Raw genomic sequence first — 114,021 nt, 5'->3', positions numbered from 1 at the left:
GGACAGCATATTGGCTATATTAACGGTGCCGGGGATGCAATACCGGAAAGTCTGAAGCAAATTGGTTATACGGTGACTACGATTCTTCCTTCAGAAATAACTTCAGAAAATTTAAAACAATTTGACGCTATCGTGGTGGGCATACGCGCCTACAACACGGTACCCGAATTGGATTTCAAACAAACCGAACTCAATACATATGTAAATAATGGCGGGACACTACTGCTTCAGTACAATACCAGTCGCGGCATGAATGATACCGAATTAGGTCCTTTACCTCTTAAACTTTCACGCGATCGCGTTACCGATGAAAATTCAGAAGTAGAAATCTTAGCCCCAAATCACACCGTACTCAATTCGCCCAACAAGATCACTCAAAACGATTTTAAGAACTGGGTGCAGGAGCGCGGACTTTATTTCCCGGGTGAGTGGGATCCTGCCTTTACCCCTATTTTGGGAATGCACGACAAAGGCTATCCCCAAACAAAAGGTTCGCTATTGGTGGCCAAATACGGAAAAGGACATTATATTTACACAGGACTGAGCTTCTTTAGAGAGCTCCCTGCCGGGGTTCCGGGTGCCTATCGCCTGTTTGCTAATCTATTGTCCTTGGGAAACTAATATGACCGAAGAAAAACAAAAATTCGTCTGGAAATGGAAGTACACGCTGGTGTTGCTATTTAATGCCCTGTACATTGTGCTTTTTTATTTTTTAATGCAACACTACGCCTGATATGCAACAAATCGATTGGATTGTACTTGGGAGTACCCTCCTGTTTATTGTGCTGTACGGCACCTATAAAAGCCGTGGCAGTAAAAATGTAACCGACTACCTCAAGGGTGGCAATGAGGCCAAATGGTGGACCATAGGACTGAGTGTTATGGCAACTCAGGCGAGTGCCATAACCTTCCTTTCTACTCCGGGACAGGCCTTTCACGACGGGATGGGCTTTGTGCAATTCTATTTTGGACTGCCTATTGCAATGGTGGTGATCTGTCTGGTGTTCATTCCTATTTATCATAAATTAAAAGTATTTACGGCCTACGAATATCTGGAGACGCGATTCGATCTAAAAACGCGAACCCTAACGGCCATCCTCTTTTTAATACAACGTGGCTTGGCTGCAGGAATTACCATTTTTGCGCCATCGATTATTCTATCTGCGGTGCTGGGATGGAATTTGATCTACCTCAATATCATCATTGGAATTTTAGTGATTATCTATACGGTGAGCGGTGGCACCAAGGCCGTTAGCGTTACTCAAAAACAACAAATGGCGGTGATCTTTGCGGGTATGTTTATTGCCTTTTTATTAATTCTGAATTACCTACCACTCGATATTTCACTTTCCAATGCCTTGGAAATAGCCGGGGCGAACGGAAAAATGGAGATCCTCGATTTTTCCTTCGACTTTAATAACCGATACACCTTTTGGAGCGGTATTATTGGCGGTACCTTCCTAGCCCTCTCCTACTTTGGAACCGATCAAAGTCAGGTGCAGCGCTACCTCTCGGGGAAATCTGTAAAACAGAGTCAGATGGGGCTTATCTTCAACGGCATTATGAAGGTACCTATGCAGTTCTTTATCCTCTTAGTAGGGATCATGGTCTTTGTGTTCTATCAATTCAACAGTTCACCGCTGCATTTTAATCCGGCGGCGGTAAAAGATGTGATGGCTTCGCCCTATGCACAGGAGTATCAGGATTTGGTTTCCGAAAAAATGGCTCTGGACGAACAACTCATCACCAAACAGTTGGAATTTTCGCGAACTGAGGATGCTTCCGAAAAAGAATTACTGAAAGAAGAGATACAGATCATAAATATAACGGAGGACGAATTGCGAGTGCAGTCCAAGGCTGTGATCAAAAAGGCCAATCCCGACGCCGAAACCAACGATAAGGACTACGTCTTTGTGCATTTCATATTAGAAAACCTACCCAGGGGGCTTATCGGACTCCTATTGGCGGTAATACTAAGTGCAGCCATGTCGTCCACAGCATCCGAATTGAATGCCTTGGGCTCCACAACTACTATGGATCTCTATGCCCGGAATGTAGGCATACGAAATGATAAGCACTATGTGCGTGCCTCCAAGTGGTTTACACTTTTGTGGGGTGTCATGGCGATTTTAGTAGCCTGCTTCGCCAATTTGTTTGACAACCTTATCCAATTGGTGAATATAATCGGCTCGATTTTCTACGGAAATATATTAGGGGTCTTCCTTCTGGCCTTTTTCTTTAAGTATATCAAAGGCAATGCTGTTTTTATAGCGGCTCTAATTAATCAAGCCTTGGTGATTGGTCTGTACTTAATGGATGAATTTGAAATCATCAACCTTCCCTATTTATGGCTTAACTTTGTGGGATGTGTTACGGTAATGGCCATGGCATTTTTATTACAGGCGACCGTTATGAAAAACGGCACAGCTGAAAAGTAGGTCCAACGAATAGTCGCTGTTATAATTTTTTTGCGTAAAATAGTAGAAAAATGAATCCATCCAGCAAACTCTTAACTATAAAGCTAGTACATACGCTAATCTGGTTGTTTTTTGTAATAGCCATATTTTATGTACTCTATAGTGGCATTCGAAATCAGGTTACCATTTACACTTGGATTGCCATAGGACTAGTGCTTGGCGAAGGACTTGTTTTACTACTATTTAAGATGTTCTGTCCACTTACGTTGTTGGCGAGAAAGTATTCCAATTCTGACAAGGCAAATTTTGATATTTTTCTGCCGAATTGGTTGGCAAAATACAATAAGTTACTGTTTACCACGCTCTTTGTGATAGGGGTTATAATTGTGTTGCTTCGCATTATTTTTAACGAATAACTTATCTATCCGAATCAGCTAATGGATCGCAGTAAAGAAACTACCAACACCTGGAACAAGATCGCCGATTTGTACGCCGAGAAATTTATGGACCTCGAGCTGTATAACGATTCGTACGATCTGTTTTGCGAACTGATCTCGGAAGCACATCCCAACATCCTAGATATTGGTTGCGGCCCCGGAAACATTACAAAATACCTATTGAAGAAGCGACCTGATTTCAATATGCTGGGGATAGACAATGCGCCTAACATGATCAGACTTGCCAAAAAACACAGTCCTACTGCTGCCTTTCAAGTGATGGATGCAAAGCGTATAATATCGCTTCCTCCAGGCTTCCATGGTATGATGTGTGGCTTCTGTATACCTTATTTGTCGAAAAAGGAGGTTTCAAAATTACTTTCAGATAGTTTTCATCTTTTACAAAATAACGGCATTCTTTACCTTAGTTTTTTAGATGATGATTACGCTAAATCGGGTTATAAAACAGGGAGCACAGGAGACAAGGTATATTTCTATTACTATACGACTTCCTTTCTAGTCGATGCATTGAGAAAACATCATTTCGATATCCTACACCGAATGGAATTCGATTATAAGCGAAGTGAAAACACTTCAGAAAAACATACGGTTCTAATCGCCAAAAAAGTGAGTGCCAAAGTTTAGAAAGATTTGACTATCAAATAATTCCTACATTTTTTTAAATCACTTTTAAATTCCTACAATTTTTTTAAGTATCTTCGCTTTAGCCCTATCTACACTTTTGTACTTTTATTCTACCCTTATGCTTTTGGGATATAATACCCATTGGCAATGAAACAAATTACTTTTATACTGTGCTTGCTTTGCTTCGGAATAGGCCTTGCCCAACATACCGGTAAAGGAGAATGTGCTTTTCAGCCCGATAACAAGGCATGGATTCTGAAGTATAAAAACACCGAAACAAAGGAAGATAAAGTCCAATTGGTGATCGATAAAATTATTTTGGATGGTTATACAGTAATCGAAAGCTCTGATTCGGCCGATATAGATGGGACTAAGAGTTTTGACAAAAATTCCTGCAGTCCAAAGTGCATGATCCGTTTCGGATTGATATACGACAAAAAGAAAGGACTGGTCTTGGATCTTAAAAAGAACCCCGAACTGGAAGCGTTGGTGTTAGAATTTAATGCCGAGAACATTAGCCATATGGATCTTAACGAGTATCAGGAAAAAGACATCTACTCCCCTGCTGCACTAAAACGTTCAGGGATTGTCCTTTATACTGAAGACAGGGATCTAAAAAAAATGATCCGGAAAGCAATTAAAAAAATAGGAAAAAGATAGTTTTAATTGTTCTGCCTCTCTTGAAATTTAGGCTGAAACTACCTGCTTTAGGTGCTAGGAACGATGCACTAGCAAAATTACCAACTGCCGCCACCGCCGCCACCAAAGCCACCGCCTGAGGAGCCACCCCCGCCAGATGAACTACTAGATGGCGAACTTACCATGGTAGACCTTGCCGATGACATGGAACTGGAAAAGGATTGTGAAAAATTGTTCATATTCATCGAACTATAGGATGTCGAACTATACCATTCGGGAGGTTGTACATTGAGGGCGTCAAATTTAGCAGCCCATTTATCGAACATATTAAATGCCAATGCATAGCCCATGGTAGTTTCAAAATACGCAGGATCGTCTTGTAACAGCATTTTCAACTTACCTTGTTCAGACACTTTGATAAAACGTTTAAACCCTTTTAATTCGGACAAGACTTTATTTCCCTTGGCATTCTTCTTGGCCATAAAGTTGTTCATAAACAAAAGAAAGACACAAGTGACCACTACCATAACGGCAGCAAATACACCCCACATAAACAAAACAGGCGGCACCAACAAAATAGGCCATAGAATAAGCGCTGCTAAGCTAATTTTTTTAACCTTTTCTGATTTAGGCTCATAGTACTGCTGCGCCTCTTTCTTTAAGATAGTCTTAGCACTGGTCATGGTGGTATAGAAGGAGTCCTTAAGACTGCTCACAAGTACTTCTTTTTTACTCGCGGAGTTCGTACTCCCAAACAGACCTTTGAATATTTTTTGCTCGTATAGCGGGGCATTTTCGGGTAAGGCATTGATTCGTGTCAATTTGGTATCGCTCTTCGAAAACCAATTCTTTTTAGGTATTTCTTGCATGGTAATAATGCCTTTCGATCCCCAATACGGAATTAGCGAAATTAGGTCGGAAGTATCTTCGCGATCATTTATTAAATAGCCGGCCATGGCCGGATCCATTTGCTGCGGTGGATAATAACTGGAAGCTGCGATTACCCGGTCATCCTTTCCAAATCTTCTCCAAACCAGATAAAAACCGGTTAGCAATGCGCCAATAACTAACAACCACCCGTGTTGCGTCCAAAACGGCCAGAGGGGTTTGATCTCTTTCACCGAATTGGGTGGCAGGTTGACCAATACCGTCACGCTTTGGCCGGCATAGGATACAAAATTTGGAAAACTTCTGGCTGTGATCACCCCATTTTCATTGGAAACGCCAATTTCGGTGCTGATCTGCTCGGTACCGGTATTTCCACTATACACGAATATATCTTCATTACCCAACGAAATTCCTTCGGGGAGGTGTATGGTAAAATCTATCTTTTTAAATACTGCCCACCACCCATCGGGTTTTATGTTCCAATAAAATACAATTCGGTTGTCCTCGTGTAGAAACGCATTGGTCACTCGATACTTAATCTCGTAATGCTGAGGACCTACCAAGGTTACATTGGCGTCACCTATTTTAATTTGCAGATTGTCGCTTAGCTTTTGTTCGAAGGAAAAAGGGGCTTCAAATTTGTAGCCCGGAACTTCTATATCGCTTATCTTAATTCTTCTCGTTTCCTGTTCTCCTTCGGAAGTAAGCAGCTTGTAATTTGTTTGGATGTTTCGGTAAATTCCATGTTTTGGAATTTTAAATCGAAGATCATAGTTTTCGACCACGTCAAAATAACCATCCTTGTGAATATAAATATCCACCTTACAATAATCCACGTCAAAATCCTGCGAAAAACTTTTGGGAAATATAATAAGCGCTAATAGAACAAATACAATTCTTATCATCGTTATAGGTTTAAAATTGAAATCCTAATGAATAACGGGGATACCTTAAAAATTTGAACTACATATGTAGGTCTTTCCTAACTTATGAAAAATCTACTTTCACATTCTCCTTGCTTGCCTGATCGGTTTCAAAATAGTCGAAGTGCTGGTAGTTAAAAACGCCTATAAACAATACTCCGGGGAAGCTTTCTCCATAGGTATTATTTTCGCGTACAGAACCGTTGTAATAACGCCGACTTCGCTCCAGATTTTCTTCTATCTCATTCAACTTAGCCTGCAAATCCAAATAATTCACATTTGCTTTTAGGTCGGGATAGGCTTCACTCAATGCGAAAATACTACGGAGGGCACTTTGTAGTAGGTTTTCGGCTTTGATTTGCGAATTGATATCTCCTTTTGGAACCTGCATCGCTGCATTTCGGGCATTAATTACATCTTCCAGAGTAGATTTTTCATGTGCCGCATACCCTTTGACCGTTTCCACCAAATTCGGAATAAGGTCATAGCGCCTTTTCAAAGCAACATCAACATTGCTCCAAGCATCTTTCACTAAATTCCTGTTCTTTGCAAAACGATTAAAAACACTAATTAGTAAAAGCCCAATAATAAGTACTACACCCAATAAAATAAGTAAAACAATCATCAAAAAATAGTTTAGGTTGTTAGCTTTCAGAAATGATTTCTGATTTTTTGCATAACTAAGATACTTTATTTTACCATTACTTCAACAATGGTTTGACAACTAAAAAATTAGTGCATTGAACTTCCTTATTTATAGTCTTTGATTCCAAACCATAAAAAAAGCCCCGGAATTCCGGGGCCTTTGAGTAGACATTTTTAAGGTGTAAGCAATTTTACATCGCTCCCCACTCCTTTAAAGATTTTTGATTTAAGGCTACATAATCGTCATTACCCGCAGCTTTCGCCATTTCTAATGATTTCTGAGCTGCTTTTATAGCACCTTTTTTATCTCCCGATTTTGCATAAATAAGGGATTGTTGTCTGAAATACCAAAAGGCATCGGAACGCAATTCAACCGCCTTATCGATCCAAGTCTTAGCCTTGTTAATATCCTTGCCCGATTCTAAATAATACACTGCTGCTGCATAATAATCGTTCGCGCCGGGACCGCTCATCACCTGATCGATACTTGCTGCCACTTTTTTATCGGTATTGAACTTCATAGGAACCCCAACATAGGTTTTTTCCCAAAGGATCCCAAGTACAGCTGAATCGTTGGTGATATCGTCAAAAGACATGGTAAAAGATTCAATGTTCATTGGCATTGGATATACCTGTGCCTTAACGGTAGCCGCAACCTTGGCATCGTCCCACTCTTGTGGGGTACCCCAGTTGCTCGCATCGCTATAAAACATCACTTCCCAGTTTTCGGCATTGGGTTTTGTGTAAATCGCATAACTTCCTGCTTTTAGTGTTTTTCCACCAATGGTAACCTCATCACTAAAGGTGATTTTTGTATTGGCGTTTGCCCCGGTTCTCCAAATTTTTCCATAAGGAACAAGACCGTCAAAAATAACTCTACCTCGCATGGCAGGTCGGGAATACTCCAGAGTTACATCGGTCAATCCCACTTTCTGTTCAATTTTTTGAAAAGGACTGGGTGCTGGTGTTTGTATTTGAGCATAGCCTCCTACCGAAACAAGAGCTACACAAACTAAAAGAAATAGTTTTTTCATAGGTGTAAATTTTTAAAGTTTTTAACGTGTCACGAAGTTACAACAACCCTTGCTTCTAAAAGTTAACAAAAACTTAAATTAGAATGTATCACCTGTCTTAACGATGCAGTTCGAAGTAGCACCTTGCACCTTTTCAAAAATGACATCTCAGTTGCTGATTGGTTGTATGCCGGAAAAGGAGACATATTGTTGTTAAGTTTATTATAATTCTTGTTTATATTTTTATAATATATGTTAAACAATCATATTTTTGTGATATGAATGATATATCTATTTTTTGGTTCCGAAGGGATCTTCGCTTAGACGACAATGCCGGTTTGTATTGGGCATTGCTAGGTCATTTGCCAGTCCTGCCTCTATTTATTTTCGATACCGAAATTTTAGAGGATCTCCCAAAAAATGATGCACGGGTCAGTTTTATTTTTAAAACGCTACAAAATATACGGAAAGACCTGCAAGTACACGGAAGTGATTTGCTCCTTTATCAAGGTACACCGTCCGAGATATTCGAAGAATTACTGAAGCACTATACTATAAAAAGTGTTTTTACCAATCACGACTATGAACCATATGCTATAAAACGTGATGCCGAAGTGAAAGCGCTACTCTCTAAAAAAGGAATCGAATTTCTAAGTTTCAAGGATCAGGTCGTTTTCGAAAGGGATGAAATCGCAAAAGCGGATGCTTCTCCCTATGTGGTCTATACACCCTATATGAAAAAATGGAAAGCCAAATTTTCGAAGCACACACATCTCAGGGTGTACGACACAAAACCATTGGTTGGAAATCTGCTTCCGATAAATCCATCAACGAATATACACATAGAGGATATGGGGTTTGAACTTTCAAAGATTCAAGTGCCAAGCTACGATCTTTCTTCAGCAAGTATTCAGAATTATGAGGAAACCAGAAACTTCCCTGCCTTGGAAAGTACATCACGTCTGGGTCCGCACTTGCGATTTGGAACAATCAGTGTTCGCGAAGCGATGAAATACGCTATAGCGGAAAAAAATGAAGTGTTTTGGCAAGAACTCATCTGGCGGGAATTCTTTATGCAAATCCTATGGCATTTCCCTGAAACAGTAGAAAATGCCTTCAGAAAAAAATACGATCGAATTTCTTGGAGAAACAATGAAACTGAATTTACCGCCTGGAAAGAAGGTAGAACAGGATTCCCTCTTGTAGATGCCGGAATGCGGCAATTGAAGGAAACAGGTTATATGCACAATCGCGTTCGAATGCTAACTGCCAGTTTTTTATGTAAACATCTATTGATCGATTGGCGGTGGGGGGAAGCCTATTTCGCGGAGAAGCTCTTGGATTACGAACTATCGAGCAATGTTGGAAATTGGCAATGGGCTGCCGGAAGTGGTGTAGATGCCGCTCCTTACTTTAGGATCTTTAACCCAAGCTCCCAACTTGAAAAATTTGATAAAAATTATAAGTATATCAAAAGGTGGGTGCAAGAGTTTGATACTGAAGATTATCCTTCAAAAATAGTGGATCACAAGGAGGCCAGAACCCGTGCGTTGGCAACCTATAAAATAGCCTTGCAAAATTAATTTGTAGGAATTTTCTAAATATTTTGTTAATTTATTAGATAAATTACATATATTTATCGACTAAATTGATTATAAGGTAGTTACATAACCCCCAAATTTATGCTTATGGAAACCTATGACAATGAATTCACTAACGGTGAAATTACCGTGACATTCGAGCCCAAAAGATGCATTCACGCCGAAAAGTGTGCCAAAGGCCTCTCTGAAGTTTTTAAAACAAGTGTAATTCCATGGATTGATCTCGATGGTGCTGAAACCGAACGTATTATTGCGCAGGTTAAGAAATGTCCCTCAGGTGCTCTTAATTTTTGTTATAATGACGAATTGGTTTCTGTTAAATAAAATCTAATTGAGTTCAATTTTTGGGTAGTTTTCTACAATTTTTCTACTCTTGCAGTGTTAAGTAACGAGACCAAACCTAACTCTGAATCATGAAAAGAAAATTAGCTGCATTACTCCCCATACTTTTTATCGTACTTTCCCTGACGGCTCAAGAAGAAACTCAAGAATCCAATCCAAATAGCCTGGAATCGCAATTTGTCAATGTGATTGATAAATCGAACAGCTATCAGGAATTCAAAGTAATTTCAAAGGCAAAATTGCACCTGCTTCGAAAGAATATTTTAGATTCGGTGGCCGCTTTGGAAACTACTATTGAAACCATTCAAACCGAAATTGAAAGCCAAAAAGAACAGATCGCCTCATTAAGCCAGGATCTGAAAGCTACTCAAGAAAGCCTGCTTTTATCCAAGGAGAAAGAAGACGGAATTGAGTTTTTTGGAATGTTTACCAAAAAGTCTACATACAATGCAATTATGTGGGGTATCATCCTCTTTTTGCTGGCCGGAATGATGTTCTTTGTTTATAGATATAAAAGTAGTAATGCATTAACCAAGGCAGCTCGTAAAAAACTGGATGAAGTAGAGTTGGACTTTGACATTCACCGACAAAAAAGTTTGGAGGAACTTCAACAATTAGGAAGGAAACTACAAGACGAGATTAACAAGAATAGAAAAGCACAATAAAAAAAGCCTCCAGTTGGAGGCTTTTTTTATTAAGATTCTATTCGAGTGATTTTTGCGCCAATAGCTCGAAGGCGCTCATCTATATTTTCATACCCTCTATCAATTTGTTCAATGTTGTGAATCGTGCTGATTCCTTGTGCAGAAAGTGCTGCAATCAACAAGGATATTCCTGCTCTAATATCGGGTGACACCATAGTTGTCGCCTTGAGGTTGGATTCGAAGTTATGCCCAATGACCGTTGCTCTATGAGGGTCACACAAAATAATCTTGGCGCCCATATCTATTAATTTATCAACAAAGAAGAGTCGGCTTTCAAACATTTTTTGATGAATCAAAACACTGCCTTTGGCCTGAGTACATACCACGAGTACTATACTTAAAAGATCGGGTGTAAAACCCGGCCAAGGAGCATCGGCTACCGTAAGAATAGAGCCATCGATATAACCTTGTATCTCATAGCTTTCTTGCGATGGAATATAAATATCGTCTCCTCGCTTTTCCAGTGTGATCCCCAATTTCCGAAAGGTATCCGGAATCAGTCCTAGATTTTCCCAACTCACATCTTTAATGGTAATTTCACTGCGGGTCATAGCTGCTAACCCAATCCAACTTCCAATCTCGATCATATCGGGCAAGACGCGATGCGTACAGCCTCCCAATCGCTCCACCCCTTCAATTATCAACATATTGGATCCCACGCCGCTAATTTTAGCACCCATGGAATTCAGCATTTTGCACAACTGTTGTAAATAGGGTTCGCAAGCGGCATTGTAGATAGTAGTCGTTCCTTTTGCTAAAACGGCAGCCATAACAATATTAGCAGTCCCTGTTACTGAAGCTTGGTCCAACAACATATAGGTACCCGTAAGTCCATTAGGAGCTTCTACTCCGTAAAATCGCTCTTCTTTATTATATCGGAAGGTAGCGCCCAGTTTTATAAATCCTTCAAAATGGGTATCCAACCTACGTCTCCCAATTTTATCACCACCGGGACGAGGGATATATCCCTTTCCGAAGCGAGACAGTAAGGGTCCAACAATCATAATAGACCCGCGAAGCGAACTTCCCTCCTGCTTGAACAGCTCAGATTCGAGATAGTCTAGGTTGAGTGCATCCGATCGAAATGCGTATTTCCCTTTTGCCAGCTTTTGGGTTTTGACTCCTAAATTCCCTAAGATTTCAATGAGTTTGTTAACATCTCTGATATCCGGAATATTCTCAATAATCACTTCTTCAGGGGTTAACAAAACGGCACAAAGAATTTGTAGCGCTTCATTTTTTGCACCCTGTGGACGTATTTCACCTTTTAGTTTGTGACCGCCCTCAATTTGAAAAGTTTCCATACTGCGTTATAGGGAGGTTAATATCGTTTGCGGTTGCGATTGCCTTTGTAGTTCTTCTTACTTGAAGCACTACTGCTGCTGCTGCTACTGAATCGTTTTTTACTCTTCAATAAATCGTGCGCCTTGGAAAGGTCTTCATCGCTATTCTTAAGATTGATCTTACCATCTGAAAGTTCAAATAAATGTTTGAAGATCACGTCGTCTTCTACCGTGTCCTTGTTCCAATTAAGGAAACACTTCTTCATGTGGTTGGCAATGGTCAATACCAAGCCATCTTTCATGTCGCCATCTTCCCAGCTATTGGCTACGTCTATCATGCGCTTGATATTATTTCCGTAGAAACGATATTTAGGAAAGTTTTGAGGGTATTCCAACGGTTCAGGACGTTGCATCAATTCTTCACGAGAAGGAATCTCATAAGGTGAGTCTGCATCCAGTTTGAAATCGGAAATCATAAAAAGTTGATCCCAAAGTTTGTGCTGAAAGTCGGGCACATCGCGTAAGTGTGGGTTTAAATTCCCCATTACCGCGATAATACTTTTGGCTACTTTATTACGTTCTTCTTTGTCTTCTTTTGAAATGGCATAGTCTACCATTTTCTGAATATGACGACCGTATTCAGGTATCATTAAATGAGGTCGTTCGGTGTTGTATTCTAAATTTTCTATCAAAATATATTAATTAAAAAAGGAGGGTTTGTACTTCTGAAGTAATTCTGTCATGCAAAATACTAAATTTATAAAGAAATAACCCCTTCGACGCTAGAAACTTCAAGATATTTCTCGATAACAGCTTCAGGGGAATGCATCTCTACTTTGATTGAAACACTGGTATAAGTCCCTTTTGAAGAGTCCCGCGTTTGAATAACGGCACCAGTTCCGTTAAAAATTGCTTCTATTTCGGCGATCTTCTCGAGGTCGGCCGGAACTATAAACTTGTACAGATACGGTGCCGGCCAGGTAGTATCATCGGTAAGTTGTTGTTTTAAACGCGTGTAGAATTCGGTGGTTTTCTTGTCTTGTTTCATTCGCAATTCAAAGATTAAGAGCAGCGCAAAGATACACTTTAGGTCTCAATAATATTTACGTACTTTGTACAAAATTGTAACGCTTGAAAACTAAAAGAATTGTGATCTCCGGCGGACCTGGTTCCGGAAAAACCACCTTGATATCACATTTGGAAGAACAAGGATATGTTTGTATGCATGAGATCTCCAGAGACGTTATCAAAACAGCGCAAAAAGAAGGAATAGAGCAATTGTTTCTGGAAAACCCCCTGCTCTTTAGTCAGAAGTTATTGGAAGGCCGGTTACAACAATTCAATGAGGGTAGTTTACACCGAATTCCATTTTTATTCTACGACAGAGGAATGCCCGATGTGACGGCCTATATGGACTATATCCAGTCTCGTTATCCCGATTACTTCTACAGAACCTGCACGACCCATCGGTACGATACCGTTTTCTTATTACCCCCCTGGGAGGATATTTATGAGCAGGACAACGAACGCTACGAATCTTTCGAAGAGGCCGAAAAAATCTATCACTACCTGCTGCAAGGATATCGAAAATACGGATATCACGTCAAGGAAGTGCCTGTTGGAAATGTAGATAGCAGGGCAGATTATATTCTTTCTCAACTGACCCCAAAACAGTGAATACACCGCTAAGCATACTAGAAAAGTATTGGGGTTTCACTTCCTTCAAACCCATGCAAGAAGAGATTATTTCTTCTGTGATGGACGGAAAAGACACGGTGGCATTGCTACCAACCGGTGGCGGGAAATCACTCTGTTTTCAAATTCCGGTGATGGCGATGGAAGGCATAGGTGTGGTAATCTCTCCTTTGGTGGCTCTAATGAACGATCAGGTTAAAAGTCTTCAGGAACGAGGCATAAAAGCCATGAGTATTACCGGCGGTATTTCTATTGACGAATTGCGAACAGCCTTGGACAATGCCATTTACGGTAATTATAAGTTCATATACCTCTCCCCGGAACGACTTCAGCAGGAAATGGTGCAAAATGCGATACGCCATATGAATGTAAATTTAATCGCAGTAGACGAAGCGCACTGTATTTCGCAATGGGGGAATGATTTTAGGCCGGCTTATAAAAATATCCATTTGCTGCGGGAACTGCATCCCTTGATACCAATTATTGCCCTTACCGCCACAGCAACTCCCGAAGTCCTACAAGATACCATTATACAGCTACAGATGGAACTTCCGGGAGTTTACAAACAATCCTTTGTGCGCGAAAATCTTTCGTATCAGGTGTGTTTCGAAAATGACAAACTCTATCGAATGCAGCAATTATTAAAGTCGAATACCGAATCGGCCATAGTGTATGTGCGCAGCCGAAGTGCGGCTGTTGAAACAGCCAATGAGCTAAACAGTCTAGGTATTAGCAGTACGTATTTTCATGGTGGTATCTCGAAAAACGATAAGCAAACGCGACTTGCAAACTGGAAATCGAACAAGGTGAAAACCATGGTAGCCACCAACGCCTTTGGAATGGGTATTGATCATCCAACGGTTCGATACGTGATTCACACCCAACTCCCGGAAAGTCTGGAGAGTTACTTTCAAGAAGCGGGTCGGGCCGGTAGGGATGGTGCTTATGCCGTTGCGGTCATCCTCTTCAACGAATATGACAAGTTGCTGGTAAGAAAACAATTTGTCGATTCATTGGCTTCGGCAAAAGATTTAAAAAAGCTGTATCGCACGTTAAACAACTATTTTCAGATTCCATATGGGGAGGGTGAATTTACGGAACACAATTTCAGTTTTACAGAATTCTGCCAGACTTACCAACTCAACACCTTGCGCACTTATAATGGGTTAAATGCGTTGGACCGATTGGGAGTCCTTCAACTATCACAGGAGTTTGGACGAAAATCGAAGCTTCAGTTTTTAGTATCTTCCGAAGTACTCCTTCAATATTTCAGCAAAGACCCTGCTATATCGGTTATTGGAAAGACCATCCTTCGTTTGTACAGCGGGATCTTCGACACGCCTACTTTTATCAATCTCGAACTCGTAGCCTCCAAGAGCGGCCAATCCATAAAACGGATTATTGAAACCCTTAAGTTATTTGAACGCGATCAATTGTTGGAGCTCACCTTATATGAAACCGATGCAACTCTTAGCTTTTTAGTGCCTCGTGAAGATGATAAGACCATTAACATTATTGCGAAAGAGGTAACCAATCTAAACGAGAAAAAAGCAAGTCAGGTAGCTTCTGTTTTGAATTACGTTGAAAATTCAAATGATTGTAAAAGTGTTCAATTGGTTCGTTATTTTGGGGAGACCGAAGTGCCTCCCTGTGGTATATGCAGTGTTTGTGCATCACAAGATACAAAGGCGACCAAAAAAGAAGTGAAGCTTATTGCAGACGCGATACTACATTTATTGGAAGAACAGGAATTGAATTCGAGGGAAATTTCAGAAAGGCTTACTTTTACCGAAGCTAAGATCGTGCATGTATTGCAATTGTTATTGGATGCCGAAAAGATTAGGAGGAATTCCAAAAATCAATTTTACCGAAACAAATGAGAGACATTAGAATCGTTTTTATGGGGACTCCCCACTTTGCCGTTGGGGTGCTACAAAAACTTGTGGAAGAAGGAAAAAACATTGTTGGCGTGATCACAGCTCCAGACAAGCCGGCGGGACGGGGACGTAAATTAAGGCCTTCGGCTGTAAAAGTATATGCGCTCTCCCAAGCGCTTCCCATATTACAACCAACCAATTTAAAGGATACTGCTTTTTTGGAAGCACTAAAAGGGCTAAATGCCAATCTGCAAATTGTAGTGGCCTTCAGAATGCTGCCAAAGGTGGTTTGGAGCCTACCCGAATATGGCACCTTTAACCTGCATGCATCCTTATTGCCCAATTATAGAGGGGCTGCTCCTATTAATTGGGCCATCATCAATGGCGAAACCAAAACCGGAGTCACCACCTTCTTTATCGATGACAAGATTGATACCGGAGAAATTATTTTACAAGATGAAGTGGCTATATCACCAAATGAAACGGCAGGAACCCTTCACGACACCTTGATGCACTTGGGAAGTGAATTGGTGCTGAAAACGGTCTCATTACTGGAAAAAGGGCCTGTTGTCACACAAGTACAGAAGCAGGGTACCCATTTAAAAGAAGCCCCAAAACTTCATACAGAGAATACCAGAATCGATTGGAAACAAGCTGCAGCAAAGATCGACACCTTTATAAGAGGCCTTTCCCCCTATCCCGGTGCCTGGTCCTTACTTAGAAATGGCGCAGAAGAGTTGGTGGTAAAAATTCACCATGCAACTGTAGTTATTGCGTCCCATCAAGACGAAATTGGAAGCATTACAGCGACTAAAAAGGAAATGAAAATTTCGGTAAAGAATGGCTACCTATATATTGAGGAAATGCAGTTAGCCGGAAAGCGAAAAATGGCAATTCGCGATCTATTGAACGGTTATTCATTCGATGACGCTGCTAAAATGTTGTAAAGCCTTACTGCTATTGATTTCGTTAAAATTCAGAAAAAATCGCATTCTTTATTAACAAAGGCTCTAAGTTATTAACAAATATGGCGATTTCCCGCGTCATTCCTTGCATGAACCGATAATCCGATTAAATTTGTAGAGCAATTAATTGAAGTTTAACCAACAATTTAATTTAAACAGTAAACTATGAACAAATCAGATTTAATCGATGCAATGGCCGCGAGTGCCGGAATCACTAAAGCAGCTGCAAAAAAAGCATTAGAGTCCTTTTTAGGAAATGTACAGAAATCTCTTAAGAAGGGAAACAGAGTATCATTAGTAGGTTTCGGATCTTGGTCAGTATCTAAAAGAGCTGCCAGAGAAGGAAGAAACCCTCAAACTGGAAAAACTATTAAAATTGCTGCTAAAAAAGTAGTTAAATTTAAAGCAGGTTCTGACTTAGCAAAAAGTGTAAACTAATTTTGCGCAAACGAATTTGACAAAAAACCCTTCCATTTGGAAGGGTTTTTTATTGAAATAAAGTATAGTTTAAAAGCAATCTGTTGCTTTTTCGGAAATTAATACTTAGATTTAATTCGATAAACTCTATAGATGACTTCATTAAAACCAACCAAAGGAGTACTTCTCGTTGCTGAACCATCTATCATTGGTGATGTTTCATTCAACAGATCGGTCGTGCTATTGGCAGAATACAACGAAACAGGATCCGTAGGTTTTATCCTCAATAAACCCTTAGAATACAAGCTGAAAGACTTCATCCCGGAGGTCAATTCAAACCTACGCGTTTATAATGGAGGGCCCGTTGAGCAAGACAATCTTTATTTTATACATAGAATCCCTGAAATTATTCCCGACAGTATCGAAATTTCAAACGGGATTTATTGGGGTGGTGATTTCAATGCGATCACCGGATTGCTTCAAGAAGACGCATTACATGAAGACCAGATCCGTTTCTTTTTAGGGTATTCAGGATGGGAAAGTCAACAACTGGAGCAAGAACTCGAAGTAAATAGTTGGGTGGTTGTACCTAACAATTACAAAAATGACATCATTGGAAAATCCTATGACAACTTTTGGAAGGAAAAAATGATCGAATTTGGCGGCGATTATGTCATTTGGTCAAATGCCCCTGAGAATCCTATTTACAACTAACCCAAGCGAGCTTTTACATTTAATTTTGCCAATAGGTCCTTTGCGACAAGGTTTACAAATTCTTTTTTACGGTATTTGGTAACTGGTTGAATTCCAACAATGGTATTGGTAATAAATAATTCGTCTGCTTTTTGAAGTTCGAAAGGCGAGACCGAAGCTTCTTCCAATATATAATCTGGTAGTTGCCCAATAATAGCGATGAGTTGTTTTCGTATAATTCCGTTTAGGCAACCGTCGGATAAAGGAGGGGTTTTTATTTTATAACCGGACACTAGGAATAAATTTCCATTCAATGCTTCAATAACCTGTTTGTTTTCATTCAGCAATAAACAATTGTCAAAATCGTTTTCTTTGGCAAAAATACTACCCAATACGTTGATCGTTTTACTGGTTGATTTAAGGGTAGACAACAGGCCCGAATTAACGTAATAGTCTTTGAACAATTCAACTGTATAGGGACGATCACTGAGGGTGTAAAATGGATTTTCCAGTTTTTCATACGAAATCAGATACTCAATATCATTGGTGTGCGGCCTATACTTCCCTCCGGATTTGCGCCATATCAAAATTTTCACTCGATACGCTTGTGACTTATCTGTTTCTTGCAAGGTCTTCTGAATTTGCTCCTCCAGATACTCCATGGTGAAATTCATGGGGATTTCCATTCGTAAAATTCGCATCGAAGCCATTAATCTGAAGTAATGATCCTCCCAAAAAAATAGTTTTCCGGCAGACACTTTTATGGTTTCAAAGAGTGCATCGGCATACAGTAGTCCTCTGTTTTCTGAAATTTCAGATGATGAAATTAGCTTCCCGTTGAGATTGAGCATAAAAAAACCGTCCCTTTTGTACGGGACGGTGCAAAGATACTATATTCTATAACTTTTTAGGTAGATCCCAATATCTGTTTCAGATTGGAAATCATATTTTCCCAAAGCATTTTTCCTTCTTCAATTTCATCTTCTTCAGCAAAATCGGTTACCATCAAGGAGACGTCTTTGGTAATTTCATCTACCTGAATGCGCATCTCAAAATAGTAGTCGGTGTCGTCATCCTCAACCCATCGAAACTTGATACGTTCGCCACTTTTCTTCCCTAATAATTTGGCTTTTTCTTCACTTTCAGACCAAATAAAGGTAAAAAACTCACCTCTAGAGTTAACATTATCGGCATACCATTCGCTCATCCCGCTTGGGGTAGAAATATATTGGTATAAAAGAGAAGGAGATACATGTATCGGAAACTCCATCTCATATTTTATTTTTTCTTCCATAGTTTTAGTAAGTGGAAGCCCAATATATATATTTTAAACTTAACCCGTGAACGAAAGCGAAGATTTTTTTAAGGAGGTTTAAAACAAAAAAAACTCTTCATGTTGAGGGGTTTATTACTGGTTTAGAAATATCACGTTATAATTTAACATTAGGTGATGAATTTAAGATCACAACTGTACATTAACCTCTACTTAAATTGTTTTCAGATAATTTAGCCAATGAAAAAGCGGCTATAGCCATAACCAAATCTCTTACCGCAACATCTACAAAACTCCAGCTAAACAGTAATGTTAATGCAATAACCACCAACCAGGCGGAAACCACATATGCTCCAAACTTTGTTTTTGTTAGCACAAGAATACCGGCAACAATTTCAATTATACCTACAATCATCATTAGGGTAGCCGGTTCAAAAGGAAGAATTGCTGCAAAGCCTTCAGAAATATATTGACTCCAGTCGGTTAAAATGTTTGTAAATTTGTCTAATCCTGCAACTATTGGCACTAAGCCAAAGGTATACTTTAACAGGTTTCTTACTAATTGCACGTTCGAATCCATAATTTTACTTTTTAATTATTTATAAATTTGTTTACTCTTTTGATAGCAGATAATTAAAAAGGATACAAATTTTTGTAACTTTTTTTCTGAATCCTTATCTAAAGCAAAACACAAAGAACTATGGAAGCTATTAAGATGCATGATTCTAATACTCATACAATAAAAGAATCGGAAGTAATAAGGCGTATTCTGGCTGGAGAGAAAGAGCTCTACGAAATTTTGGTGAGACGAAATAATCAAAAATTGTATCGAATTATTCGAACATATTTAAAAGACGAGGCTGAGATAGCAGATATAATGCAGAATAGCTACCTAAAAGCCTTTACTAAACTGTATCAATTCAAATTAGCATCTTCATTTTCCACATGGCTTATTCGAATAGGAATAAATGAGGCGTTGGCTCGCTTAAAGGAAAAAGGGAAATTAGTTCATTTAAACGAACAATTAACTAATCTAAGACCCAATACAATTCTGGAAATTCCAGACAGTAAACAATTAAATCCGCAGGAGAAAATGATTCGGAATGAAGCAAAACAATTATTGGAAAATGCGATAGATCATTTAGACATAAAATATAAAACGGTTTATATACTAAAAGAAGTGGAAGAAATGAGCTTGAAAGAAATTAGTATTGCCTTGGATATAAGTATCGCCAATGTAAAAGTACGGCTGTATCGCGCCAAAGAAATGCTAAAAGAAAAACTTTACGAAGTAACAAACGATAAAAATATTTTTGAGTTTGGTTTTAGCAAGTGCGACCGAATAACCGAAAATGTGATGTTGAAGATACTGAAATTGCGCATTTCTCAATGAGTCCTCCGATGCCAGCCCTACGCGTCGTCTAATTAATATTCGTTCATTTTGGATCCAAAAATACACTATAAAATTTCTCATATCCAAAAAAATAGTGAGAAGTCGGTATATTTATACACTATAGAATGATTCACATTTATAAAACAAGAAAAACTTGAAATTTACAGGTCAAAACAGTGAATATCTGGAGATTGTTGACATCGACAAATCATACGCCAAAATACTTAATGAATCCAAACAAAGTGAGTTATTACTTATTTGGTTCAAGACCGATAACAATAAGATTAATATAGACGCGATTGACTATATTTTTAACGCGAATGACATTATAAGCTTGACGGAGTTTCATACTATTAGGGTAGATCAAATAATACAGGCGACACTAATTAAATGGAATAGGACATTTTACTGCGTGGTGGATCACGATATCGAGGTAGGATGCAAAGGCATATTATATTATGGCGCTTCTACGGTTCCTATCATAAAACTCGATGAAAACCACATTGATGTGCTAACAACTTTGTTTAAGATGCTATATATCGAGATGAAATCCAGAGATAATTTACAATTGGAAATGTTGCAGATGATGCTAAAGCGGCTTCTAATTTTATGTACACGTATTTATAAAGAACAAAATATGGTGTCAAAACTTAGAACACAGAGCATAGATGCCATAAGAGAATACAATTATCTGGTAGAACAACACTTTAAAACCAAGCACACGGTGACGGAGTATGCAGCTTTGTTGTTTAAATCACCAAAAACCCTTTCCAACCTATTTAAAAAATATGGCGCTACAACGCCTCAGCAATTCATTCAAAACAGAATAATGCTTGAGGCAAGACGATTACTAATTTATTCTGAAAAGTCTATTTCCGAAATAGGTTTTGATTTAGGGTTTTCAGACCTACAAAGTTTTAGTCGCTTTTTTCGTAAACAAGAAGGTAATTCTCCACAAAAATTCCGGAACCGGGAAGTATTGCCAACAAAGTAGGTAGTATTGATTACCTTCTAAGCTCCCTTCCAGCTTACATTTGTACTGTAGATAATTAATAAATCATTAAAAACAGTATATCATGAAAAATGTAACAAAAATTTCAGTACCAACAAAAAAGGATGTTAATGAAAAAAGCCAAAAACTCTTTGATCAATTAAATGCCCAATTAGGAATGGTTCCTAACTTATATGCAACTATTGGTTATTCCAGCAATGCATTAGATAACTTCCTAACCTTTTCGGGAAATGCAGGAAAAGGTAGCTTCTCAAACAAAGAAATTGAAGCGATTAAACTTGCCGTATCTCAAGTTAATAATTGTACCTATTGCAAATCTGCACACACGGCAATTGCTAAAATGAACGGATTTTCAGATGCCGAAACGGTTGAACTGAGAAATGCCACAATCAAGGATCCAAAATTAAAAGTGCTTACCACTATGGCAAAACAAATTGCCGAGAAAGCAGGACATATTGATGCTGATGTTAGAGAATCCTTTTTTGATCAAGGATACGATGCGAAGGCCCTTATGGACTTTATTGCGGTAGTAATCGCTATTACATTTACTAACTATGCCCATGCGCTGACCAAAGTAGATGTTGACTTTCCATTAGTGGAAAATTAAAAATAACGCAACCAATTTTACAAAAAATCAACCTAGAGATTATAAAAGCAATCGCGGTCCCGGTATATTCCTGGACCGTTTTTGCGTTTAATTAAGTACCTTGTTAACCGAAAACTCAACGCAATTAATTTGTCGCCTCTCAACTACGCACTGTTAATTGCAAGATGAAAAATACCAAATGCCAATAGAAAACATACCAGAAATCTACATAAAGGACCATAAAAAAACTCCCGATTTGTTTGTGTATGATTTTAAGATGACCCATGATGTTGTAAAAAGCAAAGTCAATTTAGGAATGAATATGTTTAGCTTTTTACAAGTTGGCAAAAAACAAGTTCACTTTGCAGGTACAGCGATTGCGGTAAATAAAGACCAATCGCTATTGCTTAAAAAAGGGAACTGGCTTTGGACAGAATTGTTAGACACCGAAGCAATTTACTATTGCAAACTCTTCTTTTTTTCAGATAGAAAACTTAAGGAATTTTTAGAAAGACATGCCGAAAATAAAGAACCACTAAAGGACGAAACGCCCTATTTTATTATAAGAAATGATGCATACATCACATCGTATTTAAATTCACTATCCACAATAAGCAATGCTCCACCCGTTTTTATGGAAAATTTACTTGCGGTGAAATTTGAAGAGTTATTGCTTTATCTGCTTCAAAAATACGGAAGAAAATTTGAGTTTTATTTACATTCATTGATAGTTAATAAAAGCTCACCCTTTAAAATTTTGATCGATAGCAAGATACACTCTAACCTAAAATTGGAAGAAATAGCGTTCCTCTGCAATATGAGCCTCTCGACTTTTAAGCGTTATTTTTTTAAAGAGTATAACGTATCACCGGGAAAATGGTTTCATGACAAAAGGCTTTTAAAAGCCAAAAGACTCTTAGAAGAAGGAATTTGTAAGCCATCTGAGATATACTTGGAATTTGGATACAATAACCTCTCAAACTTCAGTACCGCCTTTAAAAATAAATTCGGTGTTAGTCCAAAAGAAGTCTGCTAATACACTACCCTATTCATTGCCTATATAATTAATACTTCTCTAAATTTAGGACATTAGACCCTTTTCATAATTATTGACCTCTTTTCATAAGTAATTGCCAAAAGTTTAATTGTAACTTTCAATGGAAATTATTTATTAACCTTAATAAAATAAGACAATTATGTGTAAAAATCACGGCGTCTCCTATATGGGACCAGGAAAAGTAGAAGTGACGGAAATAGACTATCCCAAGCTAGCATTGGGAGATCGAAAGTGTGAACACGGTGTTATCTTAAAGATAGTAGCCACTAATATTTGTGGTTCAGACCAGCATATGGTGAGAGGTAGAACAACGGCCGAAAAGGGATTGGTATTGGGCCATGAAATCACTGGAGAGGTTATAGAATTGGGCCGAGACGTTGAGTTTATTAAAAAAGGAGATTTGGTTTCTGTACCCTTTAACATTGCATGTGGCCGTTGTAGAAATTGCAAAACCGGTTTAACTGGCATCTGTTTAAATGTAAACGGAGATCGTCCGGGAGCGGCTTATGGATATGTTGATATGGGAGGTTGGATAGGAGGTCAAGCAGAGTATGTAATGGTGCCTTATGCCGATTTTAACTTATTAAAATTTCCCGATAAGGATCAAGCCATGGAAAAAATATTGGACTTGACGATGCTTTCCGATATTCTACCAACCGGATTTCATGGAGCGGTTATGGCAGGTGTAACCGCTGGTTCGGTTGTATATATTGCTGGAGCAGGACCAGTAGGACTGGCCTGTGCTGCGGGTTGTCAATTATTAGGTGCAGCTGTAGTTATTGTAGGTGATCTTAATGAAGAGCGTCTAGCGCATGCTAGAACCTTTGGTTGTGAAACCATTAATTTGACCAATGGCATTCCTGTTGAAGAACAAATAGCGATGATCGTTGGTATCCCCGAAGTAGATTGTTTCGTTGATTGTGTAGGTTTTGAAGCTAGTGGGCATGGTGCCAATGCTGGAAAAGAAATGCCGGCTATTGTGTTAAACCAGGCTATGGCGATAACCAGAGCGGGTGGTCAAATTGGTATTCCCGGTCTGTATGTAACTGAAGACCCGGGAGCAAAGGATGAAGCTGCACAGCAAGGAAGTCTGAAAATCCGTTTCGGATTGGGATGGGCAAAATCCCATTCTTTTCATACAGGACAAACACCAGTAATGAAATATCATAAGCAATTGATGAATGCCATATTGTACGATAAAATTGATATTGCTAAGGCTGTAAATGTAGAAGTGATAAGTCTGAAAGATGCCCCAAAAGGCTATGCGGCATTCGACAGCGGAGTCGCTAAAAAGTTTGTTATCGACCCACACGGCATGATAGCCTAATGTTATGACCTTTTTTCATAAGTTATTGAGCCGTTTTAGTAACAAGATGCCACAGTACTGCTGGTATATTTGCATCACACTAATATTAAAATAGAAAATTATGAACATTACATTGGCGCAAGCAGAAAAAGCAATTGCAGCAGCAAAACAAAAATCGATCGCAATAGACACCAAGATGAATATTGCCGTGGTAGATGCAGGGGCAAATTTAGTAGCATTTGGTCGTATGGACGGCGCTTGGTTAGGGTCTCTTGATATTTCTATCAAAAAGGCAAAAACAGCCCGTTATTTTGATATGAATACCGGAATTGTCGGTGAGCTATCACAACCCGGAGGCTCTTTATATAATATCGAGCATTCAAACAATGGACTTATTACTTTTCCGGGAGGTATTCCAATTAAAACCGGAAACGGCGAAATAATAGGGGCCATAGGTGTAAGCGGAAGTTCAGTTGAAAATGACCACACAGTTGCAGAAGCCGGGGCCAAAGCAATCTAAAACTTAGAATTTTATTACTCAAGAGGCTATCTCACAACAAGTGAATAGCCTCTTTATTTGTATATTGTTCTTATTCAATTGGAAATTATTTCTCAAAAATCCAATTTACAATGGCTTGTCTAAGGTTTTGAGACTTACTCTTTTTAGATACAACAAAGAAGGTAGTATGAGATAAAAAATCGGCAACAAAATCGCACTTAAAATATTCATTGGTAAAAGAAATATTAAAATAGAGTAGTTGAATATTATATGAAAAAGAAGCATATTATAGACAAGGCTAGATTGGAAAATTTTAGCGATGGTGTCATTGCTATTTTAATAACCATTTTGGTTATGGCATTCGAAATTCCAGAAGATTTTTTAACTAAAGAATATTCAATTTTTGAACTGCTCGAAAACCTGATTCCTCAATTAATTCCATATGCGATCAGTTTTTTGGTAATAGCTGTACACTTATTTAATCACCATCTTCTTTTTAGTAAAATGAAAGCGGTAGATACTCCTTTTATTTGGTTAAATCTATTGTTTTTATTCTCCCTTTCGCTTATTGTTTATCCAACTGCATTACTTGGACAGGGTCATAATCAAGAAACTGCAACCATGTTATTAGTTGGTGCTTACTTCATAAAAGCAGTAACATTTAGATGGCTTCATTATTATGCTATATTCAAAAGCGGGTTATACAAAACCGAAAGAACCGTTAAAGAATTAAGAAAAGAAGACATTATAAGTTGGTTAAAGGGCCCGCTTATAGAAGTAATTGCTTTCTTCTTAATTTTTATCAATTTCAAACTAGCATTAGGGCTAATATTTGTAGTGACATTAACATATATTATTCCTCCAAAAAAAATGTGACCATAGCTTTTGTGAAGATTCCTGAAGAGGTATTCGGGTACATGAGTAAGCAAAAATGAGGATGGTTATCCCTCTAATTAATAGTCTACTATTGGAGCTTGAGATAAAATTTTTGGAACTAAGTAAAAAAGAATTTAAAAAAGTCTAACATCGTTAAATAATGAGCAGAGGATTTGTAAAAGAAGAAGATCAGGAAGACATTCCTTTTGTCCCGCCAAGAGCACATTTACCTGAAAACACGGTGAATTATGTGACACAAGTTGGATTAGATGCCCTATTGAAAGAACGAAAAGGATTAATAAAGGAAAAAGCGAATTTATCCGGTACTTCAGACAATGAGTTGCGAATTTCAAGGAATTTTATCAACGCCAAAATTTTACAATTGGATAATAGAATTGCTTCGGCCAAAGTTGTCGACCTAAACCATTTGAACAAAGATGAAGTCCGATTTGGAGCCCTAATAACTTTGAAAGATTTGAAAACTACCTTGTTGCGGAAATTTCAAATAGTTGGTGTTGATGAAGCTGACATAGCAAAAGAAAAAATTTCATTTCTATCACCACTGGCAAAAACAGTGGTAAATAAAAAAATTGGAGATCGAGTACAACTCAAATTACCCGAGAATGAAGTTATTTTAGAAATAATTAGTATTGAGTATTAAAAGTAAATAAAATGAAAGCCATACAATTTACAGCTTACGGAGAAGTTTCGAATAACATTATTATTACAGAAGTCGAAAAACCAAGCATCAACAAAGATGAGGTGCTAATAGAAACCTATGCTGCCGGCGTAAACCCTTTAGATATTAAAGTTGTTGAGGGAAAATTAAAAAGGGTACGTACATTTAAATTGCCGGCAACCCTAGGATATGATGTTAGTGGAATTATAATAGAAAAAGGTGTCAATGTAGCTCATTTCAGTATTGGAGACGAAGTATATTCTAACGTTAACACACAAGGAACCTTCACAGAATTTGTAGCTGTCAATCAAAATTTGATTAGTTTAAAACCAAAGAACACGACTTTTGAAGAAGCAGCCAGTTTACCTTTGGTAGGACTCACGGCAATCCAATCGATGAAGCGTGGAAAATTAAAGGCAAACGACAAAATATTAATTCATGCAGGTTCTGGAGGTGTTGGTTCATTCGCTATACAGTATGCAAAATCGAAAGGTGCCTATGTGTACACAACAACAAGTACAGACAATGTGGAATGGGTAAAATTACTAGGTGCTGATAGGGTAATCGATTATAAAACCGAAGACTATAAAACTGTAGTTAAAGACGTTGATATGGTTTTAGACACGCTTGGTAAGCAATATACCGAGGATGCTTTTAAAGTGATTAAAAATGGCGGAAAGGTAATAACGCTTGTAGGTCCTGTAGACAAAGAAACTGCCAACAGAATGAAGCTTCCTAAAATTGCGCAATTATTTCTAGCCTGGAAAAGACGAAAAATAACAAAACAAATAAAGCAGAGATCAGCCTATTACAGCCTGGTTCTTATGCGCGCCAATGCGAAGCAACTTAGTGAAATAACCGAACTAGTGGAAGCAGGAAAAGTAAAAACAAATATTGACAAAGTATTTCCCTTATCGGATGCATTAAATGCCTTGCTGTACGTTAAAAAGGGACGCACTAAAGGCAAAGTCGTTATAAACATAAAAGCTTCATATGAAACAAGATTTAGGTGAGAAAATAACAACGTACCAATTACCTTTCCTATTTTAAAAGACCTTCCACCTGTACTGAATATTTGCTTTATTAAGATAGAAGCTGTCTTGCAATAAACCCTATCTTTGAAATCAAACCGTCTGAATTGAGTACAGTCGCACTTTTTGTTTCTGAAAATTTTAAGGAATTGCAGCAGTTCTTGAAAAGCACTAGTTTTTCAAGGGCCATTCTTATGGGAATTGCGGTTACCCTTCCCATCGTATTGGGTATACAACTAGGATATTTTGAAATTGGCTTGGCACTCTGCTTCGGTGCCTTTTGGAGTTCACCCAGCGATGTCAGTGGTAGTTTTCAACATAAAAAAACAGGCATTCTTATTTCTGCCGCATTGGTCATGGTCGTCAGTTTTATAGGAGGATATCTGCATTATGAAACGTGGCTCTCTCTTCCCGTTTTGGGTATTCTTGCTTTTGGCATTGCATTTATTTCGGTTTATGGCTTTCGGGCCTCGCTCATCAGTTTTTCGGGCCTTTTAGCCTTGGTACTTAGTTTTGCACACGATTCAGAAGAACTGAAAATCTACCAATATGCTTTATTGATAGGTGTAGGTGGACTTTGGTATTTACTATTGGCCAAGATTTGGCATCGTCTAAATCCGAAGGCAGAAACCGAAGAATTGTTGTCTGAAACCTATGTGCTTACAGCCGAGTTTATTGAAACACGGGGAAAATTAGTTGATCCTCATGGAGACCGTGAAAAATTGCAGTCCAAACTTCTAAAACTACAAAGCGAACTTACCGAAAACCACGCTACCTTGAGAGAGATTCTAATTCTTTCCAAAAAGACTTCCGGCTGGTCAAATTATCAGGATAAACGGCTCTTGATATTCGTGCAATTAGTGGAAATGATGGAAACAGCCATCGCCAATCCGGTAAATTACAGTCGTATGGATAAGCTCTTTAATGCCCATCCTCAATACATTAGATTATTTCAGAATCTGATTTTCAAAATGTCGCACCAATTGCACATGATTTCCGAAGCTGGAAATGATAGAAAAAAATTACCCAAGAACGACAATCTAAGTCAATGTTTTGAAGATATACGACTTGAAATAGCAGCACTGCCTGAAACGCTGGATTACGAGGAATATCTAATGATTCAAAATTTACTCGAATATCAGGAAAAGCAGTTCAAAAAAATAAAAAGAATAAAATGGTTGTTGGACGAGCCAAACTTAGGAGAGGTGGATTTTATCGATAGAAAGGTCGCCAAACGCTTTGTAGCACCACAAGAATATGACCCTAAACTATTGGTAAGGAATTTTAGTTTTAAGTCCACCATTTTTAGACATTCACTACGACTGGCAGTTACGGTCATGATTGGTTATGCGCTGGGTTCCGTATTCCCGCTTCAAAATCCGTACTGGATTTTACTGACCATTATCGTAATTATGCGGCCTAACTACGGTCTTACAAAGAGCCGAGCAAAGGACCGTATCATCGGTACGCTGATTGGTGGGGCAATCGCCGTTGGCATGGTATATTTGATACAGAATCCGTATGTTTATGGAGCTTTAGGAGTAGTATCGTTGGTCATCGCCTTCTCCATGGTACAAAAGAACTACAAGGCGTCCGCGACCTTTGTCACATTGAGTGTCATTTTCATATATGCTATTTTGCAGCCCGATGTGCTGACCGTGATAAAATTCCGCATTTTGGACACGCTTGTGGGAGCCGGCTTGTCTTATGTGGCCATGCGGTGGCTATGGCCTACTTGGGAGTTTGTTGATATAAATAAAAGTATCGAAAAGAGTGTAAAAGCAAACAAAGATTTCCTCCATAAAATTTCGTCATATTATCAGCAAAAAGGAAACATTCCGACCGTTTACAATATAGCGCGTAAGCATGCTTTTTTGGAAACCTCCAATCTAAATGCGGCTTTTCAACGTATGGCACAGGAGCCCAAGTCCAAACAACATGATATGGACATAAACTATGAACTGGTGGTCTTGAACCATAACTTTTTGGCTTCTTTGGCTTCTTTAAGTGCTTACATACAGCACCATAAAACTACTGAGGCATCTGAACGGTTCAAGATGGTAACAAAAAATATAGCAGAAAACTTGGACAAGGTACTCCAGTGCCTGAATGACAAGAATTGCGATAGTGCATTGGACGCTTCTGAAAGCGATCTTCTTTTTGAGGAACAGATGCTCACATCCAATTCGTTAGCATTCAAGAAATTAGAAACTAGGGGAAAACAAAACCTGCGCAATCTTCAAGAGGCCCATTTGGTTTGGGAGCAACTGCAATGGCTGTTTTCCTTAAGTAATAAGATGCTAAAATTGGCTGCATCTGTGAAGCAGAAATGATATCAATCAGTATTTGATTTTCGATTTTTCAAGATACCACTAACAAAATTAAAGATTTCGGCCTTCAAGCTTTTAAAATTATCCGTACAATCTAAGACTTCCAGCTCGAGGTCGTCGTGCCTATGGTGAAAATCGGTAATGACGTTGTCGTTCGTGCTTTCCATGACTGTACCTAGCTGGTTTTCGTGTTTTGAAATTAGCAGTCTCACCTTTGTTTTACGATCGTTGAAAGTTGCCAGCCGCGTTAGATAGTCCTCTAATTTATCGGACATACCAGACTTGTTGGATTCAAAAATATTGGAGTTCAACAACTGTTCAACAAAGATGATCTCATCTTCTAAAAACTGTAGGTCCGATTTCCAATGTTGTATATGCCAATGAAGCTTCTCAATTTTTCGAGGTCGGCTCAAAGTTGTATGATTATTTTCCATTTGATTAAAATTATGATTGTCGTTCGGTATAGTTTCAGTTGAAATACGGCATAGAAAATTAAAGGCGTATTATACTCTAATGCCCGCACTACAACCCATATGCTCCTTGTGGGATATTGTCGCTCCGGTTTCCTCTATTTAATACGATATCTTAATACAAGTACCGGAACACGTGAGTGGTTCCCTAGTTCCGCAACCAATGGTTTTGACACTATTTTAGTAAAAAAGTTGTGTTTTTGATTGACAAAAGCAAGGATATCACTGCCTCGACTATCGACAAAAGCATTGATCCCCGCACGTACCGTCATTTCTTCCAATTCGTGGAAACTATGACCTACACCCTTAAGAAGGGTGTCCAACAATTCTTTATTGCCTTGTTGTAGCTTGTTCAATTCGGCCGATTCTTTTACGTGTAGCACCCGTATATCTGCATTATGCATTTGTGCTATATTGATCATATAATTGAGTTCCCTTCGTTTAAACGGGTTTTTAAAATCGGTTGGGAACACTATTTCTTTTGGGGGTGTAAACTCAACGTCTTCAGGAATCGCCAATACAGGACATTCCGTTACTTTTTCCATTATAGTAATGGTGTTTCTTCCAAAAACTACAGTTCTTGAACTTGTCAAGCCCTTAGTTCCCATCACTATAATATCAATATCATATGCTGCAATCGCATCTTTTACGCTTTCAAGTAGTGCATTGTTGGCAGCTAAGGTTTGGAAGCTGTGTTTTGGATTTTTGCGATAGAGCTGGAGCTCTTGCATTAGCTCTTCATACCGATCTTCCGTCTTTGGCACTTTAATATTATAAGTCCGTTGTCCCGAAAGGCTAAAGGTGGGATTGTCAATTGGATATCCATCTACATAATTCGTATACAGCAAATAAAAAGTACATTCGCTATCCGAATAAAGACTCAGCGCATACTTTATCGCATTAAGGGCATTCTTTGAAAAATCCGTAAGTAACAATATTCTTTTTTCCATAGTAGTAACTTTAATTCTTGGTTAAAATACGATGATCTTATACGCGTTGAAATGACAAAAATCATGTAGCATTCATTTTTTCTGAAAGCAATAAAGCTTATTTATTATTTATTATCGTACGGAATAACCATAAATGGAATGTCGATAAAAAACCCAATCTTTTTTATGATCGGTGCGACAAACAAGCGTTCGAAAAAAGTACGTTTGTTGCGTACCATGACCAAAAGGTCAATAGCCTTCTCATTTTGAAATTGATTGATACCCTCAAGAACCTCTTGCTTAGGCAAGTCGTTAAAAATAAGGTCCGTCGGAGAAAGAAAATCTTTTAGTTTTTGCTTATTCTGAAGTGCTTCTTCATTTAAGTCGTAACCTGAGGAAATATGTAACACATCTATACGCGAATTATGCTTTTTGGCGATGTCCAAGAGCTGATGCATTTGATCTTTGTCATAATCGATTTCATAATCCGTAGGGAATAGTATGGTCTTTGGCGGATCATATTCAAACCCTGAAGGTACGGCTATAACCGGGCAGTTTGTCCTTTTGATAACCTGCGTAGCGTTGGTGCCGAAGATAATTTCTTTGGCGTTGGTAACACCCTGTGTTCCCATGATTACCAGATCGGCCTTTTCTTTTTGGCTCAGTATAAGAATTGCATCGATCAAACTAATAAAGGGTGCCCGAGTCTCAAAGCTGTGTTTAGGATTTTTAAATTCTTCCTGTAACCGTGCTACTAGTTCATTTAATTGTGCTAACACCTCTTCTTGGTCAGGGTCTCCTTGCCCCACCTGGCTCTTGCCTTGCACCGAAAATTCCACTTGAAAAATGGGTGCACTAATAGCGTGAAGCAGATAAAATTTAGTTTCCGCGTCTTTAAAAAGTTGCATGGCATATGTAATCGCATTATATGCGTTATCGGAAAAATCGGTGGGAATAATAATATGTTTCATGTCTTGCTAGTATTAAATACAAATAGTTATTAAGAGGTTCTGTTTTTTAGCCTTGTTGAAGGCTGCTATTGCAATATAATTATTGCCTCACAATATTCTGAAGCATTAAAAGAAAACTTTGATTTATGAGTCTATCACGGTGATAGTCGATACAATTTTTTACCATTATCAATTTATTTTTTAATCGGTGACGGATAGGGAATAAATTCAATTTCGTCTCCTTCAATTTTAGAAAATAACTGTACCTTCCATTTCTGCTTGGCTTCTTCGATAAGCTCTTTACTGGAGGAAACAAAGTTCCAATCAATAAATCGTTCTTCGGGAAAAGGTACCCCACCAAAAATATATATAGTACTATTTTCCTGAATGGTAAATTCACAAAGGGTGCTGTCCTTAGCCACTAATAGTTGTTTGGGGCCATAAACATTTCCTTCACTTTCAATGGCCCCTTCAAGTATATACAAACCCGATTCACCATATAACTGATCACCAATATTTATAGACTGTGTCTTTTTGCTTTTTATTTCCAACATAAACAGTTTGCTATATACCGGAACTGGTGATTTTCTACCAAAGGCTTCGCCCGCCACCAGTTTAAATTGTAGATCTCCTTCTGTCCATTTTGGAATGTGTTCGGCCTCAATATGAAAAAACTCAGGCTCCATTTGCTCCAGTTCTTTTGGCAGGGCCACCCAGATTTGCAAACCGTGCATATATAATTGAGAGTGTCGCAAATATTCGGGAGTTCGCTCTGAATGCACAATTCCCTTTCCTGCAGTCATCCAATTTACTGCACCGGGTTTTATTTCCACTTCGTTACCCAGGGCATCACGGTGCATGATGCTGCCCTCAAATAAAAAAGTGAGGGTGGAAAGACCAATATGTGGATGTGGTAATACATCAAAATTTTCCCGTTCACTTAATTTAACCGGGCCCATATGATCAATATATATGAAAGGTCCCACCATCCTTTTTTGCCTAAATGGCAATAATCGCCCCACCATGAATTTCCCTATACTGGCGGCTCTTTCTTCGATAATTAGCTTGATGTTTGACATAGTGAGTAAGGGCTTTATTTATCGCTTTTCCAACTGCCTTTTCAATTTATCTTCTACATCGGTCAACAGCATATGGAAATTGTCTCCATATGCTGAAGCAAAGGGGTCATTCCCCGGAATGCCTAAACGAATACTCACCTGCTTTTGTAACGTCTTTTTTTCGGATTTATCTTCTAAATAGACATCTGCCCATTCTATTCTGTCATAAAACCGACTAAGGCGTGTGACACATTTGCGTATTCTATCCTTCACATCTTCCTCGATGGTGATATCTACCGCCTGAACGTTAATTTTTATTCCTGTAATGTTCTCTGAGTATTGCATAATTTTATTTTTTTATATTTAACTCCATTGCCTGTTGCAACGCTTTCAATATAAGCAGAATCGGCTTTATGGCAAATAAAATAATTACTTTAAATACGCAGAATACATCCAAACCAATTTTTCTTGTTCGCGAATGTAATCACTCATCAGCGCGTTGGTTCCTTCATCTTCTGCATCTGCCGATAGGTCTAACAGTTCTCGTTGAAGTGTGATGATAATCTTGAATGATTCAAGCGTATCTTTCATATCCTGAACTCCATCTGCCACTTCGGAACTTTCTTTGATTTTTGCCTCTTTTTGATAAATTGAGAATTTGTGGTTTGGCGTATGTCCAAGTGTTCTAATTCGTTCTGCCACTTCATCAATTTTTATAAATAAATCTTCGTATAGCTCTTGGAATTTATCGTGTAGTTCAAAGAATTTATCTCCTTTAATATTCCAGTGATATCCTCTAACATTCTGATAAAAGATGGAATAATCTGCCAAAAGTTCATTCAGTTTTTCTGCAAGAACTTTGGATTTATTTACGTTTAATCCGATTGAATTTAATTTAGTCATGATTTTAAGTTTTAAGCTTTATACTTGTGTTATTGTTTTTACTATCGGCTGATATCAACCAATATTTTTACTTCTGAAGGGTCTTTGGTAAGTGCCTCAAAACCCTTTTCTACTATCTCATCCAATGAAATAACACTGGTGATTAGTTTTTCAACTGGCAGTCGTCCACTATTGATCAATGCAATGGTCTGAGGGAAAATGTTGCGATAAGCCGCTGTTCCCTTTATGGTCAATTCTCTTAAAGTATGATTTAAGGCATCGTGAACCACTTCCTTGGCAAAAAGAGCGACCAAGACCGCCGTACCCCCATTGCGAAGGCTGTTAATCCCTGTATCAAAAGAAGCTTGAACACCCGCTGCATCAATAAAAACATCAACACCACAGCCGGTCAGCTCCTTGATATTTTTAGGGATGTCTTTGTCTCTCGCATCAAAAGTGTGGGTAGCACCAACTTCTTTGGCCTTTTTTAATCTGTTCTCTGAGATATCTGTTACAAATATTTGAGAAGCACCCATTGCCACGGCAACTTGAACGGTTAACAGACCAATGGGACCCGCGCCCGTTATCAATATTGTGTCACCCATTTTCATACCACTTTGATGGATAGCGTAGGCTGCGACAGCCGCAGGCTCCACAATAGCTCCTTGTTCAAAAGTCATCTTGTCGGGTATTTTATGCACCATATAATCTTCAACCACCACGTATTTAGCAAAGCCACCGTTGGAGGTCAACCCTACAAATCCGAGTGGTTCCGAAAGGTTATATTCTCCGGTAGTGACAAACGGACTCTCAGGATTTCTGAAAATAGGTTCCACCGTCACCCGATCTCCTTTTTTGATGTTTTTTACATTCTTGCCTACTTCTTCAACTACTCCGGAAAATTCGTGTCCAAGAGTCGTTGTTCCTTGATGTCCATTGAGGGAATACGGCTTGTCCACCGGGATTAGCTGCGGCCCATGGGTGTATTCGTGCAGATCTGAACCGCATATACCTGTAAATTTTACTGCGATCTTAACCTGATTGTCGTTGGGAGAAGGGATTGGGGTATCCTCTACTCTAATGTCTTTCGCTGCGTGCCAGCGTGCTGCTTTCATCACCTTCATAATTTTCTCTTTTTAAATTAATAGCTTATACTATCTTATTATCCGTTTTTAAAATCCTATTTGCCGCATCATTAGCAGTTTTCATTTTAAAATTCTGTTCATCCTTCATTCGTCATTTCTAGGTTTTCACCTTCACTGCATCATTATATTGATCATGATCGCGGCAAATTCCTGATATTACTTTCAGTATGATCAATTCAAACCATGCCCTGCATTCAGATAGGATTTAACAGCTGCTGTTATCGTTTCTTTGTCTAAGATTGCTTTATAAATTGTACATCGACTACCAGCCTTACCTTGTCGGAAACTACAATGCTTCCTGCTTCTGTAACGGCATTCCATGTTAAGTTAAAGTCCTTTCTATTCACTTCTCCTCGTATTTCAAAACCTGCCTTTGTTTGTCCGTAAGGGTCTACTGCTACCCCATTCAATTCGGCTTCTAACGTAATTTCTTTAGTAACGTCTCTTATGGTTAAATCGCCAATAAGTTTGTCTCCATTAAATGACTTTGAAACAAATTTCATTTCAGGAAATTTTTCAGAATTGAAAAAATCATCTGATTTTAAATGGGTATCTCTGTCTTTATTTTTGGTATTTATTGAAGCTGTTTTTGCACTAAACTCCAGGCTAGCATTGTTAAAATCTGTACCGTTGGTTTTTGCAGTTGCTTTAAAATCTTCAAAATAACCCGTTACCGTTGAAATCATCATATGCTTTACCTTGAAAGCAATTTCCGAATGTGTACTGTCAATTGACCATTTTGTGTTGTTGTTCATATTTCTTTGTTTTAAATTATTAATACTATTGACTTATTTTTTTAACGACTCATTGGTACTTCCATTAATAGTACACGAGCTTTTTCTTTTGCCTCTATTCGAATGACGTCTGTATTCCAAATTCCCATTCCATCTCTTTTAGATAGTTTTTCACTATTAATCTCTACTTCTCCATCAAGAATAAATGCATAGACACCATTACCTGCTTTTTTAATTTGATGTTCTACCGTTTTTTCCTTTGTAAATTTTCCTATATGAAACCAAGCATCCTGATGTATCCAAACGCCCTGGTCATCTTTATTTGGAGAAAGTATCTGATAAAATTCATTTTCTTTTTCAATATCTTTTAATGAAATTTGGTCATATTTTGGAGTTATATTTTTCTTATTGGGAAATACCCATATCTGAAGAAATTTCACTTCCTTGTCTTTGTTCTTGTTGTATTCTGAATGTGTTACTCCTGTACCGGCACTCAATACTTGAACATCTCCTTCTTTAATTACGGCAACGTTTCCCATACTGTCTTTATGCTCTAAATCCCCTTCTAATGGAATGGAGATAATCTCCATATTGTCATGTGGATGCGTACCAAATCCCATCCCTGCTTGTACGGTGTCATCATTTAAGACACGCAGTACTCCAAAATTCATTCTTTCCGGGTTATAATAATTAGCGAAACTAAAGGTGTGGTATGAATTTAACCAACCATGATTTGCGTGTCCTCTTGTTTCTGCTTTATGAATAACAGTGTTCATTGTATAATGTATTAAATTGGTAAACCTGCATCTTTGAAAGGCAGTTGATCAATGCAAAACGTTGCATTAACTGTTTAATACAAAGATGGGACAGTTTTAGACCCTATGGAATATGAAAAAGAGGGTTAAACGTATGAAAACCCGACATTTAGAATGAAACTAGTAGCTTACCTCAATTTTCTTAAATTTTGAAGGAGATAATTTCGTGTGCTTTTTGAAAAATGCACTAAAATTGGCGGGCTCATTAAAGCCTAATTCATAAGCAATCTCCTTATTCGTCAAGTCGGTAAAATAGATTAGTCTTTTCGCTTCAGTGATTATTCTTGCCTGTATATAATCTTTTGCAGTTTTTCCAATTTTTGATCTAAATGTTCGGTTTAAATGATCGGGTGTGATAGCGAGCTCATTGGCATAAAAAGTAGTAGAATGCTCGTTTCTAAAGTTTTTGTTTACTGCGCTTTTAAAAGCCCTAATAAGATTGTCTCCGGTAGTATCTATATCTAATTCGATGGGGTTGATAGCACAAATATTATTACATTCAATAAGCAAAAGTTTTAAAAATGAACCTATGGATAAATGCTTCATATTAGCATCACTTTGGCTGAGTTTAAAGATGTTTTTTGCAAACTCCTCGATGACTTCAAATTGTTCGTTAATTGGTGTTAAAGGTGGACTCTGTCCATAATTTTGAAAGAGATTCAAACTGTCTATAAACGACAATGGGATATAGTTTTCGGCTAAAAACTTATTAGAAAAAGTCATTGCAAATCCATACGATTTTTCTGTCTCAATTACTTGGTGTACCTGTCCAGGTGCTACAAAGAAAATTTGTTTGTTGGATAACTCATAAGTGTTGAAGTCGATTTTATGCAGTCCCTTTGCCTTATTGATAATTAAAACCGTATAGTAGTTATGCCTGTGTGGCACGTCAACTTTTCCGTGCCGATTTGTGTAAATATCCTCCATTTTAGATATTTCAAAACTTACATTCTCCCTTTCAGGATTTACTTTTTGATATGTTTTGACAGCGCTCATTTTTAATCGACTTCAACTTTTTATTAAATACATTCCGGTTAATCCCTGTTTAGAGGCCGGTATTCTTTTTTGTCCAAATAGCACCATTTTTTGTGGTTCGTTTCTCCAAATCTCCTGCTACAACGAGCTCGTTTAATTGTTTTTCGCTTTCATTTCTCGGAGTCCCTGAAAGTTCAGAAAACTCCTTTGCGGTGAGCGTAGTGTATTTTGAGAAAAGTGTTTTCCAATTTTTACTGTATTCACTTTTTGTAGCATTCGGATTTAGCTTTAGAATAGCCATTTCGTAAAAAGCATAGGGTCTGGTACCATAAACTGTCTCTTTATTGCCTGCCTCGTCTATAAAGAAAATGGTTGGAAATCCTCTTACTCCCATCTCTTTTGCTAATTTCAAATCTTTTTCAAACAAGGATCTTGCACTATTTTCAAAATCAGCTTTTAGCTTTTTTGTATTTAATCCTACTTTTTTAGCCGCCACTTCTAAATGTGGCCACTTGGCTATATTTTTCTTTTGAAGGAAAACCATTTCTCTAATTTTCCGAAGAAATAGAATCGCTTTTTCATTGTCTTGTATTTGTGCGGCTTTAAATGCTATGGAAGGGGGATAAGATGAATCTAAAGGGTCTTCCAGCCATAGATCACCATCTATAGGCATATCGTAGTGAACACTTACCTCGTCCCAGTGTGACGCTACGTCTGAAGGCTTGCCAATACCACCGCTGTTATAACTCCAGTCGGGTAATAAGCCCCCCATTCGATATTCGATCTCAATAGCGTTGCCGTATTCTAATTTAAGTTTACGCAATTGTGGTTCTATCCCCCAACAGGACGAACAAATAGGATCTGTGAAATAAATGAGTTTTACAGATTTTTCTGTGGATTGTTCTGTACTTTGAGATGAAGAATCTGTTTTTTCATCAGTTGTTTCACACACTCCGGTTTCTATATCGCATAAAAGCGGATTGCTTTGTATTGTTTCGTCTTTCATAATTTTAATTTTTAATTGTTTCTGAAAAGCTCTATAGCCGAGCGATGAAATTGGTCATGGCAGGCTAGTTTACTTCTTCCGAAGCGGCGAACTCCTCCATTTTTGTAATCAAATTGTTTTCAACAGTATATATCTGAACCCATTTTTGTTTTAGTTCCCTACCCGATCGTTTTACTTTTTGATGTTCTTGGCCTAGCACTACAACCATATTCCCTTCAACGATAAATTGTTGGGGTTCAAAGTTGATGATTTCGGTTCTTTCGAGTATGTTAGTAAAAAAGGCGCTCACACCTGCTTTCTTTTTAAATGATCCCTTAGGAATAATATGCGTACCGTGATATATCCATTCGGTGTCGTCGGAAACTGTTCCTACGAGTTTTTCTATATCACCACTACCAAAAGCAGCGAACATTTTTTCCACTACCTTTTTAGCCGAATTTTTCATATTCATGATTTTTATTTCGATTATAGCTTTGTGTAAATTGTTTTGACAATTAATTTTAATGGAGTTGGTTACCCAACCCCATTAAAATTCAAATCACTTACCGCTAAGACATGGGAGTGTCCTGTACCTAGAATTATTAAGGCAGCCTATACTTTCGTAGGTTTCGGAGCCCATCGGTCATAGGGCGTCATATCGAAGTTGTTTACTTCTTCCATAGTCAAACCGAGTGCCTTTGCGACACCTTCTCCATATTCCGGGTGTGCCTTATAACAGTTTCTGATATGGCGGATTTGTATAAATTTTTCTGCACCACCCACCTGAGCGGCAGTATTTTTGAACAAAACATCATCTTTTCCATCGGCTTTGATTATCCGAAATAAATCACCCGGCTGCGTGAAATAATCTTCATCATCATCCCTAAAATTGTGTGCGTACGCCGTTCCTTCCAAGCCTAAAGGCGGTTCTTTTGTATCCGGCTGCTCCTGCCATTCCCCATAACTGTTAGGCTCATAATGTAAAGTGCCACCATGGTTGCCATCTACACGCATGGTTCCATCTCTATGATTAGAATGGTATGGGCATGTTGGTTTATTTACCGGAATTTGATAGTGATTTACGCCCAATCTATAACGTTGTGCGTCGCCGTAAGAAAACAATCTTCCCTGTAGCATTTTGTCAGGAGAAAAACCGATTCCAGGTACAATATTGGTTGGGTTGAATGCAGCCTGTTCGACATCTTGAAAATAGTTTTCCGGGTTTCTGTTCAACTCAAATTCACCTACAGGAATCAACGGGAAATCCTTTTTATACCAAACTTTAGTCAAATCGAAAGGATGGAATCGATAGGTTTTTGCCTGTGCTTCGGTCATTACCTGAATAAACATTTTCCATTTTGGGAATTCCTTTTTCTCAATGGCATCAAATAGGTCTCTTTGTGATGATTCCCTATCCATGCCTACTACTTTTGCAGCCTCTTCATCTGATAGGTTTTCGATTCCCTGTTGACTTACAAAATGGAACTTTACCCAATGCCTTACATTTTCTTTATTTATAAAACTAAAGGTATGACTTCCAAAACCATGCATATGTCGGTAGCCTTTAGGAATGCCACGATCGCTCATGGTAATGGTCACTTGATGTAATGATTCGGGGAGCAGCGTCCAGAAATCCCAGTTATTATTGGCAGATCTCAAATTGGTTTTGGGGTCTCGTTTTACAGCGCGGTTTAAGTCCGGGAACTTCAGCGGATCGCGAAAGAAAAAAACCGGTGTGTTATTACCCACCAAATCCCAAATACCTTCTTCGGTATAAAACTTTAACGCAAAACCTCTGATGTCTCTTTCGGCATCTGCAGCACCTCTTTCTCCGGCAACCGTAGAAAAACGGCTGAACATTTCGGTCTCTTTGCCAATTTCACTGAAAATTTTGGCCTTCGTATATTTCGAAATATCGTGTGTAACTTTAAAAGTGCCAAAAGCCCCGGAGCCTTTGGCATGCATTCTTCTTTCCGGTATTACTTCGCGGTCGAAGTTTGCCATTTTTTCCAGAAACCATGCATCCTGCATCAACATAGGTCCACGTGATCCTGCTGTCTGTACGTTTTGATTATCCGCGACCGGTGCTCCGGTCTGTCTTGTGAGTTTTGACTTTTTTTCTTTCATTTTTATTAGTTTTTAAAATGATTTATACTTTGAACGAAGCACTCTGTTTTAATAATAGTTGGTTTCAAATAGCACTCTATATTAGTCATACTACAATAGGAACTAAAATGAATCCCTCATCTTATCACATAAGACAAGGCATTCACCGCCTTTAGTACTTCACTAAAAATGACCAAACCGATACAGACTCACCGATTGAATTGTTATTTCAGGAACTACCTAATTGAGACAGGACACAATACTAGGTTTTATATCCGAATGATATCCGTGGGTGTTTCTACTAAAATCGTTCTGTCACCACGCAATGCGATTGGTTGTTTCATGATTTCAGGATGGTTCTGAATCACGGTGATCCAATCTTCAGAAGAGAAACACTGTGAGGTAAATTTTCTTCTGTATTTGTAGTGTTTCTGATTTACCATCTCTTTGATATTAATAGATAAGCGGCTTGCGAGTTCGGTAATTTGAGTACCCGTCAACGGGGTCTTTAAAATATCGATTTCTTCTATAGGAAGTCCATGCGTCTGGGCATATGCCAACGCCTGTTTTCCTCTTTGAGATCTGGAATTATAATACAGGGTTATCTGTCTATCTGATGTGGATATGACTCCCTTATTATTTACAGATCTGGCCATTTTTATTTTATTTGTTATGATTAAACTATTCTTCTAAAAACTGCCGAAGCACATATTGCAAAATACCCCCATGTTTTACGTATTCGACTTCTATTTCCGAATCCAAGCGGGTTAATGCTTTGAACTTAATTTCCGTACCGTCTTCTTTACGAGCGGTTACATCGAGTTCCTTGCCCGGCTTTAGACCTCCTTCAATTCCGGTAATGGACATGGTTTCCTGTCCGGAGAGCCCTAAACTGTTGGCATTTTCCCCTTCTTTGAATTTCAAGGGCAAAACACCCATTCCCACCAAATTGGAGCGGTGGATACGTTCGTACGAACTGGCAATGACCGCCTTTACACCCAATAAGCTGGCACCTTTTGCCGCCCAGTCACGAGAAGATCCCGAACCGTACTCACTGCCTGCGAGTACTATCAAGGGCGTATTATTTTCTACATACTTCATCGCTGCATCGTACACGCTCATTTCCTTGTTTTCGGGAAAATAGGTCGTAAAACCGCCTTGTTTTGAAGCGATGTCATTCTTGATATACACATTGGCGAAGGTACCCCGCATCATCACTTCGTGATTACCCCTGCGTGAACCATATGAATTGAACATTGATCGTTCAATTCCATACGATTTGAGATATTGTCCTGCCGGACTCTCCTCGGAAAAGGAGCCTGCAGGCGAAATATGATCGGTAGTGACCGAATCTCCCAATTTCATCAGCACTCTAGCATTTGTTATGTTTTGCAAAGGTTCCGGTATCTCACTAATATTTTTGAAGAATGGAATTTCCTTGATATAGGTAGAATCATCTTTCCAATCATAGTCCAATCCTGTCGGTGCGGGTAGGTTTTGCCATTGTTCTTCTCCATCAAATATCACAGCATATTCTTGCGCATAATCTTCCTTGGTCGTTGCGCTTTCGATAGCCTCCTGAATTTCTTGTTGTGTAGGCCAGATATCCTTTAAAAATACATCTCGCCCATTAACATCCTGTGTCAGTGGTTCATCTAATAGATTGATATCCACACGTCCGGCAATTGCATAAGCAACCACCAACATGGGCGATGCCAAGAAGTTCATTCGTATTTTGGGATGAATCCTGGCTTCGAAGTTCCGATTTCCACTCAGTACCGAAGCGGCAACAAGATCGCATTCATCTATGGCTTTTTCGATATGTGGTGGCAAAGGACCCGAGTTGCCAATACAGGTGGTACAGCCGTAACCCACCACGTGAAATTTCAGTGCTTCAAGGTGTTGCAGAAGACCTGCACGTTGTAAATAATTAGTCACTACCTTGGAGCCGGGCGCCAAGGAAGTCTTTACCCATGGTTTTACATCTAGGCCTTTTTCTATCGCTTTTTTTGCCACCAATCCAGCGCCTAGCATCACTGAGGGGTTGGAAGTATTGGTACACGAAGTAATAGCCGCCACTACGATAGAACCGTCACTAAGTGCATATTCTTGATTGCCTTTACTGATTCGAACGGAGTGCAAAGAAGCATCTTTCTGCACCGCTACTTCTATATTGTCCGCCACTTTTTGGTTTCGAAACCTTTTGTTGAAGCGGGTACCCGAACCTCCTTCGGCATACCAGGTTTCACGTTCTTCCAGCGGTATATACTCCCTCCCGTGCATTTCTTTTAGAAGATTTCCAAATTGGTTTTTCAAGTCCTTAACTAAAATTTTGTCCTGCGGACGCTTAGGTCCGGCGAGGGAAGGTTGTAATGTGGACAAATCTACGGTTAGCACATCCGAATAGGCCATCTGCTCTTCTCCTGTTCGCCATAACAGATTGTTTTTACAGTATTGTTCCACTAAATCTATTTGCTTTTGATCGCGATTGGTATTTTTCATATACCGAAGCGTCTGATCGTCAATCGGAAAATAAGTAATGGTACAGCCAAATTCGGGAGACATATTAGCAATGGTCGCACGATCCGGTACCGATAAATGGTCGAGGGCATCACCGAACACTTCCACAAAATCACCCACTACGCCATATTTTCGCATTCGGTTCGTGATTTCGAGTACCATGTCGGTAGCTGTTATACCTTCAGGGAGTTTTCCTTTTAATTGCAATCCGATCACTTTGGGACTGGAAAAATAAATAGGCTGGCCTAATAATGCCGCTTCTGCCTCAATACCTCCAACACCCCAACCAACAACTCCAATACCATTTACCATAGGAGTATGTGAATCGGTACCGACCAAGGTATCTGGATAGGCCCAACCGTCCCGTGCAACAACACCTTTTGCCAAATATTCGAGGTTTACCTGATGACAGATACCCATTCCCGGTGGTACGACGGCAAAATCTTCAAAGGCATTCTGCGCCCATTTCAACAGTTCGTAGCGTTCGCTGTTACGCTTGTATTCGTACTCCACATTCTTTTTGTAGGCGTAGTCGGTTCCGAAAAAATCTACCTGAACCGAATGATCAATTACCAGATCCACCGGTACTTTTGGATTTATCTTTGCACCGTCCTTCCCTTTGCGGATCGCTTCCGAACGGATTGCTGCAATGTCTACTACAGCCGGAACGCCTGTAAAGTCCTGCATGAGAACTCTTGCCGGCTTGTAGGGTATGGAAGTATCGCTTCCTTTAGGATTCCAATTTATCAAGTTTTCGATATGTGCATCGGTTACCAAAAAGCCATCGTAGTTCCGCAAGGCGTTTTCCAATAAAATCCGAATTGAAAACGGTAATTTTATGATCTGTGGATAGGTTTCGGCAACTTTTTCGAGACTTATGATATCGTGTTTTACTCCTTCTATGTTTAAACTGCTTTTAAAAGTAATTATATCCAATTTCATAGTTGCTAAAATTTTACAGGTCTCTATAAATATAAAGAAAATTAAACTCTTTCTTTTTCTTTAATTCATTATTTACGTTGATACTTACATAACTTAGTGTATATTCTTTTTTTAAGTTGCATAAATTCTTGGATGAATTCGACATTGATATCCCGTTTTTTTTCGTGTTCTTTCGCCCGTGTCACATTGTATTCTATTTTCCCGTATTCATACTCCGTTTTCAATTCTTGTTCGTACCTGCATAGCATTCCCATTAGCAAGGTATTCTTTCTTCGAAAATTGTGGAGGTCAACATCAATGCTATTTTCCTTAAGGAGCTGCTTCTCAATTAGTATCAAATAGCCTAGCTCCACATTAATATTGGACAGCGTATCAATCCATTGACTTAACTCGATAAGATCTTTTTTAATGCAAAGTCTTCTATGTTCGTTGGTTTTGTATGTCAATTCGATTTCCAAATGAACTAAGGTAACGTGGTCATATCCAGCAAGGTAAATTTGCCCTGCACTTTACTGAAAAACTCATCTTTCAGCCTTCTATATTTATCTAAGTGATACAAATAGTTTCTTCGGTAGCTTTCGTGTTCGGTTATGTAAACCATATCACATTGCGTATCTTCACATTCGATAATATCTCTTCTTGCACTCATATATTTATGAAGTACATTTAGCAGGGCATCATTTTCAACACCTTTCTTCTTAAATTTTTGAAGTACACTTTCATCATCCAACTTTTGATTTAGGTCTTCTCCACAAAGTCCAATTAAATTGTTCAACTCTTTTTTGATGTATTTGAGATGATTGATCCAATTGTCCAATTCTATCGAGTTGATTTTATGAGTTACATCTACATCAGTGTCATGCTGATAAATTTCGGTCTGTATGGTTTTCATTTTTTAAATTTTTAAATAGGTAGCTCTGTTTTCTTTTGATTTACATCTTGTGAAACTGCCACAATTTTTATTAGCTGTTTGCCCGACGGAAAATCCCATTCGATCGAATCTCCTTCCGAATACCCAAAAAGTGCAGCACCCATAGGGGTTAAGATTGAAATCTTGTCTTGCTTGGTGTTTTTTTCTGATGGTATAACTAATTGAATTGTTTTCTCCCAACCATTTTCAGAATACACCATAACTTTACTATCAAAACGAATGACATCGTCTGGGATATCGGCTTCATCAACTATTTGAGCATTCTTAATTTCTTCGCTCAATCTTTGCAAAGACTTTTGTGTTTCAAAATCTTCAGCATAGCCAGAGATATTGAGTATGCGCTTTATGTAGACATACTCTTTCTTTTCTATTATTAAACTTCCGTATTTCATGATATTCATTTTTAAATTTTACTATTAAGGGAAAATCCCTCTTTGTATATACGCTTTCTCTATACGCTTTATCGCGATACAGAAGGCTGCGGTGCGTAGATCCATTCCTTCTCGTTCTGCATATTCATACACTTTATCAAAAGATTCTTTCATCTTCTTATCAAGCTTGGCTATTACATCATCAAGTTGCCAAAGTTCCCCATTGCGGTTTTGTAGCCATTCAAAATAACTTCCTACAACACCACCGGAATTACACAAAATGTCCGGAATAATGGTAATTCCTCTTTCCAATAAAATTTTCTCAGCTTCCACATTGGTAGGGCCGTTGGCACCTTCGGCGATAAGACGGGCTTTTATTTTTGGAGCATTGTCCTTAGTGATTTGATTACCGAGTGCTGCGGGAATACAGATATCACATTCGGAGGCAAAAAATTTCTCATTGTCAAGATTAAAAGCTTCTGGGAATCCTGCGATACTTCCGTTATTAACTTTTGTATAGTTGAACAAATCCTCAACCTTAATTCCATTCGTATTTCTAATACTTCCAAAAGCATCTTGAACGGCGACTAATTTCGCTCCTTCTTTTTCTAAGAAATGAGAAGCCCAATACCCTACGTTACCAAATCCTTGAACGATGAATTTTTTATTTTTAAGCGATACTTTATTCCGATCTGCCCAGAATTTAATATTCAAGAATACTCCATACCCGGTAGCGCGATCACGACCTTCTAGCCCGCCGCTACCGTCAGGTTTACCAGTAACCACGTGCTGATTTGCAGTGCGTTCGGCCGGAGGTCTTGTACTCATATAAGTATCTGCAATCCAAGCCATTGTTTGGCTGTTTGTATTTACATCGGGAGCAGGAATGTCGTGTTCGGGTCCAATATTATCGGCAAGTGCAAATGTAAACCTACGCGTAATGCGTTCTAGTTCGCCCTGTGAATATTTTGAGGGATCCAGTTGGATACCACCTTTACCACCACCATAAGGCAATCCCGCTAACGATGATTTCCAGGTCATCCACATAGCAAGTGCTCTGGCGGCGTCTATATCAACCGTAGGATGATAACGTAAACCACCTTTATAAGGACCTAAGGCATTATTGTGCTGCACTCTATATCCTGTAAAAATTTCTACTTCACCATTGTCCATTTTTACCGGAAAGTGAACGACAATCTCGTTGTTAGTAATACTCAATATCTTTCGGATATTTGGATGAAGCTCAATGTGATCTGCGGCGCTGTTAAATTGTTCCATCACATTATCCATCATACCTTTTAAAGCTGCTTTCTTTTTATTATTGTTTACTTTTGCTGTTATCGTTGTCATAATTATATACCGTTATTGCGGATTTTTATTAGTTGTGATTATTTGAAAAGACGATTGACAATACTTCTCTCTCGATGCTTTTCTATGATATACTTGTTTCTTGGTTTCTTGATTTCAGATTTTTGAAGGGTATTACCTATTTCTATAGATTTCATATTACATTTATTTAAAATGGATTGTAAATCAAGCCTCTGTTTCTTATGTGACGCTTGTTCGCAAACCTATAAGGGCTTGTACGTACTGTATCAAATTTTAGTTTGGTTCGCTTTTCTTTGTTTCCGATAAGGAACGTTTCTAGATTGTTAAAAATCATTTCTCACTGTTTTAAAAGTTATGCCATCGCCAATTCAGGCTGGACTTTTTTAGCACTTAAATGTGCCAGCTCAACCCGTGTTTCGGGGGCTAATTCATCATACTCACTACAAGACCATACTTGGCTTTTTTGAGTGGTTAGTACACAGGTATCTCTATAGATACAAGCGGGACAAATATTGAATGCATTTGATTTCATAGTACCTTGTTATTATTTAATGTACTAAAGGCAATCTATATGCCATTGGGTGTGCCAGAAATGTGTAGAAACAACAAAACCCTTGCTGAATCAGGGTTTGTGTGTATTTACAGAAAAGAAAGAGTAAAAAGAGAATGGTATAGAATTACCCAACTGAGGAAAAATGTACCACTACAAACTGCTTATTCTGAAAGTTTTTGCCGAATAGTTTTACGATCGATACCCAAAATTTCAGCGGCTTTAGTTTTGTTGTTATTTGTGGCGTTAAGCACTTTTTGAATATACCGTCTCTCTATTTCCTTCAGCGGAAGGAATTCATCATTTGGAAAATCTATCGTAAATTTTAAGGAATCCGGTAGATGCTCCACGTCTATTATTCTATCACTCATGATAACAGATCGCTGAATCACATTCTCCAATTCACGAATATTCCCGGGCCAATCATACCTTTGTAAAATTGCCGAAGCCTCAGGGCTTATTTTGATAAAACGATCTTTATACTCTACCCCATATTTAAAAAGGAATTTCTCTACCAATAACGGAATATCCTCTTTCCGCTCCCTAAGAGGGGCTACGTGAATCTCAACTACTGTAAGACGGTAGTAAAGATCCTCTCTAAAGCTTCCTTTCTTAATCATTTCCTGTAAGTCGTTGTTAGTCGCAGCAATGATACGCAGATCTACCTTTTCTGCTTTTTGAGCGCCTACTTTAACCACTTCTTTTTCCTGAAGTACTCGCAATAGACGTGATTGTACCGCTGTGGAGGCATTACCAATCTCATCTAAGAAAATAGTACCGCCATTTGCTGCCTGAAAAAAACCATCGCGGTTTTTTTCTGCTCCTGTGAAAGCGCCTTTTGTGTAGCCGAATAGCTCAGATTCTAGTAAGTTTTCAGGAATACCACCACAGTTTACGGCAATAAACGGTGCTCTAGAGAACTTACCTTGATAATGTATAGCACGTGCTACCAGCTCTTTTCCCGTACCACTTTCGCCTTTAATAAATATTGTAGCCTTATTATCCTTAACACGTTCAATGATTTGAATAACATCATTGATCTTTTCTGAGTTGCCTATGATTTCGTCATAACCCTTATCTCTTCGTGTCTCAGTCTTCGATAATACGGTTTTAGAATCGTTCTTAATTTCTAAAGATTTATCAATAGCTTGTCCCAACTCATCTTTAGTAAACGGCTTGGTTAAATAGGCCACGACACCAGATTTTATAGCCGTTAAAGAATCTTGAACCGACGGGTAGCCAGTTACAACTAGTTTGGGTAATTTAGGATAATGTTCTGACACAAACTTGATAAGCTCTGTACCGTCAATCTCTGGCATTTTCAGATCTGTAATAAGCAAATCAATTTTAGTGTCTTTTAAAATTTGAACGGCTTCCTTTACCGAAATTGCCTTGTACGTATGATAGTTCCAAGATTGTAAGTGCCGTTGTAGCAGCTCTAATATGTTGATATCATCATCTACTATTAATATGTTCTCTTTTTTAAGCTGCATCTCGTGTCTAAAATATTAAGATTTTGGAAGTTTTATTGTAAAAGTAGCCCCTTTATTTGGGTTGTTTTCTGCAACGATAGAACCATTGTGACTTGCCACAATCCCGTGGACAACGCTCAAGCCTAGTCCTGAGCCATCTCCGGTAGGTTTGGTTGTGAAAAACGGTTGAAACACTTTCTCCAAGGCTTCATCTGAAAGTCCGGCACCTTCATCTGAAATTTTTAAAACAATATGATTATTTGTCTGGAGGGCTTCAATAGTGACGAGTCCATTTTTCGGAGAGAAGTAAATAGCGTTGATGGTCAAATTAAATATAATTTGGGTAAGTTGTATGATATCTGCCTTCAAAAAAAGTGCTTCATCTTCAATTTTTACGATATACTTTACTTCGGCCTTTTTGAATGTGGCATCGAGTAATGCAATAGCACTTTTAATGCTCGGTACGATATTGACTTTCTTCATCTCCTGGGGCATTTCACAGGCAAAGAACATTAGCTTTTTTACAACTTCACGAGAGAAAATAGCATTCTGAATAATTTTGTCTATATCACCCGATGCCCGATCATCTTTTTTATGATCCTCCTTCAGTAATTCTGCAAAGCCAAGAATATTGGCTAGAGGGGTATTTAATTCGTGGGCGATGCCGGCGGTAATCTCACCTAAAATCCCTAACCGATCTGCCCGCTCCATCTGCCTCTTCAAGGAGGTTTCATTTTTCTGAATTTCGATACGCTCCAATAAGTTGCCTAATTTAATTGAAACGTTGTCCAGCAAAGGCTGCTCTTCTTTCAGAAATAAAGATTCAGAATTATTGTAGGAAGCTATAATTTTTCCTTCAATTTTATTGAAAATAATAAGATTGGACGTTATACACTTTTCATGGTTTATAGTCCCCGTTTGAAAACTCTCAATGGGTGTTTCGATAGCAATCTCTGTATCATTTGGAAACTGAAATCCCTTTTTTAAACTTAATGCAATGGCACGGATTGTTTCCACCATTGCTGCCGCATCTGCATTAACGATAATTGAGGAGACTTCATAAAGACAGGTGAGCTCTTTGATACGTTCTTTTAAGGCTGCTTCAGTATTACTCATATTTAATTCACTTTAGTAATAAAAAATCATTATCCTCTGAAAAATCAATGCTGTTTAGAGATTTAGCCTTTCAAAAATGCAGGTAAAATTTACTCTACAATTTAAATGTTATAACAGGCAACTCTGCACTGTTTGCAAGGTCTTCAGAAATACTTCCCTTTAAAAAATGATTCAATCCTTTTCTTGCGTGAGTACTCACTGCAATACAATCTGCATTCGTTGCTTCAGCATATTGAATTAAACCATCCTCCACGGTGTGTCCGGCAATAAAGTCGACCTTTTCGGCTCCACCTGCTAGTGCAAATGCGTTCCGCTTATCATTAAACTCTCTTGAACTTAAGAAGCCATTAAACGGTCTATTAACATATACGGGATTGAGTTTACTTCCCAAGGTGGAAAATAAATGTACCGCTTTCTTATATGCAGGAATGCTGTCGGTTTCTAAACTTGTGGCATAGACTACATTTTTTAGGTCAAAATCTTTTGGTTCTTGTTTAACGATTAGTACGGGAGTCTTACTGTTTCGCACCATTTTCTCAGCATTTGAACCGGCAAATATACCATCCTGAGGAGTAAGGCCTTTAGATCCCATAATAATTAAATCTGCATTGACCTCTTTGGCTACAAGATCTACTTCATTGTACACTTTATAGCGCTTAATCATAGGCTCAACTACTATCCCATTTAGGTAATCTTTGTCCAGAAATTCTTCAAAACTCTTTTTTGCCAACGCGAATAAAAAGAACATTTCGTTTTTATTTGCTGTATGAGATTGTGAGATTAAAGAATCGGAAAGCTCTAACATATGGAGCACATGAAGTTTGGCGTCGTGCTTCTTGGCTAAAATGGCACCAGTTTGCAATGCAAATTCAGATTGTTGCGAAAAGTCGATTGGTATAATGATGTTTTTCATTTTTGAAATATTTTAATTTATACATTATTTGTCTTTTTTCATTACTACGGTTCGGTATGGGAATGGGATTTCTATACCTTCTTTGTCGAATCGTTTTTTAATACTTTCTAATACGTCAATTTTAAGTTGAAAACTATCGCTGTAATTTCTTTCCCAAGTCCAAGCTCTAATTGTCATTGATGAGTCATTAAGTTGTGTTAGCGCTGTCCTCACTATTGGTTTTCCTTCTTGCACTTCTAATTCTGTGCGATTGTCTAAAATAAGCGGATGTCTTTCACATTCTTCTTGCATTATTTTTTTTGCCAAATCAATATCACTGTCATACGATATTCCGATCTCAATACGTTCGCAACACTTAAGTTCACCCATATCATAATTTATGAGTTTTTCCTTGTTGATTATCGCATTAGGAATTACGATCATCTTATTTTCAAAATTCCGGATTACAGTATGCCGCAAAGTAATGTCATTCACCCTGCCTACCATGGCATCCGTAATTTTAATGAGGTCTCCAATTCTGAAAGGTTTAAAAGTAATAATAAATAAACCCCCTATGACATTAGACAGTGCCTCTTGTGCTGCAAAACCCGCAATAAGAGCCATAACTCCTGCCCCACCCAAAGCGGTTTGAGCAACACCTTTTAAGGAAGGAAAGGCCAACAGACTAAGCATAATACCAATGAAATAAATACCAACAAGGACTACGTATCTTAGAAACTTAAAACTGGTTGGGTCTTGCTCGGTTTCTATCTTTTTTTGAATATCGTGCTTAAACCACATATTGGCGGTTGTCGCAGCAATCACGGTAAGTGCTAATACAACACCTATATAGAGTACTGTTTTAAAATCATCGGCTAAGTTGTTCTGTTGACTTTCATCTACAATGAGAAAAGTCAATGCTATCAATCCTAAAACAATCCACAATGTATTGAGAAGACGTTTTAATAAATTTAAAGGCCTTGATGGTTCTCCGGGAAACTTTTTCTGTTTTTCTTTGGCGAGCCAGTGGTGTAATTTATTGGTTAATAACCGCAAAACCAGAATTACAGTGATGACAATTATACCATAAATAATATCGAGTTTGTGTATGTTGAAAAGCTCTTGCATTAAAAATTAATTATTATTTAAACCTTCGTCCGCCGGTTTTGGACTTTTAGAAAACCTAAGTACAAGATAACCAATTATCGCTGAAATAAAAGACCCGATGAGTATTCCTATCTTAGCAGAATCTATATATTCTGGTGTAGAAACGAATGCTAAACTAGCTATAAAAATTGCCATGGTAAATCCAATTCCTGCTAAAAAAGCAACTCCTAAAATTTGATTGAAATTAATGTCTGTGGGAATTTCTATTAATTTAAGCTTTTTAGCAAACATTACCATGGACGTAATTCCGAGGGATTTGCCTAGTACAAAACAAATAATAATATTAGTGACTAATGCTGTATCTATATACGCAGAGCTATCAATGAGCACTCCAGCATTGGCAAGTGCAAATATTGGAATAACAAAAAATGCTACCCAGCCATGCAAATTGTGTTCTAAATGTTGCAATGGTGATTGAAATTTTGAAGACCAATCCTCTAAATCATCAATGTGCTCAATCTGCTCTGCCGAAAGTATAGGCTTGTTCAAAATACTTGAGTTTTTAATGTTATTGTACACTACTTCAAGTTGAGCCAAGAATTTTGAGGTATCTATTTTTTGTCTAATAGGAACAGAAAATGCTAATAAAATTCCTGCAACCGTTGGGTGAATTCCCGATTTTAAAAACAAGAACCAAATCACTGTTCCGGTTAAAAAAAACAGAAATACCGAATAAAAGCCTTTAAATGATAAAAAATATAATATGGCCAACATGCCCAATGCGATTAACAACAAGGATACATTAATGGTACCGCTATAAAATATTGCAATGACCAAGACCGCGCCTATATCGTCTACTATTGCAAAGGCGGTTAAGAATATTTTAAGGCTAATAGGCACGCGTTTCCCGAGCACATTTAGAACTGCCAGTGAAAATGCGATGTCGGTGGCCATTGGTATTCCCCAACCTTTAACTGTTTCAGGATTTTGATTAAGTACCACAAAGATTACAACAGGTAGTAGCATTCCGCCTAGCGCACCAACCAATGGAAAAGCCATTTTCTTCATCGAATTGAGTTCTCCAATCATCAGTTCGCGTTTTATCTCTAAGCCGATTAGAAAAAAGAAAACGGCCATTAAACCATCATTAATCCAAAGAATCAAGGGTTTTTTAAATTCAAAATTTTCGGTAACAACACCTAGATCGTACTGCCACAGTTCTCTATACGAATCGCCAAAAGAGGAATTGGCCCAGATTAAGGCTACGATGGTGGTAAGCAGTAATAAAACACCGCTAAGCCCCTCAATTTTAACGAATTTTTGAAACGGTGTGAGGAAATAATCTTTTGTCATTGATGTGGTTTATTGGGTAACTGTCAGTTTAAAAAATTTGCTTGTAATATTCTAATGCGCAACAAGATTACAAAAATGGCGATGATAATCTAACAATCTTTTCCCATAAATGAATATACTTTGGTCGATTCAGCCAAGTGTTTGCATCAATTTGCTCAGATACTTTTAAATCGTTTTCAAAAGCTTCCGTAAGTTGAGCTGCAATATGTTTGCTATAAACCACTGCATTGACTTCAAAATTAAGATCGAAACTTCTGAAATCCATATTTGCGGAACCTATGATGGCCAAGTCATCATCAATGACCATCGTTTTGGCATGAACAAATCCCTTGTTGTACTTATAGATTTTTGCACCTACTTGAAGCAGTTCGGTGTAATAGGCACTTGCCGCCGTATTGACCATTTTAGAATCTGAAACTCCCGGAATTATAATCTTAACATCTAGCCCGCCTTGAATGGCAATAATTAACGCATCCATTAAACTCTCGTCGGGAATAAAATATGGACTTGTTATATAAATGCTTTTTTTGGCCGAACTAATCGCCTCCAAAAGAGAATAGAAAATAACGGGTAGTTTACTATCCGGTCCTGAGGCCGCAATCTGTACTACTTTATTTTCGATAGTTTCCTGATTAGTACTGTCTATAAAATAAGACTCGGAATACGCAAATGGTGTTCCGCTACAAAAATTCCAATCACCCATAAATAAATATTGCAAATAGGCTGTGGCCTGACCTTTAATCATTATATGGGTGTCTCGCCAATACAGATGATTATCCTTCTTTAAATCGTTTCGGTATTTGTCACTCATATTAATTCCACCGACAAAACCAACGATGCCATCGATAATTACAATTTTTCTGTGATTTCTGTAATTGAGGCGATTGGCAAAGGCATACCATCTTATTTTATAGAAAGGTGCGGTTTGAACGCCGGCATCTTGTAGTTTTTTAAGGAATGATTTTCCCAGGCTATGACTGCCAAAATCATCATACATAAAGCGGACTTCAACTCCTTGCCTTGCTTTTTTTATTAGTAGATCTGCAATCTGGTTTCCCGTAATATCATTTTCATATATATAATATTCAAAATGAATATGTGAAGTTGCCTTTTCAAGTTCTTTTAATAATTCCGGAAATTTTTCCTCTCCGTTTATCAAGAGTTTTACATCGTTGTTTGCCGTTAATGGACTGTTGCCGGCACGACGAATAAACTCGGCCAAGGTCTGACTTTTTTGCGAAATCAATCCCGAATTACGTATCGCTTCAGAATAGGCGTTCATTTTGCTTCGGATGCGTTCACGAAGCGATTCATCCTCTACAATTTTTTTAGAGTATAGCTTTCGTTTCCTATAATTTATTCCGAAAGAAAAATAAAAACCCATCCCGAAAAAAGGCACAAACACAATAAACAGGATATAGGCCAATGCTTTAGTAGTGCTTCGCGTATCGTACAAAACTCTAAAGATGACAAAAATAACTATAAGTATGTATGCGATTTCCCCGAGTAAAATCCAATTCATGTATCGTAGTCTTTCGTAAATTGTTAGGGTAAGATAATATATCTACAACTTTTACATCGCTAAATATTGTGGAATTTTCTCCGGAACCTTATTAAAGAAAAATTAAATTCTAAGGATACTTCACCGAAAAGACACTAAATAATAAATCTTTTACCATCCAATAATTCCAAAATGCTGCAACAACCAACGGCAAATAGGCATAACTATTTGTCAAAGCATGCGATACGGTTTGAATTATTCTATAATTGAAATGCTATTTTCGGATTACTTCCAATTTAGATCTTTTGTCCCATTCTTTTAATATTCTGAATAACGCCCCCATCAACCAAAATATCTGTACTTGTTATAAAACGAGCAGCATCACTTGCCAGAAAGCGTGCGACATCTGCGATATCTTCAGGTTGACCGTTGCGTTTTAACGGAGTTGCACGTTTAATCATTTCCATTTTCTCGGGATGTTCTTCGGCCGCTTTTAACGCCATCGGAGTTTCAATAACTCCCGGTGAAATCGATACGATTCTCGCTCCTTTTTTTCCCCATCTATCGGCGTTTTTATGTGTTAGCAATTGCACTCCCCTCTTTGCAAAATTGTACATCATATCGGAGTCGTTATTTACATATCGACTCACAATATCAAAAGATTCTGGCCCTTGTGGATTTATAAGCGCATCATCATACTCTTTGTTCGGTGGAACTGTATGCGCCATCATGGAGGATAGTAGAATAACCACCGAATCCTTTTCAGCAAGCTCATAAAACGCATCTACCAAAAGGTCTGTAGCAACCAAGTCAATCGTATAAACTCTTTTTAAGTCTTTAACGGTTCCACTTACTCCGGCGGTATGAATTAGCGCCTTTAACGCGCCCTTTTCAGAAACATAATTTATGAGGCTATCTATATCTTTTTTAGATGTGATGTCACAGGAAATCCCTGAAACATCAAACCCCTCCTTTGACAGTAGGTTCACGGTTTCGTCTACCTTTTCTTGAGAGTAATCCGTTATAATTAATGGCTGACCTTTAAATGCTCTGGCACATGCCTGACCTATACCTCCTGCTCCACCTGTAATTACAATTAGGTTCTTTAGATTGCTCATTTTACCGTTTTTTAAATTGACTTTTTAATATCTTGTTATGGCACCAAAACCATTAAATTTTGACAATTCTCCTTTGGGAAGAAATACAACATCACCTCCAAAATTCATGTTCAACACAATCATTTCGTCATAAATATCATCAATAACATCCTTATCGCTTCTATGGTCTTCAGACACGTACACAATTTCGTTATCCTCTATAAGAGCGGGTTGAAACAAGCCTTGTTCTATAAAAAGCGTTTGTATTTTACCTTCGGAAATAGCCCTCCATATCTCATTGGTATCACTTAAAAATTTGTTTTCAGAAACGGCTTTAAGCAGTTCTGATTTTCTTTCATTATTCCTTTCCGTATTATATGCTTCGACCATTTTCCATGCTTCTGAAACAATGGCATGATCCTTTTCTAATATTCTATTTTTATTCAAGAACATACTGTAAATACTGTGTTTCTCATCGGCTACTTTTAAGTATTCGGGATAGTTTTCTTCAACAGTACTTATTAAAACTGGTAGCGGATTTTGGTTTCTAATGGTATTGACCTCTTTATCCACCTGATTAAAAAACTCAGCAATTAAATTCCGTTGGCGTGATGATACCACGGGTTCCATGGTATTTTTATTATCGAATTGTGTGTTTACAATTGGAAAAGGCGATTTAAATTCCTTTACCACTTTATCATTTAAAGCTTCAATTAGGCGTACTTTTTCCTGACTTAAAACCAAGACATAATAGTTAGATTCTATGTGCATGGTTCTAATTAGATCTCTCGTAGAAAAGGTATCGTCTATAACTACCCGATCCACCACCTGTATAGGTAATCTTAAAAACTCGGAAATATCTTCATTTACAAAAAGTATCAAACTATCTAAATTCAGACTGTGATCTATTTGTGCTGCAAGTGTTTTTAACTTAGCTATTAACACTGTTGCATCTCGCTTTGGCAAGTCTGCCAAAAGTCTGTTTTCGGCCTCTTTGACAAGGTTTTTAAGCGTTAATTCGTCCTTTAGGTAGTCCGGTTTCGTTCTATGTGAATTCATTATCACAGTAATGCAATTTTCAGAACTAATATTTTTTAGTTTTTTTAAGGTTGTTTTCATTATTCAAGTTTTAAATTGCTTAATAAATTTAATTGAGTTTAAGCCACTTCAAAAATGGATCTAGGTGCCTTTCTACTCGTATTCATAGACCACACTTCATCTGTATTCATGTAGTTATCCGGGTTATAATATCGTTGAAAAATTCAGACGGATTACGATCTAAACCCGAGCAAACTCCTAGGTATTCGCAAATTTTAAAACGAATACTATTCCTATCAAAGAGCGTTTTCTCCACGTATAAGGTTAGATCCTACAACCTTATACTGTTTAAGCCCTATTTCTGAAAGGATTACGGAATTAGTACTTCAAAAACTTTATAGCATTCGATCGATTATTATTGGTGGTAATAATAACAATGTATATTCCCTCTGCAAACGCTGAAACATCTGTACTAAAGCTGAGTGCATTGTTGTCAATTGTTGCTAAACCTTGACCAGAAATCGTGAAAATACTTACTTTTTTGATCGTTTCGGTTTCCGATTGAACGTTAAAAGTCTTTGAGTCTGAATTGTAGAAACCTACTATTTGGTTTTCATTTACCGTACTGTCATTCAGCCCTAATATATCGTTGTCGAATCTGGCCACTACAATTTCTGAAACACCGCCAGTAAACGAATTTCCGGCTAGAATAATTTTACCATCTTCCTGAAGGGTTATCGCATCGCCATAATCTTCTCTTCCATTTATATCGGTGCTAACCATTCCATCCGTGTCAAAACTAGTATCTAGGATTCCGGCGGCATCGAAACGAGCCATCGCCATATTATATTCACCTTGGAATACGGTTGAACCGGCCAATACTACTTTATTGTCGGGTTGGAGTATCATAGCCGCTGTATAATTAGAACCATCCACTAATCTTGCGGTTGCTACACCACTACTGCCATAACTGTTATCAAAAGTTCCGTCTGAGTTTAATCGAACTACGGCCAGATCGTGTCGCTGTTCAAGGTCAGAAATCCATTTATGGCCACCTATTAAAATTTTTCCGTCTCCCTGAATGGCAACACTTTCTACAAAATCATTTCCCGCACCAATATTAAACCACACTTTTCCATCGGTTCCGAAACTAGTGTCTAAAGTTCCATCTTCATTAAATCTCGCAGCCGACATTTCAAATCTATTTGCCATTGTAATATTAAATCCACCCATTAGAATCTTTCCATCGTCTTGAATAGCTATATCTCTTACGAAACTGAGAGAGGTGTCAAATTGTGTACTCGCCCAGCCATTAGTGCCAAAACTGGTGTCTAATGTTCCGTCTGTGTTAAATCGGGCGGCGGAATAAGTGTCATCTGAAAATCCTGCCAAAATAATTTTTCCATCATTTTGAATCGCAACCGTTTCTGCCACATCCGAACCGTTATTCACTATTGTAATTCCATTGGTGCCAAAGTTTGTGTCGAGCGTTCCATTGTCATTTAGCCTTACAACAGCAAAATCTCCGGTAACATCATCCCAGGTACGGGCAGCCAAAATAATTTTTCCGTCCATTTGAAGCGCAACATCCATGGCAAAAGATTTGGCAGCTCCAATTGGAATAATTTGTGTCCCGGCCGTTCCAAAGGAGGTATCAAGCGAGCCATCGGTGTTGTAACGAGCAACGGCTACCTTGTAGGTTGAAGGTTCACCGGCATAACCCACAAGGATGATTTTTCCGTCCGGCTGCACTAAGGTGCCCGTGGTATAGTTATAGGTGCCCGAGATTACGGTAGTGACAATTCCGTCGGTTCCAAAGGAAGTGTCCAAGGCTCCTGATTGTGAATTAGCAACCGTAAGAGATATTAAAAATAAAACTAGCGTGTATAATTTTTTCATGGTAATTGTGCTATAATAGAAATGTTAACAGGTGTTTATTGTTTTTAAAATTTTAAACTGCTAGTTCGGTTTTTAATTAAAATAATTCCTTACCAAGCCGTTTATTTAATTGAGGGCAATACTAATCTTTAGAAATATTTAATACCTTTCCGGTTGTAGAGAATGTTATTCTTATTGCTTCGAACCAGCCTTTTTCAAGTTCAACTATATAGGTAGTAACACCATCTTTAAAAATTGATTCTACATCGTCAATAGTATAATCTGCGTAGTCTCGTTTAATTATCTCGGCAAGGGCGGTTGGGAGTTCTTTTTTAGTAATATCCTTTTGAACACGTACCATATCTCCTGTTTTGTTGAACCAGATTTCGTGTTCCATCTTACCAGAATCAAACTCTACTTTATAGTCGTTACCGTTGCGTTCCCATTCTATATCGGTAGCATTGGGGTAAACTTTTAGTAGGCCCTCAGTAAAAGTTGAAGGAACTTCAGTTGTTTTTAGATCTTGTCCGTACATCGCTACGGAAGCTAATATTGCTAGTGCAATTACAAATAAATTTTTCATCTTGTTTGGTTTTAAATTCTCCAACAAAATTACTATTAGTTCGTAACATAACGAACTAAAATTCGCTAAATAATTGTTAATTCGGTCACTCGGGATCGTAAGGTATTTTTGATGTGAAGAATTCCTGCCCTTAGATTGATGCCTTTGCCCTAGAAAAGTTATTTTTCGCTTTCGCGAAAGCGCTTCATCTTTTTAATAGTTGCAACTACGAGCTTTTGCTTTTCAACCAAATAGTCCTGAAATATATGTCCCAATGTTTCTTGATTCATAAATTTCTCTGGATGGTATTTCTTATTAAAGCTATTGATACGTTTAATCATATCCATCTCCTTGTCAATGTTTTGATTATACATTTCTAAAGACTGAAGTTGGGAGTATTTCGAAAGTCTAAAATAGCGTTTTCTATCTCCAGGCTTCGTGTAGTAGGTAATATAATCGAGTTGAGTGAGCACGTTTAAGTTCACCGATGTAGAGCTCTTACTGGCTTTTATAATTTCTCTTATTTCGTCAAACGTAAGTCCCTCATAAGCAGACAAAATAAGGAGTGCATAGATACGAGACGCTAGTGGAGAAAGCTTTAGGCGTTCTTCAATCCCTAGTCCTATTATTTCAATGAGTTTTTCTTGTTCTTCTTCCTTTGCCATTACAGTAGCTTATATGCAATGATAGTAAGTATATTTTTAGTTCGCATACTCGCGAACCAAATGTACTTAAAGTTTTTATATATAATAAGAATTTTTCTAGATGTTGAATTCTAAACCTTCTTTTGCCATCTCACAATTGGGAAATCTAGCTTGGCAGTGTTTTTCCATTTCTGTAAGAAACGCATCATTGTGCGATGGGTCGTGATGTGTTAAAACAAGATTTTTTACATTAGCAATTTCGGCTGTCTCTATGGCCTGATTGAAACTACTATGTCCCCAACCGCGATGCAATTCGAGCTCTTCATCCGTATATTGCGCATCGTGGATCAATAAATCTGCATCTTTACAAAAATCAACAACATTTTGATCTAGACGCATCCCATGTTCTAGATCTGTGCAAATAACTATAGATTTTCCGTTTGCCTCCAAGCGATAACTAAAAGCACCTCCGGGGTGGTTGTGCTCACGATAACTAAACTTTACCAAGCCATCGGCGTTTAAAATTGGTTCGGCATCTCGGTAATCTATAAAACGTATTTGGCATCCCATATTTTCTAACTGAACGGGAAAGAATTGACTTTGCATCTGTAATGCAAAGAGATCTTTCACCTCACTAATGTGTAACTTCTTTTGGGGATAAACAATCCCTATTTTCTGTTGTGGATTATATGCGGGAGAAAAGAAAGGAAAGCCCTGAATATGGTCCCAATGTAGGTGCGTAAAAACCAAGAGAATAAAATCGGTTTTTGGAATTTTACCCGATTCTATATCTGAAGAAAGTTGTCGAATACCGGTTCCCGCATCAAAGATTACAATCATTTTACTACGGTCATTTATGAGAAGATCTACATAAATACAGGTTGTATTACCTCCATATTTTTGAAAACCAGGCTCACAAACCGGTGTCGAGCCACGGCCACCATACATTTTTACATTCCAAACAGCTTGATTCATAAAATTTGTTATACCAAAATCAATTTTGAGTTCATAAATATACAAACTTGTCAAACTTATCTTTATGTTTGAATTTCTAAATTTATATTTGAACAATTCCCCTAATCTATTAATTAAGTACATTTAAGGTATGAAAGTTCGTGAAAAGTTTATTTTAATTTCACTAATCGTTAGTGTTTCCATCATCGGTATTTCTTTCTTTTGGTTGCCTGTTTTATGGCTTTTCCTTTTAGTAGGCCCGTTAATTTTAATGGGGGTTTACGATATTTTCCAAAAAAAGCATACCATTCGAAGAAACTTTCCATTATTAGGGCGCTTTAGATATGTTTTAGAATCCATTCGTCCAGAAATAATGCAGTATTTTGTTGAGACCGATACAAACGGAAGGCCAATTAATCGCATTCTACGTTCCTTAGTTTATCGAAGAGCAAAGGGTGAAAATGACACCGAACCATTTGGTACTCAAATGGACATCTATCATTCGGGTTATGAATGGATGGAACATTCTATGTATGCCAAGAATAACCCCAAGGAAATAGGTAAATTTCCACGACTACTAATTGGCGGGAAGGATTGTAAACAACCGTATTCCTCCAGCTTGTTAAATATCTCTGCCATGAGTTTTGGTTCCTTGAGTAAAAATGCAGTTTTGGCGATGAACAAGGGGGCTAAAATGGGGAATTTTGCACAAAATACAGGAGAAGGAGGAATAAGTGACTATCACCTAAAACACGGAGGGGATCTTATATGGCAAATAGGAACCGGATATTTTTGTTGTAGGAATGATGATGGAACCTTTAACGAAAAAACCTTTAGGGAGAATGCCCTTCGACCTCAAGTTAAAATGATCGAGATAAAACTGTCGCAAGGAGCCAAACCGGGACACGGAGGTATACTGCCGGCAATCAAGAATACTGAAGAAATTGCAAGAATAAGACATATTCAACCCGGTATTGCCGTGCATTCACCGCCATCTCATTCCGCTTTTTCCGATCCAATAGAATTTATGCGTTTTATTCAAAAACTACGAGAACTTTCAGAGGGAAAACCAATTGGTTTCAAACTATGTCTTGGACGAAAACAGGAGTTTATGGACTTTTGTGAAGCGATGCTATTTACTAATATAATGCCCGATTTTATTACTGTTGATGGCGGGGAGGGTGGCACAGGTGCCGCTCCTGTTGAATTTTCCAATTCCATGGGAATGCCATTGCGTGAAGGTCTTGTCTTTGTCCATGATACTCTGGTGGGATTTGGATTGAGAAAGGAGATCAAGGTAATCGTAGCGGGAAGAGTTATAACCGGATTTCATATGGCAAGAGCAATAGCTTTAGGTGCAGATGGCTGCAATAGTGCCCGTGCAATGATGCTCTCCATTGGTTGTATTCAGGCTTTACAATGTAATAATAATACGTGTCCTGTGGGTGTTGCCACTCAAAACAAATCGCTAGTTAAAGGTCTGGATGTTGATGATAAGGCGCCTAGGGTTAATAAATATCACGAAGCTACCATCCATAGCTTTTTAGAATTGATTGCCGCGGCAGGACTCAATGGGCCGGAAGAATTATCCCGAAATCATATAAGTAAACGGGTTGGTATGTATAATGTACAAACCTATGACGAAATTTATCCATACATAGAAGAAGGGTGTCTGGTAAATATAGATACCGTCCCCCAAGAATATAAAAAATTTTTTCAGCTAACAAGATTGATGAAGTAACGATTTTTGACTCTAGATAAATCGCCGGCTACCAGTTTTTCGGAGGCTATGTTGTTCAATTATTTAATCTTATTGATATATTTACCATACATAGTAGCGGTGAAGAAACTGAAACAAGAACTCAAATACCGATTTATATGGCTAAAGAAACGTCAAACCTTGCATAATGAAATGAGCTAAATGAAATCACTATCAATTTTACTATTAGTATCAATTTTAATGCCGGGCTGTAGCCCCACAAAATTGATTCAGCATTATAAAAATCCGGATGCCGTAAACTTGAAAATAAAAAAAGTTTTCATCATCGGTGTTTCGGCAGACAAGGATTTGCGGCGAACCTATGAAACGAGGATGACAGAGGAGTTAGGTAAAAGGGGTGTAATAGCCATTAGGAGTATTGACTATTTTGAAGCATCTTTTACCGATAATGAACAAAAGATAGAACAACTCAATTCAATCGAAAACAAGCTGTTTAATGCTGGCTTCGATGCGACGCTTATTGCCAAAATTTCTAAGAAGGAAAGCAAAATAAGTATGGAGGATGCCTACCGAAATTTCGCGAAAAAACATCAAACTTTCGAAGATTATTACTATAACAATCAACACATCTATCTTACAAAACAGTTAGAACGTCATCAAGTCTACACCACAGAGACTTCCTTATATTGTATTTGCCCGGAAAAAGAGCGAGAATTACTGTGGCGGTCTGAGATTGAAGTGGTGGATGCCACAAAGGTTATGAGAAATATCAACAGCTATATCAATGTGCTTTTTAAAAATTTAAAAGAAAATAAATTATTGCACTCAGCCGAATAAAGCAAATTCAAAAGAAATTACAGCAATCTTCATTTTTAAACAAATATTAAATCAATTTCAGTTGATTGACAATGTCTTGAAGCGAATCTTTAGCATCTCCAAATAGAAGATTGCAATTGTCCATTCCAAACAAATCATTCGAAACTCCGGCATAGCCGGTACTCATTCCTCTTTTCATTACAATAACTTGCTTACTTTCATGGGTTTTTATAATGGGCATTCCGTATATAGGGCTATCCGGCTTGTTTTCGGCAGCGGGATTTACCACATCATTTGCGCCTATAATCAACACCAAATCATAATGAGACATATCTTCATTTACATCGTTCATTTCTTTCAAATGTTTGTAGTCAATATTTGCTTCGGCAAGCAATACATTCATATGTCCGGGCATCCGTCCGGCAACAGGATGTATAATAAAATCAACTTGGATTCCTCTGGCTTCTAACAATTTTTGAAGTTGACCACACAAGTGTTGCCCTTGTGCAACTGCAAGACCATAGCCCGGGACTATTGCAACTTTATTTGCGAAAGTCAGTTGCATCGTGGTTTCAGAAATACTTATGGGCTTTATATTTTGATCTTCGGTATCACCGGAGATCGCTGTTTTTTTAAATTTACCTGCAAGCACTTTTAGTAAAGACCTATTCATTGCCTTACACATTAATAAGGTTAGTAAAATTCCGGCAGCACCTACGAAGATTCCACCGGCGATCATCGCTTTATTTCCATATACAAAACCGGCAAAAGCAGTAGCAATTCCGGTTATTGAATTCAATAATGAAATTACTACAGGCATATCGGCTCCACCAATGGGGAGTACAAATAAAATTCCATAGCTCAATGATAATACCGCCATCGAATAAGCCATCACTTCAAAGCTTAGTGGTAGGACTCCAGCAAAGTAGGTGATTGGTAGAACTACGATTAAAGCCAAGAGCAGCCTTGAGCTTACAACAACTAATGCTTTTCGGATATCTTTGGTTTTGCCCGCTAACTTTCTATACGCCAAAATGCTTCCAGTAGCAGCAATAGCACCTGTAATTAACCCCAATAGCAATAAAATTTTTATTCCTGTTAAGGAAGTATTTACATCTAACTGGTGTGCTTCAATCAATCCCAATAACATAGCACAGCCACCACCGGTGGCATTAAATAATGAGACGAGCTGTGGCATTGCCGTCATTTCTACTTTAGAGGCCATTCGCTTTCCTGCCAAAGTTCCCAACGTAATAGCTGCAAGAATGACAATTAAGTTAATGGTAGGAACCGCATTAAACATTATTGCGAGAAATGTAAAAACAACAGCAATGACCATTCCTGATGCTGCAATAATATTTCCTGTTTTGGCCTTTTTAGGAGAACTCATAAACTTCAATCCACCCAAAAAAGATACCGTGGCTATTAAATAACCAACTTCAACGATTATATTCATCTATATTATTTTTTGGTGTTGAACATTTTCAGCATTCTGCCTGTCACAAAAAAGCCTCCGGAAATATTTAAGGCTCCTAGAAATACAGCGATTCCACCCAAACAAAGCAATAGATAATTGGTTGGTGGTATCTGAAATAACATGATGACCGCACCGAGCATAATAACACCACTAATCGCGTTGGCTCCGGACATTAAGGGAGTGTGAAGAATTGCCGGAACATTGGCTATCACCTCTATTCCTATAAAAATGCAAAATATAACGAAGTAAACGAGTTCAAGATTATTTTGAATAAATTCCATAGCTTATACAAGTTCAAATTTATGAATTAATTGAGGATGCGAAATTTTACCGGTATCAATAACTTGGCAACTGTTAATTATGGGATCGCCTTCTTTATTAGTGTTGATCAAGTATTTTAAAAAGCTATAAAAATTAGCAGATAATAATTGTGAGGCGGCCTTTGACATTTCTCTCGATAAATACGAATGGCCTACAATTGTGACATTATTATAAATAACCGTTTTTCCGTTTTGTGTAATTTCACAATTCCCACCTTGTTCTGCCGCTAAGTCTATCACAACTGAGCCTGGTGACATAGCATCGAGCGCTTCGATGTCTATTAGAATTGGTGCTTTCTTTCCGGGGATATTCGCGGTTGAGATAACAATATTTGCATTCGCAATATGTCGGTGAATTAACTTTTTCTGTTTTTTGAGATATTCTTCCGATTGCTCCACGGCATAGCCACCCGTATTCTCACTATCCTCATATCCTTCTACCTCAATAAAATTGGCACCAAGGCTCCTAACTTCTTCCGCAGACGATTTTCGCACATCAAAGGCTTCTACTATCGCTCCCAAACGTTTGGCTGTTGCAATTGCTTGTAACCCGGCTACACCAGCGCCTAATATTAGCACCTTAGCAGGATTCAAGGTTCCTGCGGCGGTCGTAAACATCGGTAAAGAGCCACTGTAATGGGAGGTAGCTTTTAATACAGCTTGGTATCCTGCCAAAGAAGCCATAGAGGACAATACATCCATAGATTGTGCTAAAGTTGAACGAGGTAATAGATCCAGACTAAAAACCGAAATGTTCTTACCGAGAAATTTATCAACCCTTTCCTGATAGAATAACATATTGAAAATACCAATCCGATTTTTTAATTTTTCACCATCTAATATTTCGGGAAAATCATTTATCGACAAAATATAATCGGCATGTTTTAAAACAAAGGCACGACTATGTAATGCCGCACCGGCAGCTTCGTAGTCCCTATTTGAAACTCCCAATGCCTCCCCCAAGCCAGTTTCAATTATAACTTCCAATCCTAATTGATCTATAACTAAACTAACTTCTTTTGGTAGCAGACAAATTCTTGTTTCAAAATCGGGCTCTTTTACTATCCCTATATATATCATACCTGTATCATGTTATTAGGTTTCGTCATCCTCTCGGTAAATTTCAAACAATTAATAGTATACGTGACCCAATTTTCAATACATGTGCCATCAACACAACTAACTTTTAAAAATGTTATTAATAATCTGTTTTACAGTGTCTTATAAAATTTAATTATTATTATTGAAAAGGATTAATCGGGTAATAATGTCCCTAGTGATACTTTTTTACTCGTCTGTTTCTTGCCAAAAAAGAGTAATAAGAAGCGGTTTAAGGTTTTAATTTGTCGCGTGTCTCAATTGTTATCATTTTAAAATTTTTAAAGAGAAACGGGCGCAGAATTTTAAGAAATATTTAATTTTTAATTTCAATAATAAGGCCTATGTTTGCCTTGTAATGAATATTTTCAATGCACGATTATGTCCGATAAATTGCAACATATCACTTTTCAATTAATAGCATCCTTTGATGGTATTAGTTTGCATCGGCCAAAGTTTCAAATTGGTAAATTGAAAATTATCTTCCCGATTTTGTAAGCACTGCGAGTGTGCTTAAAACAGTCCGTTAAACCTTATATCATTTAACTCTTCTTTTGCATTGCAGAAGAGAGTAACTCGCGGGTTAGGGTGTCTTTTTAACGACTTAACGACTGTTATTAGGTTCTAAATCGAATATTCATAATTTAAATCAAAGTAATCATGGCTAGAGGAAAAACCTTAAAAGCTCCTAAATTAGATTTAAAAGCAAAAAAACAGGAGAAGATAAAATTGAAATTAGAAGCCCAACAAACCAGAAAGCGAAGATAACGCGGTTGTGGCAATAAAATAATGTTGAATTAATATTTAAACCCTGATGGCTATTCAATGGACGTCAGGGTTTTTTTATAAATCAATTTAACGTGAAGTGGGTTAAGATTTCATCGTTAAAAACCGTTGGTATTATAAATTTTTAAGGCCGAAAAATTCACTATGAATTCCAATCTTGTCAAAAAAGTGTTCTTTTCTGAAGTCAAATGTAATTATTACGTTGAAGGAACGCATAAAAAAACGGCTTAGCGTGAACTAAACCGTTATTTCCAGTGTTTAATAAATGTAGCGAGATCGAGACTTGAACTCGAGACCTCCGGGTTATGAATCCGACGCTCTAACCACCTGAGCTACCTCGCCAAATGTTGGTGATTATTTCCGTTCACCTTCGGGTTATGAATCCGACGCTCCCCGCCCGAACGTTGCGTTCGGTACGGGCGGGTAACCACCTGAGCTACCTCGCCAAATTAGTGCGAAACCTTAGGTTAGGCGGGCGCAAAGATAAAAACAAAATCATCTGGTGCAAAGATAAGTTTGTATTTATTTCAACTTATTTTGAAGCGTAGCGAACGAAAACTCATTCTGTTCGCCACTCTTCATATTTTTAAGGGTAAAACTTTGGCTTTCTAGTTCTTTTTCACCGGCTAGGACCACAAACGGAATGCTACGCTTGTCTGCATAGCCCATCTGCTTGCCCATCTTGGCCGCATCAGGGTACAATTCGGCAGTGATTCCGGCGCGTCGAAGTTTTGTAATGGCCTTCATGGCATACAAGGCTTCGGCTTTACCAAAATTGATAAAGAGTACTTTGGTCACTTCGGAAACGGTTTCAGGAAAAAGATCTAATTCCTCCAATACAAGGTAAATTCGGTCCAAACCAAACGAGATTCCTACCCCACTCACGTCTTTAAGTCCGAAGATCCCCGTAAGATCGTCGTAGCGGCCACCGCCACCAATACTTCCCATATTCACCGCTTCAGGAGCTGAAACTTCAAAAATGGCTCCCGTATAATAGTTTAGACCTCTAGCCAAGGTGACATCTATTTCGAAACCAGCCGTTTCCAATCCTAGTGTGGTTATGGTGGTAGTGATAAATTCGAGTTCCGAAACACCTTGTAAGCCTATTGCCGAAGTAGCTAATAATTCTTTAAGCATCGCCAACTTTTCCGAAGCCGTTCCTTTGGCTTCAAATAAGGGTTGAACCTTTTGTATGGCGTTTTCTGAAATTCCTTTGGAACGCATTTCGGTTTTAACGCCGTCCTTCCCTATCTTATCCAGCTTGTCCAACGCCACGGTAAAATCGATAAGCCTGTCTTCGGCACCAATCACTTCAGCAATACCACTCAAAATCTTCCGATTGTTCAATTTTATGGTAACGCCTGCCAACTTTAACTTTGCAAAAACGGCATCGTACAATTGTACCAATTCCACTTCCTGCCACAGGGAATTGCTCCCTACCACATCGGCATCACATTGAAAGAACTCTCTAAAACGTCCTTTTTGGGGCCTGTCGGCGCGCCATACGGGTTGAATTTGATAGCGTTTAAACGGAAAGGTGATGTCATTCTGGTTTTGGACTACATAACGCGCAAAAGGCACTGTAAGGTCATAGCGCAATGCTTTTTCGGAAATACTCGATGTAAGTTTAACACTGTCTTTTTCTTTTAAAACTGAATCATCCGCTTTCTTTAGATAATCCCCACTATTCAGAATCTTAAAAATCAATCGATCGCCTTCCTCTCCATACTTTCCCATCAAGGTCTCGCTATTTTCAAACGAAGGGGTTTCAATAGGTTGAAAACCATAGGTGGTAAAACAACTTTTTATGGTGTTCATAATGTAGTTGCGTTTTACGACTTCGGCAGGAGAAAAATCTCGAGTTCCTTTGGGTATGGAGGGTTTTTGAGCCACTTTTTTAGAATGTTGGATTATTAGATATTTGGATTGTTAGATTCTTAGATTTAAATTCCCTGCAAATATCTTAAAATAATGCCGAAATTGTAACTTTATACACAGATTATAGTCTAACGATAAACCGCTCACCCAACCACTATGTTTTCACTTTTTCGGGAAAATGTTCGTATTGCACTCGACTCCATTAGAAGTCAGCTTCTTAGAACCGTACTAACCATAGTCATCATTGGAATTGGTATCTGGGCACTCGTAGGAATTCTAAGTGCCGTTAAGGCATTGGAGAATACCATTTCGAGTGATTTTGCTTCCATGGGAGCAAATACGTTTAATATTCAGCGATATGAATTTAACGTACAGCGCAACAATAGTGGCGAGGTTGAAAAAATAAACCCAATTATAAGTTACGATGATCTGCGGAAATTTGTAGACATCTATAATTATCCGTATACACAAACTTCGGTTTCCTTTAGAGGAACCAATCGGGCAGAAGTTAAATTTGAAAACGAAAAAACCGACCCCGAAGTACAGGTATACGGCGTAAACGAACATTATCTGGAAAATACGGGAACCGATGTAGACAAAGGAAGGGAATTCAATGTCTTCGATATAGAGAACAACAATAAGGTGTGTTTGATTGGTTCCGACTTTCTGAAAAGCATCTTTAGGAACGACGACCCCATAAATAAAACCATTAGCATCCGAGGTGTTAAATTTAAAGTGGTTGGAGTACTCGAATCGAAAGGAGCCACTTTTGGTAACAATCAGGATTTAAAGGTGCTCATCCCCATTCAGGTAGCACGAGGTATTTTTACCGATCCAAATATCAACTACACCATTAGCGTGATGGTAGAGGACAAAGAAATGATGCAAGGGGCCGAAGATGCTGCGATAGTTACTTTCAGAAATGTACGCGGCCTCAGTCCCGTAGAAGAGAATAACTTCGGAATAGAACGCAGTGACGACCTCATCAATCGGATAGGTGAAATCACCGGTGTTTTGGAAATGGCTGCCTGGATCATTAGTATTATTACCATCTTAGGGTCTTCTATTGCGTTGATGAATATTATGTTGGTTTCGGTCACCGAACGCACCCGAGAGATTGGGGTTCGGAAGGCCATGGGTGCCAAAAGATCTACGATTTCAACGCAATTTTTTATAGAAACCATAGTAATTGGACAATTGGGCAGTGTCTTGGGGATCATTCTTGGAATTATTACCGGATGGGCCTTTGCAAGCTTTACGGGCTTTGCCTTTTCACTCCCTTGGGGTGCATTGATAGGCGCAACCATTATTTCGTTCTTAACCGCTGTGATTGCAGGATCGTATCCCGCTTCAAAAGCAGCTAGATTAGATCCAATTGAAAGTTTGAGATACGAGTAATTTTTAATGAATTTCACTATGATCATCACAACAACAGAAACTATTCCGAATAAGGAAATAATTGAGATCCTTGGGGTAGCCCGCGGCAGTACCGTGCGTGCCCGACATATTGGTAGGGACATTTTCGCCGGACTTAAAAACATAGTCGGTGGAGAGATTGAAGAATATACCAAACTTCAAGCACATGCAAGAGAGCAGGCGATTCAACGCATGATGGATGACGGTCAAAAACAAGGCGCCGATGCGATTGTAAATGTGCGCTTAGCAACCAGCATGGTGATGCAAGGAGCCTCCGAAATATTGGCCTATGGCACGGCTGTAAAACTGAGATAATGAATGATTACTCAACTTTGGCGATTGTCATTTGCTATATCCTGTTCTTAGGTGTTATAGCTGCTATTCTGCTTTATTTGATCGTAAAAAGGATAGGAAAAAAGGGCAAAGAAGGATTTGAAGAAAGAGACCATTAATTGTTTACAAGCCGTTCAAAAAATTGATATAGGTCTCCTTTCGTAATTACGGAGCCTTGTTGTACCAATTCAAAAATATCCTTGTGCTTGTCTTCCGAATATTCCTTGGAAGCCTGTAAAAATTCCACCTCGTCTGAGGTAAAATTTTGCTGAAGCCATTTATAGCCTTCCGAAGTTGTTAGATCGATGGAAGTATCGGTCACTTTTACCACAATTAAACGCATGGAAGTTTCCTCTAATTTAAAAAGAAACAACTGGTGGTTGGAAATATTTTCTAGGAACTCGGCCTTTGAAAGCACGCCTTCCCAAATAAGGTCACTAAACACATCTAGTTCTTGCTCGGCGACTTCCGGCTTGTCCTTTTTAATCGCATCCCATTCTTGAACAGTGATGGTTTGTGCAGCAAGAAAATTGATAAACTCCCTGTGAAGTTCCTCCAACTGTTCTTTAGTAAGGCGCGTGTATTTCATGATAAGGCTAAAAAAAACCCCGACAGTTGCCGAGGTTTAAATATAAATGTTTGTTCTAATTATTTTGCTTCAGCAATTACATCGAATGTGAAGTTTGAAATCACATCTCTGTGGAAACGAATGGTCGCTTCGTACTGTCCGGTACGTTTAATGGTACCTCCGGCGATAGCAATATACTTCTTCTCAACAGTCACACCTTCTTTTTCAAGGGCTTCGGCAAGGTTCGCATTGGTGATAGATCCAAATAACTTGTCTCCTTCACCTGCTTTAGAAGTAATTTTAATTTCCAATCCGTTTAACTTATCAGCTTCCGTCTGTGCGTCTTCAATGACTTTCTTTTCTTTGTAAGCGCGTTGCTTTAAGGTTTCAGCCAAAACTTTTTTTGCAGAAGGAGTTGCTAGAATAGCAAGACCTTGTGGAATCAAAAAGTTTCTACCGTACCCATTTTTCACATTGACTACGTCATCTGCAAAACCTAGGTTTTCTACGTCATTTTTTAATATAAGTTCCATAATCCTATCTGCTTTTTATTTTAATAAATCGGCTACGTACGGCATCAACGCTAAATGACGTGCTCTTTTCACAGCTACAGCTACTTTACGTTGGTACTTTAATGAAGTTCCTGTCAATCGTCTAGGTAAGATCTTACCTTGTTCGTTTACGAATCGCATCAAGAAATCCGGATCTTTGTAGTCTACATACTTGATACCCGACTTCTTAAACATGCAATATTTCTTCGCCTTTGAAGTCTCAATGTTTAGCGGAGTAAGATATCTGATCTCTCCGTCTTTTTTTCCTTTTGCTTGTTGTTGTAATGTTGCCATGGCTTATGCGGTTTTTTTGTTATCACGAACTCTTCTTCTTTCTGCCCAAGCAACAGCGTGCTTATCAAGGGCAACCGTTAGATAACGCATAATGCGCTCATCTCTTCTAAACTCTACTTCTAGTTCGTTAATTGCGTCACCTGGAGTGGTGTACTCAAACAAGTGATAAAAACCACTTTTTTTGTGTTGAATTGCGTAGGCTAATTTTTTTAGCCCCCAATTCTCTTTGGATATCATCTTAGCACCTTTAGAAACAAGAATATCTTCGTATTTCTTAACTGTTTCCTTTATCTGTTCTTCAGATAAAACGGGATTTAAGATGAAAACAGTTTCGTAATGATTCATAAAAAATCGATATTAAAAATTGATTTATATCCTGGCACTTTGCCAAGAGCGTGCAAAAATACTACTTTATTTCATATTTTCAAACACTATTTTCACTTCTTTCAAACCATGCCTTTTTTCCTACAAGAATTGATAAAGTGACTAATTTTCACGACAAATGTTAAAAAAACTTGTCATTCATCGATTTTTTACTTATAATTGCTGTACCAAAAACTACCTAACTGTGGACAAACCAATACTTAAGTGTGCCATCGTAGACGATTCTACATTGCAACGCCTTTCTATTGTAAAATTGATTGAGAATCATCCGTCGTTGGATCTCGTAGCCGAGTACAATAATGCCATTGAAGCTAAGATGGGGTTAGCAACTACAGAGATTGATCTTATCTTTTTAGATATTGAAATGCCGATCCTCTCTGGATTCGACCTATTAGACGATCTTACCCACAAACCACAGATTATCTTTGTTACCGGGAAGACCAAGTATGCCTTTAAAGCTTTTGATTACGACGCCGTTGATTATCTTCGGAAGCCGATCTCGAAAGAACGGTTTTTAAATGCGGTCCACAAAGCTATAACCAATTACAAACTGAAGAATGATGATGGTTTTGATGAAGAGGACTTTATTTTCGTAAAAAGTAATCTGAAAAAGCGAAAAGTATTTCTTAATGAGCTTCGGTATATTGAAGCCCTTGGCGATTATGTGAAATTAGTGACGGAACATGACGCATTGGTGGTGCTTTCTACCATGAAAGCGTTCGAGTCGCTGCTTCCTAACGATCGTTTTTTACGCATTCACAAATCCTATATCGTGAATTTAGATAAGGTAGAACGCTACAACAGCAAGGTGATTGAGCTTGATAAAGAGCAGTTGCCGCTGAGTAGAAACAGGAAAGCCGATCTGGTAGAAGCCCTTGCCGCTACCATGCGCACCTAATAATTATCCACATCTATTGTTACGCGAACCGTTGAAAATTCCTTGATGGAATTAAAACTTCGCTGTACCCCATCAATAAACTTTTTGGTTTTTGAAAGGGAACTCTTTTTTGGAATCTTGACCAATATATTTGAAATATACAAATTCCGAACACGCCCCACAGGAGGTGCTTCAGGCCCCAACACATACTCATCCAATTTTAATTGCAGTGCTTGCCCAAACCAAGTCGCTCCTTTTTGCATTTTCTGCTGATTCTTATCTTTAAAGGTGATCTTTATAATTCTGAAAAAGGGAGGATATTTATATTGATAGCGCTCCTCCACCTGTTGCTTATACATACCTTCGTAGTCGTTTACACTTACCTGTTGAAGGATTTGATGGTAGGGGTTATAGGTCTGAATAAGGACCTTACCACGTTTTTGCGTACGTCCTGCCCTACCCGAAACCTGCTGTAACAATTGAAAACTACGCTCATGTGCCCTAAAATCGGGGAAGTTCAATAAATTATCGGCATTCATTACCCCCACCAAACTAACTTCCCGAAAATCCAACCCCTTGGCCAACATCTGTGTTCCAACTAGGATGTCAATTTCCTGATTCTCCAATGCATCGATGAGTTTCGAATAGGCATGCTTTCCTTTGGTGGTATCCTGGTCCATCCGGGCTATTCGGTGCTCCGGGAATAAGGACTTCAATTCGGTTTCAATCTGTTCGGTACCAAAGCCTTTGTTATCTAAGGTTTCACTTCCACATGCCATACACGATGGCAACATAGCCATATGATAGCCGCAATAGTGACAGCGCAGTTCGTTCTTGAATTGATGAAACGTTAAACTCACATCGCAATTGGGACATTGGGGCGAAACACCACAGGTGGTACATTCTACTACCGGGGCATACCCGCGTCTATTTTGAAACAGGATCACCTGCTCGTTATTATCCAGTGCTTCGTTCATTTTGGCGAGTAAGGTATCACTGAAATGACCCGTCATTTGTTTCTTGCGGTGCTTCTCCTTGATATCTACCAGTTCAATTTCGGGCATCATAACATTTCCGAAACGCAATGCTAAGTGAACGAGACCGTACTTGCCTTGTCTGGCATTGTGATAGCTTTCCAGCGCCGGAGTAGCACTGCCCATCAAGGTTTTTGCAGTGTGAAGCTTGGCCAAAACTACCGCGCTATCGCGTCCGTGATACCGTGGTGCGGGATTGTACTGTTTAAAAGAAGGCTCGTGCTCTTCGTCCACAATGATCAATCCTAGGTTGCTAAAAGGTAAGAACAAGGAGGAGCGTGCCCCAATCACGATCTGTGCTTTGGGTTTGCTGTGCAAAACATTGCTCCATACTTCAACTCGTTCGTTGGTAGAATACTTTGAATGATAGACCGCAACCTGATCTGCAAAATAATGCTGAAGTCGCCCAATAAGCTGGGTCGTCAATGCAATTTCAGGGAGCATGTACAAGACCTGTTTCCCAGTGGCAATTATTTCGGCTATAAGCTTTACATAGATCTCGGTCTTACCACTGGAGGTCACACCATGTAGCAAGGTGACATCCTGTGTTTCGAAAGAAGTTTTAATTTGGGAATAAGCCCGCAACTGTGCCTCATTCAATTTTTTTAGATCTGAGGCTTCATCCCCCTTGTATTCCATCCTATCCTTCTGAATAAAGTATTCCTCTAAAATACCCTTATCAATCAGTGCTTTTAAAACGGCCGCAGTACTATCGCTTTTTCGCTGTAACTGAATCGCATCCACCGGCTTTTTTTCCTGTGCATTCAGCATAAAGAGCGTCATCAGCATTTGCCGCTGCTTCGGAGCTCTGGACAAGCTATCGAGTAATTCACGTAGACTTTCTTCTTTGGCATATACGGGAGCGAGCTTGATGTAGCGTTTCAGTTTTGGCGTGTATTGTTCGTACACCTCTTCCTGTACCTGTATGATTCCTTTCTGAAGTAATTTCTGAAGCACACTTACCACCTGCCTCCTATCCAATATGGAGCGGATATCATTGATGTGTAGGGTCGCTTGATGTTGCAAGGCTTCGAATACCAAGAATTCATCATCGCTAAAATCCGTTTCATCTACCTGCCTTTCCGAAGCTAACCTAATAATAGTTTCACTCTCCAACAGGAAGGCAGAGGGCAACGCAGCGCGTATCACTTCCCCCAACGTACACATATAGTAGGAAGCCATCCACTCCCAATGTTTTATTTGCAAGGAGGTAATAAGCGGGTTCTCGTCCAGAATATGGTCTATGGATTTGGTTTCATAGCCCGAAGGAGCCGATTGGTGCACCACATAGACTATACCTGTGTAAATTTTCGATTTCCCAAAAGGGACGGCCACCCGCATGCCTTGTCGCAGAAAAGCAGCCTCGTCTTTGTTTACACTATAGGTAAAGGTTTGCTTTAACGGAATTGGAAGTATAACATCTATAAAATACACGTGCTGAAAAAAAATTAGGCCACCCGATTGGGCAGCCTAAAGATACTACTAAATATGTTTTTGTTATTTGCCTAACATTCCTTTTTTCAGCTTGCTATCTACAGGATCATTTCCAAGCCAAATTCCAAATAAGGCTTTCTTAAACTTCATACCGGAAACAGTTCCTAGTTCCTTCCCGTTTTTGTAAGCTACCACACCACGTCCTTTCTGATAGGTAATATCGAAGGTGTCGTTTTCTACAATCTCATCGCTGAAGAAGGTGATGAATTTTTTTATTTCCGAATCCAAGGAAGAAGTATTTCCGCCCATAGAGGCTTCAAACCCTTCTTCTACGGCCTCACTCATGGCTTCACTGGAAACAAATGACGATGTGATGACCAATTTGATCGCCATGGTTTCATCGGCATTCATGATACTTTTTGCGTCGCTGGATTTTTTTGCAAGGTATAATCCTCCAGAGTACAATTTGAGTACCATTGCCTTTCTTCTAATTCCGGCACCGTTTAAGGCGAGCTCCTCACCACCAAAATTCACCGAATTTGGCAAGGTTACGCTACCAACTTCTGTCTGAGCTACAGAAACATTTACAGTAACGATGGAGATAATAAGTAACAATAGATTTTTCATTTTGATATAATTAAAAGTGTTAGGTTAAAATTAGCATTTATCTTTCAATCGTTGTAGGGAAATATTCAATTCAAATCCTAACAACAATAGGTTTGCGTTAATCCAAATATATAACATCATAATCAATAGAGCACCAATCGAACCGTACAACTCATTGTATTTTGAAAAATTGTTGATATAGATTCCGAAAAAGTAGGTTGTCAACAAGAACAACAGGGTAGTAACCAAGGCGCCTATCGAAAAGAATTTCGATTCCTTTCCTTCTTTTGTACCGTAATAATAAAGTGTCGATATTATAATATAGACCATGACAACAAAGACCGTAAGCTGTAACGCTGAAATCCAAAAGAGATCGTTCTGTATGTACTCGTTTCCTTTTAAACTGCTAATGGCGTATTCTCCATACAGGATGACTCCTACCGTGATTAACAATAACAATGCCAAAAAGATAGACACCACCAAGGCAACCACGTATTGCTTAAAAAACCCGCGATTGATCGTCACATGGAAGGAGTATTCGAAGGCGCTAAAGATGGCGTTAACTCCATTGGCGGCCAAAAATAAGGACAGGAAAAAAACAAAGGACAACAGCCCTCCTCCTCTCGGGTTTACCGCAATATCTGCGATGGTAGGATAGAAGAATTCGGCTGTCTGTGGCGGCAACAATTCTTCAATAAATATCAAGAAACGCGTTTGAAATCCTTCTATAGGAATTATAGGAATCAAATTCAGCATAAAGAGCACAAAGGGAAATAGGGCCACAAAAAAGCTATATGCAATCGAACTGGCTCTCGAAGAAAATGTTCCTTTTACGATGCCTCGTCCATACATTTCTAATAGATCATACAACGACAACCCCTTAAACCCGGGAAGCTTGATGCGTCTGCTAAGCGTTACCAGGCTTCTAAGTATTGGAATCTTTGTGATATAACCTTCGGCTTCTGTTGCCATTACACTGCCTTTAAGCTAAGGTCCATATTATATACAGAGTGTGTTAAGGCCCCACTCGAAATATAATCAACGCCACATTCGGCATATTTCCTAGCAGTCTCTAAGGTGATCCCGCCACTGGATTCTGTAAGGCAGGTATCTCCAATTAATTGAACCGCCTTTCGCGTATCTTCATAATTGAAATTATCGATCAGAATACGGTATACCCCTTCGTTTTCAAGGATCTCCTCAATTTCTTTCAAGTTTCTAGCCTCCACGATAATTTTTAGATTAAAGCTATGATCTTGGAGGTATTCTTTGGTTTTTTGAATCGCTTTTGTAATCCCACCACAGAAATCAATATGGTTGTCCTTTAGCATAATCATATCGTACAAGGCAAAGCGGTGATTTTCCCCTCCTCCTATTTTTACCGCCCATTTCTCTAAGGCACGAATGCCCGGTGTTGTTTTTCGGGTATCCAATATTTTGGTGCCGGTACCTTCCAGCAGTTGCACATATTCATTTGTTTTGGTAGCAATGGCACTCATTCGCTGCATGGCATTCAGTACAAGCCGTTCACTCTTCAGTATAGACTGGGATAGTCCGGAAACATAAAAACAAACATCTCCGTGCTTCACCTTACTGCCATCTGTGATCTTAATATCGACCTTTAGCCCGGGATCTACAAAGTCAAATACTTGTCGGGCGAAATCCACTCCGGCTATAATCCCCTCGTCCTTCACCAATAGCTTTGCTTTGCCCACAGCGTCTTCGGGGATACATGCCAAAGAACTATGATCACCATCCCCTACATCTTCGCGAATTGCATTCGAGATGATCTTGTCTATTTCTCTATTGAATTGTTTTTTTGAAATCATTCGATTCAATTTTTAGTAAAAATAACGTAAAAAGTTCGAAGACCGATACCGGAACTTGGAAGTCAACCCATTTTATCTTTGTATTTTTAAATTCTCAAAAGCAACAGATGAAAATTACTGTATTGGCCATTGGAAAAACCGACGACAAGGCATTGGAATCGCTATTAGAAGACTACCAAAAACGCCTGGGGCATTACGTGCCTTTTTCCATGGAAATAATTCCCGATATCAAGAATGCCAAGAACCTTTCCGAAGCACTTCAAAAACAAGCCGAAGGAGATGAAATTCTTAAAAGGTTAATCCCAAGTGACATCGTTTTGCTGTTAGATGAAAAGGGGAAAACGTATAGTTCGGTGGGGTTTTCTGAATTTCTTCAGAAAAAAATGAACAGCGGATTAAAAAACTTAGTATTTGTCATTGGAGGACCTTATGGATTTAGCGATGAATTATATGCAAGAGCAACTGGTAAAATCTCACTTTCATCGATGACCTTTTCTCACCAAATGGTACGTTTGTTCTTCGTGGAACAGCTCTACCGGGCTTTTACCATCTTACGAAACGAACCCTATCACCATCGCTAACAGGGAATTACCTCATCCACAGACAATCCAAACCATCTGTGAGCATGTGCAACAATAACCCCACCGCAACAATACGGGTCTTTTTGAAAAATAACATTCCGAAATATGCTGTGATGGCTATATAGCTGTGTAAGGGATGAAAGTTAATACTGCAGCGTTGCGGAGAAAAAATTGGATCTGCGATAAGATGGTCCAAATCTACAAGGATGGTAGCAATCATAATCAACCAAGCTTTTTTCCACTGTGATCTAAAGAAAACCCAGGCTATTAATCCGGGAAGTAAAAAATGAAAACTGTAATGAACAATAGGTTGGAGCATACCCTATTTACCCTTGCTTTTCCCTCTGTTCAACACCTTATATTCTTCATAACATTCGCTAATCGCATCCAAGATCTGTAAGTCGCTTGCGGTACGTATAAAGTCGCTGGAATAGCTACATTTATTAAGGATTTCATCAATATCGGCTCGTTCCAACTGAAGCACGGCCATCAAGGTTTCTCTATCGAATTTACTTTGAAGCAGATTTCGTATATCATCATCTTCCTTCATCTTACGAAGTTTCCGCATTTGCTTCGGTCGTTTGCCAAAGACATTGTAGAGGAAATCGGCCGGATTAAAAATAGCACTGAGCACCTTATTTACCGCTCCCGGTTGTTGGTTTCCTCCTTCGTAACCGGTATTGACCCCACTAATTCGATAACGGTAATTATCGTAAATAGGAATGGTCTTAGCATCTACTTCTACATAACCGGTCAATTGTACAGGACGTACCACAACTTCTTCCAAGGCGATTCCTAATTCAGTCATCTTAATTTTAATCTCCCCAAACTTCATCCAGTCATTGGTCACGCGAACCCGAATTGATTTAAAGCCCAAATAACTAAAATACAGCGTGTCATTGACCACAGCACGAATTTCAAAATCGCCCTTCTCATCGGTAGTAGCACCTACCACGCTGTTCAGGTTGACAATATTCACATTCTCCAAGGGGTCGTTATTGGCATCGTTGAGCACCTTTCCTTTAATCAGTGGCGGTTGCACTAAGGATTCCTGCGACCAGGATAAGTTGACACTAACAACTAATAAAAGGAATATAATGTTTCTCATAGCATAAGGAAATCGAGTTACAATATAGACGATAAAAAAGACCTAAAGTTTGACGAAAATCAGTTTTAAGCAATTTTTAACTTCTGCGACGCCGTTTACCTCCGGTTCCTGCATTTTTAGGCTTTTCATTTCTTCTTCGGCTTTTTCCGGCAAATTTTGGACGATCATCTCCCGATTCGGAACGCTTTTTAAAGCCGCCTCTATCTCCACCGCTACTCTTTCCTTTAAATCCGCCGCCACTGCGACTGCTACTTCTTCCACCACGGTCTCTATCACTGCGGCCTCTACCGCCACCGGATCTTCCACGACCCCCTCTATCTTTAGAAATTTCAATCGATATGTTTCTACCGTCCAATTTAAAGTCGTTAAAAACACCCATTACCAATTCCTGATGCACGGTATCGGTATTGAAAAATGAAAAGGAGTCCTTTACATCTACTTTATAGACATCGTCCTTCTGAAGGTCTAATAAATCACGAAGGAAATCCTTTAAGGTCATCCAATCGAAATCATCCTTCGCACCAATATTTATAAAATACCGCGTAGAGTCTTTTCCGTCACTTTCGGCATAGTCCACATTTCCACCGCTTAGGGTGTTTAAATCTTTCGTCTTTTTGTAATAATTGTAGAATCTGGTAAACTCAACCGTAAAGACTTTCTTGATCAACTCTTCCTTACTGAAATCGGCTAGCACTTCATTGATATTGGGTAAATACGCATCAATCTCGTGGTTGATCTCTGTATTTTTTATGCTGTTGGCCAAATGAAACAATTGTACTTCACATATCTCCATGCCACCGGGAATGTCTTTCTGCTCAAATTTCTTCTGAATCATCTTCTCAATACTGTGAATCTTTCGCACTTCACTCTTAGAAACAATGACTATAGAAACACCACTCTTACCGGCCCGTCCTGTACGTCCGCTTCGGTGTGTATAGGTTTCAATCTCGTCGGGTAATTGGTAATTGATCACATGGGTTATATCGTCCACATCGATTCCACGCGCAGCCACATCGGTCGCTACCAGCATCTGAATTTGACGGTTACGGAAAGATTTCATCACGATATCTCGTTGATTCTGACTTAAATCTCCGTGCAGGGCAGCGGCATTATAACCATCGGTAATCAGTTGCTCGGCTACTTTTTGCGTATCCCGTTTTGTACGACAAAATATCACCGAAAAGATATCGGGATTGGCGTCGCACAATCTTTTTAAAGCAGCGTAGCGATCGCGAGCATTCACCAAGTAGTATTCGTGTGAAACCGTATTGGTGCTTACGTTTTTAGATCCCACGGTAATTTCGACCGGGGTGTGCATAAATTTCTTTGCAATGGAAGCCACCTCCTTTGGCATAGTCGCGCTAAACAACCAGGTACTCTTGCTTTCGGGTGAATGGGAAAGGATTTCGGTGATATCTTCATAGAAGCCCATATTCAACATTTCGTCGGCCTCATCGAGAACACAGTATTCAATTTTTGAAATATCGATCATTCTGCGCCCAATCATATCTTTCATACGACCCGGAGTAGCCACAATGATCTGCGCGCCTCTTTTAATTTGCTTTGCTTGTTCGGAAATGCTGGCACCACCATAGATAGCAACCACGTTCAAACCTTTGACGTACTTTCCGTAGCTGTTCATTTCGTTGGCGATCTGCATACACAGCTCACGCGTTGGTGACAGGATAAGTCCCTGAGTGGTTTTGCTTGCTGCGTCAATCTTTTGCAGCATTGGAAATCCGAAGGCAGCCGTTTTCCCGGTTCCAGTTTGTGCTAGGGATACCAGATCGGTTTCGCGTTCTAAAAGAAGTGGAATTGTTTTTTGTTGTACTTCCGAAGGGGTTTCGAAACCCATATCGGTTATGGCCTTGAGTAAATTCTCGTTAAGGCCTAACGATGTAAATGTAGACATAGAATGTGCTAAAATGTTTATTTGTACTTACTGAAGCGAACACGACAAATAAACCTTATCACTCCTTACAGTACTACCTCACCCTGAGGATTTTCAAGCGGCAAAGATACTCTTTAAATTGAATTCTGTGAGTGTGTTGGGAGTTTTTTATGAAATGGTCAAGTTTTCTGCTACCAGCTTGTTATTCAGAAAGATACTCAATCAATTGTCGCATGGCTTTTCCGCGATGTCCAATCTCACTCTTTTGAAGCAGGGACATTTCAGCAAAAGTCTCAGATTGACCTTTGGGTAAAAAAATAGGATCGTAGCCAAAGCCTTTCGATCCTCGAGGCATTTTGGTAATAGACCCTTCACATATTCCAAGGAATACCGTATGTGCCCCCTTTAATGTAAGTGCGATGGCGGTTTTAAATCGGGCGTCTCTTGTTTCAATTCCTTTGAGCTTTTCCAGCAATTTCTTCATATTGGCTTCGGCATTGTTTTCCGGGCCTGCATATCGGGCACTGTACACTCCGGGGGCTCCATTAAGGATAGCAACTTCTAGTCCGGTATCATCAGCAAAACAATCATAACCGTACACATTTTTCACATAGTTCGCTTTCAGAATAGCATTACCCTCAATAGTATCGGCTGTTTCGGGTATGTCCTCCTTACAACCAATATCGTTAAGGCTTAATAATTCTAAGTGATGGGGCAATAAGGCTTTTACTTCCTTAAACTTATGTTCGTTGTGGGTTGCGAAAACTAGCTGCATATTGACGTTGTTAGATCTGGCTATTCCTGTTGAAAATTATTCTTTCGAATGTAAAGCAATGCGATTCCCTTCCGAATCGATAAAAACGCCCATATAGCCATGATCTGGAGAAATCATGGTTTTTTCTTGATAAATCTCTCCCCCTGCTCCGACCACACGATCAAGTTCATTTTGGACATTTTTGCTGTAGAAATACACCATTGGGCCTTCCATACTTGGCACATAACTCTCTTGTTTGATAAGCGTACCCGTGGCTCCCGTTGCTTCTTCTCCCGCATTGGGAAACCACGCCATCAACATACCTCCAAAATCTACCTGTTGCAACGAAACATTGAATACCTTTTCGTAAAACTTTGAGGCCCGAGCCATATCGTTCACAGGAATTTCTATCCAAGCGAATGTATTGTGCTTCATAATAAATCCTTTTTATTTTTGTTCTAATAATTCCTTTAAGCTTGTAAGGCCTTCTTCGAAATCTTTTCCAACTGCCTTGTCCATATTATACACGAGCATCATAATATTGAAAGGCACTTTGTTAACTCCTTTAAATCCCCAGATCACTTCTGTTTTGGAGTCATCAACCCCATTTGTGATCAAGTAGGCATTACTCACCGATTTCCATGGTTTTAGAAATCGCAATTCGGTCTCTACACGCTCCTTGTCGATTATATTTTTTATTTCCTGTTCTCCTGCACCTACCTGTTTGTGGTCACTTTCCCACTTCGAAATAAATCCGATAGTCCCGTCGGTGCCGGTAAACGATTGTTTCATATTCGGGTCTCGTTTTTTCCATGGAGACCAGTAATCCTGGTTCTTGACCAGTTTCACGTATTGAAATACTTCAGAAACCGGTTTATCTATAATGATACTTCGCTTAAATTCGTATTCTTTTGGAGCTATAATTGCAAGGAGAATCAGTAAGGCAAGAATGCCTAGAAGAATGTATACGACTATCATTTCAATAAGTGATTAGTTATTTGTATAAAATTACGAATTTTTCTCTTGGTAATACCGTTCGATGATTTCGGGAGCACTTTTAATGGTTCTTTGGGTCCAATCCATTTCGATTTCAAGTTTTTCTGCTTCGGAAAGCTCCCAAGCCACTTCCTCAATGCGCATCCGCGTAACGACTTCTTGCAAAATAATAGCAGCAGAGACCGATATGTTCAAACTTTCGGTAAAGCCGTACATAGGTATCTTTAACACCCCATCGGCCTCTTTTAGCACCAAATCACTAAGACCATCGTTTTCCTTTCCGAAGAAAAAAGCGCTCTTTTTATCCACATTGAATTCGTGCAACAGCGTGGATCCATCATGCGGCGTGGTGGCGATAATTTGGTAGTCCCGCTCACGAAGCGTTGAAATACATGCTCGAATTGAATCGTAACGGTGCAAGCTCACCCATTTTTGGGCGCCCATGGCTATTTCCTTGTCAATCCTCTTACCGTATTTCTCTTCTACCACGTGTAGGTCCTGAATTCCAAACACATCGCAACTGCGCATTACGGCACTGGAATTATGCAATTGATAAACGTCTTCGGTCACCACGGTAAAATGCCGTGTACGCTGCGCCAACACCTCTTTAAATAGCGTTCTTCGTCGGTCGGTCAGTAAGGTTTGTAAATAGTCAAAAAGTTGTTTATCCAACAGAAATAAGTAATTTTAGCTTTCATCGATAAAGTTAGGAAGGATTGTCATATTCTTAGTGAAAAAATTCAGAAAATGAAAATTACAGTACTTACAGGGGCCGGAATGAGTGCCGAAAGCGGACTCAATACATTTCGTGACAGCAATGGCCTCTGGGAAGGTCATAACGTAATGGACGTGGCATCTCCGGAAGGATTTGAACGCAATCCTGAACTCGTACTCGATTTTTATAATCAAAGACGAAAACAATTGTTGCAGGTGGCGCCCAATAGCGCGCATATAGCGCTAGCCAAACTGGAAACCCTGCACGAAGTAAGCATCATCACTCAAAATGTAGACGATTTACACGAACGTGCCGGCAGTTCACAGGTGGTTCATTTACACGGCGAGTTGTTAAAAGTAAGGAGCACCTACAACGAAAATAACATTTTAGATTGGCGAACCGATCTCTGTGTGGGTGACCTATGCAAAAACAACTATCAACTGAGACCTCATATTGTTTGGTTTGGGGAGCCGGTTCCTATGATGGAAGAAGCCATTCAGATTGTTCAGGAGGCAGATACCATTATAATTATTGGCACCTCCATGCAGGTATATCCGGCAGCGGGACTTGTTGAGTTTGCTCCGTATACTGCACCAATCTATTTTATCGATCCGAAACCATCCATGAATTCGAACGAACGTATCACTGTTTTTGCTGAAAAGGCCACTACCGGTTTGCCCAAAGCGATTGGGTTGTTAAAAGATTGGAAAGATGGCTTCTGAAATACTTTTAGATAAACTCAAAAATACCAAGGCCTATCGACAATCTCGCCTCGATGTAGCTATATGGGTATTGGACCATCCTGAAACCTTTCCTGAGTTGCTAGATCATTGCTTTCAAATTGAAACCGAATTATCGTATCGGGCAACCTGGATTTTAGAATTTGTTTGTATTGAACAACTCGGATTGTTGCATCCGTACCTCGATCGATTTTTTAAGGATCTACCCACGGTATACCGGGATCAGGCGCTTCGGCCCTTGGCTAAAATTTGTGAAATGCTTGCGGTTTCTTATTACAAACACAAAGAGCCAAGGCTTCTTAAACTGCTTACTTCAGATCATAAAGAAGTGATGACTACATGTTGCTTTGACTGGTTGATTTCCGATCAAAAAGTCGCCTGCAAAGTGTATGCTATGACCACCTTGTTTTATTTAGGGACCGAATTCGATTGGATCCATCTCGAACTACACGCGATCATCTCAGAAAACATCCATGAAAATAGTCCTGCCTATAAGGCAAGAGGGAAACAAGTCTTGAAGAAAATTAGTAAGCAATAAGTCCGCATTACTGCTGTAAAACTACCAACAAATTAGTATCTTTGCCACTTTCTTCTGCGTAGGAAAAGCGCGGAGAACCATCAAAATTATACGCATGACAACCAACGCATTACAAGCAATTTCACCCATCGATGGCAGATACGCCACAAAGACCGCTGCGCTCATTCCATTCTTTTCGGAAGAAGCACTCATTCGATATCGCGTACAGGTTGAAATTGAGTATTTTATTGCCTTGGTGGAACTTCCGTTACCGCAACTAAATAAATTTGACAAACAGCTTTTTTCGGACCTCCGTGCCTTATATCTGGAATTTTCGGTGCAGGATGCCATCCTAATCAAAGAAACTGAGAAAGTCACCAATCACGATGTGAAGGCCGTAGAGTACTTTATTAAAGAAAAGTTTGATGCGTTAGGACTTCAGAAATACAAAGAGTTTATTCACTTCGGACTTACTTCACAGGACATTAACAATACGGCCATTCCGCTTTCTCTGAAAGATGCCATGAATGAGGTATACGTGCCTCAATTATTTGCTGTAAAAGATAAGTTAGCCGAATTATCCCAAGAATGGGCCAATATCCCTATGTTGGCACGTACACACGGGCAGCCGGCCTCTCCAACCCGTTTGGGAAAAGAAATCGAAGTCTTTGTGGTGCGACTGCAAGAACAGTTTGATCTGTTGAACGATATTAAAAGTGCCGCCAAGTTTGGGGGTGCCACCGGAAATTTTAACGCACATAAGGTGGCCTATCCCAATATCGATTGGAAAGCCTTCGGAACACAATTCGTACAAGAAAAGCTAGGCTTGCACCATTCGTTTCCAACTACACAAATAGAGCATTACGACCATATGGCGGCTCTATTCGATACCTTAAAGCGCATCAACAATATCTTGATAGATCTGGATCGAGATATCTGGACCTATGTTTCCATGGAATATTTTAAGCAGAAAATTAAAAAAGGCGAAGTGGGTTCCAGTGCCATGCCACATAAGGTGAATCCTATCGATTTCGAAAACAGCGAAGGGAATTTGGGAATTGCGAATGCCCTTTTTGAGCATCTTTCAGCAAAACTTCCCATTAGCCGATTGCAGCGTGACCTAACGGACAGCACGGTGTTGCGTAATATTGGAGTTCCCGTGGGACATACCGTAATCGCTTTTCAGTCTACCTTAAAGGGTTTGAACAAATTACTATTGAACGAATCCAAGATTGCCGAAGATTTGGAGAACAACTGGGCCGTTGTGGCCGAAGCGATCCAAACCATTCTTCGCCGTGAAGCCTATCCAAATCCCTATGAGGCCTTGAAAGGATTAACACGTACTAACGAAGCCATTACTCAAAAATCTATAGCCGATTTTATTGAGATCTTGGATGTTTCCGAAGCCATTAAAAATGAAATGAGGGCGATTAGCCCGGCCAATTATACCGGAATATAAAAAAGCCTCCATTTGGGAGGCTTTTTTTATTGAGCAGTACTTGCTTAAATACTGTCGCCCTTTGTATTGAATAATTCTCCAATACTTTTAAGTTTTGAAGCATCTATATCGCCATTGTCAATAGAATTCATCAGCTTGAGCATACTGTCCGGACGCATATTATCTCCTAACAATCTAAATACGGCAAATCCTCGATCGTCATCACTGGCAAAGACGATTAACTCGTCAATTGCATCTTCCTCACCTAAATACTTTAGCGTTGCACCCTTATTGTTAGAGCCATACTTAATCAAGGTCTTGTATTTCTCCTGACCAATTATCTTCTTCAGTTTGTCCTTTTCAGCCTCATATTCGGCCATATTCTCCGCTTTCTTAGGGTAAGCCACCACGTTTATTTTCTTAACCGTATTGAGTATATCCTGTTCCTCTTGGGTAAAGTCGGCGTTCTCGCTTTGCAGTAAACTGGTTGCCAGATCTACTTTTACAAAGTTATTGTCTTCTTGTTTGTCCACCAGGTATCGTTGCAGTGAGGATTCACTATTGCATCCAAACAATGCCAGTGCTACTATAGCCAGCGGAATTAAATATCTTGAAAGTACCATGTTACGACTTTTTCTTTTTATCAATATTCTTCAACTCTTCACTTCCGGGAACCTTCAGGTCCTGTGTAAGTTTAGATATTTTCTTTAGATCGATGTTTCCTGTAATACTCATAATAACGGTCATCTTTTTACCGTCTACATTGCCGTCTAGGTGCATTAACAACTCGCTAACGAAATTTTCATTCTTACCTTCTTTCGAATAGAACTTGATATTCTTACCGTCGTCTTTTACACGCATTAACTCACTCAATGCTTTCGACTTGCTTACATAATTTGTAACTGCCGTATTCATACGAGCGGCGACTTCAGGGTTTTCTGTGGTGTAAATCTTAATATTATCAAGATTGTTGACCAGTTCCATATACTCTTGTGCTTCAGGATCATTGGATTCGAGATCTATCTTGCTCAAGAGCTTAAACATATTTTTGGTAACGATGACCGAGCTCACGTCTTTTTCATCTTCGAACGAATCGAAGGTCTGTGAAAACCCAACGAGCGGAGTACATATTAGGGCGATTACTATTGCTAACTTTTTCATGTGCTTGTGTTTAAAGATTATTTTAAAATTTTGTTTTTTGTGTCTGTAAATTGATTGATATGTGCAATGGAAGAGGTGCCTTTGGTAAATTCATTTAAATAGGCCAATTCTTCGGTTCCTTTATTTAAGCTTTCAGAAAGCAGGCGTAAGGTCTCCTTCGATTTTTCAAAGGCAGCCACTGCTTCTTTTTCTTCCTGTGATAACTGAGGTTGTGAAAACAGAACACTTCCAATGGCTACCCCTACTACTAACATAGCTGCAATGCCATACCACCATGAATTCAAATTGAAAGCGGGAGACGGAAGACGAATCTCTTTATGAGACACTTCACCTTTGGCCTGTTTCAGCCCGACAAACAGGGGTTGATACATCACGAACTGAGGGGCTACCTCAGAGCCTGAAAAATAATCCCGAAGGCTTGCTTCTTCCACCAGTGTGGTAGTGCCTTCAAAATAGGCTTCCAAGAGTTGTTCTATTTTAGCTAACTCCATAATTGTATTGTTTTATTAATTGTTCTCTTACAGTTTTTCGTGCCCTCGATAGGGAAACTCTAACTGCTGTTTCGTTACTTTCCAGCATTTGGGCAATTTCGGCAAACTCAAATTGCTCTACATCCCGAAGCTGTAAGATCATTCGTTGTTGTTCCGGAAGGGTTTCCATTATTTTGAATACAATGCTAACTCCGTCATTGGCTTCCACCTTTTTCTCCAGATTATCAGAATTTTGATAATTACTGTGTACAATTTTCAGATTAGCGGCCTGTTTCGATTTTAAACGATCCAAACAATAGTTCTTCGTCATTGTAATGGCAAAAGCTTCAGGGTTGACATAATTCTTTATACGATCCTTCCCATTCCATAATTTCAAATACACTTCTTGAACAGCATCTTCGGCTTCTTCACTTGAAACAAGGAGCCTTTTGGCAAGTCTGTACAACTTGTCTTTAAATGGCATTACCGTCGATAAAAACTCCCTTTGCTTCATCTTATTTGGTTAGTGAACTTAATTTAAGAGGCCGTTCTTTCATTACGACGAATCAGCTCGATTTTTGTTACAGTTTTATTTTCAATGCTCAATATCTATTAAATGTACTTCTCTTATAAACTCAAAAATTTATAATAACATATTTTTTTACTCACAATAATGTCATTAAATTCGGGGTTTACAAGATATATCCCGTTTTAAACCCTATTAGATGAAAAAGAACCTTCTCCTTGTTTTACTCGCAGTTTCCATTACGTTTACTTCTTGTTTTAAAGATCGGGATGATGACATTCAAGTTGCTTCGGCCCTGGATATTCAAAACTTTATCTATCGCGGACTCAACTACTTTTACCTGTACAAAGCCGATACACCCGAACTCGCCAACGATGCCTTTGCCGATCAAAATGAATTGGATGCCTTCTTAAGTAACTACAGCACCCCCGAATCTCTATTCGATTTTCTGAAATCTTCTCAGGACCGTTTTAGCATCCTGGTAGACGATTATATCGAACTGGAAAACGCACTAAACGGCATCACCCTGAGCAACGGAATGGAGTTCGGACTTGTACTCTACCCGGACAACAGCAATAATGTCTTTGGATATGTGCGCTACGTGGTTCCCAACACAAGTGCCGCCGCGGCGAGTCTACAACGAGGCATGATATTCAACACCGTTGATGGGCAACAGCTCACCGATACCAACTTTAGTACCTTGTTGGCTCCCGATGCCTATAGCATTGGTCTGGCTACCTTCGACGGACAAACTATTACACCAACCGGAGAAAGTAAGTCACTTACGAAGGCAGAAGTTTCTGAAAACCCGATCCACCTGGCTCAAACGTTAAACGTAAACGGACAAAATATCGGGTATTTAATGTACAACGCCTTTACCAGAAACTTCGCACCACAACTCAATGCTGCTTTTGGACAATTTAAAGCCGATGGGATCACCGAACTGGTACTGGACCTTCGCTACAATGGTGGTGGTTCGGTAGAAAATGCCGTTGACCTAGGCAGCATGATTACCGGGCAATTTACAGGAGAACTTTTTTATTCTGAAATATGGAACGAAGACCGACAAGCCGAGTATTCGAGTCCCGGGCTATTCGACACTACCATACAGACCGGAGAAGCCATCAACAGTCTGAATTTAAGCCGAGTGTACATCTTAACGACCAAAAGATCAGCCTCAGCAAGCGAATTGGTCATTAATGGTCTCGATCCGTATATTTCGGTTATCCAGGTAGGTGGAACTACTACCGGTAAATTTCAGGCTTCCTTTTTGTTGTACGATGCTCCTGCTCCCGGATTCGACCGGAGTCAGGCAAACCCCGGCCACACCTACGCCATGTTGCCATTGGTATTTAAGACGGCTAACGCCAACGGGACAACTGATTTTGTCGACGGCCTCTTCCCGGATATTGAAGTGGACGAAGATTACAGTAATTTAGGAACCCTTGGAAATGTTAACGAACCTTTATTGGCAGCTGCATTGAACGATATTTTTCCGGCACCTCAACCTGTACAAAACAATAGGTTGTCGCTGAAAGAAATTTCAGAAAGCAAGGCTTCCTCATTGTTGTATCAAAGAATGGTGGCAGACCATTAGAGAAGGGGATGATTTTAAATAATTACTTTTTGCTACGATAAACAAGTTTTATAGTATATTTAAGTGTAAAATTAAGAATTATGAAAAAGGTGTTCTGCAGTATCATGGTAATTATGGTATTAATTGCCTGTTCAAAAGATAAAGATGTGTCCTCACCCGACCTTATTAATGCATGGTTGTTAATTGAAAACTATAACGATCCTGGTGATGGAAGCGGCGGCTTCAATCCTGTACAGAATGGGCGAACCATTGAATTCCTAGCCGATGGTACCGTCACTACAACGGTTTCTTTCTGTGATCAATCTCAAACGACCTATGGAATGACGGCTGTTTATGATACCACCAACAAACAAATTATTGTAAATGACTGCAATGAAATAGAATACACTATTGAATACACTATTGAAGGCCAAAACTTACTATTAGCCTTCCAATGTATTGAAGGATGTTGGGAAAAATATAGACTTACTACCATTTTTTAAAAATCCAATATAAATCCGGCTCGTATATTTCGTCCGCGTGCTTGATACCGATACAATTCCTCGTATTCTTCGTTTAATAGGTTGCTCACCGTCGCAAATAAAGTTAGATTGCTTATCACTTTAGTTGTTACTGAAATATCGAACAGACCATAACTGTCTAGGCGAATCGTTTCACTTTCGAAAGTTATAGGATTGAAAAAAGTATCGTTCCGCTCACTATTGAATTGATACTGCAATCCTATAAAGGATGCTTCGGTTAGCTGAAAACCTAACGAAGCATTCAACTTATGCTCCGGAATGCGTAGCGAAAACCGTTCATCGGCTTGGGTATTGGTATAATTTGCCGAAGCCGTAAACTTCTTCCCAAACTTCTTATACACTTCCACTTCTACACCGCTGGCTTCAAAGGTTTCGGGTGTATTTATATATTGATACGAATACATTTCGGGATCAACTAAAACGAAATCGACAAAGTTTTCCTCAGTTCGGTTAAAATAGACCACACTTAGATTAAAATTATTTTCAGAAGAAAAAGAGATGCCTCCCTCCATCGTTGTATTCTCCTCGGGAAGCAAGGCTTCATTTCCATAAATAGGATCGAACAATTGATATAAAGAGGGGGTAATATAGGCAGTACTATACGATCCCAGCAGTGTCAAGCTGTTGTTACCAACATCGAAGGTATACGATGGATTCAGGTTATAGACCAGATGCGAATCGTATACCGAATGGAGATTCAATCGGGCTCCGACATTGACATTAAGTCCGTAATTAGAGACATAGACCAAATTCACATAAGGGTCGATGACGCTAAACTTGGCAATATCTTCATGGACCTCTTGTTCAAAATGGGATGCCCCAAACGGAATGGTAAAGGAATTGAAGCTACTGCTAATAAATTGAAGCCCCACCAATACACTAAGCCTTTTCGTAAACTTATGATGAAGGTAGGTATCCAGCGTATACGATCTCGAATCGTATTTGGCAGGAAAAGAAGAAACCACTTCTCGCTCTATCCAACTGTAATTATCGTTAAATACATAGGTGCCGTTCTTGTATTTCCATTCAAAATGTCCCCCTGTGTTCAATTGCTGCGAAATAGATTGATAGTCGGCGTCATTATAGCTAAAATCATCAAATCCCGATTTGAATTTATTGAAACTGAAAAACCGACTTACACTTATATCCTTATTAAAGCGATAGCCTAAGTTTATCCTACCGTTGTATCGATTGAATACGTCGGCTTCAAATCGGGTATCGCCTTCGGGTGCCGCAATGGCCGAGAGACCATCTGCATATCTATTGCTGAAACTAGCATCATAGAAGAACTTATTAAGCGTTCCGTTCAGGGAAATGGCATTTGTAAATTCCTGAAGCGTATGTTCGCTATCGTTTTTTTCCGAAGCCGAATTCGTTCCCATGCTGGAGGTAAGGCTAGCAGCAATGGGTTTTTCAGAAGCTGCCTTTGTCGTTATACTAATGACGGCTGTCGCTGCACCGCTGCCATACAACACACTCGATGCCCCCTTGATAATTTCAATACGTTCGATAGTGGATGGTGTAAGTAATCGCAGGTCGAAGTCGTTGTTAATATGTGAAGGATCATTCATTTGAACACCGTCCAAAAGAATTACTACCTGTCTGTTTCTTCCACCTCGTACAAAATAGCCTAGATTTTGACCTTCATTGCTACGGCTACCGTTAATTTCGATGCCCGATACTTCGTTTACAAGTTGCGCGACCGACTTTCCTTTACTTTTTTCAAGAGTTTCCTGAGAAATAGTGGCGACGATTTTACCACTGTTTTTACGTGCCAAGGGCGCTTTTGTAATAATGGTAACCGAATCCAATTGTTCTACCTTAGAAACTTCTTGTGCGATCGTGTTTCCCATCGCTACTAAACATACTGCTGTGATAACTAGTTTTTTCATTTTAAATAATTAAAACGGAAAAAGCTGAAGATGCGAAAATTGTAACAAGCTACCGTAAATTTAATTGTGTAGGGTCGTTACCTTCTTTGCTCTAAACTTTTATCCCGAAAGTTTGACAATAGTGAACTTGGCAGGTCTCCTGGCTCGCCCTTGTACTACCTTCCCATTCACTCCAGGTGAACAGTGGTTTTGAAGAATTGTACAATCCGCCAAAGGCGGATGGCTTACAGTTGCGGGTACAGCTTCGGTTTTTAACCGAATTCCCTATTACGAGTATTTTCAGTGAATGAAAACGCTCACCATAATTCGAAACAAAAATAAGGTTTTAAATTGGTAGCGAAGCCAAACAAAAACTATTATTTTTGAGCATGCAAAAACTTTGGTCGACCATACTCCTACTTAGCTTATTTCTATCGTGTAAAGAAATTCAGAAATCTCCATCCATAATCCAAAAGTCCGATGCGACTACCGAAGTTTCCTTTGCAAACGGATTCGACATCGCTCATTTCGATGGCTATAAGACCATCACCGTACATAACCCTTGGCCGGGATCGGATAAGGCCTTTACCTATGCTTTGATTGAAAAAGGCAGTGTACTAGAACAGTCCGATAGGTTTGATGCTGTAATCGAAATACCGCTCTCCAACATCGTTGTGACATCGACCACACATATTCCATCTTTGGAGATGCTGGGCGTCGCCGAAAAACTAATAGGCTTTCCCAACCTTGAATTTATTTCTTCGGAAGCAACACGACAATTAATTGCTGAAGGAAAAATTACTGAACTGGGAAAAAATGAGGACATCAATACCGAAGTCCTGATCGATCTAGCGCCAAGTGCCGTTGTAACCTTTGCCGTAGAAGGGAATAACAAAACGGTGGCAAGCATTCAAAAGATGGATATTCCTGTGTTGTATAACGCCGATTGGACCGAGACCTCACCTTTGGGCAAAGCCGAATGGATCAAATTCTTTGGTGTTTTGTTCCATAAAGAAAAAGAAGCCGATAGCATCTTTAAAAACATTGAAACCGAATATCTGGCCGCAAAAAAGATTGCTTCCGAAGCCACCAAAAAACCAACGGTGCTCAGTGGTGCTATGTATCGGGATGTATGGTATCTGCCACAGGGAGGCAGTTGGGCCGCCCAATTCATTACCGATGCCAATGGCGACTACCTATGGAACGATTCAAAAGGGACCGGAAGCCTCTCTCTCAATTTGGAGGCAGTACTAGAAAAAGGCGGGAAGGCGGAAATTTGGATTGGTCCGGGGCAGTTTACCAGTTTAAATCAGCTAGCCGAATCACATACCGTATACGCACAGTTTGATGCCTATAAAAAGAACGAGGTATATAATTTTACGAACCGAATAGGCCCAACCGGTGGCGTATTGTACTACGAATTGGCCCCTAACCGCCCCGATATCGTATTAAAAGACATTATAAAGATCGTACATCCCGAGCTCCTGCCTGATCACGAATTATTCTTTTTTAGTAAACTCGAATAGTGGAATCAACTGCAACATACAAGGGCTATTTTGTTTTATTGCTCCTACTCTTGGGCCTTAGCTTTTTAACCAACATTAGTTTGGGTTCGGTTTCCATTCCCTTGGATGAAGTGATCTCGGGCTTGTTCGGTGGTGGCACTTCGAAAGATTCCTGGCAGTACATTCTCATAGATTATCGTTTACCGAAAGCACTTACCGCAATTTTGGCGGGAGGCGGCCTAGCGGTTTCAGGGCTTCTTATGCAAACACTGTTTCGGAATCCTTTGGCAGGTCCTTTTGTACTGGGCTTGAGCAGCGGTGCAAGTTTGGGAGTCGCCATTCTGATTCTTGGAGCAGGTGCCTTTGGCGGGTACTTCGGAAATCTACTGGTGAGTCAATGGAGCCTGGTGATTGCCGCGGCTTTTGGAAGCTTTTTAGTGTTGTTGGCGGTATTGGCGGTCACCTTTCGGATAAAAGACACCATGGCCATCCTAATCATTGGTTTGATGTTTGGCAGTGTGACATCGGCAGTCGTAGCAGTATTGTCGTATTTCAGTAGTGCCGAACAACTTCAGCAGTATATCTTTTGGAGCTTTGGCAGTTTGGGCAATCAGTCGTGGCAGGGTGTCCTGATTCTGAGTATTTGCTGTGTTTTCGGGTTATTGTTGAGCTTTTTCTGTAGCAAATCGCTAAATGCATTGTTATTAGGTGAAAATTATGCGAAAAGTATGGGACTTCGCATTAAACGAACCACTTTTTTGATCATTTTGGCCACGAGTATTTTGGCGGGGAGTATTACAGCCTTTGCAGGCCCGATTGCCTTTGTTGGATTGGCGGTGCCACATCTTACCCGGCAGTTCTTTACTACCTCAAATCACTTTATCTTGATTCCTGCGGTACTGCTTTGCGGAAGTGTATTAATGCTGCTATGTGATACGGTAGCCCAATTGCCGTTCAGTGAATATACGCTACCCATCAATGCGATTACAGCACTTATTGGAGCCCCGGTGATCATCTGGTTGTTGGTTCGAAAACGTAAACTTTTATTCTAATGGCTTCGGAAAAAGGACATATTGTTTTAGAAGTTATGAATTTGGCCGTTGGTTATTTCAGCAAAAAGAAACCGAAAATAATTTCAGAAAATATTCAGTTTTCAATTGCTGAAGGAGAGCTAGTAGGTTTGGTGGGTGCCAACGGTATTGGAAAATCTACCCTACTGCGAACGCTGGGCAGAATGCAACCGAAAATCAGCGGTAGTATCCTTCTGAAACACAAATTGCTTTCGACATACACAGCTATGCAGCTGGCTTCAGAGTTAAGTATGGTGTTGACCGAAGCCGCCGTTTCAAAAAACCTTACCGTATTAGAATTGGTTTCCTTGGGCAGACAGCCTTATACCTCCTGGATGGGAACCTTGACCGAGGCCGACAAGAAAGCTATTCAATTTGCCCTTCAGGCTACCGAAACGGCAAAACTTGCCTCGCAAAAATGTTTCGAATTAAGCGACGGGCAATTACAACGTGTGTACATTGCCAGAGCTTTGGCACAGGACACTCCGTTAATCATCCTGGATGAGCCTACTACGCATCTGGATCTGTACCATAGGGCCTATATTTTGAAGCTCTTGAAAAAATTGGCTTCGGAAACCGGTAAGTGTATATTGTTTTCTACACACGAGATCGATCTGGCCATCCAGCTCAGCGATAAAATGCTGGTAATGACCCCCGAATCAAACTTTTTCGACACCCCGTGCCGACTCATAGAAGCAGGAAAGTTTGATGCCTTATTTCCGAAGGAAACCATCAATTTTGATAGTAAAACAGGTCGGTTTAACATCAATAATTAAGTATCTTTACGTGAAACGATATCCCTTATGAGCGAAACCTTTCTTTTTTTACTGTTAGCCGCTATCTGTTTGCTTATTGGTGCCTTTATAGGCACTCGCTTTGCGCGTTTAAAGTTTAAGAGTGAGACCGGAAAACTAGAGACAAAACTGGAGCAACAGGCCGATCAAGAGGAAAAATTGAACGAGCGTTTTGAAACCGTAATGCAAGAAAGAGAGACCATTCGGAAGGAAAAGGATTTTCTTAATATGGAATTGACCAAACGCAATTCGGAGTACGAAAGTTTGGAAGATAAGTTGCGTGGTGAAAAAGAGAAGTTCGAAAAATTTGAAGAAGACTTTCGAGAGAAATTTGAAAATCTAGCGAATAAGATACTTGAAACCAAGTCGGAAAAGTTTACCAAACAGAACAAAGACAACTTGGATCTACTATTAAAACCACTTCAGGAAAAGATTGAAAAATTTGAAAAGAAGGTAGACGATACCCATAAAGAAAGTATTGATCGCCATGCTATGCTTCGGCAACAGATCATTGGTTTGAAGGAGCTCAATGAACAAATGAGTAAAGAAGCGACCAACCTCACCAAGGCATTGAAAGGCGATAGCAAGATTCAGGGGAACTGGGGGGAACTTGTGTTGGAACGTGTTTTGGAAAAAAGTGGGTTGGAAAAGGATCGCGAGTATTTTGTGCAAACCAGTTTTACCACCGAAGATGGCAAGCGTGTTCTTCCGGATGTGGTATTGCATTTGCCGGACAATAAAAAGATGATCATCGATTCGAAAGTTTCGCTAATCGCCTACGAGCGTTTTGTGAACGAGGAAGACGAAGACCAACGCGCCTCCTTTTTGAAGGAGCATGTCACTTCGCTTAAAAAACATATAGATCAGTTAAGCGCAAAAAACTACCAAGATATCTACAAAATTGAAAGTCCCGATTTTGTATTGTTGTTTGTTCCAATAGAACCTGCATTTGCCGTGGTGGTGAACCAAGACAACAATCTATACAACTGGGCTTTTGAAAAAAATATTGTAATTGTAACTCCTACTACCCTATTGGCTACGCTTCGTACTATTGATAGTATGTGGAACAATGAAAAACAGCAACAGAACGCTCTGGAAATTGCTACTCAGGCGGGTAGATTATACGATCAATTTGTGAATCTTACCGATGATCTTCTAAAAGTAGGTAATCAGTTAAATACCGTAAAAGGGACTTACGACAGTACCATGGTGAAGCTCACCGGAAAAGGGAACTTAATAACGCGTGTTGAAAAATTAAAGAAACTAGGTTCTAAGGCGAGCAAGCAGCTGAATGAAAAATTACTCAAAAAAGCCGAAGAGGACGAGGACTAAAGTTTCACTATTTTTTTAGTGGTAGTCGTCGTGCTCGTTTTTATCGTAGCCAAATAAATTCCACTCTTTAAATCGGAGAGATTTAGATTTGAAGTAGCACTCAGTAAAGATGCGCTTAATACCTTCTCCCCTAGTACATTGTAAATTTCAATTATGCCTTTTTCGGAATTAGATATTGCAACGGTCATTTCATCCTTCACCGGATTTGGATAAAGTCTGACTTTGGGTAAGTTTTGATCTTCGGTATTCAATAGGATCAACTTGAACAAATCATCCATTTCAAGGGTTCCGTTCTCCACTTTTCCGTCATATACAATTTGATCGTTATGAAAAATTCGAAATTCAATCACATCTTCAAACATATCATGCACATTATTGTAAATTTCTTCAAAGGGCAGCCCTGTGGTATCATTTAATATGGTAAGATTGTGAATTGTAGGAAAAACGATATAATGTGGACTCGAATAGACATTCCAATCAGATTGGGCCGGGACAACTATAGGATCAGTTGTGACCACCATATAGCCATTGGACCCCGTATAGCCAAAGCGAATGTATAGATCGAAATTATTCGAATTTCGCAACACAATTTCATCGGGTGTAAGCATATCTTCGTCACCGCCCTGCCCGGTTGGTGAATAAAAATAATCTCCTACCCAATTTTCGGTATTAATAATCGTCATTTCACCAACAGCCGTATTCGTTCCATCGCATTCTTTCAGCAAATGATGGCCTGTATTCGCGTTAACTTCAACAGATAACTGATCAGTAGCTCCATCTTTATTTGTCCATCCTTGTAAGGTTCCATCTTCAAAGTCGGAATAAAACTCCTGCCCTATACCAAAAGTAGTTACCAGCAAACAACATAGAATTGAATGTAATGTCTTCATAGCCAAAAGATTTACCTAAATTTACACAATTAAATGCAAACCCCATGAAAAAGATTCTATTCATTATTCTTGGAAGCCTTTTGGTGATTTACCTCATTTATTTCGCATTTGTTGCCAATGTTACCTACAGTGAAGGAACCAGAGCCGGTGAACTTATTAAATTCAGTAATAAAGGGATGCTTTTTAAGACGTGGGAAGGTGAAATAAGTCAGGGCATTAGTGGCGCTCAAATATTTGCATTCTCTGTTTTGGATAAGGAAGAGCATGTTATTAAAAAACTTCAGGAATATCAAGGGAAGTTTGTCAAACTAACCTACGAAGAACGCTATACCACCTTTTACTTTTGGGGTGACACCCACTATTTTGTCACCGATGTTAGTTTGGAAGAATCTCCCCACTTCAACAAAAACTAAAAAACGCGACTTAGGTTAAAGCCGAAAAAGAAATCTCCATCTCCCCAGTCTCCTTCCCCTCTAACCAAATAACCCTCTTCAAACATGGCTTGTGCATTGGTAAAGTGCATTTGGAAAACATGACCTCCGGTCTCTAGATCAAATCCGATAGAAAGTGGATTTTTATACACCGAATTGTCATTTCGATTAAGGTGCACTCCATAATCAACATTAACGCTCCACCGTTTTGTCAACTTATACCTTCCTCCCAAGCCTACGGCAAACTGAGCATTATTTTCATCATGGTTACGGATTTCTCCATTGGGTAAAAATTCAATACTTCGCGTTGCCACATTTTCATGAATATAGGTAGGTGCAATAAGCAATGACAAATCTTCCGAGATCTTTCTTGAAATAAGTAACTGTGAAGTGTAAACAAGTCGGTCGCTAAATTCGAAATTGTTAAAAAATTCCTTTTCAAGCGATGTATTAATGGTGACTAAGTTGTAGCCTACCACAGTAAATGGAAATCCTTCCTTGTCCTGATTTACAAGGCGATATTTGAGGTGAAGCCCATATTTTTTTTGAAAGGAACTTCGAGCGACCCCAACATTTAACCATTTGTTAATTCCATAAATAAACTTGAGCTGTGTGACCGCGTTATCCAGTCCAAAAAGATCATCGAACCCATATTTTACACTTCCGAAGCGGTGCGCTACTACAAAATAAAAGTCGTTTTTATCGGCTAGTTTTGTGGATTCAAGGTTGACTACTTTCAACCCTTTAAATGCCGAGCTGACAGTATAATCGATGGTTGCATCCTTTTCGAGCGCATCTAACAAATCATCTTGAGCTACTAGTATAGCCGGAAAAAGTAATAGAAAAAAGACATATTTCTTCATCTTGATTATTGTTTTAGAATCGTGGATTGATCAATTTTAACCAGTTCAAAAAGGTCATCATACCCAATGCATCTTCCCTTTATAGTAACTTGTGTGTTGTGTTTTATTTCGGAAATATCACTTTCAAATGTACAATGGACACTATCATCCAATGTAATTGTATTCGCGTCTGTATCGGTTACCTTTCCCGTGATCGTAACGGTCTTATTCAGGAATGTATTTTGTCCATTTGCCTGATAGGCTTCCGATAGCTGCTGTGCAGTAGTTTCAATAACCGAAGTTTCAGCATTAATATCTCTATGTTCGTGATACAGGTATTTGTATCCAAAATATCCCACCATACTCGCCAGGGCAATAAGTATGAAATAAATTTTTAATTTTCTCATAGATGTTCTCAATTAGAAAGTTCAAGGTGTACGTTTACGTCAACCTCTTTTGCTACCTTAGATCGTACAATATTGGGAATAGAAATATCAAAATCGTCGGGGTTCAATGCAAAATTAGAAGTCAATACTAACTTTTCGTCTGTTGCTGTCAAGACAATAGGAATTTCTAAATTTTTTGTTTTTCCGTGTAAGGTCAGAGCTGCTATCAAGGTATGATGGTTGGGTCCATCCTTTAAAGCTGATAGCTCAAAATCTTGTATAGACCCTTTTAAGGTGGCTTTGGGGTATTTTTCAGATTCGATATAGTTTTCGTTGAAATGTTCTTCCATCAAAGCCACTTTAAAACGAAATCCTTTTACAAGCACTAGGGCTGCAATGTCACCGGTTTCGGTATTTAAAATTGCACTAACTGATGAATTCTTCGCTTTAACTTCTTCGAAGGAAGGCACGGAAGCTTCAAATACTATTTCACCGGTCTTGGTGCTGTATTTTTGTGAAATAGCCGAAGCCGAAACACATAAAATTACAATTGATATAAAAAGGGATCGTTTCATAGCTGTTTTTTTAATTTTCTAAAAGTCCGTCTTCGTTCCACTGAAAAATAAGATCAATAACCGATTGTGGTAATCGTGGCCCACCAAGTGGCATCAAGCCCTGCGCTCCTTCATTTCTACTGATGCGATCGAGCAGCCCTCTATTCTCAATTGCTTCCTTTACGTTTTCATAATTTATCAAAGGCATGGGTGCTCCGTTTTGTGGCGGATTTGCATGGCAGGCCGAACAAATATTGTCAAAGGTCGATCGCACCTCTTGATACGTCACTAGATCGGGAAGTTCTTCATTTCCAATAGGTTCAAGATCATCTATAGAGTTCGTACTACATGACATGAGTACAACCGAACTGATAAGAAAAATGCAATAGAACGCTTTCATCTGCTGGGATGTTTAAATTGATTTTTAAATGGTTTTTGGGCGTAAAACAATAGCCGGAAGGATATAATCCCTCCGGCTGCTTTATTATTTTTTCACTAGACGAAGTGTTGCTTGTTGATCTCCCGATGTTACGGTCACGAAATACATTCCCGTATTCAAATTGGAAATCTCAATTTCTGTAAAGTTTCCGTTTCCAACGCCTTGCGCCACATTTCTTCCCGAAATATCATTAATTGAATACGCATCCAATTGGTACAAGGAGGTAATGGTAAAGATGTCTGCAACAGGATTCGGGTATAACCTAACATTCTTTGCAAATTTATCATCTATAGAAAGCGGTGCTTCTACGGTGATGGTTCCTTCCATATTCGAATGCACATCGCAACCATAAGGATTGATTCCCTCTTGCAAAAAGGTATAGGAAAATTCGGTTCCTGCTCCCGTAAGAATTCCACTATCAAAATCTTCCTGACTTCCACTATCACTTGTCACGCTGTGCGGCACCGCATCGGTCCAAGTCCATCGCATAGTGTCGCCTTGTTCAATGGTAAAACTGGCATCCGGAACACTTATTCCTACTTGCCAGTTTACGTCGTAAGTAGTTTGAGCCGAAGCGAATGCTGCTATCAAGCAAAAAATAAAAAAGTTGATTTTTTTCATGGTATTTAGTTTTAAAGATTAGTTTGCGGTAGAATATACTTTTTCAATATCCTTTTCACTAAAACAACTCTATACAAAAAAACCCTACCTTTTAATTTAACGGTAGGGCTGATTTGTGCTGTAAATGAAGGAAAACTATTTGCTCAAATACATCTTCCTTCTGGCGTATAAGTCGTAAAAAGCATCGTCTTTTAGGCTGTCGATAAACAGGATACTCTCCCCTGTACTCTTCATCTCGGGCCCCAATTGTTTATTCACATTGGGAAATTTATTAAAGCTGAAGACCGGTTGCTTGATGGCAAATCCTTCCAATTGCGGATTAAATTTAAAATCGGTGACCTTACTATGCCCCAACATTACTTTTGTCGCATAATTTACATAGGGTTCTTTGTACGCCTTCGAAATAAACGGAACGGTACGTGATGCTCTAGGATTGGCCTCGATAATATAGACCATATCGTCTTTGATGGCGAATTGAATATTTATCAATCCTACTGTTTTCAAGGCCAAGGCGATTTTTACCGTGTGATCCTTAATCTGCTGCATTACAAATTCCCCTAAATTAAAGGGCGGTAAGGTCGCGTTGGAGTCACCCGAATGGATTCCACAGGGCTCTATATGCTCCATGATACCAATAATGTAGACATTTTCACCATCGCAAATCGCATCTGCCTCTGCTTCGATCGCGCCGTCAAGGTAGTGATCCAGCAACAATTTATTATTCGGAATTTTACGCAGTAGGTCGACCACATGTTCTTCCAATTCTTTTTTGTTGATTACAATCTTCATCCCTTGCCCACCAAGTACATAGGAAGGACGAATAAGTAAAGGAAAGTCTAATTTATCGGCCAAGGCCAAGGCTTCTTCGGTGTTTTCGGCTACGCCAAATTCGGGGTACGGAATATTATTTTCTTTTAATAAGGTTGAAAAACTTCCGCGATCTTCGGCAAGATCTAACGATTGGTAGCTCGTCCCCAATACCTTTATTCCGTAGCGATCTAGCTTTTCGGCTAACTTAAGTGCGGTTTGCCCACCCAGCTGAACAATCACGCCTTCCGGTTTCTCATGACGAATGATATCGTAGATATGTTCCCAAAAAACCGGCTCGAAGTATAATTTATCTGCCACATCGAAATCGGTTGAAACTGTTTCCGGATTACAGTTAATCATAATGGTCTCGTACCCTATTTCACTTGCCGCTAAGACACCATGCACACAACAGTAGTCAAACTCGATCCCCTGTCCTATTCGGTTGGGTCCAGAGCCCAAAACGATCACCTTTTTCTTATCGGTTACGATGCTGTCGTTTTCAGAATAACGCTTCCCATCGGCTGTTTCCATTTCATTCTCGAAGGTGGAATAGTAATACGGTGTTTCCGCTTTAAATTCGGCCGCACAAGTATCCACGAGTTTGTATACGCGCTGGATATTGAGTTCATCACGCTTTTTATACACCTGACTCTCCAAACATTTCAGCATATGTGCTATTTGTCGGTCCCCATACCCCTTCTGTTTGGCTTCGAGTAATAATTCCCTTGGAAGGGTATCCAAAGTATAGCCCGAAATTTCTTTCTCGAGCATGTACAATTCCTCATATTGCCGTAAGAACCACATATCGATCTTGGTGATCTCGTGTATCCTGCTCAGTGGAATCCCCATCTGAATAGCGTCGTAGATCACAAAAACACGATCCCAACTTGCATTTTTTAATTTGTCGAGAATTTGCTCGTAATTGGTATAACTTTTTCCGTCGGCACCTAAGCCATTGCGTTTAATCTCCAATGATTGTGTCGCTTTGTGTAGCGCTTCTTGAAACGATCGACCTATTCCCATTACCTCTCCAACCGATTTCATTTGAAGCCCCAATGTGCGTTCGGAGCCTTCAAACTTGTCAAAATTCCATCTTGGAATTTTAACGATCACATAATCAAGGGTTGGTTCGAATAAGGCTGAAGTCGATTTCGTAATCTGATTGTCTAATTCGTCCAAACGATAGCCTATGGCCAATTTTGAAGCGATCTTAGCAATTGGGTATCCAGTTGCCTTCGATGCTAAGGCAGAAGAGCGGGATACACGCGGGTTGATCTCAATGGCTATGATGTCTTCATTTTCATCGGGACTTACGGCAAACTGCACATTACACCCACCAGCAAAATCCCCTATGCTGCGCATCATTTTTATAGCCATGTCACGCATGCGCTGGTAACAGGTATCACTTAAGGTCATGGCCGGAGCTACCGTAATGGAATCTCCGGTATGGATCCCCATAGGGTCCATATTTTCAATGGTACAGATAATGACTACGTTATCGTTGTTATCGCGAAGCAATTCCAATTCGTATTCCTTCCATCCCAATAGGGCCTTATCGATAAGCACTTCATGAATAGGAGAGGCTTCAAGTCCGTACGTCAATAAGGCATCAAATTGTTCCTCGGTATGGACAAAGGAGGCTCCGGTCCCACCCAATGTAAAGGAGGGCCGAATGACCAAGGGAAAACCGAACTCTTGTGCAATTTCTTTTCCGGTTAGATAGGAATTTGCAATTTTAGCAGGTGCCACCGGAATTCCAATTTTGATCATCAGGTCTTTAAACTGGTCGCGGTCTTCGGTAATATTAATGGCGGCAATATCAACGCCGATTATCTTTACATTAAAGTCGTTCCATATCCCTTTTTCATCGGCTTCAATACAGAGATTCAGTGCAGTTTGCCCTCCCATTGTTGGCAATACGGCATCAATTTGCGGATGATCTTTTAAGATTTTAACAATCGATTTTGTGGTTAGCGGCAACAAATAGACATGATCGGCCATGGAAGGGTCGGTCATGATGGTCGCCGGGTTTGAATTGATCAATACAGTTTCAATTCCGTCTTCGCGAAGCGATCGCAAGGCCTGCGACCCGGAATAGTCAAATTCACAGGCTTGCCCAATAATAATAGGGCCTGAACCAATAATTAAAACAGATTTGAGAGAAGGATTTTTTGGCATTTTAATGATACTTTTTCGGTGCTACAAAATTACGATTCAATAGGGTATAAAAAAAAGGTGTTGCTTTTAGACAACACCTTTTTATATAATACTTATCAACATTATTTCTTGTGACGAGCTTCAGAGGATACAGAAACTTTCTTTCTACCCTTTGCTCTACGAGCAGCAAGTACTTTTCTACCGCTTACAGAAGCCATTCGCTCTCTAAAACCGTGTTTGTTTCTTCTCTTTCTTTTCGATGGCTGAAATGTTCTCTTACTCATTTTCTAATTCTTTATCTTCTGAAAAATCTTTTCTTTCTCTAGTTTGTGACCGCATGCTGTTCTAGTTGCAGCCTGCCACAGCAACGAATCCATTCTTTTGCATAGGCGGGTGCAAATATACAATCATTTTTCACTTTCCCAAACGGAAAACATAAAATATTTTTGAATGTTTTTAGTACCTTTGAACCCTCTAAAAAAATGCGGCCGCAATGTTAAAATCAATTCAGCTTGTTCTTGCCTTGGCATGTATTACTTTCAATTGTTATTCTCAGCATTTGCTAGAGTATAATCTTAAAGTGGGAGACACTTTTAGAGTGAATCAAAGTGCTATTCAAAATATGAAGATGACAGTAGATGGGGCAGATCATAATATTACGAATACATTGGAAGGGACATTTTTCTTAGAAGTTGTGGCAAAGGATAGTGACCACTATCTCCTGAATAGTTACTTCGAAATGTTTAAATTTAAAACAGAATCTGACATTTATGGTATCGTCAATTATATTGATACGGAGACACCTTTAGAAGAACAGGATAAGGAGTCTAAGATCTTTGAGGGTTTGTTGCATGTTGGCTTTCAAATAAAATTGATGAAGACAGGTGCTATTGATTCAGTAACTGGTTCCGAAGCGATCATAGAAAATATGATACGCTTGTCAGGAATTGAAGATGAATTTTCTGTCAACCTAATTAGGCAAGGTGTACAAAGTCAGTTTAGTAATGCCTCTCTTGCTGAAAGTCTCGAGCAAATGACCTATATGCTCCCGGCTGAAAACGTTAGTATGGATGCAACCTGGGAGAACAGTTTTTCGGGGACTATTCAAGCTAGCAATCACTGGAAGTTGAAAAGCTATTCTAACTCCAATTATCATATCGTTGGAACTGCAATAATTTCTTTTAATTCCCAAGAAGAAGATGTTGAAATTGGCCTTGTTGGCACACAAGAAACACAGGCGACCATTGATAGTTCGAATGGTTTCTTTACAGAGATTATCGTAACTCAATATGCCTCAGGAACTACAAAAATGAATGTGCTGAGTAAGGTCGAAATACCAACGTCCTTACAAGCAACAATAACCTATAAAAGACTCTTATAATATGTTTAATAAAAATATCAAATTAGTTCTAGCCGTATTGGTCATTGCAACCGCCGTTTGGCAGTTTGTTGAGGGTAATATTGGAAATGGCATTATGTTTATACTGCTTTCCCTTATTTTCGTTTTCCTCTATTTTAAGAACGAACTCATTCTAATGGCCTTTTTACGACTTCGGAAGCAGGATTTTCCGGGTGCAAAAAAATGGCTGGACAGAATAAAAAATCCGGAAGCCGCGCTGGTAACCAAACAACAAGGGTATTACAATTATCTTAACGGACTCATGGTTTCACAAACCAATATCAATGAAGCCGAAAAATACTTCAAAAAGGCTGTAAGCTTAGGCCTATCCATGGATGCAGATATGGCTATGGCCAAATTGAATCTCGCCGGGATAGCCATGACCAAAAACCGAAAAAGAGAAGCCGAATTACTGCTCGCCGAAGCCAAGAAGCTCGACAAACACAATATGATGGACGAGCAAATAAAAATGATGAAAGAGCAGATGAAACGCGCCGGACAACCCAGACAGCAGTATGGCGGTGGAAGATCGGGTCGTGGTGGGCGCGTACGCTAGTATATGGTAAAGAGAAGTCCACAATCGCTTGAGTTTTACAATTGAAACGACCGAAATAAAGGAAATTATTTCCCTATTTCTGAGCGTTTTAACCAAAAGACTTTCTAAATTTACCGCAACCAATCAACTAACTGCTTATGGGTAAAATATTACTTACCTTCTTCCTATTATTGATTTGCTTCCCCTCTATATCTCAAGACCTAGAGCCAAAAAATCTATTTTCGGATGCGATTGGAAAAAATATTCGAAAGTATCGAACGCGCGCCAAACGAGCTTATATTCAAAAAGATGAGGAAAGAGCCCAATTTCTATTCGATTCACTAATACAGCATGTGGTTACCGGTACAGTAATCGACAATTTTAAGGTTCGGAAATTCTCCGGCCGAAAAATCGAATTGTACAGATTCGAAAAACCTATTTACCTCATTACCTATGCGTCTTGGTGTGTTCCGGGAATTGGTGAGGTTCCGGCCTTTAATGACATTGCCGATTTACACCATCAAGAAATAGATTTTGTAGTACTTTTTTGGGGTTCCAAAAAGACCATCCGCAAATTTAAGAAGAAATTCAGCCGCAACGTTCAGGTGCTCTATGTAGATGAAAAGGAAAACAGAAACGATTTCACCATCAAAACCATGAAGCACAGCCTTGGATTTCCTACCTCCTTCTTTATTGATAGTGATAAAAAAATATTGGATGTTCGCAGAAATCTATTCCATCATTATTTGGAGGGCTACGCCAATTCGTACACCGCCAATTATCAAAGTTTTATGAGCGGTGTTGCCTTATTAAAAAAGGAAGATATCCCTGCTACTTCGAAGTAAATAATTTTATCGCTGCTAGCACCAAGACCACACCAAAGATCTTTTTCAACATAGATTGGTCGATCTTAACGGCAAATTTAGATCCAAAATAACCTCCAATCACAAATGCGACGGCTATTATTAGGGCAAATTTCCAGTTCACATGTCCTTCCGCATAATAATTATAGGCGGCTAAAAAGGTAACCGGAATAGCTAAAACAGCAAGACTGGTCCCCTGCGCCTCATGCTGATTAAATCCCAATAAGAGGATCATCAATGGAATCATAATCACACCTCCACCAATACCCATAAAACCACTAAAGATTCCGGCTAACAGACCTATTACAACAAGAGCAACTATTAATGTAATATTCATATCGCTGTTATTGTCCGGCATTATAATATCCTTTTTTGGGAATTTCGATCTGGTATTCCTTTCCGGATGCGTTTCTTAGGTAGGTGTCTCGCAACCACGGATTGTGTATTTTAAGAATCTTATAATTAATGCCAAAATGCTTGGCAAAATCGGCAAAATCGGTAACTGCCGTGTCTACTTTTACCTTGTATGTCGGTACGGCCTTGTACAAATCCTGTTCGCGGTAATTGAATCCATATTTTTTCGGATTTGAAAGAATTTCCTTAAAGGCTAAAATCCGAAAAACATACCTACTCGTTTCCTCATTCAATAAAATATCGTAGTAATCCTTATCGGTTTTTTGTCGCGTAATTTGCTTGTTCACACCGCCATTTCCGGCATTATAAGCAGCAGCCGCTAAGGTCCAACTACCAAATTTCTCCTTTGACTTGATCAGGTACTCGGCGGCGACCTTCGTCGCCATTTCGAGGTGGTATCGCTCGTCTACATAATCGTTTATTTCGAGCCCGTATTCCTTTCCCGTACTACTCAGAAACTGCCAAAAACCGGAAGCTCCCGCAGGAGACCGTACATTGTCCAAACCACTTTCGGCGACAGCCAGATATTTAAAATCATCGGGCAAGCCGTATTTTTTCAGCAATGGTTCAATTATGGGAAAATATTTATGTGCCCTTTTAATCATGAGGAAGGCATTGGACTGCCAATACGTATTGACCAATAATTCGCGATCAAACCGTTCTCGAATGTCCGGTTCATTTAATGGAACGGGTTCACCGGCAAATTCCATATACTCGGGAATTGGCAATGCATACACGTTGTAGTCATTAATAATTTTCTTTTGTAAGGTTTCATCGGTTGGGGCTTCCTGCACGGCATTAACGCACAAACTACTCACCCCAATAAGTACCGTAAACAAACCTATTTTTGCTAAAATGCTCATAACCGTAAATTTTTATTAAAGATAAAAAAATTAATATCGGATTAAGTCCTAGCAGACTGTTAATTCTTTTCAATTATTGCGACAATCATTTCTGAAAGTTGCAGTCCTTTGGTAAGTATCATAATATGTGTGCCTCCTTCAAGCACCTCACAATCTTTAATATGCTTCAGTGGAAAAACAATATCGCTATCCCCGTGAATATGGGTGACATGGGCCACAGGAGTTTTTCTGTTCCAACATACCATATTCTGAATTGCCCAATCTAAGTATTGTTTGTCCCGAACATGTAAATAATCCTGATAAAGTCGCAATCGCTTTTCCGACCGGGGACCCACCGAAAATTTGGTGAGATCTTCGGCACTCAGCACCAGACTTGTTGGTATCAACTTATAAAAAAACGATTTCCTGGCAAATTTCATGCGTCGTGGTAATTCGTCTTTCGTTTTGACACTAGAAATAATAATCAATTTCCGCAATGAAAGGAACTCGCTCATTTCCTGAGCTACGACACCTCCAAAGGATACGCCAATCAAAACACTTTCTTTTTCGGTGATCAATGTAGCCATCCGTTCGGAATAGGTAGTAATTGATTCATTCTTTTCGGGGATAAGCCATTGGAGGATGTGTATGGTAAATCGGTCTTCCGGAAGGCGAATATTTCTAAATATCTCTGCTCCGGCCGCCATACCCGGAACAAAATAAACGTGTATTTTTTCTGATGTCATACGCTTTCACAAGAGAATAATGGTTTCACCCAAAGATTATTCGTAAATTTACAAAACAAAGATACCATTCTCTCATTCTAACAGGGGCAAAATTACATGAAGAAGCTCTTACATCCTGCAATCACAAGGGGTAGCGCAAATTACGGCTGGCTACGTGCCAATTATTCCTTCAGCTTTGCCAATTATTATAACCCCGAAAGAATACAATTTGGACAATTACGCGTTTTGAATGACGATTATGTAGCGCCGGCCATGGGATTTGGAAAACATCCTCATGACAATATGGAAATTGTGACTATTCCATTTACCGGAGCATTGCGACACAAAGATTCTATGGGAAATGAAGGTGTGATACGGGCAGGTGATATACAAGTGATGAGTGCCGGAAGCGGCGTGGAGCACAGCGAGCAAAATGATAGCACTACCGAAGCCGTTACCTTATTTCAAATCTGGGTTTTTCCAGATACCGAAAATGTATCCCCTCGCTACGACCAAAAACAAATTGCACCGCTGCTTAGGCCAAATCAATTCAGTACGGTGGTAAAACCCAAATCGGAAGCTGAGCAGGGCGATCTGTGGATCCATCAGCAGGCCTATTTTAAGGTGGGTGACTTTTCGGAAAAAACAGAAATAACATATCAATTACACAACAAGAACCAGGGCATTTATTTAATGGTGATAGATGGCACTTTTTTTGTTGAAAATGAAACACTTAACAGCCGGGATGCCATAGGTATTTGGGACACATCCACTGTTACAGTCACTGCCGAAAAGGGCAGTAAAGCATTGCTAATAGAAGTCCCAATGAATTAATTAAAATTAACTCCCATGATTGAAGATGTGCAAATAACCGACAATGAATTTTTGAGACAATTTGAACTCGAAGTGGGCGATAATATGGCGCGCATCGAGTATGCCTTACAAGACCGAAAGATTTTCCTTACCAAGTACGATATGCCTCAGGACATGGAGGATCAGGGCTTTCGAGATATTTTTATCAAGGCTGTTTTCGAAGAGGTGAAGGATCGCGGTATTAGTTTGGTACCCACCAGCCCCGAAGTAGCCGGTTTTATGAGAAAAAACCGCAGAGTTTATAAAGATCTACTCCCCGTTGGCATAAGTATTTAATTTTTTTTGGGCGTTCCCCATCGGTATCTCGACAGCGCTCGATAACCGCCGGGTCGGGTTTTCCGCGTTACATGCCTGCCTAACGGCAAAGGCAGGGTAACTTGCTGCAACCCCTAACGCAAGACCGGATCAGCGACAAACTCAAAACGCACCAGACCATCTTCGTCTATGTCAGTAAGTGCTATTTGATGTAAGGTATTGACCAACTCCGGATTCCAAGTCGCCTTTACTTTCACGTAGTTTTCGGTAAAACCATGAATATAACCATGTTTATTTTCTCCTTCAAATAAGACAGTTCGCCTCGTCCCTAATTGCTGTTCGTAAAAGGCACGTCGCTTCTTTGCCGACAGACCGCGCAGCATCTTACTGCGTTTGTTTCGCACCTTGGCAGGCACTACGCCCTCCATACTGGCCGCCGGAGTATTATCCCGTTCCGAATAGGTAAACACATGCAGGTAGGAAATATCCAATTCATTTAAAAAATGGTAGGTTTCCAAGAAGTGTTCGTCTGTTTCTCCCGGAAATCCAACAATCACATCCACACCAATACAGGCATGAGGCATTGCTTCACGAATTGTGGCAATCCGATCTGTATACAGCTCCCGCATATAACGCCGGCGCATCAATTTTAGGATCTCGTTGCTCCCGCTCTGCAGCGGAATATGAAAATGTGGTACAAAGGTTTTGGATTGTGCTACAAATGCGATGGTGTCGTTTTTCAGCAAATTAGGTTCTATGGAAGAGATACGTAAACGCTCAATTCCCGGGACCTCATCGAGGGCTTGCACTAAATCCAGAAAAGTGTGCTCGTGTTTTTTACTTCCGAATTCCCCTTTGCCATAATCGCCTATGTTCACACCGGTTAATACAATTTCTTTAATTCCCTGCGCCGAAATATCGGCAGCATTTTTTAAAACGTTTGCCAAGGTATCACTTCGTGAAATACCACGTGCTAGCGGAATGGTGCAATAGGTACATTTATAATCACAGCCGTCCTGCACTTTTAAAAATGCCCGCGTTCTATCTCCAATGGAATAGGATCCCACGTAAAAATCGGCCTCTTCTATTTCGCAGGAATGTACTTCCCCGAAATCATTTTTGGAGAGATCGTTTAAATAATCTGTAATTTTAAATTTTTCGGTAGCACCTAAAACTAAATCCACGCCATTGACATCGGCCAATTCCTGAGGCTTCAACTGTGCATAACAACCAACCGCTGCCACGAAAGCATTGGGATTTGCCTTCTGTGCTTGCTTTACAATGGTTTTAAAACGCTTGTCGGCATTTTCGGTTACAGAGCAAGTATTAATCACGTAAATATCTGCCTTTTCAGCAAAGTCTACCCGTTCGAATCCCTCATCAGAAAAACTGCGGGCAATGGTCGAGGTTTCGCTGAAATTAAGCTTACAACCCAGTGTATAAAATGCGACTTTTTTTGTAGCGTTCATTCTCATATTTTTGACAAACGTGGGGGCAAAGATACAAAGTTAAGTTTGAAGCATGAAGTTAGAAGCTGGAAGCACGAAGTTAAAAAATACAAAAATGAACTCCCTTTTAAATCATCTAATTATGAAGTTCAAATTTGAAAACTTAGTAGTCTGGCAGAAGGCCATGGATTTAGGGGAAAAACTTATTGCATTATCTCAAACATTTCCAACGAAAGAAAAATATAATTTAACAACACAAATTTGTAGAGCAGCTGACTCTATTGCTCTAAATATTGCTGAAGGTTCTATAGGACAATCGGCGAAGGAATACAAAAAATTTATGGGGTATTCAATTCGATCTCTCGCCGAAGTAGTAACTTGCCTTCATAAAGTAAAATTTAGAAAGTATATAAAAGAAGATGAATTTATAAAAATGTATGATGATTCTTATCATTTGATGAATATGATGGTGGCCTTTAAGAAGAAAATAAGTTAATATGCTATCTATACTTCATTTCATACTTCGAGCTCCGCAGTCAAAACTTCTAGCTTCAAGCTTCAGGCTTCCTGCCAATTTTCTGGTTATTTCAGCCTTGATAATCTCCTGTAAAAATGATACAACTACCAATCGCGACCACCTGGTATTCCGTTACAACGAACACGGTAATATTCCTACCTTAGATCCGGCCTTTGCCAGAAATTCGCAAATTATTTGGCCCACCAACCAGTTGTTTAACGGCCTGGTCCAATTAGACGATTCGCTCAATATTAAGCCCGATATTGCTAAGCGTTGGGAAGTGAACGATTCCACCTATACCTATACCTTCTATTTACGAGATGATGTCTTTTTTCATAAAAACAAGGTTTTTGGGAAGGATTCAACCCGCAGGGTGGTGGCTTCCGATTTTACCTATAGTTTTGATCGACTTACCGATGCGCAAGTGGCCTCTTCGGGTAGTTGGGTTATGAATAATGTTGCGCATTACGAGGCAAAGAATGACACCACCTTCGCAATTCAGCTAAAACAACCTTTTCCGGCGTTTTTAGGGCTATTATCCATGCGCTATTGCTCGGTGGTACCTCGTGAGGCGGTCACCTTCTACGGCAGTGAATTCAGACGCAATCCGGTGGGGACGGGACCCTTTCAATTTAAACTTTGGGAGGAAAATGTAAAATTGGTCTTCCGAAGAAATCCCCTGTATTTCGAAAAAGATGCCGAAGGAAACCAACTTCCCTACTTGGAAGCGGTAGCCATTACTTTTTTACCCGACAAACAAAGCGAGTTTCTACAATTTGTACAAGGAAAATTAGACTTCTTAAACAGTTTGGATAATTCGTATAAAGATGAAATATTAACCACTACCGGCGACTTACAAGAACCGTATAAAAAGGATTTTTATTTGATTAAAGGACCCTTTTTAAATACCGAATACCTAGGGTTCTTTATGGGAAGTACTTCCGAAGAAATCACTTCGAAGGCGTTGCGACAGGCCATCAATTATGGGTTCGACCGAAATAAAATGGTTACCTATTTACGAAATGGAGTTGGTATTCCGGCTATTCACGGCTTTATTCCCGAAGGCCTTCCGGGTTTTGCGAATATTGAAGGCTACAAATACGATCCCGAAAAAGCCCGAATCCTTATTGAGCAGTACAAAATGGAATCGGGTGATGCAAAACCCGAAATAACTATTGGCACCAATAGCCAGTATTTGGATCTCTGTGAATACATTCAGCGGGAATTGGAAAAGCTGGGATTGAAAATTACCATCGATGTGATGCCTCCGTCTACGCTTCGGCAAATGAAAAGTAGCGGCGAATTAGACATATTTCGTGCGAGCTGGATCGCCGATTACCCCGATGCCGAAAATTATATGTCGCTGTTTTACAGTCAGAACTTCACCCCTAACGGCCCCAACTATACGCACTTTAAAAACGAAGTATTTGATAGTCTGTACGATCGATCCCTAACTCTTTCCAATATTGAAGAACGAAAA

Annotated in this window: 124 protein-coding genes, 1 tRNA gene and 1 riboswitch (1 of these 126 only partly in view); of the genes, 47 read left to right on the top strand and 78 right to left on the bottom strand. The window is 39.2% G+C overall.

What is annotated here, in order from left to right:
• The 5 genes from K8F54_RS06145 to K8F54_RS06125 all read left to right on the top strand — a co-directional run.
• Positions 1 to 621, top strand: the 3' portion of a protein-coding gene (locus K8F54_RS06145) for a PIG-L family deacetylase (RefSeq protein WP_290788515.1). 1,878 nt of this gene lie to the left of the window's left edge; the window shows 621 of its 2,499 coding nt (coding positions 1,879-2,499); its start codon lies off the left edge, out of view; its stop codon occupies positions 619 to 621.
• A 113-nt stretch (positions 622 to 734) separates the two neighbouring features.
• The gene (locus K8F54_RS06140) at positions 735 to 2,438 is read left to right on the top strand and encodes a sodium:solute symporter (protein WP_290788512.1); all 1,704 of its coding nucleotides are present in this window, start codon (positions 735 to 737) and stop codon (positions 2,436 to 2,438) included.
• Positions 2,439 to 2,488: 50 nt separating this feature from the next.
• On the top strand, positions 2,489 to 2,833 hold the full coding sequence (locus K8F54_RS06135) for a hypothetical protein (RefSeq protein WP_290788509.1): 345 nt from the start codon (positions 2,489 to 2,491) through the stop codon (positions 2,831 to 2,833).
• A gap of 21 nt (positions 2,834 to 2,854) precedes the next feature.
• On the top strand, positions 2,855 to 3,499 hold the full coding sequence (locus K8F54_RS06130) for a class I SAM-dependent methyltransferase (protein ID WP_290788506.1): 645 nt from the start codon (positions 2,855 to 2,857) through the stop codon (positions 3,497 to 3,499).
• 147 nt (positions 3,500 to 3,646) lie between these two features.
• Positions 3,647 to 4,159 carry a hypothetical protein gene (locus K8F54_RS06125; RefSeq protein ID WP_290788503.1) on the top strand — a complete coding sequence of 171 codons (513 nt, stop codon included), beginning with the start codon at positions 3,647 to 3,649 and terminating at the stop codon, positions 4,157 to 4,159.
• A 77-nt stretch (positions 4,160 to 4,236) separates the two neighbouring features.
• Here K8F54_RS06125 and K8F54_RS06120 read toward each other — a convergent pair whose 3' ends face one another.
• The 3 genes from K8F54_RS06120 to K8F54_RS06110 all read right to left on the bottom strand — a co-directional run bounded on the left by K8F54_RS06120 (position 4,237) and on the right by K8F54_RS06110 (position 7,628).
• A complete protein-coding gene (locus tag K8F54_RS06120) occupies positions 4,237 to 5,931 on the bottom strand; it encodes a DUF2207 domain-containing protein (protein WP_290788500.1) in 1,695 nt (564 codons plus the stop codon).
• An 82-nt stretch (positions 5,932 to 6,013) separates the two neighbouring features.
• On the bottom strand, positions 6,014 to 6,574 hold the full coding sequence (locus tag K8F54_RS06115; RefSeq protein WP_290788497.1) for a LemA family protein: 561 nt from the start codon (positions 6,572 to 6,574) through the stop codon (positions 6,014 to 6,016).
• 211 nt (positions 6,575 to 6,785) lie between these two features.
• Complete coding sequence (locus K8F54_RS06110; RefSeq protein ID WP_290788495.1) at positions 6,786 to 7,628, bottom strand: DUF2911 domain-containing protein; 843 nt, start codon at positions 7,626 to 7,628, stop codon at positions 6,786 to 6,788.
• A gap of 257 nt (positions 7,629 to 7,885) precedes the next feature.
• Between K8F54_RS06110 and K8F54_RS06105 the strand changes: the two genes are divergently transcribed.
• From K8F54_RS06105 to K8F54_RS06095, 3 genes are all read left to right on the top strand, one after another.
• Positions 7,886 to 9,190: a deoxyribodipyrimidine photo-lyase gene (locus K8F54_RS06105; protein WP_290788492.1), complete on the top strand. Its 1,305-nt coding sequence runs from the start codon at positions 7,886 to 7,888 to the stop codon at positions 9,188 to 9,190.
• 105 nt (positions 9,191 to 9,295) lie between these two features.
• A complete protein-coding gene (locus K8F54_RS06100) occupies positions 9,296 to 9,532 on the top strand; it encodes a (4Fe-4S)-binding protein (protein WP_290788489.1) in 237 nt (78 codons plus the stop codon).
• An 89-nt stretch (positions 9,533 to 9,621) separates the two neighbouring features.
• The gene (locus K8F54_RS06095; protein ID WP_290788487.1) at positions 9,622 to 10,215 is read left to right on the top strand and encodes a hypothetical protein; all 594 of its coding nucleotides are present in this window, start codon (positions 9,622 to 9,624) and stop codon (positions 10,213 to 10,215) included.
• 29 nt (positions 10,216 to 10,244) lie between these two features.
• Here K8F54_RS06095 and murA read toward each other — a convergent pair whose 3' ends face one another.
• From murA to K8F54_RS06080, 3 genes are all read right to left on the bottom strand, one after another.
• Positions 10,245 to 11,558 carry a UDP-N-acetylglucosamine 1-carboxyvinyltransferase gene (gene murA / locus K8F54_RS06090; protein ID WP_290788484.1) on the bottom strand — a complete coding sequence of 438 codons (1,314 nt, stop codon included), beginning with the start codon at positions 11,556 to 11,558 and terminating at the stop codon, positions 10,245 to 10,247.
• 17 nt (positions 11,559 to 11,575) lie between these two features.
• Positions 11,576 to 12,229, bottom strand: coding sequence for a DUF4290 domain-containing protein (locus K8F54_RS06085; protein WP_290788481.1), 654 nt, complete (start codon positions 12,227 to 12,229; stop codon positions 11,576 to 11,578).
• A gap of 65 nt (positions 12,230 to 12,294) precedes the next feature.
• Complete coding sequence (locus K8F54_RS06080; RefSeq protein ID WP_290788478.1) at positions 12,295 to 12,585, bottom strand: DUF493 family protein; 291 nt, start codon at positions 12,583 to 12,585, stop codon at positions 12,295 to 12,297.
• Between the two features lie 83 nt (positions 12,586 to 12,668).
• Between K8F54_RS06080 and K8F54_RS06075 the strand changes: the two genes are divergently transcribed.
• The 5 genes from K8F54_RS06075 (at position 12,669) to K8F54_RS06055 (ending at position 17,205) form a co-directional block, all read left to right on the top strand.
• Positions 12,669 to 13,214 carry an ATP-binding protein gene (locus K8F54_RS06075; protein WP_290788475.1) on the top strand — a complete coding sequence of 182 codons (546 nt, stop codon included), beginning with the start codon at positions 12,669 to 12,671 and terminating at the stop codon, positions 13,212 to 13,214.
• On the top strand, positions 13,211 to 15,112 hold the full coding sequence (locus K8F54_RS06070; protein WP_290788472.1) for a RecQ family ATP-dependent DNA helicase: 1,902 nt from the start codon (positions 13,211 to 13,213) through the stop codon (positions 15,110 to 15,112). The genes K8F54_RS06075 and K8F54_RS06070 overlap by 4 nt, the downstream gene beginning before the upstream one ends.
• Positions 15,109 to 16,056 carry a methionyl-tRNA formyltransferase gene (gene fmt, locus K8F54_RS06065; RefSeq protein WP_290788469.1) on the top strand — a complete coding sequence of 316 codons (948 nt, stop codon included), beginning with the start codon at positions 15,109 to 15,111 and terminating at the stop codon, positions 16,054 to 16,056. The genes K8F54_RS06070 and fmt overlap by 4 nt, the downstream gene beginning before the upstream one ends.
• Before the next feature lie 183 nt (positions 16,057 to 16,239).
• On the top strand, positions 16,240 to 16,512 hold the full coding sequence (locus K8F54_RS06060; RefSeq protein ID WP_290788465.1) for an HU family DNA-binding protein: 273 nt from the start codon (positions 16,240 to 16,242) through the stop codon (positions 16,510 to 16,512).
• A 132-nt stretch (positions 16,513 to 16,644) separates the two neighbouring features.
• Positions 16,645 to 17,205, top strand: a complete 561-nt coding sequence (locus tag K8F54_RS06055; protein WP_290788462.1) for a YqgE/AlgH family protein — start codon at positions 16,645 to 16,647, stop codon at positions 17,203 to 17,205.
• On the opposite strand, the gene K8F54_RS06050 is transcribed toward K8F54_RS06055, so the two are convergent.
• The 3 genes from K8F54_RS06050 to K8F54_RS06040 form a co-directional block, all read right to left on the bottom strand.
• Positions 17,202 to 18,035 carry an aminotransferase class IV gene (locus K8F54_RS06050; protein WP_290788459.1) on the bottom strand — a complete coding sequence of 278 codons (834 nt, stop codon included), beginning with the start codon at positions 18,033 to 18,035 and terminating at the stop codon, positions 17,202 to 17,204. The two genes, K8F54_RS06055 and K8F54_RS06050, sit on opposite strands and share 4 nt — an antisense overlap.
• A 56-nt stretch (positions 18,036 to 18,091) precedes the next feature.
• Complete coding sequence (locus K8F54_RS06045; protein ID WP_290788455.1) at positions 18,092 to 18,478, bottom strand: START-like domain-containing protein; 387 nt, start codon at positions 18,476 to 18,478, stop codon at positions 18,092 to 18,094.
• 181 nt (positions 18,479 to 18,659) lie between these two features.
• Positions 18,660 to 19,037, bottom strand: coding sequence for a DoxX family membrane protein (locus K8F54_RS06040; RefSeq protein WP_290788452.1), 378 nt, complete (start codon positions 19,035 to 19,037; stop codon positions 18,660 to 18,662).
• A gap of 120 nt (positions 19,038 to 19,157) precedes the next feature.
• On the opposite strand from K8F54_RS06040, the gene K8F54_RS06035 reads away from it, so the two are divergent.
• The 10 genes from K8F54_RS06035 (at position 19,158) to K8F54_RS05990 (ending at position 29,229) form a co-directional block, all read left to right on the top strand.
• Complete coding sequence (locus K8F54_RS06035) at positions 19,158 to 19,850, top strand: RNA polymerase sigma factor (RefSeq protein WP_290788450.1); 693 nt, start codon at positions 19,158 to 19,160, stop codon at positions 19,848 to 19,850.
• Between the two features lie 154 nt (positions 19,851 to 20,004).
• Positions 20,005 to 20,844: a helix-turn-helix domain-containing protein gene (locus K8F54_RS06030; protein ID WP_290788448.1), complete on the top strand. Its 840-nt coding sequence runs from the start codon at positions 20,005 to 20,007 to the stop codon at positions 20,842 to 20,844.
• 82 nt (positions 20,845 to 20,926) lie between these two features.
• Positions 20,927 to 21,469: a carboxymuconolactone decarboxylase family protein gene (locus K8F54_RS06025; RefSeq protein ID WP_290788446.1), complete on the top strand. Its 543-nt coding sequence runs from the start codon at positions 20,927 to 20,929 to the stop codon at positions 21,467 to 21,469.
• A gap of 178 nt (positions 21,470 to 21,647) precedes the next feature.
• Complete coding sequence (locus tag K8F54_RS06020; RefSeq protein ID WP_290788561.1) at positions 21,648 to 22,484, top strand: AraC family transcriptional regulator; 837 nt, start codon at positions 21,648 to 21,650, stop codon at positions 22,482 to 22,484.
• Positions 22,485 to 22,644: 160 nt separating this feature from the next.
• Positions 22,645 to 23,832: a formaldehyde dehydrogenase, glutathione-independent gene (gene fdhA, locus K8F54_RS06015; protein ID WP_290788443.1), complete on the top strand. Its 1,188-nt coding sequence runs from the start codon at positions 22,645 to 22,647 to the stop codon at positions 23,830 to 23,832.
• 100 nt (positions 23,833 to 23,932) lie between these two features.
• Positions 23,933 to 24,331, top strand: coding sequence for a heme-binding protein (locus K8F54_RS06010; RefSeq protein WP_290788440.1), 399 nt, complete (start codon positions 23,933 to 23,935; stop codon positions 24,329 to 24,331).
• A gap of 249 nt (positions 24,332 to 24,580) precedes the next feature.
• Entirely contained in the window at positions 24,581 to 25,186 is a 606-nt protein-coding gene (locus tag K8F54_RS06005; protein ID WP_290788437.1) for a TMEM175 family protein, read from the top strand.
• Between the two features lie 160 nt (positions 25,187 to 25,346).
• Positions 25,347 to 25,847, top strand: a complete 501-nt coding sequence (locus K8F54_RS06000; RefSeq protein WP_290788434.1) for a GreA/GreB family elongation factor — start codon at positions 25,347 to 25,349, stop codon at positions 25,845 to 25,847.
• 11 nt (positions 25,848 to 25,858) lie between these two features.
• Positions 25,859 to 26,878 (top strand): NADP-dependent oxidoreductase, encoded by a 1,020-nt coding sequence (locus K8F54_RS05995; protein ID WP_290788431.1) that lies wholly within the window; start codon positions 25,859 to 25,861, stop codon positions 26,876 to 26,878.
• A gap of 125 nt (positions 26,879 to 27,003) precedes the next feature.
• The gene (locus tag K8F54_RS05990; protein ID WP_290788428.1) at positions 27,004 to 29,229 is read left to right on the top strand and encodes an FUSC family membrane protein; all 2,226 of its coding nucleotides are present in this window, start codon (positions 27,004 to 27,006) and stop codon (positions 29,227 to 29,229) included.
• A gap of 2 nt (positions 29,230 to 29,231) precedes the next feature.
• On the opposite strand, the gene K8F54_RS05985 is transcribed toward K8F54_RS05990, so the two are convergent.
• From K8F54_RS05985 to K8F54_RS05830, 32 genes are all read right to left on the bottom strand, one after another.
• Positions 29,232 to 29,660, bottom strand: a complete 429-nt coding sequence (locus K8F54_RS05985; RefSeq protein ID WP_290788425.1) for a hypothetical protein — start codon at positions 29,658 to 29,660, stop codon at positions 29,232 to 29,234.
• Positions 29,661 to 29,794: 134 nt separating this feature from the next.
• Positions 29,795 to 30,646, bottom strand: coding sequence for a universal stress protein (locus K8F54_RS05980; protein ID WP_290788422.1), 852 nt, complete (start codon positions 30,644 to 30,646; stop codon positions 29,795 to 29,797).
• 104 nt (positions 30,647 to 30,750) lie between these two features.
• On the bottom strand, positions 30,751 to 31,596 hold the full coding sequence (locus K8F54_RS05975) for a universal stress protein (RefSeq protein ID WP_290788419.1): 846 nt from the start codon (positions 31,594 to 31,596) through the stop codon (positions 30,751 to 30,753).
• 173 nt (positions 31,597 to 31,769) lie between these two features.
• Entirely contained in the window at positions 31,770 to 32,654 is an 885-nt protein-coding gene (locus tag K8F54_RS05970) for a pirin family protein (RefSeq protein ID WP_290788416.1), read from the bottom strand.
• An 18-nt stretch (positions 32,655 to 32,672) separates the two neighbouring features.
• A complete protein-coding gene (locus K8F54_RS05965) occupies positions 32,673 to 32,978 on the bottom strand; it encodes an HPF/RaiA family ribosome-associated protein (RefSeq protein ID WP_290788413.1) in 306 nt (101 codons plus the stop codon).
• An 84-nt stretch (positions 32,979 to 33,062) separates the two neighbouring features.
• A complete protein-coding gene (locus K8F54_RS05960) occupies positions 33,063 to 33,536 on the bottom strand; it encodes a Dps family protein (protein WP_290788410.1) in 474 nt (157 codons plus the stop codon).
• Positions 33,537 to 33,577: 41 nt separating this feature from the next.
• Complete coding sequence (locus K8F54_RS05955; RefSeq protein WP_290788408.1) at positions 33,578 to 34,639, bottom strand: 2,3-butanediol dehydrogenase; 1,062 nt, start codon at positions 34,637 to 34,639, stop codon at positions 33,578 to 33,580.
• Positions 34,640 to 34,893: 254 nt separating this feature from the next.
• Positions 34,894 to 35,415 (bottom strand): YceI family protein, encoded by a 522-nt coding sequence (locus K8F54_RS05950; protein ID WP_290788407.1) that lies wholly within the window; start codon positions 35,413 to 35,415, stop codon positions 34,894 to 34,896.
• Positions 35,416 to 35,456: 41 nt separating this feature from the next.
• Positions 35,457 to 36,170, bottom strand: coding sequence for a pirin family protein (locus tag K8F54_RS05945; protein WP_290788406.1), 714 nt, complete (start codon positions 36,168 to 36,170; stop codon positions 35,457 to 35,459).
• A gap of 159 nt (positions 36,171 to 36,329) precedes the next feature.
• Entirely contained in the window at positions 36,330 to 37,205 is an 876-nt protein-coding gene (locus tag K8F54_RS05940) for a helix-turn-helix transcriptional regulator (protein WP_290788404.1), read from the bottom strand.
• 49 nt (positions 37,206 to 37,254) lie between these two features.
• Positions 37,255 to 38,190: a ClpXP adapter SpxH family protein gene (locus K8F54_RS05935; RefSeq protein ID WP_290788403.1), complete on the bottom strand. Its 936-nt coding sequence runs from the start codon at positions 38,188 to 38,190 to the stop codon at positions 37,255 to 37,257.
• A 64-nt stretch (positions 38,191 to 38,254) separates the two neighbouring features.
• Positions 38,255 to 38,635, bottom strand: a complete 381-nt coding sequence (locus K8F54_RS05930) for a nuclear transport factor 2 family protein (RefSeq protein WP_290788402.1) — start codon at positions 38,633 to 38,635, stop codon at positions 38,255 to 38,257.
• Positions 38,636 to 38,781: 146 nt separating this feature from the next.
• Positions 38,782 to 40,296: a catalase gene (locus K8F54_RS05925; RefSeq protein WP_290788401.1), complete on the bottom strand. Its 1,515-nt coding sequence runs from the start codon at positions 40,294 to 40,296 to the stop codon at positions 38,782 to 38,784.
• Between the two features lie 248 nt (positions 40,297 to 40,544).
• A complete protein-coding gene (locus K8F54_RS05920) occupies positions 40,545 to 40,931 on the bottom strand; it encodes a hypothetical protein (RefSeq protein WP_290788399.1) in 387 nt (128 codons plus the stop codon).
• Positions 40,932 to 40,956: 25 nt separating this feature from the next.
• The gene (acnA, locus tag K8F54_RS05915; protein WP_290788397.1) at positions 40,957 to 43,737 is read right to left on the bottom strand and encodes an aconitate hydratase AcnA; all 2,781 of its coding nucleotides are present in this window, start codon (positions 43,735 to 43,737) and stop codon (positions 40,957 to 40,959) included.
• 68 nt (positions 43,738 to 43,805) lie between these two features.
• Positions 43,806 to 44,195 (bottom strand): hypothetical protein, encoded by a 390-nt coding sequence (locus tag K8F54_RS05910; protein WP_290788395.1) that lies wholly within the window; start codon positions 44,193 to 44,195, stop codon positions 43,806 to 43,808.
• A 5-nt stretch (positions 44,196 to 44,200) separates the two neighbouring features.
• On the bottom strand, positions 44,201 to 44,629 hold the full coding sequence (locus K8F54_RS05905; RefSeq protein WP_290788393.1) for a hypothetical protein: 429 nt from the start codon (positions 44,627 to 44,629) through the stop codon (positions 44,201 to 44,203).
• An 11-nt stretch (positions 44,630 to 44,640) separates the two neighbouring features.
• Positions 44,641 to 45,060 (bottom strand): GreA/GreB family elongation factor, encoded by a 420-nt coding sequence (locus K8F54_RS05900; RefSeq protein ID WP_290788391.1) that lies wholly within the window; start codon positions 45,058 to 45,060, stop codon positions 44,641 to 44,643.
• A 24-nt stretch (positions 45,061 to 45,084) separates the two neighbouring features.
• Positions 45,085 to 46,389, bottom strand: coding sequence for a Glu/Leu/Phe/Val dehydrogenase (locus tag K8F54_RS05895; protein WP_290788389.1), 1,305 nt, complete (start codon positions 46,387 to 46,389; stop codon positions 45,085 to 45,087).
• Positions 46,390 to 46,720: 331 nt separating this feature from the next.
• The gene (locus K8F54_RS05890) at positions 46,721 to 46,900 is read right to left on the bottom strand and encodes a hypothetical protein (protein WP_290788387.1); all 180 of its coding nucleotides are present in this window, start codon (positions 46,898 to 46,900) and stop codon (positions 46,721 to 46,723) included.
• A 182-nt stretch (positions 46,901 to 47,082) separates the two neighbouring features.
• The gene (locus tag K8F54_RS05885; RefSeq protein ID WP_290788386.1) at positions 47,083 to 48,411 is read right to left on the bottom strand and encodes a sigma-54 dependent transcriptional regulator; all 1,329 of its coding nucleotides are present in this window, start codon (positions 48,409 to 48,411) and stop codon (positions 47,083 to 47,085) included.
• Positions 48,412 to 48,426: 15 nt separating this feature from the next.
• Positions 48,427 to 49,506: a HAMP domain-containing sensor histidine kinase gene (locus K8F54_RS05880; protein WP_290788384.1), complete on the bottom strand. Its 1,080-nt coding sequence runs from the start codon at positions 49,504 to 49,506 to the stop codon at positions 48,427 to 48,429.
• A gap of 94 nt (positions 49,507 to 49,600) precedes the next feature.
• Positions 49,601 to 50,419: a universal stress protein gene (locus K8F54_RS05875; RefSeq protein ID WP_290788382.1), complete on the bottom strand. Its 819-nt coding sequence runs from the start codon at positions 50,417 to 50,419 to the stop codon at positions 49,601 to 49,603.
• Between the two features lie 24 nt (positions 50,420 to 50,443).
• On the bottom strand, positions 50,444 to 51,526 hold the full coding sequence (locus tag K8F54_RS05870) for a mechanosensitive ion channel family protein (RefSeq protein WP_290788380.1): 1,083 nt from the start codon (positions 51,524 to 51,526) through the stop codon (positions 50,444 to 50,446).
• Positions 51,527 to 51,532: 6 nt separating this feature from the next.
• Complete coding sequence (gene nhaA / locus K8F54_RS05865; protein WP_290788378.1) at positions 51,533 to 52,858, bottom strand: Na+/H+ antiporter NhaA; 1,326 nt, start codon at positions 52,856 to 52,858, stop codon at positions 51,533 to 51,535.
• A 67-nt stretch (positions 52,859 to 52,925) separates the two neighbouring features.
• Positions 52,926 to 54,380 (bottom strand): cardiolipin synthase, encoded by a 1,455-nt coding sequence (cls, locus tag K8F54_RS05860; protein ID WP_290788376.1) that lies wholly within the window; start codon positions 54,378 to 54,380, stop codon positions 52,926 to 52,928.
• Positions 54,381 to 54,655: 275 nt separating this feature from the next.
• Positions 54,656 to 55,477 carry an SDR family oxidoreductase gene (locus K8F54_RS05855; RefSeq protein ID WP_290788374.1) on the bottom strand — a complete coding sequence of 274 codons (822 nt, stop codon included), beginning with the start codon at positions 55,475 to 55,477 and terminating at the stop codon, positions 54,656 to 54,658.
• Positions 55,478 to 55,501: 24 nt separating this feature from the next.
• A complete protein-coding gene (locus tag K8F54_RS05850) occupies positions 55,502 to 56,575 on the bottom strand; it encodes a hypothetical protein (protein WP_290788372.1) in 1,074 nt (357 codons plus the stop codon).
• Between the two features lie 297 nt (positions 56,576 to 56,872).
• A complete protein-coding gene (locus K8F54_RS05845) occupies positions 56,873 to 58,393 on the bottom strand; it encodes a T9SS type A sorting domain-containing protein (protein ID WP_290788370.1) in 1,521 nt (506 codons plus the stop codon).
• Between the two features lie 121 nt (positions 58,394 to 58,514).
• On the bottom strand, positions 58,515 to 58,955 hold the full coding sequence (locus tag K8F54_RS05840) for a PepSY-like domain-containing protein (protein WP_290788367.1): 441 nt from the start codon (positions 58,953 to 58,955) through the stop codon (positions 58,515 to 58,517).
• A gap of 158 nt (positions 58,956 to 59,113) precedes the next feature.
• Positions 59,114 to 59,599 (bottom strand): MarR family transcriptional regulator, encoded by a 486-nt coding sequence (locus tag K8F54_RS05835; RefSeq protein ID WP_290788364.1) that lies wholly within the window; start codon positions 59,597 to 59,599, stop codon positions 59,114 to 59,116.
• Positions 59,600 to 59,695: 96 nt separating this feature from the next.
• On the bottom strand, positions 59,696 to 60,553 hold the full coding sequence (locus K8F54_RS05830) for an MBL fold metallo-hydrolase (protein ID WP_290788361.1): 858 nt from the start codon (positions 60,551 to 60,553) through the stop codon (positions 59,696 to 59,698).
• A gap of 130 nt (positions 60,554 to 60,683) precedes the next feature.
• Between K8F54_RS05830 and K8F54_RS05825 the strand changes: the two genes are divergently transcribed.
• Both K8F54_RS05825 and K8F54_RS05820 read left to right on the top strand, forming a co-directional pair.
• On the top strand, positions 60,684 to 62,273 hold the full coding sequence (locus tag K8F54_RS05825; RefSeq protein WP_290788359.1) for an FMN-binding glutamate synthase family protein: 1,590 nt from the start codon (positions 60,684 to 60,686) through the stop codon (positions 62,271 to 62,273).
• Between the two features lie 180 nt (positions 62,274 to 62,453).
• On the top strand, positions 62,454 to 63,089 hold the full coding sequence (locus K8F54_RS05820; protein WP_290788356.1) for a hypothetical protein: 636 nt from the start codon (positions 62,454 to 62,456) through the stop codon (positions 63,087 to 63,089).
• 46 nt (positions 63,090 to 63,135) lie between these two features.
• On the opposite strand, the gene K8F54_RS05815 is transcribed toward K8F54_RS05820, so the two are convergent.
• From K8F54_RS05815 to hisS, 5 genes are all read right to left on the bottom strand, one after another.
• Complete coding sequence (locus tag K8F54_RS05815) at positions 63,136 to 64,524, bottom strand: NAD(P)(+) transhydrogenase (Re/Si-specific) subunit beta (RefSeq protein ID WP_290788353.1); 1,389 nt, start codon at positions 64,522 to 64,524, stop codon at positions 63,136 to 63,138.
• A gap of 5 nt (positions 64,525 to 64,529) precedes the next feature.
• Positions 64,530 to 64,826, bottom strand: coding sequence for an NAD(P) transhydrogenase subunit alpha (locus tag K8F54_RS05810; RefSeq protein WP_290788350.1), 297 nt, complete (start codon positions 64,824 to 64,826; stop codon positions 64,530 to 64,532).
• 3 nt (positions 64,827 to 64,829) lie between these two features.
• Positions 64,830 to 65,945: an NAD(P) transhydrogenase subunit alpha gene (locus K8F54_RS05805; protein WP_290788347.1), complete on the bottom strand. Its 1,116-nt coding sequence runs from the start codon at positions 65,943 to 65,945 to the stop codon at positions 64,830 to 64,832.
• A 1,072-nt stretch (positions 65,946 to 67,017) separates the two neighbouring features.
• Positions 67,018 to 67,091: transfer RNA gene (locus K8F54_RS05800), tRNA-Met, on the bottom strand.
• A 180-nt stretch (positions 67,092 to 67,271) separates the two neighbouring features.
• Entirely contained in the window at positions 67,272 to 68,642 is a 1,371-nt protein-coding gene (hisS, locus tag K8F54_RS05795) for a histidine--tRNA ligase (RefSeq protein ID WP_290788345.1), read from the bottom strand.
• Positions 68,643 to 68,783: 141 nt separating this feature from the next.
• On the opposite strand from hisS, the gene K8F54_RS05790 reads away from it, so the two are divergent.
• Genes K8F54_RS05790 through K8F54_RS05780 form a run of 3 tightly spaced genes read left to right on the top strand, consistent with a single transcriptional unit; the run spans position 68,784 to position 70,495 of the window.
• Entirely contained in the window at positions 68,784 to 70,025 is a 1,242-nt protein-coding gene (locus K8F54_RS05790) for an ABC transporter permease (protein ID WP_290788342.1), read from the top strand.
• A gap of 18 nt (positions 70,026 to 70,043) precedes the next feature.
• A complete protein-coding gene (locus K8F54_RS05785; protein ID WP_290788340.1) occupies positions 70,044 to 70,358 on the top strand; it encodes a YbjQ family protein in 315 nt (104 codons plus the stop codon).
• Positions 70,358 to 70,495 carry a hypothetical protein gene (locus K8F54_RS05780; protein ID WP_290788338.1) on the top strand — a complete coding sequence of 46 codons (138 nt, stop codon included), beginning with the start codon at positions 70,358 to 70,360 and terminating at the stop codon, positions 70,493 to 70,495. The genes K8F54_RS05785 and K8F54_RS05780 overlap by 1 nt, the downstream gene beginning before the upstream one ends.
• On the opposite strand, the gene K8F54_RS05775 is transcribed toward K8F54_RS05780, so the two are convergent.
• The 4 genes from K8F54_RS05775 to rpsF are packed head-to-tail and all read right to left on the bottom strand — an operon-like array spanning position 70,492 to position 72,134.
• Complete coding sequence (locus K8F54_RS05775; protein ID WP_290788335.1) at positions 70,492 to 70,965, bottom strand: DUF6495 family protein; 474 nt, start codon at positions 70,963 to 70,965, stop codon at positions 70,492 to 70,494. The two genes, K8F54_RS05780 and K8F54_RS05775, sit on opposite strands and share 4 nt — an antisense overlap.
• Before the next feature lie 59 nt (positions 70,966 to 71,024).
• Complete coding sequence (gene rplI / locus K8F54_RS05770; RefSeq protein WP_290788332.1) at positions 71,025 to 71,477, bottom strand: 50S ribosomal protein L9; 453 nt, start codon at positions 71,475 to 71,477, stop codon at positions 71,025 to 71,027.
• Positions 71,478 to 71,492: 15 nt separating this feature from the next.
• Positions 71,493 to 71,789, bottom strand: a complete 297-nt coding sequence (gene rpsR, locus K8F54_RS05765; RefSeq protein WP_290788329.1) for a 30S ribosomal protein S18 — start codon at positions 71,787 to 71,789, stop codon at positions 71,493 to 71,495.
• 3 nt (positions 71,790 to 71,792) lie between these two features.
• A complete protein-coding gene (gene rpsF, locus K8F54_RS05760; protein ID WP_290788326.1) occupies positions 71,793 to 72,134 on the bottom strand; it encodes a 30S ribosomal protein S6 in 342 nt (113 codons plus the stop codon).
• A gap of 223 nt (positions 72,135 to 72,357) precedes the next feature.
• On the opposite strand from rpsF, the gene K8F54_RS05755 reads away from it, so the two are divergent.
• Positions 72,358 to 73,071, top strand: coding sequence for a LytTR family DNA-binding domain-containing protein (locus K8F54_RS05755; RefSeq protein WP_290788323.1), 714 nt, complete (start codon positions 72,358 to 72,360; stop codon positions 73,069 to 73,071).
• Here the strand turns inward: K8F54_RS05755 and priA are convergent.
• From priA to nadC, 4 genes are all read right to left on the bottom strand, one after another.
• The gene (gene priA, locus K8F54_RS05750) at positions 73,068 to 75,518 is read right to left on the bottom strand and encodes a primosomal protein N' (RefSeq protein ID WP_290788321.1); all 2,451 of its coding nucleotides are present in this window, start codon (positions 75,516 to 75,518) and stop codon (positions 73,068 to 73,070) included. The genes K8F54_RS05755 and priA overlap by 4 nt on opposite strands.
• Positions 75,519 to 75,581: 63 nt before the next feature.
• Complete coding sequence (locus K8F54_RS05745) at positions 75,582 to 76,145, bottom strand: chalcone isomerase family protein (RefSeq protein WP_290788318.1); 564 nt, start codon at positions 76,143 to 76,145, stop codon at positions 75,582 to 75,584.
• Positions 76,146 to 76,175: 30 nt separating this feature from the next.
• Positions 76,176 to 77,096, bottom strand: a complete 921-nt coding sequence (locus K8F54_RS05740; RefSeq protein ID WP_290788315.1) for a YihY/virulence factor BrkB family protein — start codon at positions 77,094 to 77,096, stop codon at positions 76,176 to 76,178.
• On the bottom strand, positions 77,096 to 77,953 hold the full coding sequence (gene nadC / locus K8F54_RS05735; RefSeq protein ID WP_290788312.1) for a carboxylating nicotinate-nucleotide diphosphorylase: 858 nt from the start codon (positions 77,951 to 77,953) through the stop codon (positions 77,096 to 77,098). The genes K8F54_RS05740 and nadC overlap by 1 nt, the downstream gene beginning before the upstream one ends.
• 107 nt (positions 77,954 to 78,060) lie before the next feature.
• On the opposite strand from nadC, the gene rlmH reads away from it, so the two are divergent.
• Positions 78,061 to 78,534 (top strand): 23S rRNA (pseudouridine(1915)-N(3))-methyltransferase RlmH, encoded by a 474-nt coding sequence (gene rlmH, locus K8F54_RS05730; protein WP_290788308.1) that lies wholly within the window; start codon positions 78,061 to 78,063, stop codon positions 78,532 to 78,534.
• Between the two features lie 7 nt (positions 78,535 to 78,541).
• Here the strand turns inward: rlmH and K8F54_RS05725 are convergent, their stop codons facing one another.
• The 7 genes from K8F54_RS05725 to K8F54_RS05695 form a co-directional block, all read right to left on the bottom strand.
• Entirely contained in the window at positions 78,542 to 78,853 is a 312-nt protein-coding gene (locus K8F54_RS05725) for a DUF6122 family protein (RefSeq protein ID WP_290788306.1), read from the bottom strand.
• Positions 78,854 to 78,856: 3 nt separating this feature from the next.
• A complete protein-coding gene (locus K8F54_RS05720; protein ID WP_290788303.1) occupies positions 78,857 to 79,642 on the bottom strand; it encodes a carboxypeptidase-like regulatory domain-containing protein in 786 nt (261 codons plus the stop codon).
• A 76-nt stretch (positions 79,643 to 79,718) separates the two neighbouring features.
• Entirely contained in the window at positions 79,719 to 81,554 is a 1,836-nt protein-coding gene (locus K8F54_RS05715) for a DEAD/DEAH box helicase (RefSeq protein ID WP_290788300.1), read from the bottom strand.
• 181 nt (positions 81,555 to 81,735) lie between these two features.
• Positions 81,736 to 82,308: a non-canonical purine NTP diphosphatase gene (locus K8F54_RS05710; RefSeq protein WP_290788297.1), complete on the bottom strand. Its 573-nt coding sequence runs from the start codon at positions 82,306 to 82,308 to the stop codon at positions 81,736 to 81,738.
• 36 nt (positions 82,309 to 82,344) lie between these two features.
• Entirely contained in the window at positions 82,345 to 82,722 is a 378-nt protein-coding gene (locus K8F54_RS05705) for a VOC family protein (RefSeq protein ID WP_290788294.1), read from the bottom strand.
• A 12-nt stretch (positions 82,723 to 82,734) separates the two neighbouring features.
• On the bottom strand, positions 82,735 to 83,265 hold the full coding sequence (locus K8F54_RS05700; RefSeq protein ID WP_290788291.1) for an SRPBCC family protein: 531 nt from the start codon (positions 83,263 to 83,265) through the stop codon (positions 82,735 to 82,737).
• 30 nt (positions 83,266 to 83,295) lie between these two features.
• A complete protein-coding gene (locus tag K8F54_RS05695) occupies positions 83,296 to 83,958 on the bottom strand; it encodes an RNA methyltransferase (protein ID WP_290788559.1) in 663 nt (220 codons plus the stop codon).
• Between the two features lie 72 nt (positions 83,959 to 84,030).
• Between K8F54_RS05695 and K8F54_RS05690 the strand changes: the two genes are divergently transcribed.
• The 3 genes from K8F54_RS05690 (at position 84,031) to purB (ending at position 86,714) form a co-directional block, all read left to right on the top strand.
• Positions 84,031 to 84,720 (top strand): NAD-dependent deacylase, encoded by a 690-nt coding sequence (locus tag K8F54_RS05690; protein WP_290788288.1) that lies wholly within the window; start codon positions 84,031 to 84,033, stop codon positions 84,718 to 84,720.
• The gene (locus K8F54_RS05685; RefSeq protein ID WP_290788285.1) at positions 84,710 to 85,276 is read left to right on the top strand and encodes an adenylosuccinate lyase; all 567 of its coding nucleotides are present in this window, start codon (positions 84,710 to 84,712) and stop codon (positions 85,274 to 85,276) included. Before K8F54_RS05690 ends, K8F54_RS05685 begins: the two co-directional genes overlap by 11 nt.
• A 94-nt stretch (positions 85,277 to 85,370) precedes the next feature.
• Positions 85,371 to 86,714 (top strand): adenylosuccinate lyase, encoded by a 1,344-nt coding sequence (gene purB, locus K8F54_RS05680; protein ID WP_290788283.1) that lies wholly within the window; start codon positions 85,371 to 85,373, stop codon positions 86,712 to 86,714.
• 44 nt (positions 86,715 to 86,758) lie between these two features.
• Here purB and K8F54_RS05675 read toward each other — a convergent pair whose 3' ends face one another.
• The 4 genes from K8F54_RS05675 to K8F54_RS05660 are packed head-to-tail and all read right to left on the bottom strand — an operon-like array spanning position 86,759 to position 88,838.
• Positions 86,759 to 87,316, bottom strand: coding sequence for a DUF4252 domain-containing protein (locus K8F54_RS05675; RefSeq protein ID WP_290788280.1), 558 nt, complete (start codon positions 87,314 to 87,316; stop codon positions 86,759 to 86,761).
• Position 87,317: 1 nt separating this feature from the next.
• On the bottom strand, positions 87,318 to 87,854 hold the full coding sequence (locus K8F54_RS05670) for a DUF4252 domain-containing protein (RefSeq protein ID WP_290788277.1): 537 nt from the start codon (positions 87,852 to 87,854) through the stop codon (positions 87,318 to 87,320).
• Between the two features lie 17 nt (positions 87,855 to 87,871).
• Positions 87,872 to 88,345, bottom strand: a complete 474-nt coding sequence (locus K8F54_RS05665; RefSeq protein ID WP_290788274.1) for a hypothetical protein — start codon at positions 88,343 to 88,345, stop codon at positions 87,872 to 87,874.
• On the bottom strand, positions 88,332 to 88,838 hold the full coding sequence (locus tag K8F54_RS05660) for an RNA polymerase sigma factor (protein ID WP_290788271.1): 507 nt from the start codon (positions 88,836 to 88,838) through the stop codon (positions 88,332 to 88,334). Before K8F54_RS05660 ends, K8F54_RS05665 begins: the two co-directional genes overlap by 14 nt.
• A 211-nt stretch (positions 88,839 to 89,049) precedes the next feature.
• Here K8F54_RS05660 and K8F54_RS05655 point away from each other — a divergent pair, with 211 nt between their 5' ends.
• Together K8F54_RS05655 and K8F54_RS05650 are read left to right on the top strand one after the other, a co-directional pair.
• Complete coding sequence (locus K8F54_RS05655; RefSeq protein ID WP_290788268.1) at positions 89,050 to 90,447, top strand: S41 family peptidase; 1,398 nt, start codon at positions 89,050 to 89,052, stop codon at positions 90,445 to 90,447.
• Positions 90,448 to 90,527: 80 nt separating this feature from the next.
• On the top strand, positions 90,528 to 90,929 hold the full coding sequence (locus tag K8F54_RS05650; protein ID WP_290788265.1) for a hypothetical protein: 402 nt from the start codon (positions 90,528 to 90,530) through the stop codon (positions 90,927 to 90,929).
• Here the strand turns inward: K8F54_RS05650 and K8F54_RS05645 are convergent.
• Positions 90,926 to 92,860 (bottom strand): TonB-dependent receptor, encoded by a 1,935-nt coding sequence (locus tag K8F54_RS05645; protein WP_290788262.1) that lies wholly within the window; start codon positions 92,858 to 92,860, stop codon positions 90,926 to 90,928. The two genes, K8F54_RS05650 and K8F54_RS05645, sit on opposite strands and share 4 nt — an antisense overlap.
• A 111-nt stretch (positions 92,861 to 92,971) precedes the next feature.
• Positions 92,972 to 93,179, bottom strand: a riboswitch (cobalamin riboswitch).
• A 49-nt stretch (positions 93,180 to 93,228) separates the two neighbouring features.
• Here K8F54_RS05645 and K8F54_RS05640 point away from each other — a divergent pair.
• Genes K8F54_RS05640 through rmuC form a run of 4 tightly spaced genes read left to right on the top strand, consistent with a single transcriptional unit; the run spans position 93,229 to position 97,540 of the window.
• Positions 93,229 to 94,365 (top strand): ABC transporter substrate-binding protein, encoded by a 1,137-nt coding sequence (locus K8F54_RS05640; RefSeq protein WP_290788260.1) that lies wholly within the window; start codon positions 93,229 to 93,231, stop codon positions 94,363 to 94,365.
• Positions 94,365 to 95,396: an iron ABC transporter permease gene (locus tag K8F54_RS05635; RefSeq protein ID WP_290788257.1), complete on the top strand. Its 1,032-nt coding sequence runs from the start codon at positions 94,365 to 94,367 to the stop codon at positions 95,394 to 95,396. Before K8F54_RS05640 ends, K8F54_RS05635 begins: the two co-directional genes overlap by 1 nt.
• Positions 95,396 to 96,190 carry an ABC transporter ATP-binding protein gene (locus K8F54_RS05630; protein WP_290788254.1) on the top strand — a complete coding sequence of 265 codons (795 nt, stop codon included), beginning with the start codon at positions 95,396 to 95,398 and terminating at the stop codon, positions 96,188 to 96,190. Before K8F54_RS05635 ends, K8F54_RS05630 begins: the two co-directional genes overlap by 1 nt.
• Before the next feature lie 27 nt (positions 96,191 to 96,217).
• Positions 96,218 to 97,540, top strand: a complete 1,323-nt coding sequence (gene rmuC, locus K8F54_RS05625; protein WP_290788251.1) for a DNA recombination protein RmuC — start codon at positions 96,218 to 96,220, stop codon at positions 97,538 to 97,540.
• On the opposite strand, the gene K8F54_RS05620 is transcribed toward rmuC, so the two are convergent.
• Positions 97,537 to 98,430: a T9SS type A sorting domain-containing protein gene (locus tag K8F54_RS05620; RefSeq protein WP_290788248.1), complete on the bottom strand. Its 894-nt coding sequence runs from the start codon at positions 98,428 to 98,430 to the stop codon at positions 97,537 to 97,539. The two genes, rmuC and K8F54_RS05620, sit on opposite strands and share 4 nt — an antisense overlap.
• Before the next feature lie 44 nt (positions 98,431 to 98,474).
• Between K8F54_RS05620 and K8F54_RS05615 the strand changes: the two genes are divergently transcribed.
• Complete coding sequence (locus tag K8F54_RS05615) at positions 98,475 to 98,843, top strand: 6-phosphogluconate dehydrogenase (protein WP_290788245.1); 369 nt, start codon at positions 98,475 to 98,477, stop codon at positions 98,841 to 98,843.
• On the opposite strand, the gene K8F54_RS05610 is transcribed toward K8F54_RS05615, so the two are convergent.
• The 7 genes from K8F54_RS05610 to rpmH form a co-directional block, all read right to left on the bottom strand.
• Positions 98,840 to 99,724, bottom strand: a complete 885-nt coding sequence (locus K8F54_RS05610) for a DUF5777 family beta-barrel protein (RefSeq protein WP_290788242.1) — start codon at positions 99,722 to 99,724, stop codon at positions 98,840 to 98,842. The genes K8F54_RS05615 and K8F54_RS05610 overlap by 4 nt on opposite strands.
• Positions 99,725 to 99,729: 5 nt before the next feature.
• Positions 99,730 to 100,110 carry a hypothetical protein gene (locus K8F54_RS05605; protein ID WP_290788239.1) on the bottom strand — a complete coding sequence of 127 codons (381 nt, stop codon included), beginning with the start codon at positions 100,108 to 100,110 and terminating at the stop codon, positions 99,730 to 99,732.
• 8 nt (positions 100,111 to 100,118) lie between these two features.
• A complete protein-coding gene (locus K8F54_RS05600; RefSeq protein ID WP_290788237.1) occupies positions 100,119 to 100,664 on the bottom strand; it encodes a YceI family protein in 546 nt (181 codons plus the stop codon).
• A gap of 10 nt (positions 100,665 to 100,674) precedes the next feature.
• Positions 100,675 to 101,043: a hypothetical protein gene (locus K8F54_RS05595; protein ID WP_290788234.1), complete on the bottom strand. Its 369-nt coding sequence runs from the start codon at positions 101,041 to 101,043 to the stop codon at positions 100,675 to 100,677.
• 84 nt (positions 101,044 to 101,127) lie between these two features.
• Complete coding sequence (locus K8F54_RS05590) at positions 101,128 to 101,703, bottom strand: T9SS type A sorting domain-containing protein (protein WP_290788231.1); 576 nt, start codon at positions 101,701 to 101,703, stop codon at positions 101,128 to 101,130.
• A gap of 135 nt (positions 101,704 to 101,838) precedes the next feature.
• Positions 101,839 to 104,691 carry a carbamoyl-phosphate synthase large subunit gene (carB, locus tag K8F54_RS05585; RefSeq protein WP_290788230.1) on the bottom strand — a complete coding sequence of 951 codons (2,853 nt, stop codon included), beginning with the start codon at positions 104,689 to 104,691 and terminating at the stop codon, positions 101,839 to 101,841.
• A gap of 101 nt (positions 104,692 to 104,792) precedes the next feature.
• Positions 104,793 to 104,954 (bottom strand): 50S ribosomal protein L34, encoded by a 162-nt coding sequence (gene rpmH, locus K8F54_RS05580; protein WP_290788227.1) that lies wholly within the window; start codon positions 104,952 to 104,954, stop codon positions 104,793 to 104,795.
• Positions 104,955 to 105,163: 209 nt separating this feature from the next.
• On the opposite strand from rpmH, the gene K8F54_RS05575 reads away from it, so the two are divergent.
• The 3 genes from K8F54_RS05575 to K8F54_RS05565 all read left to right on the top strand — a co-directional run bounded on the left by K8F54_RS05575 (position 105,164) and on the right by K8F54_RS05565 (position 107,449).
• A complete protein-coding gene (locus K8F54_RS05575) occupies positions 105,164 to 106,051 on the top strand; it encodes a DUF6263 family protein (protein WP_290788225.1) in 888 nt (295 codons plus the stop codon).
• 1 nt (position 106,052) lies between these two features.
• Positions 106,053 to 106,625 (top strand): DUF2892 domain-containing protein, encoded by a 573-nt coding sequence (locus tag K8F54_RS05570; protein WP_290788223.1) that lies wholly within the window; start codon positions 106,053 to 106,055, stop codon positions 106,623 to 106,625.
• Between the two features lie 137 nt (positions 106,626 to 106,762).
• The gene (locus tag K8F54_RS05565; RefSeq protein WP_290788222.1) at positions 106,763 to 107,449 is read left to right on the top strand and encodes a redoxin domain-containing protein; all 687 of its coding nucleotides are present in this window, start codon (positions 106,763 to 106,765) and stop codon (positions 107,447 to 107,449) included.
• Here K8F54_RS05565 and K8F54_RS05560 read toward each other — a convergent pair.
• The 3 genes from K8F54_RS05560 to K8F54_RS05550 are packed head-to-tail and all read right to left on the bottom strand — an operon-like array spanning position 107,436 to position 109,469.
• Entirely contained in the window at positions 107,436 to 107,804 is a 369-nt protein-coding gene (locus tag K8F54_RS05560; protein ID WP_290788220.1) for a sulfite exporter TauE/SafE family protein, read from the bottom strand. The genes K8F54_RS05565 and K8F54_RS05560 overlap by 14 nt on opposite strands.
• Before the next feature lie 7 nt (positions 107,805 to 107,811).
• Positions 107,812 to 108,744, bottom strand: coding sequence for a lytic transglycosylase domain-containing protein (locus tag K8F54_RS05555; RefSeq protein ID WP_290788218.1), 933 nt, complete (start codon positions 108,742 to 108,744; stop codon positions 107,812 to 107,814).
• Positions 108,745 to 108,803: 59 nt separating this feature from the next.
• Complete coding sequence (locus K8F54_RS05550) at positions 108,804 to 109,469, bottom strand: alpha/beta hydrolase (RefSeq protein WP_290788216.1); 666 nt, start codon at positions 109,467 to 109,469, stop codon at positions 108,804 to 108,806.
• 96 nt (positions 109,470 to 109,565) lie between these two features.
• Between K8F54_RS05550 and K8F54_RS05545 the strand changes: the two genes are divergently transcribed.
• The gene (locus K8F54_RS05545) at positions 109,566 to 110,282 is read left to right on the top strand and encodes a pirin family protein (protein WP_290788214.1); all 717 of its coding nucleotides are present in this window, start codon (positions 109,566 to 109,568) and stop codon (positions 110,280 to 110,282) included.
• 15 nt (positions 110,283 to 110,297) lie between these two features.
• On the top strand, positions 110,298 to 110,597 hold the full coding sequence (locus K8F54_RS05540) for an N-acetyltransferase (RefSeq protein WP_290788209.1): 300 nt from the start codon (positions 110,298 to 110,300) through the stop codon (positions 110,595 to 110,597).
• 113 nt (positions 110,598 to 110,710) lie between these two features.
• Here the strand turns inward: K8F54_RS05540 and mtaB are convergent, their stop codons facing one another.
• Positions 110,711 to 112,045 (bottom strand): tRNA (N(6)-L-threonylcarbamoyladenosine(37)-C(2))-methylthiotransferase MtaB, encoded by a 1,335-nt coding sequence (gene mtaB, locus K8F54_RS05535; RefSeq protein ID WP_290788206.1) that lies wholly within the window; start codon positions 112,043 to 112,045, stop codon positions 110,711 to 110,713.
• A gap of 52 nt (positions 112,046 to 112,097) precedes the next feature.
• Between mtaB and K8F54_RS05530 the strand changes: the two genes are divergently transcribed.
• Positions 112,098 to 112,520, top strand: a complete 423-nt coding sequence (locus K8F54_RS05530) for a four helix bundle protein (protein ID WP_290788203.1) — start codon at positions 112,098 to 112,100, stop codon at positions 112,518 to 112,520.
• A gap of 1 nt (position 112,521) precedes the next feature.
• The coding region (locus tag K8F54_RS05525; RefSeq protein ID WP_290788201.1) for an ABC transporter substrate-binding protein at positions 112,522 to 114,021 on the top strand (1,500 nt) is incomplete at its 3' end.

Source organism: Altibacter sp. (assembly GCF_019913785.1).
In the GTDB taxonomy this organism is placed as follows: Bacteria; Bacteroidota; Bacteroidia; order Flavobacteriales; family Flavobacteriaceae; genus Altibacter.
The sequence above is the reverse complement of the archived record's forward strand: the minus strand, read 5'-3'. Positions and strand labels throughout refer to the sequence as shown.

What these genes read in the sequence shown, in the direction of transcription:
- K8F54_RS05955 (WP_290788408.1), bottom strand. Translation starts at nt 34,639, where the DNA reads ATGAAGGTGATGAAAGCAGCACGCTGGCACGCAGCGAAAGACATTAGA.
- K8F54_RS06020 (WP_290788561.1), top strand. Translation starts at nt 21,648, where the DNA reads ATGCCAATAGAAAACATACCAGAAATCTACATAAAGGACCATAAAAAA.
- K8F54_RS05665 (WP_290788274.1), bottom strand. Translation starts at nt 88,345, where the DNA reads ATGGAGTTAGCTAAAATAGAACAACTCTTGGAAGCCTATTTTGAAGGC.
- K8F54_RS05940 (WP_290788404.1), bottom strand. Translation starts at nt 37,205, where the DNA reads ATGAGCGCTGTCAAAACATATCAAAAAGTAAATCCTGAAAGGGAGAAT.
- K8F54_RS05610 (WP_290788242.1), bottom strand. Translation starts at nt 99,724, where the DNA reads ATGAAGAAATATGTCTTTTTTCTATTACTTTTTCCGGCTATACTAGTA.
- K8F54_RS05900 (WP_290788391.1), bottom strand. Translation starts at nt 45,060, where the DNA reads ATGAAATACGGAAGTTTAATAATAGAAAAGAAAGAGTATGTCTACATA.
- K8F54_RS05890 (WP_290788387.1), bottom strand. Translation starts at nt 46,900, where the DNA reads ATGAAATCAAATGCATTCAATATTTGTCCCGCTTGTATCTATAGAGAT.
- K8F54_RS06120 (WP_290788500.1), bottom strand. Translation starts at nt 5,931, where the DNA reads ATGATAAGAATTGTATTTGTTCTATTAGCGCTTATTATATTTCCCAAA.
- rpsR (WP_290788329.1), bottom strand. Translation starts at nt 71,789, where the DNA reads ATGGCAACATTACAACAACAAGCAAAAGGAAAAAAAGACGGAGAGATC.
- fmt (WP_290788469.1), top strand. Translation starts at nt 15,109, where the DNA reads ATGAGAGACATTAGAATCGTTTTTATGGGGACTCCCCACTTTGCCGTT.
- K8F54_RS05570 (WP_290788223.1), top strand. Translation starts at nt 106,053, where the DNA reads ATGTTTAATAAAAATATCAAATTAGTTCTAGCCGTATTGGTCATTGCA.
- K8F54_RS05970 (WP_290788416.1), bottom strand. Translation starts at nt 32,654, where the DNA reads ATGTCAAACATCAAGCTAATTATCGAAGAAAGAGCCGCCAGTATAGGG.
- K8F54_RS06050 (WP_290788459.1), bottom strand. Translation starts at nt 18,035, where the DNA reads ATGCTCAATCTCAACGGGAAGCTAATTTCATCATCTGAAATTTCAGAA.
- K8F54_RS05925 (WP_290788401.1), bottom strand. Translation starts at nt 40,296, where the DNA reads ATGAAAGAAAAAAAGTCAAAACTCACAAGACAGACCGGAGCACCGGTC.
- K8F54_RS05710 (WP_290788297.1), bottom strand. Translation starts at nt 82,308, where the DNA reads ATGCAGCTAGTTTTCGCAACCCACAACGAACATAAGTTTAAGGAAGTA.
- K8F54_RS05595 (WP_290788234.1), bottom strand. Translation starts at nt 101,043, where the DNA reads ATGAAAGCGTTCTATTGCATTTTTCTTATCAGTTCGGTTGTACTCATG.
- K8F54_RS05880 (WP_290788384.1), bottom strand. Translation starts at nt 49,506, where the DNA reads ATGAGTAATACTGAAGCAGCCTTAAAAGAACGTATCAAAGAGCTCACC.
- carB (WP_290788230.1), bottom strand. Translation starts at nt 104,691, where the DNA reads ATGCCAAAAAATCCTTCTCTCAAATCTGTTTTAATTATTGGTTCAGGC.
- rpmH (WP_290788227.1), bottom strand. Translation starts at nt 104,954, where the DNA reads ATGAGTAAGAGAACATTTCAGCCATCGAAAAGAAAGAGAAGAAACAAA.
- K8F54_RS05575 (WP_290788225.1), top strand. Translation starts at nt 105,164, where the DNA reads ATGTTAAAATCAATTCAGCTTGTTCTTGCCTTGGCATGTATTACTTTC.
- K8F54_RS06080 (WP_290788478.1), bottom strand. Translation starts at nt 12,585, where the DNA reads ATGAAACAAGACAAGAAAACCACCGAATTCTACACGCGTTTAAAACAA.
- K8F54_RS05790 (WP_290788342.1), top strand. Translation starts at nt 68,784, where the DNA reads ATGTTTTCACTTTTTCGGGAAAATGTTCGTATTGCACTCGACTCCATT.
- K8F54_RS06130 (WP_290788506.1), top strand. Translation starts at nt 2,855, where the DNA reads ATGGATCGCAGTAAAGAAACTACCAACACCTGGAACAAGATCGCCGAT.
- K8F54_RS05660 (WP_290788271.1), bottom strand. Translation starts at nt 88,838, where the DNA reads ATGAAGCAAAGGGAGTTTTTATCGACGGTAATGCCATTTAAAGACAAG.
- purB (WP_290788283.1), top strand. Translation starts at nt 85,371, where the DNA reads ATGACAACCAACGCATTACAAGCAATTTCACCCATCGATGGCAGATAC.
- K8F54_RS05980 (WP_290788422.1), bottom strand. Translation starts at nt 30,646, where the DNA reads ATGGAAAAAAGAATATTGTTACTTACGGATTTTTCAAAGAATGCCCTT.
- K8F54_RS05975 (WP_290788419.1), bottom strand. Translation starts at nt 31,596, where the DNA reads ATGAAACATATTATTATTCCCACCGATTTTTCCGATAACGCATATAAT.
- K8F54_RS06055 (WP_290788462.1), top strand. Translation starts at nt 16,645, where the DNA reads ATGACTTCATTAAAACCAACCAAAGGAGTACTTCTCGTTGCTGAACCA.
- K8F54_RS05785 (WP_290788340.1), top strand. Translation starts at nt 70,044, where the DNA reads ATGATCATCACAACAACAGAAACTATTCCGAATAAGGAAATAATTGAG.
- K8F54_RS05845 (WP_290788370.1), bottom strand. Translation starts at nt 58,393, where the DNA reads ATGAAAAAATTATACACGCTAGTTTTATTTTTAATATCTCTTACGGTT.
- K8F54_RS06005 (WP_290788437.1), top strand. Translation starts at nt 24,581, where the DNA reads ATGAAAAAGAAGCATATTATAGACAAGGCTAGATTGGAAAATTTTAGC.
- K8F54_RS06105 (WP_290788492.1), top strand. Translation starts at nt 7,886, where the DNA reads ATGAATGATATATCTATTTTTTGGTTCCGAAGGGATCTTCGCTTAGAC.
- K8F54_RS05930 (WP_290788402.1), bottom strand. Translation starts at nt 38,635, where the DNA reads ATGAAAAATTCGGCTAAAAAGGTAGTGGAAAAAATGTTCGCTGCTTTT.
- K8F54_RS06060 (WP_290788465.1), top strand. Translation starts at nt 16,240, where the DNA reads ATGAACAAATCAGATTTAATCGATGCAATGGCCGCGAGTGCCGGAATC.
- K8F54_RS05905 (WP_290788393.1), bottom strand. Translation starts at nt 44,629, where the DNA reads ATGAAAACCATACAGACCGAAATTTATCAGCATGACACTGATGTAGAT.
- K8F54_RS05615 (WP_290788245.1), top strand. Translation starts at nt 98,475, where the DNA reads ATGAAAAAGATTCTATTCATTATTCTTGGAAGCCTTTTGGTGATTTAC.
- K8F54_RS05705 (WP_290788294.1), bottom strand. Translation starts at nt 82,722, where the DNA reads ATGAAGCACAATACATTCGCTTGGATAGAAATTCCTGTGAACGATATG.
- rmuC (WP_290788251.1), top strand. Translation starts at nt 96,218, where the DNA reads ATGAGCGAAACCTTTCTTTTTTTACTGTTAGCCGCTATCTGTTTGCTT.
- K8F54_RS05650 (WP_290788265.1), top strand. Translation starts at nt 90,528, where the DNA reads ATGAAAAAGGTGTTCTGCAGTATCATGGTAATTATGGTATTAATTGCC.
- K8F54_RS05960 (WP_290788410.1), bottom strand. Translation starts at nt 33,536, where the DNA reads ATGACTAAATTAAATTCAATCGGATTAAACGTAAATAAATCCAAAGTT.
- K8F54_RS05640 (WP_290788260.1), top strand. Translation starts at nt 93,229, where the DNA reads ATGCAAAAACTTTGGTCGACCATACTCCTACTTAGCTTATTTCTATCG.
- K8F54_RS05850 (WP_290788372.1), bottom strand. Translation starts at nt 56,575, where the DNA reads ATGAAAACAACCTTAAAAAAACTAAAAAATATTAGTTCTGAAAATTGC.
- K8F54_RS05590 (WP_290788231.1), bottom strand. Translation starts at nt 101,703, where the DNA reads ATGAAAAAAATCAACTTTTTTATTTTTTGCTTGATAGCAGCATTCGCT.
- K8F54_RS05920 (WP_290788399.1), bottom strand. Translation starts at nt 40,931, where the DNA reads ATGGCCAGATCTGTAAATAATAAGGGAGTCATATCCACATCAGATAGA.
- K8F54_RS06010 (WP_290788440.1), top strand. Translation starts at nt 23,933, where the DNA reads ATGAACATTACATTGGCGCAAGCAGAAAAAGCAATTGCAGCAGCAAAA.
- K8F54_RS05740 (WP_290788315.1), bottom strand. Translation starts at nt 77,096, where the DNA reads ATGGCAACAGAAGCCGAAGGTTATATCACAAAGATTCCAATACTTAGA.
- K8F54_RS05815 (WP_290788353.1), bottom strand. Translation starts at nt 64,524, where the DNA reads ATGAATATAATCGTTGAAGTTGGTTATTTAATAGCCACGGTATCTTTT.
- K8F54_RS06100 (WP_290788489.1), top strand. Translation starts at nt 9,296, where the DNA reads ATGGAAACCTATGACAATGAATTCACTAACGGTGAAATTACCGTGACA.
- K8F54_RS05935 (WP_290788403.1), bottom strand. Translation starts at nt 38,190, where the DNA reads ATGAAAGACGAAACAATACAAAGCAATCCGCTTTTATGCGATATAGAA.
- K8F54_RS05835 (WP_290788364.1), bottom strand. Translation starts at nt 59,599, where the DNA reads ATGGCAAAGGAAGAAGAACAAGAAAAACTCATTGAAATAATAGGACTA.
- K8F54_RS05530 (WP_290788203.1), top strand. Translation starts at nt 112,098, where the DNA reads ATGAAGTTAGAAGCTGGAAGCACGAAGTTAAAAAATACAAAAATGAAC.
- acnA (WP_290788397.1), bottom strand. Translation starts at nt 43,737, where the DNA reads ATGAAATTGGATATAATTACTTTTAAAAGCAGTTTAAACATAGAAGGA.
- K8F54_RS05675 (WP_290788280.1), bottom strand. Translation starts at nt 87,316, where the DNA reads ATGGTACTTTCAAGATATTTAATTCCGCTGGCTATAGTAGCACTGGCA.
- nhaA (WP_290788378.1), bottom strand. Translation starts at nt 52,858, where the DNA reads ATGACAAAAGATTATTTCCTCACACCGTTTCAAAAATTCGTTAAAATT.
- rplI (WP_290788332.1), bottom strand. Translation starts at nt 71,477, where the DNA reads ATGGAACTTATATTAAAAAATGACGTAGAAAACCTAGGTTTTGCAGAT.
- K8F54_RS05605 (WP_290788239.1), bottom strand. Translation starts at nt 100,110, where the DNA reads ATGAGAAAATTAAAAATTTATTTCATACTTATTGCCCTGGCGAGTATG.
- rlmH (WP_290788308.1), top strand. Translation starts at nt 78,061, where the DNA reads ATGAAAATTACTGTATTGGCCATTGGAAAAACCGACGACAAGGCATTG.
- K8F54_RS05745 (WP_290788318.1), bottom strand. Translation starts at nt 76,145, where the DNA reads ATGAAAAATCTATTGTTACTTATTATCTCCATCGTTACTGTAAATGTT.
- K8F54_RS05775 (WP_290788335.1), bottom strand. Translation starts at nt 70,965, where the DNA reads ATGAAATACACGCGCCTTACTAAAGAACAGTTGGAGGAACTTCACAGG.
- K8F54_RS05720 (WP_290788303.1), bottom strand. Translation starts at nt 79,642, where the DNA reads ATGAGAAACATTATATTCCTTTTATTAGTTGTTAGTGTCAACTTATCC.
- K8F54_RS05670 (WP_290788277.1), bottom strand. Translation starts at nt 87,854, where the DNA reads ATGAAAAAGTTAGCAATAGTAATCGCCCTAATATGTACTCCGCTCGTT.
- K8F54_RS06095 (WP_290788487.1), top strand. Translation starts at nt 9,622, where the DNA reads ATGAAAAGAAAATTAGCTGCATTACTCCCCATACTTTTTATCGTACTT.
- K8F54_RS06000 (WP_290788434.1), top strand. Translation starts at nt 25,347, where the DNA reads ATGAGCAGAGGATTTGTAAAAGAAGAAGATCAGGAAGACATTCCTTTT.
- K8F54_RS05830 (WP_290788361.1), bottom strand. Translation starts at nt 60,553, where the DNA reads ATGAATCAAGCTGTTTGGAATGTAAAAATGTATGGTGGCCGTGGCTCG.
- K8F54_RS05950 (WP_290788407.1), bottom strand. Translation starts at nt 35,415, where the DNA reads ATGAACAACAACACAAAATGGTCAATTGACAGTACACATTCGGAAATT.
- K8F54_RS05895 (WP_290788389.1), bottom strand. Translation starts at nt 46,389, where the DNA reads ATGACAACGATAACAGCAAAAGTAAACAATAATAAAAAGAAAGCAGCT.
- K8F54_RS06025 (WP_290788446.1), top strand. Translation starts at nt 20,927, where the DNA reads ATGAAAAATGTAACAAAAATTTCAGTACCAACAAAAAAGGATGTTAAT.
- K8F54_RS06045 (WP_290788455.1), bottom strand. Translation starts at nt 18,478, where the DNA reads ATGGAAGAAAAAATAAAATATGAGATGGAGTTTCCGATACATGTATCT.
- K8F54_RS05825 (WP_290788359.1), top strand. Translation starts at nt 60,684, where the DNA reads ATGAAAGTTCGTGAAAAGTTTATTTTAATTTCACTAATCGTTAGTGTT.
- murA (WP_290788484.1), bottom strand. Translation starts at nt 11,558, where the DNA reads ATGGAAACTTTTCAAATTGAGGGCGGTCACAAACTAAAAGGTGAAATA.
- rpsF (WP_290788326.1), bottom strand. Translation starts at nt 72,134, where the DNA reads ATGAATCATTACGAAACTGTTTTCATCTTAAATCCCGTTTTATCTGAA.
- K8F54_RS05690 (WP_290788288.1), top strand. Translation starts at nt 84,031, where the DNA reads ATGAAAATTACAGTACTTACAGGGGCCGGAATGAGTGCCGAAAGCGGA.
- K8F54_RS05555 (WP_290788218.1), bottom strand. Translation starts at nt 108,744, where the DNA reads ATGAGCATTTTAGCAAAAATAGGTTTGTTTACGGTACTTATTGGGGTG.
- K8F54_RS06140 (WP_290788512.1), top strand. Translation starts at nt 735, where the DNA reads ATGCAACAAATCGATTGGATTGTACTTGGGAGTACCCTCCTGTTTATT.
- K8F54_RS05560 (WP_290788220.1), bottom strand. Translation starts at nt 107,804, where the DNA reads ATGAATATTACATTAATAGTTGCTCTTGTTGTAATAGGTCTGTTAGCC.
- K8F54_RS05550 (WP_290788216.1), bottom strand. Translation starts at nt 109,469, where the DNA reads ATGACATCAGAAAAAATACACGTTTATTTTGTTCCGGGTATGGCGGCC.
- mtaB (WP_290788206.1), bottom strand. Translation starts at nt 112,045, where the DNA reads ATGAACGCTACAAAAAAAGTCGCATTTTATACACTGGGTTGTAAGCTT.
- K8F54_RS06035 (WP_290788450.1), top strand. Translation starts at nt 19,158, where the DNA reads ATGGAAGCTATTAAGATGCATGATTCTAATACTCATACAATAAAAGAA.
- K8F54_RS06110 (WP_290788495.1), bottom strand. Translation starts at nt 7,628, where the DNA reads ATGAAAAAACTATTTCTTTTAGTTTGTGTAGCTCTTGTTTCGGTAGGA.
- K8F54_RS05685 (WP_290788285.1), top strand. Translation starts at nt 84,710, where the DNA reads ATGGCTTCTGAAATACTTTTAGATAAACTCAAAAATACCAAGGCCTAT.
- fdhA (WP_290788443.1), top strand. Translation starts at nt 22,645, where the DNA reads ATGTGTAAAAATCACGGCGTCTCCTATATGGGACCAGGAAAAGTAGAA.
- K8F54_RS06115 (WP_290788497.1), bottom strand. Translation starts at nt 6,574, where the DNA reads ATGATTGTTTTACTTATTTTATTGGGTGTAGTACTTATTATTGGGCTT.
- K8F54_RS05870 (WP_290788380.1), bottom strand. Translation starts at nt 51,526, where the DNA reads ATGCAAGAGCTTTTCAACATACACAAACTCGATATTATTTATGGTATA.
- K8F54_RS05630 (WP_290788254.1), top strand. Translation starts at nt 95,396, where the DNA reads ATGGCTTCGGAAAAAGGACATATTGTTTTAGAAGTTATGAATTTGGCC.
- K8F54_RS05820 (WP_290788356.1), top strand. Translation starts at nt 62,454, where the DNA reads ATGAAATCACTATCAATTTTACTATTAGTATCAATTTTAATGCCGGGC.
- K8F54_RS06125 (WP_290788503.1), top strand. Translation starts at nt 3,647, where the DNA reads ATGAAACAAATTACTTTTATACTGTGCTTGCTTTGCTTCGGAATAGGC.
- K8F54_RS05540 (WP_290788209.1), top strand. Translation starts at nt 110,298, where the DNA reads ATGATTGAAGATGTGCAAATAACCGACAATGAATTTTTGAGACAATTT.
- K8F54_RS05995 (WP_290788431.1), top strand. Translation starts at nt 25,859, where the DNA reads ATGAAAGCCATACAATTTACAGCTTACGGAGAAGTTTCGAATAACATT.
- K8F54_RS05545 (WP_290788214.1), top strand. Translation starts at nt 109,566, where the DNA reads ATGAAGAAGCTCTTACATCCTGCAATCACAAGGGGTAGCGCAAATTAC.
- K8F54_RS05885 (WP_290788386.1), bottom strand. Translation starts at nt 48,411, where the DNA reads ATGCAGCTTAAAAAAGAGAACATATTAATAGTAGATGATGATATCAAC.
- K8F54_RS05875 (WP_290788382.1), bottom strand. Translation starts at nt 50,419, where the DNA reads ATGAAAAACATCATTATACCAATCGACTTTTCGCAACAATCTGAATTT.
- K8F54_RS05715 (WP_290788300.1), bottom strand. Translation starts at nt 81,554, where the DNA reads ATGTCTACATTTACATCGTTAGGCCTTAACGAGAATTTACTCAAGGCC.
- K8F54_RS05655 (WP_290788268.1), top strand. Translation starts at nt 89,050, where the DNA reads ATGAAAAAGAACCTTCTCCTTGTTTTACTCGCAGTTTCCATTACGTTT.
- K8F54_RS05620 (WP_290788248.1), bottom strand. Translation starts at nt 98,430, where the DNA reads ATGAAGACATTACATTCAATTCTATGTTGTTTGCTGGTAACTACTTTT.
- K8F54_RS05855 (WP_290788374.1), bottom strand. Translation starts at nt 55,477, where the DNA reads ATGAGCAATCTAAAGAACCTAATTGTAATTACAGGTGGAGCAGGAGGT.
- nadC (WP_290788312.1), bottom strand. Translation starts at nt 77,953, where the DNA reads ATGATTTCAAAAAAACAATTCAATAGAGAAATAGACAAGATCATCTCG.
- K8F54_RS05805 (WP_290788347.1), bottom strand. Translation starts at nt 65,945, where the DNA reads ATGATATATATAGGGATAGTAAAAGAGCCCGATTTTGAAACAAGAATT.
- K8F54_RS06135 (WP_290788509.1), top strand. Translation starts at nt 2,489, where the DNA reads ATGAATCCATCCAGCAAACTCTTAACTATAAAGCTAGTACATACGCTA.
- K8F54_RS05565 (WP_290788222.1), top strand. Translation starts at nt 106,763, where the DNA reads ATGGGTAAAATATTACTTACCTTCTTCCTATTATTGATTTGCTTCCCC.
- K8F54_RS05700 (WP_290788291.1), bottom strand. Translation starts at nt 83,265, where the DNA reads ATGATAGTCGTATACATTCTTCTAGGCATTCTTGCCTTACTGATTCTC.
- K8F54_RS05725 (WP_290788306.1), bottom strand. Translation starts at nt 78,853, where the DNA reads ATGCTCCAACCTATTGTTCATTACAGTTTTCATTTTTTACTTCCCGGA.
- K8F54_RS05645 (WP_290788262.1), bottom strand. Translation starts at nt 92,860, where the DNA reads ATGAAAAAACTAGTTATCACAGCAGTATGTTTAGTAGCGATGGGAAAC.
- K8F54_RS05780 (WP_290788338.1), top strand. Translation starts at nt 70,358, where the DNA reads ATGAATGATTACTCAACTTTGGCGATTGTCATTTGCTATATCCTGTTC.
- K8F54_RS05945 (WP_290788406.1), bottom strand. Translation starts at nt 36,170, where the DNA reads ATGAACACTGTTATTCATAAAGCAGAAACAAGAGGACACGCAAATCAT.
- K8F54_RS05965 (WP_290788413.1), bottom strand. Translation starts at nt 32,978, where the DNA reads ATGCAATACTCAGAGAACATTACAGGAATAAAAATTAACGTTCAGGCG.
- K8F54_RS05840 (WP_290788367.1), bottom strand. Translation starts at nt 58,955, where the DNA reads ATGAAAAATTTATTTGTAATTGCACTAGCAATATTAGCTTCCGTAGCG.
- K8F54_RS05810 (WP_290788350.1), bottom strand. Translation starts at nt 64,826, where the DNA reads ATGGAATTTATTCAAAATAATCTTGAACTCGTTTACTTCGTTATATTT.
- K8F54_RS05600 (WP_290788237.1), bottom strand. Translation starts at nt 100,664, where the DNA reads ATGAAACGATCCCTTTTTATATCAATTGTAATTTTATGTGTTTCGGCT.
- cls (WP_290788376.1), bottom strand. Translation starts at nt 54,380, where the DNA reads ATGAATTGGATTTTACTCGGGGAAATCGCATACATACTTATAGTTATT.
- K8F54_RS05985 (WP_290788425.1), bottom strand. Translation starts at nt 29,660, where the DNA reads ATGGAAAATAATCATACAACTTTGAGCCGACCTCGAAAAATTGAGAAG.
- K8F54_RS06040 (WP_290788452.1), bottom strand. Translation starts at nt 19,037, where the DNA reads ATGGATTCGAACGTGCAATTAGTAAGAAACCTGTTAAAGTATACCTTT.